The 115,343-nt window shown below is 41.2% G+C and carries 109 protein-coding genes and 4 pseudogenes (1 of these 113 only partly in view); 55 read left to right on the top strand and 58 right to left on the bottom strand.

Annotated features, from left to right (window positions below; translation table 11 throughout):
* Positions 1–491: 491 nt before the first annotated feature.
* Entirely contained in the window at positions 492–959 is a 468-nt protein-coding gene (locus HWQ40_RS31180) for a hypothetical protein (protein WP_292785725.1), read from the bottom strand.
* Positions 960–1,356: 397 nt separating this feature from the next.
* On the opposite strand from HWQ40_RS31180, the gene HWQ40_RS31175 reads away from it, so the two are divergent.
* Complete coding sequence (locus HWQ40_RS31175) at positions 1,357–4,185, top strand: pitrilysin family protein (RefSeq protein ID WP_292785724.1); 2,829 nt, start codon at positions 1,357–1,359, stop codon at positions 4,183–4,185.
* Between the two features lie 153 nt (positions 4,186–4,338).
* On the opposite strand, the gene HWQ40_RS31170 is transcribed toward HWQ40_RS31175, so the two are convergent.
* Entirely contained in the window at positions 4,339–5,355 is a 1,017-nt protein-coding gene (locus HWQ40_RS31170; RefSeq protein WP_292785723.1) for a sulfate/molybdate ABC transporter ATP-binding protein, read from the bottom strand.
* Positions 5,356–5,449: 94 nt separating this feature from the next.
* The gene (yidD, locus tag HWQ40_RS31165) at positions 5,450–5,959 is read right to left on the bottom strand and encodes a membrane protein insertion efficiency factor YidD (protein ID WP_292785722.1); all 510 of its coding nucleotides are present in this window, start codon (positions 5,957–5,959) and stop codon (positions 5,450–5,452) included.
* A gap of 190 nt (positions 5,960–6,149) precedes the next feature.
* Between yidD and chlP the strand changes: the two genes are divergently transcribed.
* Positions 6,150–7,370: a geranylgeranyl reductase gene (gene chlP / locus HWQ40_RS31160; protein WP_292785721.1), complete on the top strand. Its 1,221-nt coding sequence runs from the start codon at positions 6,150–6,152 to the stop codon at positions 7,368–7,370.
* A gap of 123 nt (positions 7,371–7,493) precedes the next feature.
* Here the strand turns inward: chlP and HWQ40_RS31155 are convergent, their stop codons facing one another.
* Positions 7,494–9,005, bottom strand: a complete 1,512-nt coding sequence (locus HWQ40_RS31155) for an FAD-binding oxidoreductase (RefSeq protein WP_292785720.1) — start codon at positions 9,003–9,005, stop codon at positions 7,494–7,496.
* A 30-nt stretch (positions 9,006–9,035) separates the two neighbouring features.
* On the opposite strand from HWQ40_RS31155, the gene HWQ40_RS31150 reads away from it, so the two are divergent.
* The gene (locus HWQ40_RS31150) at positions 9,036–10,388 is read left to right on the top strand and encodes a pentapeptide repeat-containing protein (RefSeq protein ID WP_292785719.1); all 1,353 of its coding nucleotides are present in this window, start codon (positions 9,036–9,038) and stop codon (positions 10,386–10,388) included.
* A gap of 197 nt (positions 10,389–10,585) precedes the next feature.
* Here HWQ40_RS31150 and map read toward each other — a convergent pair whose 3' ends face one another.
* Both map and HWQ40_RS31140 read right to left on the bottom strand, forming a co-directional pair.
* Positions 10,586–11,380, bottom strand: a complete 795-nt coding sequence (map, locus tag HWQ40_RS31145; RefSeq protein WP_292785718.1) for a type I methionyl aminopeptidase — start codon at positions 11,378–11,380, stop codon at positions 10,586–10,588.
* A complete protein-coding gene (locus tag HWQ40_RS31140) occupies positions 11,380–12,396 on the bottom strand; it encodes a Gfo/Idh/MocA family oxidoreductase (protein WP_292785717.1) in 1,017 nt (338 codons plus the stop codon). The genes map and HWQ40_RS31140 overlap by 1 nt, the downstream gene beginning before the upstream one ends.
* A gap of 800 nt (positions 12,397–13,196) precedes the next feature.
* Between HWQ40_RS31140 and HWQ40_RS31135 the strand changes: the two genes are divergently transcribed.
* Positions 13,197–13,496 (top strand): ferredoxin, encoded by a 300-nt coding sequence (locus tag HWQ40_RS31135; protein WP_292785716.1) that lies wholly within the window; start codon positions 13,197–13,199, stop codon positions 13,494–13,496.
* A 268-nt stretch (positions 13,497–13,764) separates the two neighbouring features.
* On the opposite strand, the gene HWQ40_RS31130 is transcribed toward HWQ40_RS31135, so the two are convergent.
* Positions 13,765–15,462, bottom strand: a complete 1,698-nt coding sequence (locus HWQ40_RS31130; RefSeq protein ID WP_292785715.1) for a SpoIID/LytB domain-containing protein — start codon at positions 15,460–15,462, stop codon at positions 13,765–13,767.
* A gap of 115 nt (positions 15,463–15,577) precedes the next feature.
* Between HWQ40_RS31130 and HWQ40_RS31125 the strand changes: the two genes are divergently transcribed.
* The 4 genes from HWQ40_RS31125 (at position 15,578) to HWQ40_RS31110 (ending at position 18,428) form a co-directional block, all read left to right on the top strand.
* On the top strand, positions 15,578–15,841 hold the full coding sequence (locus tag HWQ40_RS31125; RefSeq protein WP_194043156.1) for a ParB N-terminal domain-containing protein: 264 nt from the start codon (positions 15,578–15,580) through the stop codon (positions 15,839–15,841).
* Positions 15,842–16,009: 168 nt separating this feature from the next.
* Positions 16,010–16,501: a Dps family protein gene (locus HWQ40_RS31120; RefSeq protein WP_292785714.1), complete on the top strand. Its 492-nt coding sequence runs from the start codon at positions 16,010–16,012 to the stop codon at positions 16,499–16,501.
* A 68-nt stretch (positions 16,502–16,569) separates the two neighbouring features.
* The gene (grpE, locus tag HWQ40_RS31115; protein ID WP_292785713.1) at positions 16,570–17,280 is read left to right on the top strand and encodes a nucleotide exchange factor GrpE; all 711 of its coding nucleotides are present in this window, start codon (positions 16,570–16,572) and stop codon (positions 17,278–17,280) included.
* An 821-nt stretch (positions 17,281–18,101) separates the two neighbouring features.
* A complete protein-coding gene (locus tag HWQ40_RS31110) occupies positions 18,102–18,428 on the top strand; it encodes an STAS domain-containing protein (protein WP_292785712.1) in 327 nt (108 codons plus the stop codon).
* Here HWQ40_RS31110 and HWQ40_RS31105 read toward each other — a convergent pair whose 3' ends face one another.
* From HWQ40_RS31105 to HWQ40_RS31080, 6 genes are all read right to left on the bottom strand, one after another.
* Positions 18,429–19,565 carry a SpoIIE family protein phosphatase gene (locus tag HWQ40_RS31105; RefSeq protein WP_292785711.1) on the bottom strand — a complete coding sequence of 379 codons (1,137 nt, stop codon included), beginning with the start codon at positions 19,563–19,565 and terminating at the stop codon, positions 18,429–18,431. It abuts the gene before it with no gap.
* A gap of 362 nt (positions 19,566–19,927) precedes the next feature.
* Positions 19,928–20,695, bottom strand: coding sequence for a DUF1350 family protein (locus HWQ40_RS31100; RefSeq protein ID WP_292785710.1), 768 nt, complete (start codon positions 20,693–20,695; stop codon positions 19,928–19,930).
* Positions 20,696–20,938: 243 nt separating this feature from the next.
* Positions 20,939–21,658, bottom strand: coding sequence for a hypothetical protein (locus HWQ40_RS31095; protein WP_292785709.1), 720 nt, complete (start codon positions 21,656–21,658; stop codon positions 20,939–20,941).
* A 444-nt stretch (positions 21,659–22,102) separates the two neighbouring features.
* On the bottom strand, positions 22,103–24,034 hold the full coding sequence (locus tag HWQ40_RS31090; RefSeq protein WP_292785708.1) for a M48 family metallopeptidase: 1,932 nt from the start codon (positions 24,032–24,034) through the stop codon (positions 22,103–22,105).
* 6 nt (positions 24,035–24,040) lie between these two features.
* The gene (locus HWQ40_RS31085) at positions 24,041–24,628 is read right to left on the bottom strand and encodes a LemA family protein (protein WP_094352341.1); all 588 of its coding nucleotides are present in this window, start codon (positions 24,626–24,628) and stop codon (positions 24,041–24,043) included.
* Positions 24,629–25,013: 385 nt separating this feature from the next.
* Positions 25,014–25,265 (bottom strand): hypothetical protein, encoded by a 252-nt coding sequence (locus HWQ40_RS31080; RefSeq protein ID WP_292785707.1) that lies wholly within the window; start codon positions 25,263–25,265, stop codon positions 25,014–25,016.
* 250 nt (positions 25,266–25,515) lie between these two features.
* Between HWQ40_RS31080 and HWQ40_RS31075 the strand changes: the two genes are divergently transcribed.
* Positions 25,516–25,848: a hypothetical protein gene (locus tag HWQ40_RS31075; RefSeq protein ID WP_292785706.1), complete on the top strand. Its 333-nt coding sequence runs from the start codon at positions 25,516–25,518 to the stop codon at positions 25,846–25,848.
* 137 nt (positions 25,849–25,985) lie between these two features.
* Positions 25,986–27,032, top strand: coding sequence for a hypothetical protein (locus HWQ40_RS31070; protein ID WP_292785705.1), 1,047 nt, complete (start codon positions 25,986–25,988; stop codon positions 27,030–27,032).
* 753 nt (positions 27,033–27,785) lie between these two features.
* Here the strand turns inward: HWQ40_RS31070 and psaK are convergent.
* Positions 27,786–28,046, bottom strand: a complete 261-nt coding sequence (gene psaK, locus HWQ40_RS31065) for a photosystem I reaction center subunit PsaK (protein WP_292785704.1) — start codon at positions 28,044–28,046, stop codon at positions 27,786–27,788.
* A gap of 579 nt (positions 28,047–28,625) precedes the next feature.
* Here psaK and HWQ40_RS31060 point away from each other — a divergent pair.
* The 6 genes and pseudogenes from HWQ40_RS31060 (at position 28,626) to HWQ40_RS31035 (ending at position 34,930) form a co-directional block, all read left to right on the top strand.
* Positions 28,626–29,936 (top strand): efflux RND transporter periplasmic adaptor subunit, encoded by a 1,311-nt coding sequence (locus HWQ40_RS31060; protein WP_292785703.1) that lies wholly within the window; start codon positions 28,626–28,628, stop codon positions 29,934–29,936.
* Positions 29,937–30,602: 666 nt separating this feature from the next.
* Positions 30,603–31,076: a hypothetical protein gene (locus HWQ40_RS31055; protein WP_292785702.1), complete on the top strand. Its 474-nt coding sequence runs from the start codon at positions 30,603–30,605 to the stop codon at positions 31,074–31,076.
* Between the two features lie 449 nt (positions 31,077–31,525).
* Positions 31,526–32,266, top strand: coding sequence for an SDR family oxidoreductase (locus HWQ40_RS31050; protein WP_292785701.1), 741 nt, complete (start codon positions 31,526–31,528; stop codon positions 32,264–32,266).
* An 84-nt stretch (positions 32,267–32,350) separates the two neighbouring features.
* Complete coding sequence (locus HWQ40_RS31045) at positions 32,351–33,445, top strand: alkene reductase (RefSeq protein ID WP_292785700.1); 1,095 nt, start codon at positions 32,351–32,353, stop codon at positions 33,443–33,445.
* Positions 33,446–33,478: 33 nt separating this feature from the next.
* Positions 33,479–33,670: pseudogene (locus tag HWQ40_RS31040) on the top strand (rubredoxin); the annotation flags it as partial.
* Between the two features lie 66 nt (positions 33,671–33,736).
* Positions 33,737–34,930: an MFS transporter gene (locus tag HWQ40_RS31035; protein ID WP_292785699.1), complete on the top strand. Its 1,194-nt coding sequence runs from the start codon at positions 33,737–33,739 to the stop codon at positions 34,928–34,930.
* Positions 34,931–34,942: 12 nt separating this feature from the next.
* On the opposite strand, the gene HWQ40_RS31030 is transcribed toward HWQ40_RS31035, so the two are convergent.
* From HWQ40_RS31030 to HWQ40_RS30995, 8 genes are all read right to left on the bottom strand, one after another.
* Complete coding sequence (locus HWQ40_RS31030; RefSeq protein WP_292785698.1) at positions 34,943–35,518, bottom strand: TMEM175 family protein; 576 nt, start codon at positions 35,516–35,518, stop codon at positions 34,943–34,945.
* Positions 35,519–35,591: 73 nt separating this feature from the next.
* A complete protein-coding gene (locus tag HWQ40_RS31025; RefSeq protein WP_292785697.1) occupies positions 35,592–36,959 on the bottom strand; it encodes a transposase in 1,368 nt (455 codons plus the stop codon).
* A gap of 303 nt (positions 36,960–37,262) precedes the next feature.
* Entirely contained in the window at positions 37,263–37,670 is a 408-nt protein-coding gene (locus HWQ40_RS31020; protein ID WP_292785696.1) for a hypothetical protein, read from the bottom strand.
* Positions 37,671–37,681: 11 nt separating this feature from the next.
* Positions 37,682–37,942, bottom strand: coding sequence for a hypothetical protein (locus HWQ40_RS31015; protein WP_292785695.1), 261 nt, complete (start codon positions 37,940–37,942; stop codon positions 37,682–37,684).
* Between the two features lie 76 nt (positions 37,943–38,018).
* Positions 38,019–38,411: a hypothetical protein gene (locus HWQ40_RS31010; protein ID WP_292785694.1), complete on the bottom strand. Its 393-nt coding sequence runs from the start codon at positions 38,409–38,411 to the stop codon at positions 38,019–38,021.
* A 27-nt stretch (positions 38,412–38,438) separates the two neighbouring features.
* Positions 38,439–38,624 (bottom strand): hypothetical protein, encoded by a 186-nt coding sequence (locus HWQ40_RS31005; RefSeq protein ID WP_292785693.1) that lies wholly within the window; start codon positions 38,622–38,624, stop codon positions 38,439–38,441.
* Positions 38,625–38,644: 20 nt separating this feature from the next.
* Positions 38,645–38,863, bottom strand: coding sequence for a hypothetical protein (locus HWQ40_RS31000; protein WP_292785692.1), 219 nt, complete (start codon positions 38,861–38,863; stop codon positions 38,645–38,647).
* Between the two features lie 128 nt (positions 38,864–38,991).
* Positions 38,992–39,450 carry a hypothetical protein gene (locus tag HWQ40_RS30995; RefSeq protein ID WP_292785691.1) on the bottom strand — a complete coding sequence of 153 codons (459 nt, stop codon included), beginning with the start codon at positions 39,448–39,450 and terminating at the stop codon, positions 38,992–38,994.
* Between the two features lie 464 nt (positions 39,451–39,914).
* Here HWQ40_RS30995 and HWQ40_RS30990 point away from each other — a divergent pair, with 464 nt between their 5' ends.
* The 3 genes from HWQ40_RS30990 to HWQ40_RS30980 all read left to right on the top strand — a co-directional run bounded on the left by HWQ40_RS30990 (position 39,915) and on the right by HWQ40_RS30980 (position 41,865).
* Positions 39,915–40,184 carry a helix-turn-helix transcriptional regulator gene (locus HWQ40_RS30990; RefSeq protein WP_292785690.1) on the top strand — a complete coding sequence of 90 codons (270 nt, stop codon included), beginning with the start codon at positions 39,915–39,917 and terminating at the stop codon, positions 40,182–40,184.
* 27 nt (positions 40,185–40,211) lie between these two features.
* Complete coding sequence (locus HWQ40_RS30985; RefSeq protein ID WP_292785689.1) at positions 40,212–41,195, top strand: hypothetical protein; 984 nt, start codon at positions 40,212–40,214, stop codon at positions 41,193–41,195.
* Between the two features lie 61 nt (positions 41,196–41,256).
* The gene (locus tag HWQ40_RS30980; protein WP_292785688.1) at positions 41,257–41,865 is read left to right on the top strand and encodes a J domain-containing protein; all 609 of its coding nucleotides are present in this window, start codon (positions 41,257–41,259) and stop codon (positions 41,863–41,865) included.
* Between the two features lie 179 nt (positions 41,866–42,044).
* On the opposite strand, the gene HWQ40_RS30975 is transcribed toward HWQ40_RS30980, so the two are convergent.
* Together HWQ40_RS30975 and HWQ40_RS30970 are read right to left on the bottom strand one after the other, a co-directional pair.
* Positions 42,045–42,233, bottom strand: coding sequence for a hypothetical protein (locus tag HWQ40_RS30975; RefSeq protein WP_292785687.1), 189 nt, complete (start codon positions 42,231–42,233; stop codon positions 42,045–42,047).
* Between the two features lie 159 nt (positions 42,234–42,392).
* On the bottom strand, positions 42,393–42,992 hold the full coding sequence (locus HWQ40_RS30970) for a site-specific integrase (RefSeq protein ID WP_292785686.1): 600 nt from the start codon (positions 42,990–42,992) through the stop codon (positions 42,393–42,395).
* A gap of 220 nt (positions 42,993–43,212) precedes the next feature.
* Between HWQ40_RS30970 and HWQ40_RS30965 the strand changes: the two genes are divergently transcribed.
* The 9 genes from HWQ40_RS30965 to HWQ40_RS30925 all read left to right on the top strand — a co-directional run bounded on the left by HWQ40_RS30965 (position 43,213) and on the right by HWQ40_RS30925 (position 48,774).
* The gene (locus HWQ40_RS30965; protein WP_292785685.1) at positions 43,213–43,563 is read left to right on the top strand and encodes a hypothetical protein; all 351 of its coding nucleotides are present in this window, start codon (positions 43,213–43,215) and stop codon (positions 43,561–43,563) included.
* Complete coding sequence (locus tag HWQ40_RS30960; protein ID WP_292785684.1) at positions 43,563–44,105, top strand: hypothetical protein; 543 nt, start codon at positions 43,563–43,565, stop codon at positions 44,103–44,105. The genes HWQ40_RS30965 and HWQ40_RS30960 overlap by 1 nt, the downstream gene beginning before the upstream one ends.
* Positions 44,106–44,109: 4 nt before the next feature.
* Positions 44,110–45,009 carry a LamG-like jellyroll fold domain-containing protein gene (locus HWQ40_RS30955; RefSeq protein ID WP_292785683.1) on the top strand — a complete coding sequence of 300 codons (900 nt, stop codon included), beginning with the start codon at positions 44,110–44,112 and terminating at the stop codon, positions 45,007–45,009.
* On the top strand, positions 45,009–46,871 hold the full coding sequence (locus tag HWQ40_RS30950; RefSeq protein ID WP_292785682.1) for a hypothetical protein: 1,863 nt from the start codon (positions 45,009–45,011) through the stop codon (positions 46,869–46,871). The genes HWQ40_RS30955 and HWQ40_RS30950 overlap by 1 nt, the downstream gene beginning before the upstream one ends.
* The gene (locus HWQ40_RS30945; RefSeq protein WP_292785681.1) at positions 46,828–47,046 is read left to right on the top strand and encodes a helix-turn-helix domain-containing protein; all 219 of its coding nucleotides are present in this window, start codon (positions 46,828–46,830) and stop codon (positions 47,044–47,046) included. Before HWQ40_RS30950 ends, HWQ40_RS30945 begins: the two co-directional genes overlap by 44 nt.
* Positions 47,047–47,155: 109 nt before the next feature.
* Positions 47,156–47,641, top strand: a complete 486-nt coding sequence (locus tag HWQ40_RS30940; RefSeq protein WP_292785680.1) for a hypothetical protein — start codon at positions 47,156–47,158, stop codon at positions 47,639–47,641.
* A gap of 60 nt (positions 47,642–47,701) precedes the next feature.
* The gene (locus tag HWQ40_RS30935) at positions 47,702–48,094 is read left to right on the top strand and encodes a hypothetical protein (protein ID WP_292785679.1); all 393 of its coding nucleotides are present in this window, start codon (positions 47,702–47,704) and stop codon (positions 48,092–48,094) included.
* 2 nt (positions 48,095–48,096) lie between these two features.
* On the top strand, positions 48,097–48,438 hold the full coding sequence (locus tag HWQ40_RS30930; RefSeq protein WP_292785678.1) for a hypothetical protein: 342 nt from the start codon (positions 48,097–48,099) through the stop codon (positions 48,436–48,438).
* A 3-nt stretch (positions 48,439–48,441) separates the two neighbouring features.
* On the top strand, positions 48,442–48,774 hold the full coding sequence (locus HWQ40_RS30925; RefSeq protein ID WP_292785677.1) for a hypothetical protein: 333 nt from the start codon (positions 48,442–48,444) through the stop codon (positions 48,772–48,774).
* A gap of 110 nt (positions 48,775–48,884) precedes the next feature.
* Here HWQ40_RS30925 and HWQ40_RS30920 read toward each other — a convergent pair whose 3' ends face one another.
* Both HWQ40_RS30920 and HWQ40_RS30915 read right to left on the bottom strand, forming a co-directional pair.
* A complete protein-coding gene (locus tag HWQ40_RS30920; protein ID WP_292785791.1) occupies positions 48,885–49,265 on the bottom strand; it encodes a Uma2 family endonuclease in 381 nt (126 codons plus the stop codon).
* 445 nt (positions 49,266–49,710) lie between these two features.
* Positions 49,711–49,998, bottom strand: coding sequence for a Bro-N domain-containing protein (locus HWQ40_RS30915; RefSeq protein WP_292785676.1), 288 nt, complete (start codon positions 49,996–49,998; stop codon positions 49,711–49,713).
* Positions 49,999–50,234: 236 nt separating this feature from the next.
* Between HWQ40_RS30915 and HWQ40_RS30910 the strand changes: the two genes are divergently transcribed.
* The gene (locus HWQ40_RS30910) at positions 50,235–50,552 is read left to right on the top strand and encodes a hypothetical protein (protein WP_292785675.1); all 318 of its coding nucleotides are present in this window, start codon (positions 50,235–50,237) and stop codon (positions 50,550–50,552) included.
* Between the two features lie 414 nt (positions 50,553–50,966).
* Here the strand turns inward: HWQ40_RS30910 and HWQ40_RS30905 are convergent, their stop codons facing one another.
* The 3 genes from HWQ40_RS30905 to HWQ40_RS30895 all read right to left on the bottom strand — a co-directional run bounded on the left by HWQ40_RS30905 (position 50,967) and on the right by HWQ40_RS30895 (position 52,034).
* Positions 50,967–51,197, bottom strand: a complete 231-nt coding sequence (locus HWQ40_RS30905) for a hypothetical protein (protein WP_292785674.1) — start codon at positions 51,195–51,197, stop codon at positions 50,967–50,969.
* Between the two features lie 344 nt (positions 51,198–51,541).
* Positions 51,542–51,874: a hypothetical protein gene (locus HWQ40_RS30900; RefSeq protein ID WP_292785673.1), complete on the bottom strand. Its 333-nt coding sequence runs from the start codon at positions 51,872–51,874 to the stop codon at positions 51,542–51,544.
* The gene (locus HWQ40_RS30895) at positions 51,852–52,034 is read right to left on the bottom strand and encodes a hypothetical protein (RefSeq protein ID WP_292785672.1); all 183 of its coding nucleotides are present in this window, start codon (positions 52,032–52,034) and stop codon (positions 51,852–51,854) included. Before HWQ40_RS30895 ends, HWQ40_RS30900 begins: the two co-directional genes overlap by 23 nt.
* Before the next feature lie 122 nt (positions 52,035–52,156).
* Between HWQ40_RS30895 and HWQ40_RS30890 the strand changes: the two genes are divergently transcribed.
* The gene (locus HWQ40_RS30890) at positions 52,157–52,534 is read left to right on the top strand and encodes a hypothetical protein (protein WP_292785671.1); all 378 of its coding nucleotides are present in this window, start codon (positions 52,157–52,159) and stop codon (positions 52,532–52,534) included.
* Between the two features lie 33 nt (positions 52,535–52,567).
* The gene (locus tag HWQ40_RS30885) at positions 52,568–52,858 is read left to right on the top strand and encodes a hypothetical protein (RefSeq protein ID WP_292785670.1); all 291 of its coding nucleotides are present in this window, start codon (positions 52,568–52,570) and stop codon (positions 52,856–52,858) included.
* 108 nt (positions 52,859–52,966) lie between these two features.
* Here the strand turns inward: HWQ40_RS30885 and HWQ40_RS30880 are convergent, their stop codons facing one another.
* The 6 genes from HWQ40_RS30880 to HWQ40_RS30855 form a co-directional block, all read right to left on the bottom strand.
* Positions 52,967–53,575, bottom strand: coding sequence for a hypothetical protein (locus HWQ40_RS30880; protein WP_292785669.1), 609 nt, complete (start codon positions 53,573–53,575; stop codon positions 52,967–52,969).
* Between the two features lie 330 nt (positions 53,576–53,905).
* Complete coding sequence (gene hisS / locus HWQ40_RS30875; RefSeq protein ID WP_292785668.1) at positions 53,906–55,294, bottom strand: histidine--tRNA ligase; 1,389 nt, start codon at positions 55,292–55,294, stop codon at positions 53,906–53,908.
* A gap of 89 nt (positions 55,295–55,383) precedes the next feature.
* Positions 55,384–55,830, bottom strand: coding sequence for a DUF3598 family protein (locus HWQ40_RS30870; RefSeq protein WP_292785667.1), 447 nt, complete (start codon positions 55,828–55,830; stop codon positions 55,384–55,386).
* 91 nt (positions 55,831–55,921) lie between these two features.
* Positions 55,922–57,340 (bottom strand): aldehyde dehydrogenase family protein, encoded by a 1,419-nt coding sequence (locus HWQ40_RS30865; RefSeq protein ID WP_292785666.1) that lies wholly within the window; start codon positions 57,338–57,340, stop codon positions 55,922–55,924.
* Between the two features lie 198 nt (positions 57,341–57,538).
* Complete coding sequence (locus HWQ40_RS30860) at positions 57,539–57,688, bottom strand: hypothetical protein (RefSeq protein ID WP_292785665.1); 150 nt, start codon at positions 57,686–57,688, stop codon at positions 57,539–57,541.
* A gap of 45 nt (positions 57,689–57,733) precedes the next feature.
* On the bottom strand, positions 57,734–58,498 hold the full coding sequence (locus HWQ40_RS30855; protein WP_292785790.1) for a red chlorophyll catabolite reductase: 765 nt from the start codon (positions 58,496–58,498) through the stop codon (positions 57,734–57,736).
* 377 nt (positions 58,499–58,875) lie between these two features.
* Between HWQ40_RS30855 and HWQ40_RS30850 the strand changes: the two genes are divergently transcribed.
* Both HWQ40_RS30850 and HWQ40_RS30845 read left to right on the top strand, forming a co-directional pair.
* Positions 58,876–59,379 carry a hypothetical protein gene (locus HWQ40_RS30850; protein WP_292785664.1) on the top strand — a complete coding sequence of 168 codons (504 nt, stop codon included), beginning with the start codon at positions 58,876–58,878 and terminating at the stop codon, positions 59,377–59,379.
* Between the two features lie 46 nt (positions 59,380–59,425).
* Entirely contained in the window at positions 59,426–61,045 is a 1,620-nt protein-coding gene (locus HWQ40_RS30845) for an ATP-binding protein (RefSeq protein WP_292785663.1), read from the top strand.
* Positions 61,046–61,066: 21 nt separating this feature from the next.
* On the opposite strand, the gene pbpC is transcribed toward HWQ40_RS30845, so the two are convergent.
* A complete protein-coding gene (gene pbpC, locus HWQ40_RS30840) occupies positions 61,067–63,382 on the bottom strand; it encodes a penicillin-binding protein 1C (protein ID WP_292785662.1) in 2,316 nt (771 codons plus the stop codon).
* Between the two features lie 496 nt (positions 63,383–63,878).
* Between pbpC and HWQ40_RS30835 the strand changes: the two genes are divergently transcribed.
* The 3 genes and pseudogenes from HWQ40_RS30835 (at position 63,879) to HWQ40_RS35775 (ending at position 70,310) form a co-directional block, all read left to right on the top strand.
* Positions 63,879–69,548 carry an alpha-2-macroglobulin gene (locus HWQ40_RS30835; RefSeq protein ID WP_292785661.1) on the top strand — a complete coding sequence of 1,890 codons (5,670 nt, stop codon included), beginning with the start codon at positions 63,879–63,881 and terminating at the stop codon, positions 69,546–69,548.
* A gap of 48 nt (positions 69,549–69,596) precedes the next feature.
* Positions 69,597–69,878 (top strand): annotated as a pseudogene (locus HWQ40_RS30830) (PIN domain nuclease); the annotation flags it as partial.
* Positions 69,879–69,911: 33 nt separating this feature from the next.
* Positions 69,912–70,310 carry a transposase gene (locus HWQ40_RS35775; protein ID WP_366934037.1) on the top strand — a complete coding sequence of 133 codons (399 nt, stop codon included), beginning with the start codon at positions 69,912–69,914 and terminating at the stop codon, positions 70,308–70,310.
* On the opposite strand, the gene HWQ40_RS30825 is transcribed toward HWQ40_RS35775, so the two are convergent.
* Complete coding sequence (locus tag HWQ40_RS30825; RefSeq protein WP_292785660.1) at positions 70,282–70,467, bottom strand: hypothetical protein; 186 nt, start codon at positions 70,465–70,467, stop codon at positions 70,282–70,284. The two genes, HWQ40_RS35775 and HWQ40_RS30825, sit on opposite strands and share 29 nt — an antisense overlap.
* Between HWQ40_RS30825 and HWQ40_RS30820 the strand changes: the two genes are divergently transcribed.
* From HWQ40_RS30820 to HWQ40_RS30795, 6 genes are all read left to right on the top strand, one after another.
* Positions 70,403–70,759, top strand: a complete 357-nt coding sequence (locus tag HWQ40_RS30820) for a hypothetical protein (RefSeq protein ID WP_292785789.1) — start codon at positions 70,403–70,405, stop codon at positions 70,757–70,759. The genes HWQ40_RS30825 and HWQ40_RS30820 overlap by 65 nt on opposite strands.
* Before the next feature lie 681 nt (positions 70,760–71,440).
* Positions 71,441–72,154, top strand: coding sequence for a hypothetical protein (locus HWQ40_RS30815; protein WP_292785659.1), 714 nt, complete (start codon positions 71,441–71,443; stop codon positions 72,152–72,154).
* A gap of 67 nt (positions 72,155–72,221) precedes the next feature.
* Positions 72,222–73,871: a tryptophan halogenase family protein gene (locus tag HWQ40_RS30810; RefSeq protein ID WP_292785658.1), complete on the top strand. Its 1,650-nt coding sequence runs from the start codon at positions 72,222–72,224 to the stop codon at positions 73,869–73,871.
* Positions 73,872–73,887: 16 nt separating this feature from the next.
* Complete coding sequence (locus tag HWQ40_RS30805) at positions 73,888–75,441, top strand: NAD(P)/FAD-dependent oxidoreductase (RefSeq protein ID WP_292785657.1); 1,554 nt, start codon at positions 73,888–73,890, stop codon at positions 75,439–75,441.
* 191 nt (positions 75,442–75,632) lie between these two features.
* Positions 75,633–75,764 (top strand): hypothetical protein, encoded by a 132-nt coding sequence (locus HWQ40_RS30800; protein ID WP_292785656.1) that lies wholly within the window; start codon positions 75,633–75,635, stop codon positions 75,762–75,764.
* A 40-nt stretch (positions 75,765–75,804) separates the two neighbouring features.
* Positions 75,805–76,215: a hypothetical protein gene (locus HWQ40_RS30795; RefSeq protein WP_292785655.1), complete on the top strand. Its 411-nt coding sequence runs from the start codon at positions 75,805–75,807 to the stop codon at positions 76,213–76,215.
* A gap of 7 nt (positions 76,216–76,222) precedes the next feature.
* Here HWQ40_RS30795 and HWQ40_RS30790 read toward each other — a convergent pair whose 3' ends face one another.
* From HWQ40_RS30790 to HWQ40_RS30745, 10 genes and pseudogenes are all read right to left on the bottom strand, one after another.
* Positions 76,223–76,903: an SDR family oxidoreductase gene (locus tag HWQ40_RS30790; protein WP_292785654.1), complete on the bottom strand. Its 681-nt coding sequence runs from the start codon at positions 76,901–76,903 to the stop codon at positions 76,223–76,225.
* A 92-nt stretch (positions 76,904–76,995) separates the two neighbouring features.
* Positions 76,996–77,088: pseudogene (locus HWQ40_RS30785) on the bottom strand (DNA-binding response regulator); the annotation flags it as partial.
* A 201-nt stretch (positions 77,089–77,289) separates the two neighbouring features.
* The gene (locus HWQ40_RS30780; protein WP_292785653.1) at positions 77,290–82,932 is read right to left on the bottom strand and encodes an ATP-binding sensor histidine kinase; all 5,643 of its coding nucleotides are present in this window, start codon (positions 82,930–82,932) and stop codon (positions 77,290–77,292) included.
* A 333-nt stretch (positions 82,933–83,265) separates the two neighbouring features.
* Positions 83,266–84,477, bottom strand: coding sequence for a precorrin-6y C5,15-methyltransferase (decarboxylating) subunit CbiE (cbiE, locus tag HWQ40_RS30775; protein WP_292785652.1), 1,212 nt, complete (start codon positions 84,475–84,477; stop codon positions 83,266–83,268).
* A 45-nt stretch (positions 84,478–84,522) separates the two neighbouring features.
* Complete coding sequence (locus HWQ40_RS30770) at positions 84,523–84,927, bottom strand: VOC family protein (protein ID WP_292785651.1); 405 nt, start codon at positions 84,925–84,927, stop codon at positions 84,523–84,525.
* Positions 84,928–84,945: 18 nt separating this feature from the next.
* Entirely contained in the window at positions 84,946–85,542 is a 597-nt protein-coding gene (gene miaE, locus HWQ40_RS30765; protein ID WP_292785650.1) for a tRNA isopentenyl-2-thiomethyl-A-37 hydroxylase MiaE, read from the bottom strand.
* A gap of 54 nt (positions 85,543–85,596) precedes the next feature.
* Positions 85,597–85,869: a response regulator gene (locus HWQ40_RS30760; RefSeq protein ID WP_292785649.1), complete on the bottom strand. Its 273-nt coding sequence runs from the start codon at positions 85,867–85,869 to the stop codon at positions 85,597–85,599.
* A 256-nt stretch (positions 85,870–86,125) separates the two neighbouring features.
* Positions 86,126–86,995, bottom strand: a complete 870-nt coding sequence (locus HWQ40_RS30755) for a polyphosphate kinase 2 family protein (RefSeq protein WP_292785648.1) — start codon at positions 86,993–86,995, stop codon at positions 86,126–86,128.
* Between the two features lie 383 nt (positions 86,996–87,378).
* Complete coding sequence (locus HWQ40_RS30750) at positions 87,379–87,855, bottom strand: hypothetical protein (RefSeq protein WP_292785647.1); 477 nt, start codon at positions 87,853–87,855, stop codon at positions 87,379–87,381.
* A gap of 151 nt (positions 87,856–88,006) precedes the next feature.
* Positions 88,007–89,269 (bottom strand): proton extrusion protein PcxA, encoded by a 1,263-nt coding sequence (locus HWQ40_RS30745; protein ID WP_292785646.1) that lies wholly within the window; start codon positions 89,267–89,269, stop codon positions 88,007–88,009.
* A gap of 429 nt (positions 89,270–89,698) precedes the next feature.
* Between HWQ40_RS30745 and HWQ40_RS30740 the strand changes: the two genes are divergently transcribed.
* Positions 89,699–90,868 carry a tetratricopeptide repeat protein gene (locus HWQ40_RS30740; RefSeq protein WP_292785645.1) on the top strand — a complete coding sequence of 390 codons (1,170 nt, stop codon included), beginning with the start codon at positions 89,699–89,701 and terminating at the stop codon, positions 90,866–90,868.
* A gap of 45 nt (positions 90,869–90,913) precedes the next feature.
* A pseudogene (locus tag HWQ40_RS30735) lies at positions 90,914–91,111 on the top strand (Uma2 family endonuclease); the annotation flags it as partial.
* A gap of 296 nt (positions 91,112–91,407) precedes the next feature.
* On the opposite strand, the gene HWQ40_RS30730 reads toward HWQ40_RS30735, so the two are convergent.
* Positions 91,408–92,574 (bottom strand): pyridoxal phosphate-dependent aminotransferase, encoded by a 1,167-nt coding sequence (locus HWQ40_RS30730; RefSeq protein ID WP_292785644.1) that lies wholly within the window; start codon positions 92,572–92,574, stop codon positions 91,408–91,410.
* A gap of 337 nt (positions 92,575–92,911) precedes the next feature.
* Between HWQ40_RS30730 and HWQ40_RS30725 the strand changes: the two genes are divergently transcribed.
* Positions 92,912–93,580: a ribonuclease gene (locus HWQ40_RS30725; protein WP_292785643.1), complete on the top strand. Its 669-nt coding sequence runs from the start codon at positions 92,912–92,914 to the stop codon at positions 93,578–93,580.
* Positions 93,581–93,677: 97 nt separating this feature from the next.
* Here the strand turns inward: HWQ40_RS30725 and HWQ40_RS30720 are convergent, their stop codons facing one another.
* On the bottom strand, positions 93,678–94,760 hold the full coding sequence (locus HWQ40_RS30720) for a class I fructose-bisphosphate aldolase (protein WP_292785642.1): 1,083 nt from the start codon (positions 94,758–94,760) through the stop codon (positions 93,678–93,680).
* A gap of 365 nt (positions 94,761–95,125) precedes the next feature.
* Here HWQ40_RS30720 and HWQ40_RS30715 point away from each other — a divergent pair, with 365 nt between their 5' ends.
* Positions 95,126–95,440 (top strand): hypothetical protein, encoded by a 315-nt coding sequence (locus HWQ40_RS30715; protein WP_104907687.1) that lies wholly within the window; start codon positions 95,126–95,128, stop codon positions 95,438–95,440.
* Positions 95,441–95,472: 32 nt separating this feature from the next.
* Here the strand turns inward: HWQ40_RS30715 and HWQ40_RS30710 are convergent, their stop codons facing one another.
* The 4 genes from HWQ40_RS30710 to HWQ40_RS30695 form a co-directional block, all read right to left on the bottom strand.
* Complete coding sequence (locus HWQ40_RS30710) at positions 95,473–97,776, bottom strand: AAA family ATPase (protein ID WP_292785641.1); 2,304 nt, start codon at positions 97,774–97,776, stop codon at positions 95,473–95,475.
* A 263-nt stretch (positions 97,777–98,039) separates the two neighbouring features.
* Positions 98,040–98,432: a type II toxin-antitoxin system VapC family toxin gene (locus tag HWQ40_RS30705; RefSeq protein WP_292785640.1), complete on the bottom strand. Its 393-nt coding sequence runs from the start codon at positions 98,430–98,432 to the stop codon at positions 98,040–98,042.
* A complete protein-coding gene (locus tag HWQ40_RS30700) occupies positions 98,429–98,647 on the bottom strand; it encodes a hypothetical protein (RefSeq protein WP_273767459.1) in 219 nt (72 codons plus the stop codon). The genes HWQ40_RS30705 and HWQ40_RS30700 overlap by 4 nt, the downstream gene beginning before the upstream one ends.
* A 14-nt stretch (positions 98,648–98,661) precedes the next feature.
* The gene (locus tag HWQ40_RS30695) at positions 98,662–99,759 is read right to left on the bottom strand and encodes an ATP-binding protein (RefSeq protein ID WP_292785639.1); all 1,098 of its coding nucleotides are present in this window, start codon (positions 99,757–99,759) and stop codon (positions 98,662–98,664) included.
* Between the two features lie 215 nt (positions 99,760–99,974).
* Here HWQ40_RS30695 and HWQ40_RS30690 point away from each other — a divergent pair, with 215 nt between their 5' ends.
* Entirely contained in the window at positions 99,975–100,211 is a 237-nt protein-coding gene (locus HWQ40_RS30690) for a hypothetical protein (protein WP_292785638.1), read from the top strand.
* 67 nt (positions 100,212–100,278) lie between these two features.
* Positions 100,279–100,617, top strand: a complete 339-nt coding sequence (locus HWQ40_RS30685; protein ID WP_292785637.1) for a hypothetical protein — start codon at positions 100,279–100,281, stop codon at positions 100,615–100,617.
* 181 nt (positions 100,618–100,798) lie between these two features.
* Here HWQ40_RS30685 and HWQ40_RS30680 read toward each other — a convergent pair whose 3' ends face one another.
* Both HWQ40_RS30680 and HWQ40_RS30675 read right to left on the bottom strand, forming a co-directional pair.
* Positions 100,799–102,442 carry an acetolactate synthase large subunit gene (locus tag HWQ40_RS30680; protein ID WP_292785788.1) on the bottom strand — a complete coding sequence of 548 codons (1,644 nt, stop codon included), beginning with the start codon at positions 102,440–102,442 and terminating at the stop codon, positions 100,799–100,801.
* A gap of 93 nt (positions 102,443–102,535) precedes the next feature.
* Positions 102,536–103,903 carry an NAD-dependent succinate-semialdehyde dehydrogenase gene (locus HWQ40_RS30675; protein ID WP_292785636.1) on the bottom strand — a complete coding sequence of 456 codons (1,368 nt, stop codon included), beginning with the start codon at positions 103,901–103,903 and terminating at the stop codon, positions 102,536–102,538.
* 259 nt (positions 103,904–104,162) lie between these two features.
* On the opposite strand from HWQ40_RS30675, the gene HWQ40_RS30670 reads away from it, so the two are divergent.
* Entirely contained in the window at positions 104,163–104,822 is a 660-nt protein-coding gene (locus HWQ40_RS30670) for a Uma2 family endonuclease (RefSeq protein WP_292785635.1), read from the top strand.
* Here HWQ40_RS30670 and HWQ40_RS30665 read toward each other — a convergent pair.
* Complete coding sequence (locus tag HWQ40_RS30665; RefSeq protein ID WP_292785634.1) at positions 104,819–106,459, bottom strand: adenylate/guanylate cyclase domain-containing protein; 1,641 nt, start codon at positions 106,457–106,459, stop codon at positions 104,819–104,821. The genes HWQ40_RS30670 and HWQ40_RS30665 overlap by 4 nt on opposite strands.
* A 421-nt stretch (positions 106,460–106,880) precedes the next feature.
* The gene (locus HWQ40_RS30660) at positions 106,881–108,221 is read right to left on the bottom strand and encodes a DEAD/DEAH box helicase (protein ID WP_292785633.1); all 1,341 of its coding nucleotides are present in this window, start codon (positions 108,219–108,221) and stop codon (positions 106,881–106,883) included.
* 238 nt (positions 108,222–108,459) lie between these two features.
* Between HWQ40_RS30660 and infC the strand changes: the two genes are divergently transcribed.
* Positions 108,460–108,951: a translation initiation factor IF-3 gene (gene infC / locus HWQ40_RS30655; RefSeq protein WP_334927146.1), complete on the top strand. Its 492-nt coding sequence runs from the start codon at positions 108,460–108,462 to the stop codon at positions 108,949–108,951.
* A 634-nt stretch (positions 108,952–109,585) separates the two neighbouring features.
* Here infC and cimA read toward each other — a convergent pair.
* Positions 109,586–111,247 carry a citramalate synthase gene (gene cimA / locus HWQ40_RS30650; RefSeq protein ID WP_292785632.1) on the bottom strand — a complete coding sequence of 554 codons (1,662 nt, stop codon included), beginning with the start codon at positions 111,245–111,247 and terminating at the stop codon, positions 109,586–109,588.
* A gap of 75 nt (positions 111,248–111,322) precedes the next feature.
* On the opposite strand from cimA, the gene HWQ40_RS30645 reads away from it, so the two are divergent.
* The 5 genes from HWQ40_RS30645 to HWQ40_RS30625 form a co-directional block, all read left to right on the top strand.
* Entirely contained in the window at positions 111,323–111,661 is a 339-nt protein-coding gene (locus tag HWQ40_RS30645) for a 2Fe-2S iron-sulfur cluster-binding protein (protein ID WP_292785631.1), read from the top strand.
* Between the two features lie 17 nt (positions 111,662–111,678).
* On the top strand, positions 111,679–112,068 hold the full coding sequence (locus HWQ40_RS30640; protein ID WP_292785629.1) for a hypothetical protein: 390 nt from the start codon (positions 111,679–111,681) through the stop codon (positions 112,066–112,068).
* Positions 112,069–112,194: 126 nt separating this feature from the next.
* A complete protein-coding gene (gene thiO / locus HWQ40_RS30635) occupies positions 112,195–114,192 on the top strand; it encodes a glycine oxidase ThiO (protein WP_292785627.1) in 1,998 nt (665 codons plus the stop codon).
* A gap of 169 nt (positions 114,193–114,361) precedes the next feature.
* Positions 114,362–114,541 (top strand): ssl1498 family light-harvesting-like protein, encoded by a 180-nt coding sequence (locus HWQ40_RS30630; RefSeq protein WP_292785625.1) that lies wholly within the window; start codon positions 114,362–114,364, stop codon positions 114,539–114,541.
* A gap of 264 nt (positions 114,542–114,805) precedes the next feature.
* Positions 114,806–115,343 carry the 5' end (the start) of a tetratricopeptide repeat protein gene (locus HWQ40_RS30625; RefSeq protein ID WP_292785623.1) on the top strand. The gene runs 1,676 nt beyond the window's last position, so the window shows 538 of its 2,214 coding nt (coding positions 1–538); the start codon lies at positions 114,806–114,808; the stop codon falls past the right edge of the window.

The following is a 115,343-nucleotide window of genomic DNA, read 5'->3' as shown; positions in this document are numbered from 1 at the left end:
AATCCAAAATCCAAACATCGTAAATCCAAAATTGTCTCGGTCAAATTAAATTCTATAATGAGCAAGGTGAATTAGAGCAATCTTTGTTAATTCCTAAGTTTCCTAAACAAATTAAACGGTAATTGTAGAGAAGAGGGGAGAGAGCGTAGTTTACCGCCGTAGGCATCGCCTAAATTACCTATTTTTAATATAGGACTCCTATTTGATTTTTGAACAATCAAGCTGCCTAGAAGCTTGACATACAAAGCTTGACTTCTCAGTATACTGAGCAAGATTCAAGTAGGATTCCTATATATATCTTAAATTTATTCATAAACTCTACTTCGATGCTGAATTAAAATAATCGTTACTTGATTTAAATTATTATCTATTTCATAAATGACACGATATTAACCTTGGCAAAGGGTGAAGGTAAACAATTATTTACTTTCACCCTTAATGCTTTGCTCCATCTAAGCAAAAAGTTTAATATCTTTATCCTTCTTATGTAGTTAAAACGCGACAGCTTGGGCTGTACCAGTCAAATGGATTGTCGTATAAGTTTGTCTTTGCCCCTGGTTGAATTTAGGAATCACAGAAAAGAGGTTTGTTGTTGTGATTCCCTTAGTTTCTACTACGGCTGATTTGCTTTTTCCAAGGTTTACACGGGGTAAGATCAAAGTAAATACGGTATTGCCAGTATCTACTGTCTTACGGATAGTTACAGTTACTAGTGTACCAATTTCTGTTTCTACACTACGGATCTGCTCAGTACCTTGAAAGTTTAATGTCTGTTGCTTATCTTTATAGGTAAAAAGGGGCTTGCCAATAAAGCTTGTCGTTGAGTAACTAATGCTGACATTCTTACCTTGAAACTGGTATAAGTTTGGTACTACTTCTGAGGCATTAACTGATAATACAGGTATTGCTGTTAACAGCATACCTAATGTGAACGATCCAATTAAGTTTCTTGTTTGCATATCTAAAAAAGTTTTTGCTAGTTTGACAGAGATACTTACCCGAATGGGATGACAACAGGTATCAAATCAATTTTAAAAGTAGATATTACTACAATCGTGTAAAATGGAAAACATTGCAATGCTTGTTAATCTATTTGCAATAATTTCTAATATTCTGTAAAAGTTTGATCTGCAAACCTGATAACCCTTGGGTAGTTTTAACAAATGTACCCAGATATGCTACGGGCAAAAAAGTAGTGCAGCAATAAGTTTACACATCATCTCCTGCCACATTTATTTTGAGGGGATTTGATTTCATTTTTGTCTTATTCCCTCCATAACTAGCAACTTGAGTTAGATTTAGATTTTGAAACACCCTTTGGGGTATTATTTTAAGCTTGGAAATTTTGTATTGCTTATGAAACGGCGATCATACATGCTTCTAGGATTTTTCCTCAGCCTTCTTTTAACTATCGTGCCTTTGTCAGGTAATTTCACTAATGCTGCAACACCAACAGCAATCACACCTGTCTCTGCTCTCTCGTTCACCCAAGGCGTGCAAAAAACCTTATTGGACAACGGCTTAACGGTATTAACCAAAGAAGTTCATACTGCTCCAGTGGTGAGTGTGCAAGTTTGGTATAAAGTTGGCTCACGCAACGAGGTTAAGGGAGAGAATGGTATTTCTCACCAGCTAGAACATTTGATGTTCAAAGGCACAAATGACCGTCCAGTACAGTTTGGACGGTTATTTAGTGCCTTGGGTAGCCAGTTCAATGCTTTTACTAGTTATGACGAAACAGCTTACTTTGGCACAGTGCAGCGAGACAAATTGGAAGCACTGCTGACACTGGAAGCCGATCGCATGGAAAACTCCTTAATTGGGCCTGAACAACTCACCAGTGAAAAGCGGGTGGTGATCTCCGAGTTACAGGGATACGAAAATTCACCAGGTTATCGTCTGAGTCGGGCAGTGATGCGAGCTGCTTTCCCCAATCGAGCCTATGGTTTATCTGTGGGAGGCACAAAAGCCGATGTCGAGAAATTCACGGTGGAGCAGGTAGGGAATTATTACCAAACCTACTACAGCCCAGAAAATGCCACGTTGGTGATTACCGGGGATTTTGCCACAGAACCTGCACTCAAAGTTGTGAAAGAAACTTTTGGTAAGTTATCGCAACGAGCAAAAAACCAGACGTTACAGAATGAAGCAGTTGATAATGCAACCAGAGCACTTGATCGTTTCTTAGCATCTAATTCTATCGCTGACGCTTCCCCATCTACCCCTGTTGCGAAAAAAGCGCCGATTGTCCTCAAGCAACCTGGAAGTGCAGCACTATTGCAAGCAGTGTATCCTCTGCCAGATATCAAACATCCTGATGTTCCGGCAATTGATTTGATGGATGCTATTCTCACAGGTGGACGTAGTTCTCGGCTTTATCAGGCTTTGGTAGAATCTGGACTCGCGAGTTCAGTGAGTGGCGGTGCTGCTGAACTGATCGAACCGGGTTGGTATGAAATTAATGCTACAGCGGCTCCTGGTCAAGAGTTGGGTAAAATTGCCCAGGTACTTCAGGAATCTTTAGCAAAATTGCAAGAGAAGCCTGTTACTTCAGAAGAATTGAACCGAGCGAAGACGCAACTGCAAGCCTCATATATTTTGGGAAACCAAGATATCACTAGTCAGGCTAATCAACTGGGATATAACCAAACGATCGCAGGGGATTATCATTTTATTGAAAAGTATCTAGCTGCGATCGCTAAAGTTACCCCTGCTCAAGTCCAGAAAGCAGCGAAAACTTACCTCAATCCGGCTCAACAAACCATCGGCTTCTTTGAGCCGACTCAACCAGATGGTAAACCAGGGAGTTCTAACGCTGGTTCTAGTCGCACGGTGGAAAATTTCAGCCCTGGAAAGCCTGTAGATCCAGCAGAACTAGCAAAATATTTGCCACCTGCTACATCAGAGACAGATTCTAATAAACAATCACTACCAGAAGAGTTTACCTTAAAGAATGGTTTGAAGGTTTTGTTGTTAAGCGATCGCAACCTTCCCACCATTAACCTGAGTGGACAAATTGACGCTGGTACTGAATTTGACGGCAATCAAAAAGCTGGATTAGCGAATCTAACTGCAAATAACTTAATGAATGGGACGCAGACTAAAAATGCTCTGACCCTAGCAAAAACTTTAGAAGACCTGGGAGCCGGTTTGAGCTTCAGTACTAGCCGCGAGGGAACTAACGTCAGTGGTGAGGGACTTTCAGCAAATCTGCCAACATTGATTCAAACTCTGGCAGATGTGTTAGAAAACGCCACTTTCCCAGCCGATCAGTTGGAACTGAGTCGCCAAAGGGCACTGACAAGCCTGAAAGTCCAGCTAGATGACCCTAGAGGTTTGGGAAAGCAAGTATTCCAACAGGCAATTTACCCTGAAAATCATCCATTCCACAGTTTTCCCACAGCCGAGAGTTTAAAGACTATTACTCGTAATGATTTGCTTGGTTTCTACCAGACACACTACCGACCGGATACCACAACGATCGCAATAGTTGGAGACTTTGATTCAGTTAAGGTAAAAGCTTTGCTAAATGAGGTGTTTGGTAAATGGCAAGCTACAGGTAAGCCACCTGTTCTCAAAATACAAACCGTACCATTACCGCAAACTTTGACACAACTAAATAAAGTAATTCCCGGTAAAGCTGAGGCTGTCACATACATCGGCTACAATGGCATCTCTCGGAAAGATCCGCGTTATTATGCGGCACTGGTGCTAAATCAAATTTTGGGTGGTGATACCTTAGCAAGCCGTCTGGGTACAGAAGTGCGCGATCGCCAAGGTTTAACCTACGGTATATATAGTGCTTTTGCCGCCGGAATCAATCCTGGCCCGTTCTTGATTCAAATGCAAACTGCTCCTGGAGATGCCCAAAAAGCGATCGCCAGTACTCTCGCTCTACTAAAACAGTTACGCGAGCAAGGAGTAACTGAGGCTGAATTCAACACAGCAAAACGCTCAATTACCAATAGCTACCCCGTGGATTTAGCTAATCCTAGTAATGTATCAGGTATTATTTTGGACAATGCTGTTTTAGGGCTTTCACGGTCAGAGATCCGAGAGTTTCCTCAGCGGATTCAAGCAGTCACTATGACTGATATGCAACAGGCAATTGAAGATTTAATTAAGCCAGAAAATCTGGTGATTGTCACCGCCGGTCCTGGAGATAGTGTAACCAAGGGTAGCTAATTATTTCAGACACATAGCAATCCTATCTGATTGGTAAAAATCGCAATAACAAGATCCCCAACTTCTCTAAGAAGTCGGGGATCTCATTGTTCACAAATGATTTAGGATAGCTAATATCACCTCCTGCCTCCTGCCTCCTGCCCCCTGCCCCCTTCAAATTGAATAAGACACTGGGAAAGACTTTGCATCCTTTGGCTTCACATACACTCGCTGTTTTGGTTCTAACTCTAAGTCATTAAAGCGATCGCGTGTTAAATGTGCCATCACTACTTGCCCGTCATCGAAAGTTAATTCTACCTGAATTTCCCAACCCAAATGTATCAATCGGCTCACTGTTGCAGGTGTAGTGGTACCGTTGGCAACCTTTTCTAAAATCACATCTTGCGGACGCAAAAAGACTTGTGGGTGTGGCGCATCAAACCCGCTGCTTTGAAAAATCTTTGAGGTGCTGGGTAATACATTCACCGGGCCGATGAAGCTCATTACAAATGCGGTGGCAGGATTATCGTAAATTTCAGATGGTGTCCCCACCTGTTCCACACGTCCTTTATTCATCACCACAACCTTATCGGAGACTTCCATTGCTTCTTCTTGGTCGTGAGTGACAAAAACCGTGGTAACATGAACCTCATCATGGAGGCGGCGTAACCATGCCCGTAAGTCTTTGCGAACTTTAGCATCAAGTGCGCCAAAGGGTTCATCTAGTAGTAAAACTTCCGGTTCTACTGCCAATGCCCTGGCTAAAGCTACCCGTTGTCTTTGACCACCAGAAAGTTGTGATGGATAGCGATCGCCTAATCCACTCAATTGCACCAATTCCAGTAACTGTTCTACCCGCCCCTTAATCTTCTTTGGCTGTGCCTTACGAATTTCTAAGCCAAAAGCAATATTTTGTTTGACAGTCAGATGCTTGAATAGGGCATAGTGTTGAAACACAAAGCCAATATTTCGCTGTTGCACACTTTGGTATGTAGCGTCCTTACCGGTAAGCAGGATTTTGCCGCTATCTGGCATTTCTAAACCTGAAATTAACCGTAATAGCGTTGATTTACCCGATCCCGAAGGCCCTAGCAACGCAACTAACGAACCACTCTTAATTTCCAGGCTGACTTGATCGACTGCCTTGAAACTCCCGAATTGTTTGGAGACGTTCTCAACTACTATACCCACTGCCTCTATACCTCTGCAACTAAATCTACAGATCCTTGGTAGGATTACTGTGTCTTACATATACCATACATTGTTATTTATGGATGAAGAAGATTTAGCTAGCGCAACTGCCGCAATCAAGGAAGCTACAGTCAGTACCACTGCAATCAAGGAAGCTACAGTCAGCACCACTGCAATCGAGGGAAGCACAATCAGGAGTCATGCTAACCATCTCGGCACAATTGCAGCCCAAATCGGCACAATCAAAACAGTCAGTATTGTCGCTACTAATAAATGAGGATTTTTGAGCAACTTTACCAGGTGCTTGTTGTGATTGCTGCGTGTCCGCTTCCTCCTCTATGGATTCTTCTGAGTTATCGCTATGCATTCGCAAAATTTGGTTAGCTTGCTTGCAAGCTTGAAATCGTTCACGTGAATTAATAAAAGCTGCTTTTAACCCTTCCTTGGCAACTACCTGCTTGATGTATTGAGAGCAAGATTCGCCGCCATATAGTATTCTGTGGGCACAAGCAAAACCTTTGTGCGGGGAAATGTGCTTTTGATACCCAGTAATTACGGTGGTACTAACTTGTCTAGTAAAAGAATCGAACAAGGAAATCTGCATATTTTAGAACTGGGAATGGGGTATGGGGCATAGCGGACTAGCCAATATTCTTCATTCTTCCCAATCCCAATTCGTATCGAAACATTAAGGAATATTGCATTTGTGCAGAAACCTGAAGGTAAAGCGCCAAATCATCAGAAAGACCGTGGTAGTATGCTCTCGGTAAATGTGAAGATTGGGAGAAAGACCTTTGACACTACGGGTTGCTGTTATTGGGTCAGGCCCTGCTGGTTCATCTGCCGCAGAAACACTGGCAGCCTCTGGGATTGAAACCTACCTGTTTGAGCGGAAGCTAGACAATGCAAAGCCTTGTGGGGGCGCAATTCCCCTATGTATGGTGAGTGAATTTGACTTACCACCAGAGATTATCGATCGCCGGGTTCGGAAGATGAAAATGATTTCACCTTCCAATCGTGAGGTTGATATCAATCTGATAAATGAAGATGAATATATAGGAATGTGCCGCCGGGAAGTGCTAGATGGCTTTTTGCGCGATCGCGCGGCAAAAGTAGGCGCAAATTTAATTAATGCCACTGTTCATAAACTCGATATACCAGGAAACAATACCGATCCCTATACCATTCATTACATTGACCACACAGATGGTATATCACAGGGTATTGCCAAAACTCTGAAAGTGGATCTAATTATTGGGGCAGATGGGGCTAATTCCCGCGTTGCCAAAGAAATGGACGCTGGGGATTACAATTATGCGATCGCTTTCCAAGAGAGAATTCGCTTACCCGAAGACAAAATGGCCTACTATAACGACCTCGCCGAAATGTATGTCGGTGATGACGTTTCTACCGATTTCTACGCTTGGGTTTTCCCCAAATATGACCACGTAGCTGTTGGTACCGGTACAATGCACATCAATAAAGCCAGCATCAAACAGTTACAAGCTGGTATCCGTGCCCGTGCTTCCGAGAAGTTAGCAGGCGGTAAAATCATCAAAGTCGAAGCCCACCCCATTCCTGAACATCCCCGTCCCCGTCGTGTTGTCGGTCGCATCGCTTTGGTGGGAGATGCTGCTGGTTACGTTACCAAGTCTTCTGGTGAAGGTATTTATTTTGCTGCTAAATCTGGGCGGATGTGTGCCGAAACAATTGTAGAAGCATCTAACAGTGGTAGTCGTATTCCTACAGAAGGCGACCTTAAGGTTTACCTGAAGCGTTGGGATAAAAGATACGGACTCACTTACAAGGTGTTGGACATTCTGCAAAGCGTGTTCTATCGTTCTGACGCCACCCGCGAGGCGTTTGTGGAAATGTGCGATGACCTCGATGTCCAGCGGCTAACATTCGATAGCTATCTGTATAAGACGGTTGTCCCAGCTAATCCCATCACCCAACTGAAAATTACTGCCAAAACCATTGGTAGCCTAATTCGCGGTAATGCTCTTGCACCTTAATTGAGTGCAAAGGACTGGGACTTGCAACAAATAAATTACCAATTTTGTGGGGTGGACATCTTGCACGCTTATTAATCAGGGCGGGCGAGACGCCCACCCCACAACATATATCAATACGCCCCTCTAACTGCCGTATTTCAGGTAAAAATAATTCTGGAAAATCCCATCTGGGTCATACTTGCGCTTGAGGGCGAAAAATTTAGTAGCTTGTGGATAAGCTCTATGAAATTGTTCCGGTGTGGCATGAAGACGATAGGGGAGATAGTATTTACCACCGACTGCTAGGGCTGCCTCAATCAGTTTCTGGGTCATTACCTGCATCTTTGCCTCCGCTTCTGGGGTGCGTTGCTGATGAAACAGCATCACCAATCCAAAAACTTCCCGATCGGCATATCTGAGAAAACTGTCGTTATCCTGGTGAACATTTCGCACCGTGACATTGAGCAAATCCCCTTCGTTCTGGGGAATAATGGTGCGACACTTCTCTAAAAACGCTTCCAGAGATTTAGGGGGAATAAAGTACTCATGCAGGATGTCAGTCTCTGCCTGGTGACGATTCTCAAATAAGGTGGAGGAACGGTTGAGAATCTGGTTTCTCAAAACCCGGTTTCCGGCTTCTCCTCCAACGATTTTTTCTAGTTGCCAGCGCAAACTTTTGCCATAGTCACTGCCGATGCTGCCACGGAAAACCGTCCGAGGTAATCCAGACTCGGCTTGTTTTTCTAAAGAGACAATAGCGGGGGTTGTTTCTGGAACTCGGTGATAGGTGGTAAGAATAGTTTCTTGTAAAAAGCTTTCCGGTGCGACAGAAAGTCTACCGTATACCATACCAATAGTGGCTGCATCATCTACCCGTTGTCGATAGGTATCAATATAGTTGTCGCTCTTAATTACGAACCGTTCAGCTATATATGTTTCATTGGGTACTACTCTCAAGTCCACGTCAAGAATGATCCCAAATAGTCCGTAACCGCCTAAAACTAGAGAAAATAACTCTGGGTTTTCCTGTCTGGAACACTCCACAACCTTGCCACTTGCCAGCATTAACCGGAAACGTTCGACTGTGCTAGCAAAGGGGGGACTATTATGTTGCCAGCCATGAGCATTGGCACTCATCGTGCCACCCACAGAAAAATCGTTGTTGGACTGCATGACGGCGACAGAATAGCCACGTTCATTTAAATAGGGAATAATCTCAGACCATTTAGCTCCTGATTGCACCGTCAGGATTTTAGTTGCCGGGTTGAATTGCATCCGGTTGAAGTGGAGCATATCCAGGGAGATGCCATTAACATACAGAGTATGACCACCCATAGTGTGGCGTGAACCTGCGATCGCTACCTTTTTACCTTGACGCAAGGCATCTCTAAGTACAGACTGTAGTATTACCTCAGTAACTCCAGGCTGACTCTTAACCTGCTTAATTGTCACCTGTGTCTGGTTCAAGTGACTGGCATCATCAACTGTGCCAGGAAGCAGAGGTTGACGGTCATCGCGATCGCTCCAGGCTATTAAAGTCAGGTGAGTAACAGGTCTGGCAATGACTGTCAGGGCAATAGTGGTAGTTGCCAAAAGGACAAGCAGGATAATCTTCAGCCTGCTTTTTAAGAATTTACTGCGGTAGGAACGCTGCATAACCTGGATTGAGGGGGCAAAATAGAAAACATGACGATTGAATCCGATTCCTCTAATCTACCAACCCCAAAACCTATCCCCGAAAATGACTTGCAGCCAGATGACTTTGACGGTAGTGCAACTGAGAAGAACCTAAGCTCAGAAGTACTAGCGACACAACAAGCACTAGCAGCGATCGCATCTTTGCAATCTCCGCAACATACAACTGCTCTCAAACAAGCCCGTTCTGACTTCAAGCAACCCATTACCAACCAATTCACAGTTAAACCGAGGGCATTGCTGATTACTCTAATCGCGATCGCCATCACCTTCATGGGAATTATCCTCAATAACTGGATCATTGGCATTATCGGAACGCTGATGGCTTTGCTGTTATCCCTGGCGATATTATTGCCTTGGTTGCAAGAAGTTTTAGACGAATGGTTTTCACCCCAAGAACGCACCCTGTTTGTGGCCTTTTTGGGACTAATAGTAGCCATTATCGGCTTGATCAGATTCACAGGTGTAGGCGATCGCTTGCTGCTTTTAGGACGCCAGATTAACTGGGAAACTGCTGGTAGCCTAGCCGAATGGTTTGGTGCTTTGGGGCAAATTCTCATCGCCATCATCGCCGTTTACGTAGCATGGCGACAATATGTTATTTCCAAAGACTTGACAATTCAGCAAAACCTGCTGACAGTTCAGCAAAATATTATCACCCAGCAACAGACAATTGATTCCTATTTCCAAGGCATTTCAGACTTGGTATTAGATGAAGAAGGATTATTAGAAGATTGGCCCCAAGAAAGAGCGATCGCTGAAGGACGCACTGCGGCAATTTTAAGTAGTGTCGATGGTAGTGGGAAAGCGAAAATTCTCCGCTTTCTCTCACGTTCCAAGTTGCTGTCACCCCTAAAACGCGATCGCCTATTAGGTCGAGCCATTCTCGATGGAACTGGCGGATATGCAGAAGACCGCCTCGAAGGTGTGCGCGTCATCGATTTAGGCGTAATGCTAGCCGCAGCCGACCTTTCTGGTACTGATTTGCGTTGGACTGACCTCAGCGAAGCTAATCTTGTCCGCGCTAACCTAGCCGATTGCGACTTAGTAAAAGCCAACCTCTCCCGCACAATTTTATATAATGCTAATCTCAATGGTGCCGACATCAATGGGATTCGCCTATTCTATGGTGTAGTAGATAAAGCATCGCCCCGCAGTCGCACTGAACCACCAAATTATGAAACCGGCGAACAAACTGGCGCTGTGGTGGAAAATGCCGATTTCAGCAATGTCCAACGGATGTCTGAGTCTACACGTAACTACTGTTGTACTTGGGGTGGCGAAAAAACTAGAGGTACTATTCCTGGTGGTTGTGAAGGCATTCCTAATAAATTGGGAAGATAGTACCGCAAGGCGGAAGTCAAAAGTCAAAAGTCAAAAGTCAAACATTTTTAATCCCCATAAATAAATTTATGGGCTTGTAAACGGACGCCGTATTTCTCTCTACGAGACGCCAAGGGCGAACGCGCAACGGGTCTCGAAATACATTTTTTTCTTCTCCATAAATAAATTTAGGGGCTTGTATCATGAGTCTTTTTCGGTCATACACCCCAGTAATTCTCGCCTTCTGGTAGCGTGAGGATTTCAACCCCGTCTTCACTTACAGCTAAGGTATGCTCACATTGAGCAGAAAGCTTGCGATCGCGCGTTACAGCAGTCCATTTATCGCCCAGAACCTCGACTTCGTAAGTACCTTCGTTAATCATTGGCTCAATGGTAAAAACCATCCCTGGTCTGAGGCGCTTGCCCTTACCGCGTGTGCCATAGTGGGGAACATCCGGTGCAGTATGGAAAATGTTACTGATGCCGTGTCCAACGAAATCTCGCACTACAGAAAAGCCTTGTCCTTCAGCATACTCTTGAATGGCTGCACCAATATCGCCAATGCGTGCCCCAGGTTTAACTTCAGCAATACCCAAACGCAAACATTCCTCTGTCACCTCTACCAGCTTTCTCGTTTTTGGAGAAGGAGTACCAACAAAGAATGTCTTGGATGTATCGCCGTGATAACCTTCAACAATCGGCGTGACATCAATATTAATGATGTCGCCTTCCTTAAGAATTTGCTTGGCGTTGGGAATGCCGTGACAAATTACCTCATTGACACTAGTGCAAATCGACTTAGGATAACCCTTATAGCCAAGGGGTGCGCTTTTTGCTCCATGCGCTTGCGTCCAACGTTCGGCTTCATCATTTAGTTCAAGAGTGCTAATCCCTGGCTTCACAAACGGTTCCAGATGCTGGAGAAGTTTAGCAGCTAAACGCCCAGCTTGACGCATTTTGTCTAATTCTCTCTGGGATAAAATAACAATTAGTTCAGTTTTCTCAGTTTTCATTAACTTTTATCTAAAGTATGTTTCATAAACATAGTTAACCCTGTCTGTGCAGCTCTTTGTGCAGTATCAGCTACCTTGAGGGTATACAAGCTCTCCTCTGGGGTAACATACAAAGGAGTCCCGTCAAAAAGATGGTCTAAAACCATACTCGTGTCTTTGGCGAACAAACCCCGGCGAGGGCCAACCTCTATAGGTGTTGTTTCCCCTGGTTGGACGAATATTCCGGTGTCGCCATCAAAAATTAAACCACCTTTTTCACCGTGAACTTCAAACTTGCGTTCTGATTGCCAAATGCTTTCGCCTTTGCCATAGACTACTTGGGCTAAAAGTCCACTGTTAAAGCAGAGTTGACTAGTGCATAAACAGGTTTGGTAGTATTCCGGTTCTATTTCCCAATATCGCTGGTGACAGTTAACAGTAAATACTGTACCAAATAAATCGATGAGGCGATGTAGGCGAGACAGGGCACCAATTAAGGGAAAGCCGAACAACTCGTAGTTATAAGTCCATTTACGAGGTGCGGGATTTTGGGGATTGATGGTGCTGTAGCGAACATAAAACACTTCCCCAACTTTGGCTAAGTTTTGCTTCAAGGCTTGATGCAAACCACCCAAAAGTTCTAGATGTTCCACGTGCAAGAGTTTTTTTTGTGCTTTGGCTAAGGCAATCAGTTCCTCAGCTTCGACTACATCCAACGAAAGGGGATACTCCACAATTACGTGTTTGCCATTGTTAAGCGCTGCACGAGCGATCGCACCATGATCTCGATTAATAGTGGAGATCGCTACTAGGTCTATATCTTCACGCTCTATTAGCTCTTGCCAAGTACTCAAGACTTCAATCTGGTACTCTCTGGCAAAGGTTTCGGTTTTTTCTCTTGTATGACCAACAACTGCGACTATATGCGATCGCTGATCATGGAGCAATGCCTCAGCCCGGAACTTTGCCGCATACCCAGTACCTACCAAACCTACACGCACTCTTGCTTTTTCCAAAGCTGCTTCTGAATTATACATAATCCTCATTAGTTCTGTTTTTGATCTTCCCACGCTTCTAGCGGTGAGATTCTCTCTTCATGGGGTTCACCAGTCTAGACTCTACAACATTCGTCCTACCCCCTCAAGGACAAATAAGACTTTATTTGAAGCTAGATAGAAGTACGTATGCTCAAAAAGGAAGACTTCAAAAGAGAAGCCCCCTTTTTGAGACTAGGACTGTTTTTTCATAAGTTAAGAACTTTGTCAACAAAAAAATGGTAAAAGAAAAATTACGTCTCTACTGTTATGTTCTTTCATGTATAAGGGACGTGTCTAAATCAGATTAGAAAATGAAACAGTTCTACTTTTTAAAGGAGTTGGGGGATATCTTCTGCGTCTGACTTTTTACGTCATCTGGTAAAGCCCACGAAAACTTAACCCCTAAACCCCTTCCCGACACTCTAAGGGGGAAAATTCCAAGTCTCTTTCCTTTTAGGAGAGATTTAGAGAGAGGTTTTCTAGATACTGTGAAAAATCAGCTTCTGTGTAAGTCTTAACAAAATATAGATAGCATTAACCTTACTCATATTTCCTTTTGTAAACTATAATTTTTTCTAATTACAACCCGACTAAGGTAGAAAATAATATAAATAAAACTTATCAGGATTAAGTAACTAAATTTCATTACTAATCGGGTTCAATTTCCAGTTACATCGTTTAAATTTTCTCGTAGTATCAGAATTGAAGCAAATTTAAACCAGCGGCTAATTCCACAGAACAGCCGTGACCTTTGCCTTAAGATAACTTATACTGCCGTTTGCAAAAGAGAGGATTACTCAATGCCAACTTATAAAGTGACACTACTCAACGAGTCCGAAGGGCTGAACCAAGTACTTGACGTTGATGATGATGTCTATATTCTAGATGCTGCTGAAGAAGCTGGTCTTGACCTGCCCTACTCTTGCCGTGCTGGTGCTTGCTCGACCTGTGCAGGTAAAATCACCAAGGGTACTGTCGATCAGGGCGATCAGTCATTCTTAGATGATGAACAAATAGAAAAGGGATATGTACTGACTTGTGTTGCTTACCCAACCTCTGACGTAACAATCGAAACTCACAAAGAAGAAGACCTTTACTAAGAGTTAAGCGACTCAAACATAAACCTCTTGCAAGAGTTACTAATGTTGACAAAATAGAAGCAAGATATCTAGAGTTAACACCCTTGCAATGCAATGCCGTGTGTACCTCTGAAAGTGACTTTGACAAAAAGTCTAATTTTATGTTGAGCAGGAACACAGTAAATCTTGTGTTCCTGCTTAATTTTTTAAGTATGGAGTTTCCTCTCTATTTTTGCCTCTTCTTAACTCCCGATTCCTAGCTCAAGATGCAACTTCAATGGCAATTAGCTTAAAGCTTAATCTCTTTGTTGAGAATTTGAATCTGAGTACCAGGATAGTAAAATTGGAGAATTTTTGGACTTGACCAACCTAGTTTTGCTAAATTTTGAGCGCCAGTTTGACTCAAGCCGACTCCATGTCCTAATCCACCACCAATAAAAGCGTATCCCCAGAGTTCCGGTTTGCCTTTGTTCAGGGGTTCTATGTAAAAAAGCGTACTTATCGGCGCTGCAAAAGCACTGCGAACTTCGTCTTTGTGCAAAATAAAGGTGCTGCGATCGGTTTTAACTGCAAGTTCAAGGATACGTCCACTCTGGCTTCGCTCCACTACTGCCATAGCCTGAATTGTCTTAAATTTGGCATGGGGACTGTTTTTCACCTGTAAAAATTTCTGCAAGTCCTTGATAATATCCTTTAAAGGGGTTTCCTTATGCCAACGAAACATATCCCACTTGCTTTCATTAAATCCTTGTTGCGTATTAATAAATTTCTGGAAATTCTTTTCATCTGCTAAACTCTGCTTAGATAAGTCCCAAAAATTAGTCGGAGCATCTAGTACAGGACGCAAATAGGGGCGATCGTCGCCATTCCAGACATCGCTAAAAGAAGCGGTGACGCCACCAGTGGTAGAAGAATACAGGGCGTCTACAAGTTCATTTTTATAAGTTAGTACTTTACCCCTGGTTGAGGCGATCGCTTGGTCTGTTTTGGCAGCTGCTCCCTTCAACCCATAATAAACTTGGCAGTGAGTATCAGCACACAACTGATAGTTATCTGCGGCAAACCTGCGTAAATTTCTCAAGGCATAAGTCCGAGCGAGAATTGCCTGGGCTTCTAGCGCCGCTGTTGGTGCATCTGTGCCTATTTCGTAAGGTACAACCCCACGCAAATAAGTTTCTAAAGGTACTTGGTTAACGAGAGTATATGTGCCATAAGAATTTGGCTGCAAATTCATTCGACCTGCATAAAGACGAGCAAACTCTTGTTTTTCGGTTTTATTTACCCGAATCAAATTTTTATCAGTGCTAATTTCCAAGTCATTCGGGCTATAGCGATTACCATCTACCACCCAACTCACTCGCGGCACTTGCTTTAAAACTTTAGTATCAAGATATACTTTTTCTTGGGTAGAGGCTTGGATGTTTTGTAATAACAAGCGTCGCAGTAAAGGAGTGCTGTAAACATCTCGTTTTGCCCAAACCTGCCAGCGTTCTGGCTGGGCTATTTCCACTTCCATTCCCTGAGAACGCCATTTATTAGCACTGTCTTCCGCAGTTTCAAAAGTGCGGTATGTGCCCAAAACTACTACTTCTTCGACTGCTGACTGGGGTAAAGGTTGCATGACTGTTTCCAGCTTTACAGGATTCTTAGTAAACAGTATTTGCTGCTTATTGCCCGCTTGAAATTTTAACCTTAAGCGATCGCCTTTTATGGGTTCCAGTTGCAACTTGGCTGTGGGTTGATCGCCAAATCGCTGCACAATCCCAATTTTCAGTTCTATATCCTGGATGTTGCTTTCAGGCCCTGATGCAGCAGTCAGTCCCAATAGACAAAATGTTGTCAGCACAGTGTGGGGAAAACGCCAAAACGAAAATTTCATGGCTACCTGATAGGGAAGCGATAGCGAGTACTCAAGCGTCTTCTGCCCCTTAATGCGTCGTTGGAGCTGATTTTCCAATTGCTTTGTAGCGCGGTTTTTTTGTCGCATGAATGCTCCAATGATACCATTACCAATTTTGCCCTAAATATTAGTTGCAAAACGAAGTCATAATGACTATGATTTATATAGAGACAAAAAACAGAACTAGTTGGATAAACTCTTTATGGTTAGAGTCCAAGAAATTCCATTAAATCAGATAAAACGGCCATTGCCCCGTACAAACGATCCAAATAAAGTACAAGCCTTAATGGAATCGATTGCGGAGATTGGGCAGCAAGAACCTATTGATGTCCTAGAAGTAGATGGACAATATTATGGCTTTTCTGGTTGCCATCGGTATGAAGCTTGCCAACGTTTAGGCAAAGAAACCGTTTTAGCAAGAGTCCGTAAAGCACCCCGTAGCGTTTTGAAGATGCACTTGGCATAGAAAATGGGGATTGGGAATGGGGAATGGGGAATGGGGAATGGGGAATGGGGAGATGAGGGAGAATAATTAATAACCAATGCCCAATACCCAATGCCCCATGCCCAATCCCTAATTCCCGATGCCCAATTTCCAATCCCCCATTACATATAACCTAATTAGGAGAAAATTATGTCATCGAAAGTAACAGTCAAAAATGTAAATATCGGCATTGACGAGGTGAGTAGGGCTAAAATTGCCGATGGTTTATCTCACCTGTTGGCTGACACTTATACACTGTATTTGAAAACTCATAACTTCCATTGGAATGTAACGGGGCCGATGTTTCAAACATTGCATTTGATGTTTGAGACCCAGTATACAGAATTAGCCTTAGCAGTTGATTTAATAGCCGAGAGAATTAGAGCGCTTGGCTATCCCGCACCAGGAACCTACAGCGAATATGCCAAACTGAGTTCGATTCCAGAAACTCCTGGAGTTCCTAAAGCTGTGGAGATGATTCAGGAACTTGTGGAAGGACAAGAAGCCGTAGTCAGAACTGCACGGTCTATTTTCCCCGTGATAGAGGAAGTTAACGACGAACCTACGGCCGATTTATTGACTCAGCGGATGCAAGTACACGAAAAGACAGCTTGGATGTTGAGAAGTTTACTGGAAGAATAAAGAATAGGGAAGAGGGAATAGGGTATAGGGTATAGGGTATAAGGGGACAAAGAAAAACTTAATCGCCAATGCCCCATGCCCCATGCCCATACCCAATGCCCAATGCCCAATGCCCAATGCCCAATGCCCAAAAGTTGCAAGATTTAATGCAACAGGTAGGTATTTCTAGTTTTAAGGCGCTGAGTCGCGCTGCTGGTGTCTCAGAGCATCAACTTTTGCGCTTACGCCAAGGAAAGTTAGAGCAGATGCGGGTAGATGTGCTGCTTAAGCTTTCACCAGTGCTACAGATGCCATTGAATGAATTAATCGGAACTTTTTCAAGCGTAGAGTTGTTACAAGAGAATACAGCGCCTACTCAGGAATTGTTACAAGAAATTACAGATTTAAGAAAAGAGTACGATCGCTCGCAGTTTCAATTAGAACAACAGCGAGAATTATTGCTACAAGAACTCCAGCAGTCGAGTTTGCAACTGCTGGAGTCTTTATTATTGCAATGGCCAACAGCAGCACAGAAAGCGCAGGAGAATCCCCAGCTAGCAGCAGTGAAAATAGTACCGTTGGTGCAGAAACCCCTGGAAAAGCTTTTACAGGCGTGGGGAGTGGAAGCGATCGCACCTGTGGGAGCAGAATTACCTTACGATCCCCAACTGCACCAATTGCTGGAGGGAACTGCACAACCTGGAGAAACGGTCAAAATACGCTACACTGGCTACCTTCAAGGTGAGAAGCTGCTTTACAGAGCGAAAGTGAGTCCTGTTTCAGAGAGTGAGAAGTTATGAGTTACAAATTCATAACTCTTTACTTTTTGTATTGTCTGTCGAAAAATGACAGATATTGGGAATACTAAAATAGCAGAGGCGATCGCCTTCGGAAAACTTCTTTTAAAACCTTGGTGTCGGTTCTAGCTTGCTTGGCGCTCTTGAAACCTAAGTTTTTAGCTCTAGAGCGGTAGTTCAGAAGTAAATTCTTTCAATTATGTAAGTAATTGGACATAAATAAAGGTAGATCCTAGTTACTATCATAAGCACTCAGGGAGAAAAAGCTACTGCTAGACTCGGTTAAGCTATGCGTAGACGTAGCTAAGACTGTTTGAATTTTGAATTACTTAATGATAGCTATTCTCATCAGATTTATTGGAGAATCTCAGTTTTGCAAAAATTTTTGTTAAATAATCTGAAAAGCAGTAACTTCAGCTTGTATCTAAGTAAGTATTATATATTTAAATCCATAATATGCAAGTAAGTCGGCGTTAAAAAATCAAAATACATGATAAAACATCAAATTAACGAACGGCTTATAAATTGGTTATTTTAACATTTTTACAAAATTAAATATACCAGTTGTTTATCATGCCGACTTACTTAGCTGGTTGATTTATAATTAGTCTATTTCTAGTAAAAAAACTATACTTAATTAAGCTCATGGTTTTTTTGAATTACAAAAAAATAGATTCAAAATTTTATAATTAATCTTTATCTATCCTGATTAATTATCAATGATTACTCAATATCTAATTTTAAATTTTATTTTACAAGCATTTTTAAATGTTCTATAATAGCGAAATCAGAGTATTATTTACATAAGTCAGAGTGACATAATTATGAGAGAACAAGTAAAAGTTATTAAGCTCAGTGGTAATTTGAACGCCACAACCTCACAAGACTTTCGACAAAATATCACTGATATTCTAGAAAGTGGTCCGAAAATTGTATTAGTTGATTTTAAAGATGTAACGTTTATGGATAGTTCAGGTTTAGGAGCTTTAGTATTAGCTTTTAAAACCTTGCGAGCAGCAGATGCCAAGCTTGTTCTCTGCTCTATTAATGAGCAAGTCAGGATATTATTTGAACTGACTAATATGGATAAAGTATTTGAAATCTTTCCCAGTCAAGATGCATTTAATCAGGTTTTAGTCTCTAATACGTAATTAATCAAACTTCATTTGCAAAATAGATAAATCATCATCAAAAGCATCTTTGGAGTTGAGAGCTATTAAATAACTGAGTACGCGATCGAGTTGGCTATCAACAGGATCTTGTAAGCTAACTAGTAGCTGAATAAAAGCATCCAAACTCCAAAGTGTGCCGTCTGATTTAGTTATTTCATAAGCACCATCACTAAAAATATAAAGGGTACTGAATTTTTCAATATTGCAAAACTCATCAACATATTTTGCCTCTGGAAACATGCCAACTGGCATACCAGGGGTTTTCAATAGTTTAACTTCAGACTTTCTTGGAGATATGCCAGTTACTAAAACTGCTGGTGGATGACCTGCACTAGCATAAATTAACTGGCGGTTGATTCGGTTGTAAACTCCGTACCAAATGGTAAAGTATTTATCATTTTGATAATTCATCTGAAAAGTGTCATTTAAAGCCTTCAATACATCACTAGGTTGATAGTAATCAAGACCTTTGAGCGCACGGGAACGCAACAGATTCAGCACTGAAACAGAGGGAAGAGTAGCTTTTAGTCCATGTCCGGCAGTATCGAGTAAGTAAATTGCTAGATAGTCATCATCGAGCCAATAGTAATCGAAACAGTCACCGCCGAGTTGTCGTGAAGGAATGAATCGGAAATTTATATTGAAAGGTTCAGTCATAGAAAGAGGTAGCAGCGATCGCACATATTCTGCTGCTTCTGACATTTCTGATTCTAGAAGCAACTTTTGAGCCTGCAAATCTCTACTCAACTGATGCAGGCGTAATCCTGCTCTTACCCTCGCTTGTAATTCGTTATGCTCAATAGGTTTAGAGATAAAATCATCAGCACCAGCGTCTAGACCTTTGACGCAATCGGCAACGGAATCTAAGGATGTTAATAAAATAAAGAATGTGGTAGAAAATTTGGGGTCTGTCTTAATGTGGTGGCAAACTTCCAGACCATTCAACCCCGGCATGATCCAATCACAAATAATTAGTGCTGGACGATAAGCTAGTGCCTTTTCTATTCCTTCCTCGCCGCTACTGGCAGTAACTACTTCATAACCCTGTTTTTCCAACATCCTTTTCAGGAGTATTTTTATTGAATAGTCGTCATCAATTATTAGTATTTGAAACATATAAATTTGTTGAAAACACTCATTAATAATTTTTTGTCAAAATAGAAAATAAAAATATGATATGAGCTAATAAGCTAGTAGTATCAATACAGAGATGCTGCTATAGCGCTTATCGTACCCTCCGGATACTGCTTCTCCGAAGGGGAGACGCTAGCGCGAACGGAGAACTTGTAGAGTAGCCGTTACGCGTCTATGTATGCAATAGACTTTGACTCCTCTCTCCTAAAAACAGACAGTACCCTACGTTGTAGCAACAGGCGTAAGGAGTTGAGGGTTTGGTCTTTATTAGACTCAAATGAGAAGCACTATAACTCATTTCTATTTACTCATCGAATTTACGACTGTTTAACAGTCATAAAATATTATGGCGCTCCCAAAGGATTTAGCCATAAAAGAATGTTGCTTTTTAACTGGTTTAAGTCGCGGTATGCTTCTTGCTTGAACCATTGCCCTAAAGCGTCAAAGGGGGTGAAAGATGTTCCCGTTTGCCATTTAATATCTTGACCTAAAGGTGTTGTATGATTTCCTGGTAACGTTTGCGCTGTCACCATCTCATCAAAACGTTCTTGTAAGATTTTGGTTAAAGCTGCTGATTGGTCGATGCTGTCATTACTAAATTTTATTAATAAATTGCGCCGGATATTGTAACGCTCTTGGACAAGCTTGTTAGTTTCCAAGGGTGAGGGGGTAAACTCGATTGCAAAAGTAGAATTGAATTGTTCCACTAGAGGGATAGCTTCTTTAGCGGCGTAGTTGTTGAAGGATATTAAAATATTGCCTGCACGTTCTACTTTAAAAAGGCTACCAATCAGCAAGTGGAGTTTACAGCCCATACTGTGTCCAACGCCATAGATGGGAAAGTAAAGCTTGCGTAATGCCCCAGAATCATGCAATCGTTCGAGGGTGCGGTCAAAGTTTAACAGCACGGATTTTGCGATCGCAGTATGATCCAATGTATTGACGAAAGGCGTAGCAATTACAACATAGCCTTTACTTGCCAGTTGTTCGAGTAACCAGCGGTAAGTGATGTGCGGTGCAGTGGCGACAAATGCACCTCCTAAAAAATGAACGATACCTATGGGATTTCGGGGAATGATTACCCAGTTTCCTCTAATTTCTTTCCAGTCCATGCGGATAAGTGATCGCTTTACGAATATTCTTTATGTTAGACCGGGGATTGCAACCGTGGGAAAGATTATGGAAAAAAGACATTGAGAATATCTGACTAGTAGATTGGAAGGCAACCCACCCAGCAACCTCTATGGATTTATCAGCAGCATCTACGCTTTCTCCAACTCTTACTGAGTACCAAGTGAATTCACGAGTGCTTTCTAAATTCCCATACAAAACTTAATTACGAATTACGAGTTAACTTAACGTTGAGTCTGTAATCTTTTCATCTCGTATTGTACATCTAATGCAATTTGTAATGCTTCATTGAGTAACCTTCCATGCTCAGTAGCCTCCTCTGTTACTTGCATAGCTGTTAAAGTTGCTAAATTGTTGACAAATAGTTCTGTATTACTCAAGATAAAATTCTTATTCTCTCTCAAAATCCTTTCTGTCTTCAAAGCGCGAACTAAATCAGCTTTGGTGAGTTTAAGTGCTTCGATTACATCCTCTCTTTCCTTTATAATCACTTCTGGATTCCCAGCTTCTTCTATTTGGTCATTGATATCTATAACTCTAATAACAGTATTATATCTATTAACCTCATTTAACAGGATTTGCAGAGATTTTGTCATATTGGCTTTAACAAGCTTACTTCTACTTCTCCAGATAAAATATAAGGCGCTTTGCGTCAGACCACCAACCCAAAGCCCTAAGAAAATTAATAATATCCAAGATGGGATTGTTATCCACGTAACAAATATTTTAATAATTACATCAAATAAAATATAGACGAAAATAAATGTAGAAAATCCAATAAAAACTACAGTCGCTCCTTCAGAGCTTTTAAGTTTTTGTATATATATATATGCTAATCTCTTGAGAGAATTTGTAATGATTAAAAGTTCCCCGTTGACAGGTAGATTAGTCAGCTTTTGCAGATCGTCCTGACTAATTTCCAAGCCCTGTAAATCATCCCGCACAGCTTTTAAACCCTTGCCAGAATAGTTATTTAATCTAATATAGCAATCAAATTTCTAGAATGCTGGCATTTTGTCTAAACTTTTTCAGGTAAGTTAATACTTATAAGCAATGCCAGTAATTTTTGTACAATATGATACTTTTTTGCCAAGATAACTATTTACAGCATAATTCAGAATTTAGAAGTAAAACACGCTTTAAACCTGGGTAAGATACTTAGTTTGTGTACCTCATAAACTTGAAATCTGCTGTATACTATAGCAATCCTAAATTATTCGTGAGAATTGCTATGTAATAATCAGGATAAAAAAACAAATTAATTGCCTGTAAATAGAATTACAAGGCAACAGGTTATTGTTCTGGCAAAAGGTCATTTAATAATGGAAAAGTCCGTTTTTGCGGACTTTATTTGTTTAGTTATAAATAATCGTGTCTCAGTCGTTACATTAACTTCGCTTTGGAGAAGACTGTTTCTGTTTTGAAACACCAGGCTGAGGGTTTAAAAATGGGGGTATAGGACAGTCTAACGTCATGGCGATCGCTCTGAGTAAATCTGCTTCTGAAGGAGTAACTTTGTTATCTAATAGTACCGTGTGGGCGCAAGCATCAACAATAGCCTGTTTGAGTTTGGGAGTGGCAAGACGCAGGCGCTCAATACTTTTCTTTAGTTCAGTAAAATTACAACTTAATGGTATTTCTGGTTTTTCTTGCTCTCCGGCTTTGGGAAGTCGAAAAACTCCAGAACGAAAAGCATAGGCGATGTCTTCAGTAGACGCATCAGGTTGGGAGTGTCCGACACGGGCAATTACGGACAATACTAATAGACTATCTGGCCAAATCTGTTCGATGGAGGTGAATTCTACCGTTGTAGTAGATGTGGGATTTATACAAGGTTGAAGACGATGCCACAGTATTAACTGCAACACAAAATGCCACAGTGATAAACTTTCGGTAGCTACAACTAAACTGTGAACGCATTTGCATAGCCTTTGGCATTCTTTGGCAGAATTTTGGCGCAATATAGGCACTGCCAAATCCACAAGTGGTAAGCGAATTCTGGGATCTAATTGGCTAATTTCGCTACTTAGTTGTAGAGTTTTGTCTACCAAATCAGCAGGCTGCACCTCGCGTAACCAAGCAATTTGACGTTCTTGAATTTGGAGATTTTCCGTATCTAACGCTAGCGCCAAAGCGATGGCCATTGCACTTTGTTGCTCCCGCGCACCCAAACGCAGGGATTCTGGTAACTGCGATAACAGCGCTTGAGCATGGGCAAAATGCTCTGGTGTCACGCTTCCAACTTGGTTTACAACCTGTTCTGGCGTGGCGTTGTCACCACCAGCAAAACCCATTGTTAGGGATTCCTGAGAAGGAGAACGCATCTGATTGCGAGATGGCATTGCTGCTAAATTGCTGACGCTCAAACCTCCAACGCGGCGGATACGTTCTGCTAAGGGTGGGTGGGTAGAAAACATATTTTCCCAGAAAGAAGGGTTAAGGGCATTGCCAAAAAACATGTGGCTAGCGGCTTCTGCACCCGGCGATATTAACCGTGAATCCATCTGTTGGAGTTTTTGAAAGACTCCGGTAAGTCCGTTGGGGTTGCGAGTGAACTGTACAGCTGAAGCATCAGCGAGAAATTCGCGTTGGCGAGAGACGGCGGCTTTAATCAAGCGTCCGCAAAGTAATCCGATACCGCCAATTGCCATTAGTGCCAAGCCAAAAGCCCAGATAGGTAAACCCTTGTCTTCCTTTCCGAAACGGAAGCTACCGCGAATTCGCCAGAGTAATTCCCCGGTTAAATAAATGAACAAAATCCCATGCAGTAGTCCCACCAAACGCAAATTTAGCTGCATATCTCCATTGAGAATATGACTGAATTCGTGGCCAATGACTCCTTGTAACTCATCCCGACTCAAGTATTCCAAAGTTCCACGGGTAACTCCAATTACAGCATCATTGGGCGTAAATCCGGCAGCAAAGGCATTAATGCCGGTTTCTCTGTCGAGCAGATAAACTTGTGGGACAGAAATACCAGAAGCGATCGCCATTTCCTCGACAATATTTAATAGTTGTCGCCCTTGTTCATCGGCCATTTCTGGTAGCAGGAGTCTTCCCCCCAACTCTTGGGCAATTACGCTTCCGCCCTGCCGGAGACAGGCAATTTTGTACAAACTTCCCACTGCGATCGCAATTATTGTAATCCCAGCCACATAGAGAAATAACCCTGGATGCCACCAAACACGAGGAGCCATGCGAAACAGAAATAAACTGGCAATATAAATTGCCATAATCATGACTGCGATCGACAGGGAAAATAACCCGATTAATTGTTGCGTATTTTGGCGTGCCCGATCCTGATGTTCAAAGAAATTCATAGACACCTAAAAAGACACGCGTGGAGCATTTCTTATTTCTGGAGTAGCTTCAGGGAGCAATTCTGCAACAGTAAAGTTAAATGTATTTGCCACAAGGTTGCTAGGGAAAGATTCGCTTTTGGTGTTGTAAAGTGTCACCGCGTCATTAAAAGCCTGACGTGCAAAAGCAATCCGGTTTTCAGTGGAAGATAGTTCTTCCATTACCTGAGTCATGGCGCGATCGGCTTTCAATTCTGGATAAGATTCTGAAAGTACCATCAACCGACTTAACGCACCCGTCAGCGCCCCTTCAGCATTGCCCAACTGTTGCATCGCTTGGGGATCTCCAGGATTTTGGGCAGCGCGACTACTAGCATTAATTGCAGAATTTCGGGCGGCAATAACTGCTTCTAAGGTTTCTCGCTCATGTTTCATATACCCTTTGGCAGTTTCCACCAAGTTTGGAATTAAATCATAGCGGCGCTGTAATTGAACATCGATTTGAGAGTAAGCATTTTTGTAACGGTTGCGATACTTAACTAAATCGTTGTAGCTATTAATGATAATTACAGCAACAATGGCAACTAAAGCAACAGCAAATATTAAAAGCCCCATATTTTTAGATTATTTCCATCAGATACTTACTTTTTTGCAGATTTACCAATCACGGTAATCCTTATATCCAGCAGAATTTATGTGGATATAAAGATGAGTCTACTTGTAGCAAGTTGGCTTCGTCGTCTGTAAAATTAGTTACGCAATTTTACTGGTGTAGGATTTTTTAAATAACCGCAGAGGCACAGAGACAAGTAATTTCCAACAATTCCAAACTATTTCTGAACTTTATCATCTCTCTTTTCTCTCTGTACCCTACGCCTCTGTGGTCGATTAAAAATCGTAGCTAGATACAGCAGATTTCAAGTTGGAGAGGTAGACAAGCTAAGTCTGTTACCCAGATATAAAGCGTGTTTTAATTCAGAATTCAGAATTCTGCTGTATCTCACTCATGAATCTGAATAAATAGAGAATAACCACTGACAGCAAAAATAAAAAGGATGGCGGCAGGAAAAATTATTACATCCCTGACAATAAATAAAATCCAATCTTTTCTTAGTTCTTGTTTAAACTTGAGTTCTCGCAGTTTTCGCTCAAGTTCTAAGTCTTCTTGTGACTGCAAGTTTACAGGTGGCAAAATTAGCGGATTGTCACCTTTGCTGGCAATTATTTTTGATAAGTCTGTTATATCTGTCATGCTGTTTAGATACCAATAATTTCAGTTTCAGGATTTTGGTTATCATCTGCAACCGAGATAGGTTTGCCTTTTTGCTTGGTTTCTATAGTTACTTATAGGGGTAAATATAGCGAAGCTGTCATGAAGTGCAAACTAAATAGTTTAGTTTAGTTAGAGTTTGGAACCATAATATTGCCGGAAGGGCGTTCAAGAGATGTTTCCAGTTGACCGGAGGCAAGCGGATCCCCACTCGCGCTTGGAAAGTAATCGAATGGAAAACATTCAATCATTGTCACAATATAAGGTATCACAGCTTATCCCCACTCGCACTTGGAAAGTAATCGAATGGAAACTAAAGGAGAACGAATTCTCCGTTGGGATTGCGCTTGATGTCGAAGCAGAAACAAATGTATTACTTTCAGTAATATCACATGTAGATACGGTTTTAATCATGGGAATAAAAATTGGTGGAAGAAAGTTACCATTGAGCGAAAATGCTATACATTCAATAAGACGGGTTAAAAAAGAACTCGCTTTACTAAATAAAAATATTGAAGTTGGCATTGATGGAGGAGTGAATATATATACATTCGATATGCTATAAAACTTAACTGATTATATTATCGTCGGAGGTCTATTGTTTAATGATGCGAATCTTTCACATAAATGGAATCAATTTGGCTATAGCATGTTATTAAATACTCCTATGTTAACTCATGTAAAACAGTATAAAGGAGTCTTATGAAACCACTAACAACTAACGAAGGTTTATCTCAACTTGATAAACTACTGTTGAACAAACATAGAGAGGCAACAGGTAAAAGTTTAATGATAGGTATTGCAGGACCTGTTGCAAGTGGAAAGTCTAGATTTTGCAAAATTTTTACAGAAACAGCTCCAGACCTGTTAGAAATGGATTTAGTTTATCTTCCTTTCGACTATTGGATTAATAAGGATAATTTAAATTCTAAAACATATGCAGAAAGGTTCTTCCTAGATGATTTATCATTAGCACTAAAAAGTATCAAATCTGAGACAGGTTGGTTTTGTCCAAGGTATGACCTATCAAAAAACATCAGAAATGACGAAGGTTATAAAAAATATTTAGTACCAGAGCAAGTTGTCGAGTGGTTTAGAAGAAAATTCACTAAACTAAGTGAAGAATGTCCATTTAGTCACGCACCTGGGAGTAAAGAACTCTATTATGAATTAGAAACAAACAGAATTTATAGTTTCTTCATCCCGAAAGCAAATAGTCTTTATGTTATTGACGGTACAATGGTGTACTTCTATGGAGATGACTATAAATTATATGATGCAACAATCTATGTTTACGGGGAGTGGGCAACTAGAATTTCTCGAATGATCAGGAGATACAATAGAAAAGAAGTATTTGGTCAAACTATCTTAACAGAAAAAGAATATGTGAGGTTTTTAGTAAATGAGGCCAGGGCATGTGCTGATGAAGAGATATTAACACAAAAGGGGAAAAGCACCTTCGTAATTAAGAGTTCTACAGAAACTGTTTCTAACTTACTCGATTTATATTGTCTTAAGCAAAATATAAATAAAGACGAAAACATTAAAGAAGTGTATTGCCTAGATGAAGTTCAGCTCAATGAGCAAATCGACGAAGCATACAAACATTTCTCGACAATAAACGACTTAGAAACATTAAAAACACTTAGAACTGAATTAAAACATTTGATATTAAGCAAGCATTTATTAAAAGTTGATAATATTGATGAGGTATTCACCAAAGTAGATCAAGTGCTTTCATTCAAATAATATGCAAGAATTGATAGTTATAGTTACGGAATATATTGAAAAAACCTTGGGAAGAAACGGGCTTAAAGTAATGAATTTAATACCATAATGCCTTTACTGTGTCCCTAAACAGCACATAGAAATGTGTTTACTCAATACTTCAAAAGCCAATCATATTAAGCTTTATATGCTAAACTAAACCGTTTAGTTTGCATTTCGTGACAGCTTCGCTATATTTGCCCCTTATAGTAGTGCGTAGGCATCGTTTTTAACAGCATGTCAATATGTTGCGCCAGATTATTTAGTGTTTCATAAATTTCTGGCGATAAATCTAAATTTATTTAAATTCATTAGGTTTTTGCTTGTGTAGTTATTTCTATTTTAGCCACACTTAACCAGGTTTTGGGTTCATCAATCAAATCCAATACTTCTTGTTTAACCACTTTTGAACAAAAAATATCTAGTAGTCTGTCAAGAACTAATTGACGGATAAATTTCCTGTAGAGACGGCGATTTATCGCGTCTTTCTAACCGTCAAAATGAATTTGACAGACTACTAGTACAGCACGGCAGAAATAAACAGACCATTCCAAATGGCGCAAAAGCCGAAAATACAATTCTTTTGACTTTTGACTTTTGACTTTTGCACAGCGGTACTAGAGTATCCTGGCATCGCTCAGGACAATTTAGCGAAAAAAGAGCCAGAGAACTAACTCTCTGGCTCAAAGCTGGAGACAAAAGAATCATCAAATAAAGGCTAACTTGGGTAAGAACCTAAATTCTTCCCAGGTTATGCAGCCCTAAGATAGTACCCACTCCTAAGATATGACCAAAGGCAGTAGTTGCTAAAAGGGCTGGTAAACCAAAATTACCAAAGAAATTGGCTGAGGGTAGTTTTGGTTCTGCGTTGGGATACTTGATGGTAGATTTGCCAAAGGCAATGGCAACGATATTAGCAATAATCATAATCAGTCCAACTGTAGGACTCCATTGCAGAGGTGTGGTTGCAGCAGCGAGTAAGGTTGAAGTCAACACCTAGATTTGCTCCTGAAATTTATTAATGGTTGAAAACATAATCTGAAACTTTCCGAAGCAAATTCAAGAAATTACCCGATTTTGCATCAATATTTAACAGTTATTCTTACTACTTAATACAATATGAGTTCAACGCGGTGAGCTGATTGTGGTAAGTAGTTTGAATTTCAATGTCTGAAACAAGCAATTTGTTAGTATTAATTTATACTTCCAGCAGGATTCAGGAGTAAAATACGCTTTATACCTGGGTAACAGATTTAACTTGTGTACCTCACCAACTTGAAATCTGCTGTAGATAAAAGTGATTCCGATAAAATTATGTCAATGTATCTATAGAAATCTATGCAAGAGTTATGAACAAAATGCTCCCCGACTTTTTGAAGGATAGAGCTGAAGTCAGAAATTTAAAGAGCGGATTCACCTTTCGGTAGATTTAGACAGAATCATCAAAACTGTATATTTGAATGGAATAACACATAATTTGCCACAAAACCTCATGCTAAATCAGTAATTTCCAGATCAACAGATGAAATTTTGATTGAATTCTAGTTAATTTGTTCCTTAAGTTCCTCAAAAGCCATGACATCCCCTGAGCCTCAAACTGATTTTGGAGAAAAAGCTCCACAAACGTCATTTGAGCCACCTTCTGGAAAACGGCGGTGGCTTTGGTTGAGTTTAGCCGCACTCCTATTGTTATGGGGCGGAGCAACTCTAGTTTGGCGTTTACTCACTCCGCAAAATTCAGCACCTTCAAATGCTAACGCTCAACCTCAAGGGGTAAGAGTCAAAATATCAACAGTACAAAGCGGCATAATTGAGGAAAGTTCAGATTTTATTGCTAGTCTAAAATCCCTGCGCTCAGTCACGCTCCAGCCGAGGATTCAGGGTCAAGTTACCCAGATACTTGTAAAATCGGGAGATCCAATCGTTGAAGGAGCGGCAATTCTCCAAGTAGATCCTACGCCACAGGCAGCGATCGCTAGGAATAATAATGTACCTCAAGCATTTTTAGTGCAACTGGCAAATGCCCGTGCCACACTCAAATCTTTAGAAACAGAACGACCATCCTACGTTGCGAATGTGCAATTGTACCAGCAAAACTACGAAAAGTTTGTTAGCCTAGCCGAACAAGGAGCCGTGTCTCGACAGACTAGCAATCAGTTTGCTAATCGGCTTGCCAATGCTAAGACTAGTCTGGATGCAATAGATTCCAGGATTCAAGCACAACGAGCCACCATTTTGCAGGCTGAAAAATCCTTGCAGCAATCTAATGTAAATACTCAAACACAACAGCCACAGCCTGACAAAATTACCGCTCCCTTTAGTGGCACAGTTGGCAACATCCCTGTGAAAGTCGGTGATTTAGTTAATAATTCTACACCATTAGTTAATATCACCCAAAATCGACCTTTAGAAGTGAATATCTCTGTACCACTACAGCAAGGGCCCCAATTGCGTAAGGGTATGCTAGTAGAGGTGATGAACACACAAGGTCAAAAACTTGGTAGAAGTAGGATATTTTTTATTGCACCTAATGCCAGCAATGAAACACAAACGATATTGATTAAAGCACTTTTTGACAACACTAACGGTCAGCTACGTGCAGATCAATTGGTGAGGACTAGAGTATTCTGGAATCAGCGCCCCGGAGTTTTAATTCCCACAACAGCAATGACTCGTGTAGGCGGGGACACTTTTGTTTATGTAGTTGAAACAGAGACATCTCCCCAAGGTGTATCCCAACAAGTAGCTCGGCAAAGGCGAGTCAAGCTAGGCGAGATCAAAGGTAATAATTACCAAGTTATTGAAGGATTACAGCCAGAAGATAAAGTTATTATTTCAGGGTTGCTCAATCTCAGGGATGGTGTTGCGATCGTTCCAGAATTTTAATTAAGGGAAGTAGAGAGGAGGAGCAAGGGAGAAGTCTCAATCTTGTCTCCTACCAATTATTCACCCAAGAACATTACTATAGCGATCGCTCTTTGTTGGAGAACTTGTAAAGTAGTCTTTAGGTGTCTATCTATGCAATACACTCTGAACTCACTTCCATTCTTTTCTCCTAGCATTCATGACATTTTAAGATATAACTCGTTTTGTCAATAGTGATTACGCTGTAGAATTATCTATGCTATCGAGTATCTAATTAAGCTTTATACTAAATTTTAAGGCAAGGATGAACGATACTTTTAAATATTTGTAGGCGTAGCTAGTCTTGTCTATGAGACGCTATGCAAAGACATCACAGGCTGGAAATTTGCGTTTGTAACTTCGATTTTTACCAAGCCCTGTTGGGGCGGGTGTAGGGGTGTAGGGATGTAGGGGGGGAAAAACTAGCCAACCACCCGCATCGTCAAAAGCCCTGCCCCTTGGAGCAACCGTGTTGTCCGGGGTTTCAATCCCCGTCTAACATCTTACACCCTTAAACCCTTAAACCCTTAGACCCCTAATGAATAAGTTTAATCACTATTACTTATTGACAAATGGTTAATGACCTTAACCTGTCACCAATGAGTAAAAGTAAGCAATTACTTGATTACGTAACAGAGGTAAACAATTATGTCAGTGAAAATCATCCAGTCTCAGTGTGGTTTAGTTTTAACTTGTTTACTTGGACAGATAATGTTGTTGGCTGCGCCAGTACAAGCTGGAGTGGAGGGCAAAAGTTATAATGTTAATTTTAAGGCAAGTCAGGGAGATGATTTTACTGCTTGTTTTGAATTTAACGCCAATGGTAGCAGCCTACGCTTTGTTGGGCTAGACGCTACTTATGGGCTAGACGCTACTTATAGCCGTACAAATCTAGGTCGGGATCAGGGAAATTGGCAAGCAGTGACAAATCCAACTTCAGAAGAAAGTATCGCACTTAGCGGTAAAGTAAGACGAGACTCTGTTCCAGATCAGAGGATAAGTGGTAATGCTATCAATTCCAAGGGCACTACTTATACATTTAATGGAACACTCTTATCTGGAGAAATATGTCCACAGTTTTTGATTCAAGGGGAAGGTCAAGAAAATCCCTTCTTCAGATAATTAATCTATGCAGATTTGCTCGACCAGATGAGCTTTTGGTTAACGAAGACAGACAATTTATAAAAGATGTTTAAGACTATGGTCAATACAATACCTGTGTCATCAGCACTTAAATTCTGTCAAGTTCGGTAGGGCGTAGTTTACTGTCGTAGGCATCGCGTTTAGCTCAAAGAATACTCAGAAATTCAATTTAGCTCAACATATTCAACAATATTCGTCAAGCCTAGCAAATCTTAATCTGCTGTGAAGATGTCGCCAATAGGCCACGTATCCTCACTTTTTGCAAAGTATTTTCATTTCTCCCGCCTGAGAGTTACTTAAATTCGCTGGCGGGATTTTAGCTGGAATCAAGTCGACAGTTTTAGCAGCGATCGCTAAATTTAACCTTGGAACAGTACTGTAAGAGCAGATAATCACTTTAGTTAACCAAAATAAAACTCGATTAATCTATGGCATCAATAGCCGGAAAAGTTGCAATTATTACTGGTGCATCGCGGGGAATTGGACGAGCGATCGCACTAAAATTAGCTGGTAACGGCGCATCTATTGTCGTCAACTATGCGGGTAATGCAGGCAAAGCACAAGAAGTTGTTGCAGAAATTGAAAAGTTAGGAGTAGAGGCGATCGCTATTCAAGCTGATATTAGCAAAGTATCCGACATCGAACGGTTATTTAAGCAAACACTTGAGCGCTTTGGTAAAGTCGATATTTTGGTCAATAATGCCGGAATCGCCTTCTATAAACCAATTACTGAGGTTACAGAAGAAGATTTCGACGCGATTTTTGCCATTAACGTCAAAGGCACTTTTTTTGCTTGTCAACAAGCCGTACAACATATATCAGAAGGCGGACGGATTATCAACTTTTCCTCATCAACTACGGCGATGATGCTGCCAACTTATAGTGCCTATGTCGCAACCAAGGGTGCTGTTGAACAAATCACACGGGTACTAGCTAAAGAATTGGGTGCAAAAGCGATCGCAGTTAACGTTATTTCTCCTGGCCCCACCGATACAGAATTGTTTCGAGAAGGCAAAACACAAGAACAGATAGACAGGTTGTCCCAAATGGCTGCGTTTGGCAAACTGGGAGATGTGCAAGAAATCGCTGATGTAGTAGCATTTCTCGCTAGCGACGAAGCCAGATGGATCACTGGGCAAAATATTCGTGTCAACGGTGGAATCGCGTGAGGAAAAGCTCTCCTGATAAAAGCGATATTCCCGGTTTCAAAACCTCAGCCAGTAATGTGCAATGCCGTAATAGAAATTTAAGCCATGAATTCCAATATCAATCTTTTCACACCAGTTCAGGTTGGCCCTTATACCTTACCAAACCGGATTGTAATGGCACCGATGACACGTTTGCGGGCAATTGCAAGCATCCCCAACTCGCTGATGGCAACTTACTACACCCAACGCGCTAGTGCGGGGCTGATCGTTACTGAATGTACAATGGTTTCACCTCTGAGTTTAGGATACATTAACTGCCCAGGAATTTACTCAGAAGAACAAGTGGCAGGATGGCGGTTGATAACTAATGCAGTACATGAACAAGGGGGCAGAATTTTTTTGCAACTTTGGCATTCTGGGAGAGTTTCTCACTCAGCTTTACTTGGTGGAGAGTTGCCAGTTGCCCCTAGTGCGATCGCTGGGATTGGCTCACTCCACACACCCATAGGTAAAGTATCGTTGGAAACTCCCCGCGCTTTAAAAACCCCAGAAATTTTCGAGATTGTCGAGCAATTCCGCAAAGGTGCCGAAAATGCTTTGGCAGCTGGTTTTGATGGGATTGAACTTCACGGTGCATTTGGCTATTTAATCGACCAATTCCTCCAAGATGGCTCAAACCAGCGCACAGATGAGTATGGCGGTTCAATAGAAAAGCGTAGCCGATTCCTCTTAGAAGTTGTGGAAGCAGTCGCTAGCGTTTGGGGTGCAAACCGGGTTGGTATCAAACTTTCGCCAAGTAACACTTTTTATGGAATGCATGACTCCAACCCTCAAGAAACTTTTGGTTATGCAATCAATGCTCTTAACCCCTTTGGACTTGCCTATCTTCACCTGATGGAACCGAACGAAGTCGATTTAGCAAACCGCGAAGTCATGAACCCCGTTACACCCTACTTCCGCCAAATATTCCAAGGTACTTTGATTACCAATGGTGGCTATGATCGCCCAACAGGAGATAGTATTCTTACCAGTAGCAATGCAGATTTAGTTTCTTTTGGCAAGTTATATCTTGCTAATCCTGACTTACCAAAACGCTTAGAACTTAACGCACATTTGAACACCCCAGATCCAAAAACATTTTATGCCTCTGACGCCACAGGATACACTGACTACCCATTTTTAAAACTTCAGACCACTTAAAGGAATCACAGTCATCTCTAAATCAAAAATATAATTTGTCAATGCAGCATGATTTCCGATCCGGTTGCTGGCGATTCTGATTCGGGAATTGTACCTGGTACACCTTTTGAAGAAATTCCTGAAAACTGGGAATGTCCGATTTGCAGTGCTAGCAAAAAAACTTTTAAACCATTTGAGGGAAAAGTTGCAGCTTCAGACGACAATCAATTAGACACTCTTTTTTAGCACATAAACGCGAAGCATCTTAAGAGATACTTCGCGTTCTTGATTATTTATACACAGGGTAGGATCATGCATTCACCAGAAGATAACAGCCAATTTGAACGACAGAAACCAGTTTATCTAGAGCTAAATTTTCAGATTATTTGTGCAGTTGTACTAATTGCTGTTATCGGAGTTTCTAGTGTGACTCCGGCTTTTCCTAAGCTAGCTAAAGATTTAAATATTAACCCGAAAAATTTGGGTTTATTGATTACAGCATTTACATTACCATCTCTTATTTTAGGGCCAATTATTGGTATTCTTGCCGATAGATTGGGCAGAAAGAGAATTATCGTTCCTTCACTATTTATATTTGGCATAGCTGGTACTGCTTGCGCCTTCGCCCGCGATTTTAATTTATTACTATGGTTGCGTTTGCTACAAGGGATCGGTGCTGCTTCTTTGCTTTCTTTGAGTATCACCTTAATTGGCGATTTATACACCGGAGATAGACGGACTACAGCAATGGGTTACAATGCCAGTATTAGCAGCGTCGGTACATCAAGTTATCCAATAATCGGTGGCGCATTAGCAACAATGGGCTGGTATTATCCTTTCATGCTGCCCATATTAGCTATTCCTCTTGGGTTGTTGGTGTTGTTTGCACTTAAGAATCCCGAACCAAAAGGCGATCGCAACCTCCAAGAGTATTTGAGCAATGCCGTAAAAGTTCTGAAAAATCGTCAGCTATTTGGAATTTTTATTGCCAGTGCTGCTAACTTTGTTTTCCTTTATGGTGCTTATGTCACATATTTACCACAGTTAATTAACGATACCTTTAAAGCACCCCCTACGATTATTGGATTGCTACTTTCTAGTGTTTCTGTGGCAATTACGATCACAGCTTCCCAGTTAGGTAGATTAGCGAGAAGATTTCCTGCCACAAGTTTAATTAGTGCATCTTATGTTTTTTATGCTTTAGCGATGTTAATAGTCCCCTTTGTATCAAACATCTGGTTACTATTAATTCCTAGTACAATTTTTGGGATTGGACTTGGTATTGGTTTTCCTAGCATCCAAACGCTGTTAGCAGATTTAGCACCAAGAGAATATTTGGCGACAATTATATCGGTAAACGGGACATTCTATGGATTAGGACAAACATTAGGGCCGTTACTGATGGGTTATGCTTTTGGTTTTGGCGGAATTAGTAGTGTGTTTTATGCCGCGACTGGTTTTGCCGTTTTGATATTTTTTGTGTTTAGGTATTGCACTTGTAGGTAATTCGTAATTCGTTTAAGAAGTGAGAGTCTTTTCAATGCGACGGTCAGGGATAAGCCAGATGATCGCAACTAAAACGTATAATGCACAGGCAAGCCATGAGTTCACAAAGGCAAGTGGAATTGCCACAGCATAGAATACCACCGATATCTTTTCCTTAAAGTTTCCAGTGACTGCGATCGCTAGAGTCGAATCCTTGCCGTGGTAAGAAATCAGGGTGCGGGTAAGGATGAAGTAAGCGATCGCAGCCAACAACAACACCGTACCATAAAGGGCAACTGGCATGGCGGCAAAGTGATTCTCGCCCATCCAGCCAGTAACGAAGGGGATTAGGGACAACCAAAACAGCAGATGCAGATTAGCCCAAAGGATAGGGCCATTAACGTGGCGGACTGCTTGTAGTAAATGATGGTGATTGTTCCAATAGATACCAATATAGATAAAACTCAGCACATAGCTCAGAAATACCGGGAGCAGTGGACGTAATGCGGCTAAATCGAATCCATGCGGCACTTTGATTTCTAGCACCATAATGGTGATGATGATGGCAATCACCCCATCGCTGAATGCTTCTAATCTCCCTTTTCCCATGTACGCATTCCTTTTCAGGGTAACTGAAAGTTTAGGTTTAAAAACCCTTCATGCAGATGAAGGGCTAATCGCATCAGGACAGAGGAATTATTTTACACAATTCTTGGAACAGTAGGTTAACTACTTTACTCATCAGCTTTCCTTGGATGTGTTTACCACCTAGCAGCTTTTCACCCTGTTCAGTGACGTTAGCTTTGAGTGAGTCACGGTAGTTAATCAACTCCTTGGTTAGGTCATTGCTTGGCAGTCTTCCAGTTTCTACGCCAGTTAGAACATACTGCCACAGGCTGATCCGGCATAGGGATGAACCGCTAGCTTTTTCAACAAGTCCATCCCCCGACTGTTCCAGAACAGTACCCATTCCTAACCTCATTTTGAAAGTGTCGCGGCTGCGGTTGCGTTTAATTCGTTTGGTATCGCCGGCTAAACGTCGGACTGTGGTTTGTCCGTCTTTGCGATCGCGCTCCGTTTTCTTGACTTCGCGGACTTCGTACTCAATAACGGGCCTGCCATTGACACCGAGGAACGACTCAAAGGGGTAAATTCGAGTCAGCAGCCGCGATCGCACTCGCAACCCAAAACCGAATTTGTCAAATACAGTCATGTATGACTTGAATGCTGACTCAGACAACATTTCGCTGATTCTTGCTTCCAAGCGCCCTTCGTAGAGCGAGATATCGCACATCCATTCGGCGTGTAGTTCCAAAATGGGGTCAATTTCAATCCCGTAATCGCGGGCAATGGATATTTTATAGCGATTTTCGATCCGGGTTTTCCCGGCGGGCGAAATTTCGAGCCTTTTAGCCAACCATGCCCACAGAGGGGGTAAAAATCCCGCAGTGGAAACGCTCTTGCTGTGAGCGACCTCTGGGAATTGCCAAGCGAGAAGCTGCCTTGCGTAATTCACGATCGGCGATTGAACGCGGTTGAGATGTTCAAGCTGCTGGCACAGATCCCGGAGTTCGTCGATTGGTTCGGGACGGTGCATGAGAAAGTATCTTAGATTCAACTCCCCAGTTTCCAGCTGGTGATCTGGATCGTGACCGTAAGCAGCCATTGCTAAAGCGTCAGCAGGGTCACTTTTGTTCGGGAGGTTTTTACCACCTCGGTAACGTCTGAGTTCGACGTGACCGACCCAGAGGATTTTGATTTCTAACTTATTAAGGATGGACGCCCACAGTCTTGAATAATGGTTTCCGGTTGGTTCAAGAATGGCATAATCTGGCTTGATTTCTGCTAGATAATCGGCAAAGTCAAAAGCTGATTTTTGCTTTTTCTTAGCATCAGGATTGGAGTAAAAAGCCGGATATAAACTTGATGCTTTATTTCTGGTTTTATTCCAATATGCTTGTAATCCACCCTTGGGATATTGTGTTAAAATATGGCAAGTTACGCTTGATTTACTAACATCAATACCCAAAATAGTTAATTCTATTGTCATGGTTCTGCGTTGCTAAATGGTGGATTTCAAGGACTGGCATCCTTTGAGTAGCCCGAACTTAATAGCGCACGAATCACCCTAACGCCCCACACTTGAGGGGCGCGATTCAGGAGTAAACGCATTCGGGGAATTAATTAGAGAATTGCCGCGCATGAAAAGGAGAACACCTCACATTCGGGGCGCAATTCTATTTGAACGCCGCACTTTCTCTAGTTAAGTTGCTGATTGCTTTGGACACAATCCGCGACTCTGGCAGCAATGCCAGAGTTTCGGCTAGTGTGTCAGCTAGCCATCATCAGGCGTTTAATAATCCTCATCATCTTCGTCATAATTGTCGTCTTCCTCATCTTCGGTTTGCGTGACAACTTCAGACTCAACAGTGACAGCAGTAAGCAAATTTCTGAACTGAGGCATTGAAGGAGCAGCGGGATTTAAACCTTGGGCTTTTAAAAATTCAGCCGTCGCATCCCATTCTTTACGTAATGTATTGAGCTTCTTCTCTAATTCAGTGCATTCGCGCCAAATTTTATTCCTCTCATCGTAAAGGTCTTCAGCTTTTTTCCCGACAATTCTTTTAGCTCTTTCTCGTAACTCTTCTACAGTTGATTCAATAGATTCTGTTTCATCTAATTCAACTGAAAAGCCGATTCGCTCGTTGCTGTAACTACCAATTGAAATTAGAAAGTGTGCATGGATTGTTTTAATTTTCATCTTTGATATACCTAAGAGAAAGCTCTACGATTTTTTAATCGGTGATTGCCAGGGCGTTCAGCTAATAGTGTGACTGCTTCTTCCCAAGCAGCGATTAGACTTGCAATATCTTCACCGAAGAATGTTTGCTTGTCTCCGTTCTGCCAGGTTACAACGGCAGTGCGGCTGGGTAAGTCTTCAAACTGGATTTGGCGGATTTGGGCTAGGTTAATCCAACCAGCGGCTGGTAATTTGCAACTAAACACGGATGGTGTGTTGATTATGGTGTGCATTTTGGTAAACTAACGTTGGTATTGATCTGTGGCGATCGCGTTCTTGGTAGGGAGGCGTTCGCCTAAAAAATTTCAGCTAAAATCCGTCGGGGATATCATCTGGGTTTGGCTCATCCTTGATTTTTCCGAGTCTTTGGAGTTCATTTTTTAAATTCTCAACCTCTACCTTGAGGGCCGTTAATTCTTTCTTCCTGTCTCTGATTTCTTTATCAAGTAGGTTGTGTATATGCTCCTCATGAATTTGGCGCTCAACACTTTCTATAAGTGTCTGTGTTGCATATTCATGACTTTCATACTCATCAGGTATTACGGCAGTTTTCTCTAGTCGTGCCGAATTGTAATCGCCAAGATTTAGAACTCTTTGGTAAGTGATAGTTGTTACTTGCATTTGCTGAAAATGTGTTATTTTTGACTTGTACAAGTTTGAAGTGTTTGGGTAGATAAATTCATGAGCGATCGCAATTTTCAACCAGACTGCAATCGCAATTGAATTAACCTACAGTCCAAACTCTGTGAGGCGGTTGCGGAAAACCACTTCAATCGGGTCTGAGGATAGTTTTCTCATCATTTGGTAGTAGCTATCCGCATCGTTGCGTTTTCTAAATTGGGATAAAATAACCCAATTGCATGGCGTTGCTTCTTTGACAACGATCCAATCAAAAAGCTGTTGTCGATAAGTCATGGGTAAATGCTGTTGATAAATTAGGTTGGGTAGTTCTCTTTCAAAAAAGTGTGTAATTCCTCATCAGAAAATTGATGAAACTTTTGTTGTCCAATATCCAGGTAGTTCACTCGGTGAACAATTGCCGGTTGTCCTGTGTGTTTTGCTAAATCCTCTGTGACGAGGGCATAAGCGACAACCAAATATGACAGAAAGTCATTGTCAAGCAATACATCAGATTTGTGTTGTTTAATCTGCATAATTTAAATTTGATTACAAGAAAAACCAGTCAACCAATCAGCGATTGACTGATTTTTTGTGGAACAATCTACTTTTGGCTCATATAAATGAAAGTTATTTCATAGGCATATTCCTCTTACAAAAATAGTTAAGTTTGAGGGCGCGGTGATGAAGAGTTAGCCGTGCCCTTAATAATTAGGCGGCCATTACCATCGCGCTCGATCACCAAGTCGGCGCGGGGTGCAATTGACAAATTGCGAATTTTGCGCTGTACCCTTTTTTTAGCGATCGCTGGTAATTCTGATGGCAATAACTCCTGATGAAAATCTTCCTCAATGCCACGCGCCAAGCCAGGACGGGAACGATAAATCATCCCGTGGGCATCGTCAAGCAGTTGGGTGAGGGTTTTAACCTGACATTTCAACTGTTCAATTTCTTTTTCTAGTTGGCGAATCCGTTTTTTTCGTGTTACATATTTTCCTTTCTCAGTCATATAAAAAAGTGCGACCGGTCGCAGGTTTGCGCGAAATTCATAAGAAACTGTGAGCAATTGCATAACCACACGGTGATTTGCAATTTCGCGATCGTGCATCTGTGCGTGAGCCATTACCTACACGCCTGCCTCTGCGGGATTTTCACCCAGGTCTTAATTTCCACAGCCCACCGTGTCACCACGTCGGCAAATCGCCCATTGGTAACTGTGGAATGCCTTACTAAGGTCTTTTACAGATTGCGGCCGCATACAAATGCACGTCACCAGCTTTTATCTAAGCCGCGACTTGTATAGACAAACACTTTAGGTATCAACTCACTTACTTCACCACTTACGGGACACTGGTAGCCTGAAACACCCTTCATCAGCTTTCAACGGCTATTACACAAAGTGCTAATTTTCCCGGATTTGGCATTTGCTACTGAGATGAGACACTTTAGGTGAAACCAGTCAAAATACCTGTCCCTTACCGAGTCAGTTACGTCGGGCTGGTTTCGTGTTGTCTTTCAAGTCTCATTATGAGACCTCAAGCTGAATGTGTCAACTAGAGGCATCAAATTGAGACATATATGGTTACAATGGAATCAAGAAATCGAAAACAAAAGCAGGAGAGTGATTCACCTTTGGACACTCTGAGGATAGAACGAACCAAACTAACTCAGGATGAGCTGGCAATGCGTTGTGGTATTCCACGAGCGACTTATCAGCGCTGGATATCGGGTAAAACTGAAGCGAGGCTCACCATGTCTCAACTCAAAAACTTATGCCGCGAACTAAACATAGATCGCATAGATGAATTACCCAGCGACTTTGGGCCACCAAAGCGATCGCCCAACTCCGAAACCTAAAAACTCGCCACAGTGCTTGTCATAGCAATGTGGCGCGACGAAATCACTAACCTAATTATGACAGAATTCGACAACGGAGCGGCCCCCAGGCAGCTGACATTGTTCTTGGTGGAGTCAGTTGCAACGGCTCCCCCCTTCTCCCCTGGTCCCCCTTGGGAAAAAACCTATCGCTCCTGGCGCGGTGAATTTCAGATCATTGCTAGCAGGCAGCAGCGCAAAAAAACAGAATATGACATTGCAATTGAGATTTACGATCCACAAGGGCAGTGGCAGCAGCTGGTAGAGATTACCACTCAATCCCTCGATGTCGCACTACAGGAATTTCATGATACAGTTGACCACACTTTTAACCGTAGTGGTGTAAAACCGCTTGCCCCAGAGAATAAGACCGCTTTGGGGCATTCTTTTGGAGATGTGGAGGAAGTTGGTGACTGCGATCGCTGGAATCCAGCAGACTTTGGAGAAGTGCCGTTTCAGACCGACGGCAACCAAGTCACAATTTTCTGGGACAGCGACGAGCCACCAGACCCAGATGATTTTTTAAATCTGACCGAATTTAAGCAAGCTTGGAGCGAGTGGGAATCAGCCCGCGTTCTGGAACGGGATACACAGGCAGTTCAACTAGTAAGTAGTCACTCGCAGAAATCCGGGGGCGATGTCTACGACGGGCTACGCCTACGCCCGTCTCTTGTTCTGGAACGTGATACCAAAAATCCTGTTCCAGAACAAAAAACCCCAGGATTCGGGGACTATACCGATGTTCCAGAACACATTTTACCCGTTCCAGAACATCTTCACTGGGTAGAAAAGTACTGCCCTTCCAACCGCAAAGACAATCATTATTACCGATATTGCTGGAAGACCGGCACCAAGATTAAGCATCGGCACATCAGCGGGGGGAATGTGCGATCGCAGTTAGCCCAAAGTAGGAAGGAGGAAGTTGAGATTGCGATCGCGGATGGGCAGCCGCCAAGTGAGATCGAAAAGTTGATTCACTCCTGGCGCTCTTAACTCCTAACTCCCCATTCCCCATTCCCCAATGCCCAATAACTAATGACTAACGATTGAAAAAATGGCAGATATATCAGCCTATCCCCTAAGTTGGGCGACCATCTACCCCAGAACTCCAAAGCACCAACGCAAGGAGGCACGGTTTGAAGTCAGCTTTAGTGTTGCGCGCGATCAACTGCTTCACGAGCTCTCATTATTGGATGCATTCGCTGTGGTTATTTCTAGCAACGTACAGCTAAAGCGGGATGGTCTGCCTTATGCAAATTTTAAAGAACCAGACGATCCAGGGGTTGCAGTCTATTTCCGAATTAAAAAGAAAAACTACGTGCTCTGCTGCGATCGCTGGCTGTTGGTCAAAGATAATTTGAGAGCAATTGGCTTGCACTGTGCAGCGATGCGGGGAATGCAGCGCTGGGGTGTGGGCAACGTCGAGCAAGCATTTATAGGGTATCAAGCGCTACCACAGGCTAACGAGCTGCATGAAAAATGGTGGAGTGTGCTTGGTGTCAGACCTAGCGCCTCCTTCGACGAAATAAAACTTGCCTACCGCAAACTAGCTAGGCAACATCATCCAGATAATGGAGGAACAGAAGAACAAATGGCCGCAATCAACACTGCCTATGAACAAGCAAAGATTACTCAAGCAAAAATTACTGGTAAAGAAAAGTGATTGAGCCAATAAGATAAATGCGCGATCGCGGATGGACTAGCCCCGGTGGAAATTGAAAAGTTGATTCACTCCTGGCGCTCTTAACTCCTAACTCCCCATTCCCCATTCCCCAATGCCCAGCACCCAATGCCCAATGCCTAATGACAAATGACTTTTGACTTTTGACTTTTGACAAATGGTTATTCCTTATCATCGTCATCGTCATCAGCAGAGATGACGACATTCACACAGTCAGACCCAGCCTCAAAACCGATGATGGTAAACATTTCACCATAGGCATCTGTCAGACAAATATGTGCATTACTGGGAAAGTCTTGTAATTCTTGAATCAGTTCTTCTACAGTCAGTTCTTTAGTTGCAGTAGACATATTTCTCTCCGATTTAAAAATGCGATCGCCTTGTGAGTAAATGTGAGCGATCGCAGTTTGTACTGAAACATAATATCTATTCGCTTCACCACCTTATCCGCCCCGGTTGCGGTTTGTCATCGAAGAAGATTTCGATTTGGAGGAATAAGAGGTTGGGGTTCATAGAGTTGCGATCGCATTTTTCATATCGTCTTCACTAACCTCGATGTATGCCGAAAGTACCTTTAAATCAGCGTGACCAGTAATTTTTTTAATCATCGCCAAGTTGATACCCTTGTTCGCCAGATTGGTGATGAAGCTGCGGCGGGTACTGTGAGTGCTGATTCCTTTAGCTGATAATCCAGCTTTGTCAACCGCAGCCCGTAAAATTGCATCTGCCCACCTCAAGGTGATGGGTTTGTCTTCTTCACGATTAGGAAACAGCCAGACAGAATCTGATTCTGGCTTGTATGTAAGCAGTATTTCCCTGAGAACTGGATGTACTGGTACTTGTCGATTTTTACGGGCTGATTGTGCTTTGCGCTTACTGTTGGGTTTAGCCTTGCGCGTTCTGGCTCGAAAATTGATATACTCACGTGCGTTACCATCGTCAGTGTAAACATCGGCTACTCGCAGCTGAACCAAAGCACCCCAGCGCTCACCTGTGTACCAAGCTAAGTCAAAAAGCAACTTGTATTTGCGGCTCCTGATCTGTGTGCGGATTTTTGAGCATTCCGCATAAGTCAAAACAGCCGCTTGACCTTCTCTATCATTTTTCATTCGAGCTATTCTGTTCTGTTAACTGTTCCGGTTTAACCATTGAGGGTGGTAAAACCGGAATATTTCTCTTTTTAGCTAATAGCTAAATTTGGCTTAATCCTATTCACCACAAGGGTTATACGTCCTCAGCAAATGTGCTGCTTTTACATAAAAGTAGAACATTTACATAAATTTCAATCAGCCATACAACGGATTTATTCACCTCATCAAATCTGCTGTTATGGCACAAATCACAGACTTGACTTTTCAGCAACTTGAAACAGCATCCGGCTTAACTAATTTATTTGTCGTAGACCCTACTTATGGACTGATGCTGAGATTATCTGCCATCACTCCTAATGCTGTTCAGGCAAAGTCTGCCGCCGGAGTAGTGCAAGCTTTGTACCAACTCAGGGAATGCGCTGCTAGGGCCCAAGTGACGGTAAACGCTAATCAAGGCATCGGTGAAAGGTTAGCAGCATTCCCGCAAGCATCCACGGGCACAGCTGTTAATGGTTATGTGCTTTCTAGTGGTCAAATTATCACAAAAACACCATTAGCTTTAAGTGGAATTGTGGGAGCTAATAACTAATGAGTAATCCTGGTATTTTCAGAAATGTAAACATCCTGAAAGAACTTAATGCTAGTACGGGAACTGGAATGATAGAACTTTATCAACCCGGTAGGCTTAATAGCTTGGATGTGGTGAACAATGCCAAGTATTCAGGATTTATTACTAGTTTGAGGCTAACAGTTGATATTACTTCAATTGATGAACTAGAAATAGTTGAGAATGACACCCTAGCAGATGACGCAACTATTGCCGCTAATGCTAAAACTACTTTTAATAATAATCCTAAGAAGTGCTTGAGCTTTTTTATTGGTAATAGTGACACGCCACCAATCAAAGTGGCAGATATTTTCATTTTTAATCAACGACCTTTTTATTACGTTTCACTACTACCATATTTCACCAGTGCATCAACTTTTGATGTCGCACCCGATAGTATTATTGCAGTTCAGCAGAGGGATGTAGGGTACGGTTTAATGCAATATGATGACCGGATTTTGATACTCGGAACTGTGATAGAAGAATCACCAGTTTATGACCAATCAGTATTGAGAGTTGAATAAAATAATGGAAATCTCAAAGCTAAAAACTCTCACTACTCCCAACTTAAATGATCTGCTACCAATACTCGATATCAATGGTGGGGTAAGTGGTAAGCCTATTCTTAGGAAAGCAACTTTGAGTAGCCTGTTGGCACTAGCAGAGAGTGGTAATAGTTCAGGATTTGAAATTCCTACTCTTGTTAAAACTGTTGCTGATAATGGCGATTATTTTATTGGTATTGACTCAACAGGAACACCATATAAAATTACTAAAGCTAATCTTTTAGCAGGTTTGTCTAGTGGTGGAAGTGGAAGTGGAAGCGGAACGCCACAACCAAGTAGCACTATTTTATTATTGCATGGTGATAGTAGTCCGATTGTAGATAGTAGTAGTTACGCGTTAATACCAGTAAGTAATTCTGGTGTGACTATATCGGTAATGCTATCTAAGTTTAGTGGTTCATCACTGTTATTTAATGGTGGAATACTTTCATATAATTCCAGTAATTTCAATGTAGGCAGTGGAAACTGTACTGTCGAGTTTTTTCTATATACTAGTAATACATCATCGGGGCAAAATGTTGTTGATTTTAGACCATTAAGTACACAAGGTAACTACCCAACTATTTATTTACTTAATAATAAAATTAGCTATGCTTTTGGAAATATTACAGTTGATGGTAATGTAAGCCCATTAGTAAATGATTGGAATTATGTCGCCTTGAGAAAGATAGGAACAACGACAGAACTTTGGCTAAACGGCTCTAATGTTGGCTCTGGTGTTACTGGAAATTGGGGCGATAGTAACGGAATAATTCTTGGTACTGGAGCGTTCGGACTACCTTTTTATGGATACATTGATGAATTTCGATTCAGTAAGGTATCTCAAGATGTTTCCATAATCCCTTCACTTCCTTTTAGCTAATGGCAAAGGTAACTTATGCTGAACCAACTACTACTAGAACCCCGTTGCATTTTGATGTCTTGCCACCGATACAGCAAGCTTCACCAATAGCAACTCCGGCGACAACTAGACAACCTTTCAACGTACAACAGACTACCCCAGGGCAACTTGCAAGACCAATAAATTATCACGCTCAACCGCAAAATGTCCCCAGCGTACAAGAACAAATAAGGCGAGACGGTGCTACATGGAAAACAATCGATGTCAAGCCCAACAATACCGCTTCACCAAATACAAGATTTCAAGACCCAACGCTTCCTATGGGAGTTTCTCAAGCTGATGTAGAGGGTACTGCTGCTTTTGGGAAATTCTTACTTGGCTTTGGTGATCAGATATCAGGACAGAATACATTACAGAGGAATGATTATCAAGTCAGAGTAGACCAAAGATATATATTTACACCTCTAGAAAACTTTTCTTACGAAGTTGGTCGGAGAACGGCTGATGGTGTGCAAGATTTTGGTGAATCAGCAAAACAAAAATTAGATGATTTGTGGAAAAATCGCCCACAATTTGAAATTCCAACTATCAAAGTTCCTAAATTTAATATACCTGGGATGCCAGATTTAAGTATTCCAAAAATCCCAGAGTTTGATATACCTGAATTACCTAAAATCAAGTTTCCAGGATTACCAGAACCCAGGATACCAGAACCAGAAAGTAAGCCTCAACCCACTACTCAAGAGAAGGATATACCAACACCAAGAGAACCTAAACCTAAGCCTATACCGCCAACACTAATAAGAAAGCTACGGGAATTAGACCTATCACCCTGTGGAAGTATTTCATTCGCAATATCCTACGTTACAAAGACATTAGGTGAATATTTTGTACCCAATGAAGACAACACGGGAGGGCATTTTGAACAGATAACTGTACCAAGTTCACTTGATGAAGTATACGGTCTTTTTTCAGGATGGTATACCAGTATTTATCAAAACGACCCAGATTTTCGATTACCCACCATGAAAGAGTGGGTTGAAAGTGGTGGGGGAACTGGTAGTAATAAAGTGATTAATTTAGGTGGCGGAATAAGTTACAGAGTAGTTCAAGGGATTGGTAATGGTGTTTACGGTAATGGTAGTCCTTATGGCAGTGGCTACCCTAAATACTACGCTTCTCAGGATAATATTGCAGTCGATGGCTTGAAGGATAAAACATCAATCAACTATCTACTGGATTCCTTGTCATTTAGTGGTAGAACTCCAGAAGTTTATTGGTTAGATATTTCAAATCCTGATGCTAAAGATTGTCCGATTAACAAAATAGTTTTACCAGAACCACCACCATTACCACCACAAGATTGTGATTGCGCTATGACTTGTTGTCCAGAAATTGATTACAGAAAAATTAAAGCTTTGATTGATGATGCTGTTGAAAACATAGCACTGGCTGCACCTGATTCCTGGCTAATACGACCGGAACACCATAGACCGCAATTGATCGTCCAGTTTGGTGAGATGCTTGGTAACAAAAAAGTTGGCTCACCAAAATATACGCTTACTATCCCTCATCCGAAGCCAAATAAACCTAATAAGTCTGCAATACCTGCTTATAAAAAAGGTAATTGGGAAATAATATTCGTTTTGAAAGATAACAGTAAAATAACCATTCATGCTTTAAATGAAATTGAAGGCATGAAAGTTCTAAATGCTGCTAAAGCATTAGTTATTCCTGATTACCTAAAAGGTGGATATCTTTCTAAATCAGGCAAAGTAATTACACCTGAACCACTTGCTGAAATTCAGGTAACACCCAAAATGGCTAAATATTTTCCCAATGGTAGAAAATCCCAAAAACCAGAATGGATCGTCAAATTTTGAAATTTATCCCAAGCCTTGGTGGCACATTCCAGAAAATATTAAAGATGCTATCCCCTTAAAGGAAGCATCCAAAAAATTGCATTTGCATTACAATACAGTAAGATTACAGGCAATGCGAGGTAAAATTAAAGGCTTTAAAATCGGTAGAAATTGGTATATTGTTTTGCCGAAATAATCAATGCTTTTATCCCTTGTCGAGGGTTAAGTCCCGATTACAAATTTAGTTGATTGCAAGGCTCATGAAGGTTAGAACTGAGGTGTTACAAATTAGTCAATAACTAACGATGACAACTTTTGCACCTGGAACCAATGGAACCTTAAAATCTACTTCCTATGAAGCTGCTTTATTAGAAGCCGCTCAAATTTTAGAACTCGCTGAAGAAGGTTCCTTGACGCCTACTACAGTAAATTTTACAGATGTTTCATTCAACAACGCGCAAAAAACCGCCGATATTACTATAAATTTACCTGTCACTCTTGCGATTAGCTCTACAGATGGTAGTGTCAAAATCAGCGGTGATGCGTATGTAACTCCTACTTTTGCTAATGGCGGTGGCAGTGTGAAATCTGACACATTACCAGAGGCAGTTTTAGAGCTTGCTCAATTTCTACAAAGCTTAGAAATCGCTACAAGTGGAGCTGCGAATAATGTCAATATCGTTTATAACTCAGAGCAAAGATTTGCAGCAATCACAGCAAGCTTGCCAGCAGTTAAATCAATTAATAGTGATGGCGCAATCAAAATTACCGCAACTCCTTACCTTCCTTAATTAGTTACTAAAACTAGTCGCTCAAACTCTATTTTCTTCTACATTTATAGGTGATTTAAAGTGGCTCAAAAAGAAGTTGATGCTCCTAATCCCGTTGGCTCTGACGGGCCTGGAGGTGTAGCACAGGCACCAAATGCTAAGAATTATCACACTTTTCAAGTTAATTCTACAAAGCATGAATTTGTTGCCCCAGTTGACAAATATAGCGATTTGAAAGGTGTCCTTGGCTTAACAGATATTGATACCGACGATGGTAAAAAAGAACAAGGCAGAAAACTTGCACAAGGTTCTGGTTACATACACCTCAAAGTTGCTGTCAAAGGTGGTGGGAGCTTGATGATTGTTTGTGATCCTGCCAAGGTTGGCGATGCGCTGAAAGATGGCGCATCCAAAAAAATCTATGGCAAGGAGATCAACCGAATCTATATTCCCAAGAAGCGGGTTCTTATTTAATCATGATTCCTGGTGGAAGTTGGGCTTTAAAAACATCTTTGAATTTAAGCTCAAATTCCACCGAGCTAAATCAAAGTTTCTCTACTACGCATTTAGTTATCAAAACTACTTGTAAAGATTGTAAAGCTACCTGGCATAAGGCTGGATACCTTTACCAGTTTTTTGAAATTCCACTTATTGGGAAAGCGGAATTTCAACCAAGATTTTTGATTATTTTGAATAAATTAACTGTTGTTCGGCTGAACACTGTTAAACCTACTTATAAATTAAGGTTTGAGATGGAACCTTGGATTACTTCTCTTAACCTACAAATTTATGAGCCTTCAGTATCTATTGAGAGTTAAACAATGAAATTTGATTCTAGCTTTGCTAGCTTTCTATTAGCTCTTCTTGGTACATTATCGGGGTGGGTTGCTTGGTGGCTAAACAAAGTAAAATTTGAAAAACACCAAGCTGCTCTTGAGAGGCAACAAGCTATTCAACAAGCAAAAGCTGCTGCTGAGAAGGCTGTAAATGAAGAGCGGGATTTCAATCATCTACGCAACAATCAAATACAAATCTCGCAGGGCATTGCTACTGGATTTAAAGATATTGAAGCTGGTCTAGACCACCTTTCTCAGCAAGTGACTGAAATTAAGGCGTGGTTGATCCGCAACCAAGGCACTATTCACAGTGAGTAGTCACTGGGGATTCTATTTACTTGAAAACAAGTTGTGACATTCTGTACTTTATCGTACCAAGTAGTCGCCATTGATGAAGATTTTCGGCGGGCTACGCCAACGCAAAATATTTAATTATCACTCGCCAATTTCTGTCGTAATTCCCGAATAGCAGCGCTAGTATTGCGCTCGTAGGCAATTTTTAGAGATTCTGTGACTACCTCTGACACATTGATGTTAGGGAAATAACGGCTACTGATTTCAACAGTGTAGCGATCGCCTTGCAATCTGTAAATTACAAGCTGGTTCTTCTTGAACAACCAAACTTCTGGTACTCCATAAGGTAGGTAGTCATTTACATCAGTGTAGCTGGTGATGTCTATCTCCACCACTAAATCGGGTGATGGATCGACACCCCAATTGATACGATCTTTACCTGCGTTGGCGTAGCCCGCCGAAGGCATTGCCTCCCAGTTTTCAATATAAAAACAGTAGTCTGGTTCTTCACACAAACCATGCAATACCAGTATTTTCGGTCTTCAATTCCCAAAAAATGCTCACACAATGCTCAATTCTACTATTTTCAGCATTTGAGCATGAATAATTGGTATATTTTCATACTCAGCATTGATGCTCAATAGATGCTCATATTCTCAGAGATAAATCTTTCCCTGTGTTGTGTGCGAATTTACCTGGAGTAATAGCCCAAGTAATCTGAGCATACCTCTATTTGAAAAATGACATCAATTTTTCTCTGAAAAGCATAACTTTTTGAAATTCCCTTACCCTGCACCCCAAGGGTTCATTCAATTAGCTCCTCTGCCTTGCGTCAGCGCATTGTTGTTGCTTTGGTATAGCGCTGTAACTACCTGTCTTGCGTATAGCGGGAATAACCTCAGATGTAAGCCACTTCTTGAAACGCTTTGCTTGTGACTTGCGGCTGGTAAGAACGAGAGACTACAGACCTGACTCGTTAATACAAAGCGTCTCCCTGCCTTGACCTGATACGTGTAGTGTACGTATCAGCTTTTCGTCATCGTCAAGCCTTTCCAGGGCTTGACTTGTGTCACTGATTGCCAGTGCGTTGCAAATATCAGAAGCTATCCACAGCAAGACTTCTGCTGTACCAACAAACCGTATATCGTGTGACTCGAAGTTGAAAACTGATAGATTTGACCTCGTACCATACCTTGTTGTGAAAGTGTCATACACAACTGTCATCTGGAGTGACATTTCAAATGACATCTCTGTATGACACTTTGAAAACAAAGGTATGCTCAGTACTGCTAAAGTACCTGTAAATATGAATTTTCCCAGTCACAGTATACGTTGTGGCTTATCGTCTTATTTCTGGACATAAATAAGTTGACACTGTTTTATTTAGTGGCTACAAATAAGAAAAGGCAAATACAGCAAGGAAAGTAGAGATTTATCACCTCCATAGTGCTGTTACTGCTTTGTACACACACGAATTTAAGTTTATGCCTAGAGGTGTTCCCAAGACAGGTACACGTAAACCTGGAGGTGGCAGGAAGAAGAAGTTTGACATTCCTACTGTACGTAAGCGCATACCTAAAGCACTTGCAGAAAAAATTGAAGACATCCACCACTTTTTAGTGGAATTAGATGATGAGATTAGCGAGTGGGAACAAGTATGCGATGAAAAATCTACAAGCCCAAGATACGACCGAGCAAGGCAACTTGTTTTACTTCTGAGGGAGAAACTTGACGCATTAGGACTTGATACAATTTCCAAGCATTCTGATAACGAAAACAACAAACAAGGAAACAAATCATAAGTCATTCAACAGTTGAAAACCGATAGATGAGGCAGATGCTTACCTTTCCTGTAGTGTAATGCTTTGTAAAAAAGGTAGGAAAAGTAGGATGTTTTGTATTGAACCTTGATTTCTCCTGTTGACATTGATACATTAAGTGTGCATTCAGTAGCTACATCATCTGTAGACGTAATTTATGATAGAAAATAAAATCAAAGCAAAAACAATTTGCATCGAAAACCTGCAAACTCCAGAAATCGAGGAACTTACAGACTCGCAAACATCTGCTGTAGTGGGAGGGATCGGGGTCGAAAACGAGGGTCGTTATCTTATAAGACTTATTAACACATCGACTCCTTCTACGTTCGTCTTCAAATTATCCGAGTGATTCTTCTTCTTTCTTTGTACATAATACCTCACACCCGCACATCAAACCTACAACCTCGATTTGCTTAGACGAATTTCTGTACCACTTCTGCTAGTTCGGGGCGTTCCGATACCTGGCACTGGTTCCAAGGTAGGCTTAATGAAGCTGCGATCGCTGGAAGAATGCTGAATAATATTTACGCCTAGCACATTACTGCTAGGTTTTTTTATGGGTAGAGTATACCCTGCTTGTGAAGTGACATACACAATTGTCATTCCAGATGACATTTCAAATGACATATACGAATGACACTTCTGGAGAAGGGTAGGGCATAGACAAAAAAACAACAATCCCAACCTTATGTAAGTGAGCAAACTTTAACAACTCGCGTCAAAATCGCCTTTAGGGTACTTGCAGTGACTTGATAGTATGTTTTGATGTTTAAGGGCATTCGTGGACGTTCATGGACTCTACAGACGGTGATTTACTCGCGCTAGATCAAAAGCCAAGTAACGATAAACTCAGGGGTTACTTTTCAATCGCGAGTTAAAAACTCCGAAAACATGGAGCCATACAGCCTCTAGCGCAAAATGTTTTTCTAATACCTTAAGGTTCTAGAATAACTTTTTCTGTCAGGCACTTCTCAAGGGTGCGTCTTGGCAATACGTTCGCACTCAAGGAAGTACTTGCGGATAGCTTTGCCTTGTTCCGTCTGAGAGAACATGCCAAGTGACTTAAAGCCTTCAACAGTAATGAATATTTTCTGCTTCGGTCTACCTCCGTTACTTTTCCCGGAACTTCGGATAAAGTCTTCACCTTCTTCTAGTGCTTTGCTTATGGCATCCAAACAATGGTCTTTTCTTGAATACCCTAACCACTGCCACGCATAGTCAAGGTCTACCGGGAACTGCTCATCTGACTGGTAGAGGGAAAGTGCGAGTGATTGTAGCAACCTACCGATTTTGTTTCTTCTCATCTAGTGCCTTCTGAATAGCTTCTCTACAAAATTCAGGAGGGTTATCTTGTGCTTTCACCTCATCCTTCATTTCCTTGGTGACACGAAAGCTAAGATTGTCGGTCAGTTCTTTGCTTGGTTGATTTCCAAAATTCTCTGGATTCCCTTTCGGATTAGGCATTGTTGAGAAACGTAAACATAGCTTGAACGGATGCGCGCATCGGAATAGAGTTTTAAATCGGTAGGCAATCTGTCTGGAAAACTTGTTACCTACCGATACCACTTTTGAGAAATGGTAACTCTATGTTCACACGTTCAGAACTCGAAATCAAAACCATTGCTGAGTTGAGAGACTTGTGTAGGCGTTACGGCATCAAGCCAACCGGGAACGCAGGATACAAAGTTAGCTACATTACCTCGCTGATGGCATTCCCTGCCATAGCACTCAGCCAGCTAGAGAAAGGTATGGGATTAAGGAAGCTATCATTTGAAGCTTTTCAAAACCTGGGTAGTGCACTGGATGAGATGAACTCTCCCACTGATGAGCAAGCGGCACTCATCAAGCTGACGATGGAAGGGAGACACTACAAAGCACCCCAAAGATGGGAACAAGAAAAGCTTATCAACCTCTACAAGGCGAAACAGAAACTAGAAGAGGTTATGTCTTTACTGGGTGACTAAGCGGGAGATATTTAGGCGATTAGGAAAAACATCATGACTCAATCTTTAGTTACAGAGCCAAAGTATGAGTTATGGCGAGTAACTGTACCCACAGGTATAGGACGCCCTAACTTTGACATCGATTATCTATGTGCCGACCGTGATATGGTAAATGCGGTACTTTACTGCATTTACGGTCATTACGATTTTCGTGTAGGACTGGAAAAAGAATACTATCCGCTAATCACAAAGGAACATCCTACAGCCATAGTCATCCCTCCTATGCCGCGTGATTTTAGACAGTTAGTGTATTTTATTAGTTTGCAAACACCTGTGTGGGATTGATTGCATAACTGATAGTAAGGTGGCACATAAAAACCCTTTAGGAGAGTGACTTTCTAAAGGGTTTATTGTTTATTGGAGTATTAGTCTAACTAAGTTCACAAGAGAAACTTATTTATCCTTATCCTGAAGTAGTTTGTTGATTAACTCTTGCTGTTGCCGTAACTGTTCCTTCAATATTTCAATCTCTGATTGTTGCTGTGGTACTTCAGGATTAATTCTCTCAGCAAAAATAGCTACGTCCTGATAGTGTTTGTTGGATACTTCTATTTTGTGTCCACACCATTTACTAACTATTTTTTCATCTATCCCTAAGTCAAAAACAGCATGAGTGATAAAAGTGTGTCGTGTGTTGTAAGGTTTGATATACTTGCTAAGTTTCCCTTGTTCGATTAATGTGGGGATAATGCCCTTAATTGGACTACCTGTTGACCTACCACGCCAACTATGTCCAAAGGTATCTGAATTGATTGTTTTTTTACCTTTTGATTTAAAAACTATTTCGCCTGGTTCACCTTGCGGAATTGACTTCAAAAGATTCCATAATTCCCCATCTTTATACATCGGGAACCTCCTAACTTCTTCCCCCTTGTAAGTTTTGTCATTCTTCAGAGGATAGAATTTTTTTGTTGCCCTATGATAATCTTGCCAACTTCCAGGTAGGCGTATTACCGCGCCTGGGGGCAAATGAATTGTATCGGGTGTGACAACAGCAAACATACAAATCAGCCTCCACCTCAACTGTAATACTTTAAATATCAATTGCTGCGGCTGAAAAATACAGCAGCTATAACAATTAAACCTAAAAGTGCTAGAGGAACCCAGAGATTAGGGAGATCGGACAAACTCATAAAGGACTTCCAAATAAGTAGAGTGTATGAGGCAGATTGCAATAGACAGTCGCTACTTTATAAATCAACTTTTAGGTAAGTAGCTAGATGTAAATCAATTAAAGTTTGTAGTAAGGACTTTAGTCCTAATAATCCTTGCTTTGAGCGATGAATCGCTCACTACGAACTAGGATTTTACTTGATGTTTAATTATGCCTAACTACTTAAGCCTTTTTTTAACTTCCTCAGCCAAATTTTCTAGTAGTACTTCCACTTGTTCGCCTGTTTTCAAATCTTTGAGCGAGGATTTTTGCGCTGCTGCTTCTTCAGAACCAATAATTACGCAAAATTGAATTCCTTGCTTGTCTGCTAATTGAAATTGTTTACCCAAGGGACGCTTATCAAAGTTAGTTATCACATTAATTCCCGCCTGACGGAGATGTTGAGAAACTTTTAAATAAGTAGGCATTAAATCTTCTTGCATATTCACTACCATCACTTGGGCAGGTGTAGCAGCTAACGTACTAAGAATCCCAGCTTTTAACAAACGACTAATTAAACGAGTTAAGCCGATAGAAATACCTACACCAGGCATTTTCTCACCCAAAAATACCCCGACTAATTCTTCATATCTCCCGCCAGAACAAATACTACCTAAACCTTCATGTCCTAATAGAGTTGTTTCGTAAACTGTGCCAGTATAGTAATCAAGACCACGCGCAATGGATAAATCAATACAGAAACGGTTTTCAGCAACTCCGAGATTATGCACCCCTTCAATTACTGTTTCTAATTCGGTAACTCCTAAGCTCAATTGCTCGGTTTCTACCAGATTTTGAGCAAGGTGCTTGAGCTTATCTAAAACTTCATCAACTGAACCGTCAATTTTAATAAATTCAATTATTTTTTGAGCTTGCTCTACTGAAATTCCTTCTTTCTCTAAATCTTGTTTTACTTTACTTTCACCAATTTTTTCGAGAGTATCAACAATACTAATACAGGATTTAATTTGATTCTCAGCAATTCCCAATGATTTAAAGAAACCAGTAAGAACTTTTCGGTTATTGATGCGAATCAGAAAATCACCAATATTAATTGCTTCAAATATCTCAGTGATAATTGCAGGCATCTGAGCATCATAGAGCAAGCTGAGTTCACGACGAGCAACTACATCAATATCGCACTGACGAAACTGACGAAAACGCCCATCTTTCGCCCGTTCACCCCGAAAAACTACATCGGTTTGATAACGAGCAAAGGGAAAGGTTAATTCATTCAGGTGACGGGCAATATACGCCGCTAAAGGAACTGTTTGATCGAACTTTAAAGCTCTTGCTTCCGAACCAGTTTCGCCCGATTTATCTCTCTCAGCTTGGCGATTTGGTGGCAGTATGGGTTCAATTCCATAAATGATATTGTCACCTTGATTATCTTTAGCTTGCAGCACTTCTAAACGTTCTACAGCAGGTGTTTCGATGGGCGTAAATCCATAGCTTTCAAAAACTCTACGGATGATATCTAGCAAGTGTAATTCTAGACGCTTTTCGCTAGGAAGAAATTCTGGGAAACCGCTAGGGGTAGAAAAGTTTATTTTGTCACCTTTGGCCATGTATGTACCTTACTAAGTTGAAATTTGAGATGAGAATTATATCATGTCTGCTTGATTACTGAAACCCCTGACGGGTTTCACTCCTATGTCTATTTTATTCGTTCTTCTTGCACCAATGTACGTTGATAGAGTTGATCGTTCTTAAACCAATGCCAGGTACGGAAACGATAGTTATTGCAAGGGCTGAGGTAAATCACTTCATACAAGTAAGCACCCGGAGCCTTCTTAAAAGTAAATCGGAACATAATAGTTGCATCGTCTACTTCCCAGGCATTACCCTTAAGGCGTTCAGTGTCAAACCATACTTTTTTATCTCGATATAAACCAGGAAAATGATGTTCTTCTTGTTTGCCATTAGGCCATTTGTAGCGATTGATTTGGTAGTAGGAATAAGGAGGGTTTTCAATAAATTTGCAGCTTAAATGAGAAGTATATTTATCTAAAATTTTTCCTTCTGTATCAACCAGTGTATAAGAACCTGACCACTCTCCTTCTTGACGGGCCATTAGGGGCATTTCTGTTTTCATGATAGACATGTTCAACTCCTATTTTTATAAGCTTTATTAGAGACTATTATTTTTCATTTGTATTTATTTTTCCTGTTATGAATTCTCTATTCTCCCTTCACTATTCTTGATTATCAAACCACCAGGGGTCACTCATTGAGTTAGTTTTAATCAAAATAGCTTTTTTTCGCATAAACCTTTTCAGCGCCGCCGCACCCATGCGTGACTGTCCCAAACCGGAGAATTTGAAGGCGTTTTTCTCTCCCTCATGCATGATGGCGGTGAGTCCAGCATCGTTGATACTAATAGCACCTGCATCTATCTGGTAGGCAACTTCTAAAGCTTCTGTTTCTGAGGCAAATACAGCAGCACTTAATCCATAGATTGAGTCATTGGCTAAAGAGACTGCTTCACCTACTGTGGAAAAAGGCATGACTGGCATAATCGGGCCAAAAGTCTCTTCGGTCATGACTTTCATGGAATGATTAACTTGGGTAAGCACTGTTGGACGACACCACCAACCCCCACCTAAATCCTCGATTACACCGCCGCAGTGAATTACTGCTCCTTTTTCAACTGCATCTAGGAGATGATCGCTAATAACGGCTGCTTGTCTTTCGGCGATGATCGGGCCAATTTCTCCACTTTCGACTGTGGGATAGGCTAGCTCAAGGCGATGTGCTTTGGCTATTAGTTGATGGTAAAACTTTTCAAATATGGAGTCTGCAACATAAATTCGCTCAATTGAGACGCATGACTGTCCGGTGTTGACGACGGAACTCCACAATATTGCTGAGGTTGCTAATTCTAAGTTGGCTGATTCTAAAACGATCGCAGGATCTTTTCCTCCTAATTCCAAAAAAGCTGGAATAAACTGTTTTGCAGCAGCTTGTGCAACTTTTCTCCCCGTCGCTACACTGCCTGTAAAGCATACCAAATCTACATTTTCAATCAAAACAGATCCGGTTGCGCCTGCTCCTTCCACAAAAGTTAATACCTCGTGCAGTTTAGGAACGGTGTTGAGTGCTGTAATCAGTGGTGCTACAAAGCGGGGAGTGATTTCACTGGGTTTGACAATAACAGCACAACCTGCCAACAATGCCGGAATAGTATCAACAGTAGACAGTGACAGCGGAAAATTCCACGGGCTAATTACCCCAACTAGGGGATAAGGTACGGATGTTTGTTGTAAGGCAATAAAGGGAATGGCTGTATTTTTTGCCGATTCTTGCAGCAATTCCGGTGCTAACCGACACCACCGATCAATGCTGGAGAGAAAAGAATCTATTTCTAATATCGAGGTTGACAATCTTCCTGTATCATTTACCAAAGCTTCCGTGAGGCGATCGCGTCCAGATAATATCGCATCCTTCCACTGCTGTAAAGCTTCAATTCTCCCCTCTAAGCCCAACTGCTGCCAGCGAACTTGTGCCCTGCGCGTCCGCTTACATTGCTGTACCACCAGCCTTGGAGGCGGCGGGATAATTACATAGTCAAATTTGCCAGTTCGGGGATTGCGGACTTCTATTGGTTTTGTCATTAGGAGGCAGGAGGCAGGGGGCAGGAGGCAGGAGGCAGGAGGCAGAAGGCAGGAGTTATTTTTTGTATTCCAATGCCCAATGCCCTATGCACCATTCCCAAATTCAAATTATCCCCAGGTTGGTTAAGCGTTCAATGGAGGCTTGCAGTGTTTGCAATCTACTTCTCTTTCCAGCATAGTATTAGCGGGGTAAAAGTGTTATTGGTGGTAACTTTTGGCGTATAGTTCAAACCACTGGCGGGCAAGTAAATTATTTAACCACGGTCGGCGGCGATCGCTTCTTTGGTTGACTGCATTATAGGTAACTTGCAATGCTAAAGTGCGGTACGATTCTAAATTAGTGGACATGGAAAATTGAGAGTCATAACAAATGACCAATGACAAATGACTAATTTAGAGAATGCGATCGCCACCCCAGAGCGATCGCACAAGCCTATCTGTCAATTCCGAGCCAAACATCTGTGCGGCAAATTTATTACCTGGATCGCGTTCAGCACTGATACGGCGGAGCGCGAAATCACGAGCAGCTAAAGCCTCGCGTGCATCTTCTGGCACAGGTTCAGCTGCATCTACCCAAGTTAACCAGCGATCAAGTGTTTCGTGTGCAAGTGTGCGAGTTAGTTCGAGGGTTTCAAAAGTAGGTGCGCCTGTGTAGCAAAGACTAACGGGCGATTGAAATAGGCGAATATACGCACTCTTGCTAGTAAATACCTTGAGCCGCGAATCTTGCTGTAACTTTAAGAATGTTTCATTAACTGGTTCATAGTAGCGATCTAGAGAAGCCAAATCGGTTAAAAGCTCAGTCCGGGGAATGTAATCTATATAAAAGAAAATATTTGGAAGTGTGCCAAACTCGAAGGCCAAATGAGGAACCTGAATATGGGACTTCAACCAAGTGGTGAGACGCATAGTGCTAAAGTTTGATTTTCCGGGGTTTCCCAACCACGAATGCACTAGCCAGTCAATTTCTTCCCCTGAAAAAGCGGTTAGCGAACCCTTCATGTTGCCATCAAGACTGCTATATTGCTGTAAATTTTCTACAGAAGGGTCTGGATGTAACTGAAAACGAGCCTCTAATTTTTGGCGGAGTTCCTTTGTAATCTCCCACAACTGCTCAAATACAGCTTTATTATCTAAATCAGTTGGTTGCTGAGTCATGGTTTGAGTTTGCAGTTTTTCTATAAACTTCATATTTAGTTTGACACTTTCCGGTATCTAATTCGTTACTTATATCGAGCAACGCATTCATCGAATTCAAGACTGTGGGAAACAGACCATCAACAAAGCGCGATCGAGCTATTGTAGCAGCATCTTTTTTCACAGCAGAATTGCAACAATTTATCTCAGTCGATGATTCTTCATTTAGATGCTTTTGCTCTTAGCACAAGCTTCAGTGATAATACTGTAATTTTATGTAAAATTATTTTTTATATACTTAATTATAAAAATAAAAATAATTTTGTTGAGAATTATAGACAAATTAGAAGAAAAACAAATATTAATAAGTTAGTTGTTTGATTATAAATATACAGAATATGGGTTTTGATTTAGATAAAGCTTTTCAAATAGATATCGCTCAAATGAATTTGAAAAAAGCACATTCATTAGTATTTAGGTTACATGGTGAGCCGAAAATGCCTTTTGTCATTTGGTTACTGGAGAATCCTAATAGCATAATGGCATTACCTGGAAAAATTAGTCTGCTCCATCATGATTATATTCACATACTTTTAGATAGAGGGATTTCTTCTCAAGATGAAGCTTTTGTCATAGGATTTACAATGGGTAATGACTTAAAGACTAATCAACTACATTTATTCATCTATGAATTTTTTGCTAAATTTATATATCCAGTTCCTTATAATTTTTCAAAGTTAGACTTCATAAGTTTTAAATTAGGATTTATTTATGGCAGAAAGATTAAAATTAAACAAATAAGTGAAATTAACTTTGAACTTTACCAAAATGAAACCATAGGATTTTTGAGAGATTTTTTCGGTATCAATACTGATGAGTCTAAACTTCTACAAGAGTATTAATGGTGACAACACCGAATTAAAACATATCTAAAAAAATAGTATTAAAATGCACCTACCTTATAAACTAAGATTTGCTTCTTCTCAACTAATAACTGTAACAGTACTGCTTACTCTGCTCTTATTCATTCCTCAAGTTTGGCTCAACTTGCAAGCATATTATGAGTTCAATAGTATTACTAAAAATGAATTTAAACTCCAAATATTAAGTGATGAAATTACTTACTTTGATGAAGTACTAACTATGTCAGCCCGCATGAATGCTGCTACAGGAAACACTATTTGGGAACAACGATATCGCCAATTTGAACCTAAGCTTGATATTGCTATTAAAGAATCGATTAAACTAGCTCCTAAAGCATATAAAAATGAGGATGCCAAGAAAATTGATGCTGCTAATCAACGCCTGGTCGCAATGGAATATCAATCTTTTGATTTAGTTAATAAAAATCAAAAAGAGACAGCACAAAAACTACTTTTTAGCCGCGAATATGAAACTCAGAAGCAAATTTATGCTGATGGGGTGATGAAAAGAAAGTATAATATCTCACTGGAATTACAGCAGAAAGTTGATGAATATTATCAAAGAATCCTATGGGCAATTTCGGAGTCTAGTATAAGTTTAGCAATGCTGATTCCGGCATGGCTTTTGGTATTGCATTTATTACAGCAATACTTAAAAGCTAAAAAAATTGCTCAAGCCGCTTTAGAAGAAACGAATTATCAATTGGAAATGCAAGTTACAGAGAGAACGGCAAAATTAAAACATAAAAATATTCAGCTACAAAATACACTGCAAGAATTGCAACACACTCAAGTACAACTTATTCAAAATGAAAAAATGTCTTCATTAGGTCAGCTAGTTGCTGGCGTTGCTCATGAAATCAATAATCCAGTTAATTTTATTTATGGTAATCTGATGCATATTAGAGAATATAGTCAGCAATTACTAACTTTAATTAAACTGTATCAGCAACAATGTTCTAGTGAGAAATCAGAAATAACTACTCTAATTAATGAGATAGATTTAGAGTTTATTGTTGATGATATGCCGAAAATCTTATCATCAATGGCAGTTGGTACTGAACGTATTCGCGAAATTGTGCTAACTTTGCGTAACTTCTCACGCCTTGATGAAGCAGAAATGAAATTTGTTGATATTCATGAAGGAATTAATAGTACTCTATTAATTTTACAGTATCGTTTCAAAGAAAATCATAAACAGCAAGAAATTGCAATTATCAAAGATTATGGGAATTTGCCTCTTGTTGAATGTTATGCAGGAGGATTAAATCAGGTCTTTATGAATATCCTCAGTAACGCTATTGATGCTTTACATCAACGAGAAGTAGAGTATTTAAAAGGAGATATTGAAAGACAGCTTAATTCTATTATCATCCATACCCAAGTTAAAAATGATGAATGCGTAATTATTAGTATTAAAGATAATGGTTTAGGAATAACTGAAGAAGATCAAACTAGATTATTTGACCCTTTCTTTACTACTAAACCTATAGGTAAAGGTACTGGCTTAGGACTATCTATTAGTTACGAGATTATAGTGGAAAAACATAAAGGAAAAATTAAGTGTATTTCTGCACCTGGTAAAGGTACAGAGTTTGTCATTGAGATTCCTATCAAGCAGACACGTTCAATAGTTACCCATTGACAGAGAGCCATCGTTGCTATTTCAATTATTACTAATAGAAAATCCTCGACGCGTAGGTTTAATATTAGCTAACTCCACCTGAAAACTTACTTTGTCGCTCATTTCCCCGCTTCTCGCTTCCAAAGTCCACTTACCAGGACGTAAATTCCAAAATAAAGAATTAGCTAAGTTTGCATCTAACTTTTCGCCATTTAACCACCACTCCACTGGTGCAGATTTATTTCCCGCTAGCTTAAATTCAAGTTTTTGCTTTGCTTCTTCACCAGGATAAAGTAAAAATAAATCGCCATGATGCGGAGATAAAATTCTCAAATTGGTAGAAGTAAAATTTGACTGCTGTTGTTTTGCCAACCATTCATCATACTCTGGTGGCAAATTGAATTGATTCTCACGTTCATAATTACTTTTATCTTCAGGATAGAAATATTCCTGCACCACTGAGGTACAATCTGGGGTGGGTCGTAACCCAGAAATTGCACAAACAGGTAATTCCACTAAACCTTCTGGAGATGGAAAATCTGCTGGTTCTAGATGTTCGTGCAGATGCAACATAATTCGATTCCATAAGGGTGCTGCGCCTGTCACACCTGAAACTTGTTGCATTGGTTCGCCAGTGAAATTGCCTACCCAAGTAGCGACGGTGTAATCTGTGGTGAAGCCAACAGTCCAAGTATCCCGAAAATTGGAAGAAGTGCCAGTTTTAACAGCAACAGGAAAGGGTAAATTTAACACCGAGTCTACACCAAATGCTGTTGCACGAGCATGACTGTCACTGAGTATGTTGGTGATTAATTGCCAAATTGTCGGATTTTGGATTTGAGATTTGGGATTTTGGATTGGGGAATTGGAAAATGTGCTTACTAAAGGGGTAGCATCTCCTTGTCGTGCTATGGTCAGGTAAGCACGGGCTAATTCCCAGAGGCTGACTTCGCCACTACCTAGAGTCAAACCCAAACCATAATATTCTGGAGTTTGATTGAGGTGTTCAAATCCCAGTTGATGCAGTCGTTTTAAGAAAGTTTCCACACCTACTTTTTCTAAGACCTTTATTGCAGGTACATTTAAAGAATTTGCTAAAGCGATTCGCACCCGCACAGGGCCAAGAAACCGTTCGGTGTAATCTGTGGGGCTGTAAAGTTTCGCGCCGGGAATTGCATAATGGGCGGGTACATCTGCCAAAATGGTATTTGGGCGAATTAAACCTTTTTCTAAAGCTAGTTCATAGACAAAAGGCTTGAGGGTAGAACCTGGTTGACGTAGTGCTTGCACTCCATCATTGCGTCCCAGTTTGGCTTCATTAAAGTAATCAGGTGAACCGACATAAGCCAAAACTTCACCAGTGTGGTTATCAATCACCAATGCGGCTGCATCATGGACATTGTTAGAGGCTAGGGAAGAAATTACCTGCTGTAGCTGTGCTTCAACAAACTGCTGTAAAGGGCGATTTATAGTCGTGCGGATGGGGGAATTTTTTTCTGTTTGCGTCTTATCAAACTGATTGGCTAACCAAAATAAAAAGTGTGGTGCAGCGATAATTCCCCCTTGGCGAGACTGAAACACAACTTTTTCGGTGTGTGTTCTGGTTGCGTTCGTCGCAGACGTTGGCGCAGCCATCGCCTCACTAATATACTTTTCCTGTACCATACGATTAAGGACGTATTTTTGTCGCTGCTTCAGCCGTTCCCAATGCTCATAAGGATTAAAATATGTGGGATTATTAGGAATAGCAGCCAATAAACTAGCTTGAGCAAGATTCAATTCACTAGCTGGAATGGAAAAATAAGTCCGCGCCGCTGCTTCCACACCATATATATTCCCGCCCATTGGTAGCCGATTGATATATGCAGAGAGAATTTCATCTTTGTTCATCCCTGCTGCTAACCGCCAAGATAGCCAAATCTCACTCAGTTTACCAAAGAAGCTGCGGGGCACGGGATCTAACATCCGCGCTAACTGCATTGTAATTGTGGAAGCACCGGAAACAATTCTTTTGGCGTGGATGGCTTCTTTGCTGGCGCGGATAACAGCTTTTATATTCAACGCCCCGTGATGGTAAAAGCTGCCATCTTCGGCGGCTAAAATCGCATGGATAAAATGGGGCGAAACCTGATTTAAGGGTACTACTGATGTATGCTCTTGGTCACGAGTGAGTAGTGTTCCTAATGGTAAACCATTGCGATCGCTAAATTGCATTGCCAACTGATTTTGGGCAATATCTGCGGCACGAATGGGCGCAAAATAAGGGAGTAAGCGTACCACCAGACAGATTAGCAGCACAGCCAGGATAATCTTACTAGTGTGCTTAAGTTTGAGTAGCGATCGTAAAATTAGTTTCATCAGGGAATTCCCTGTCCAAGAAAACCTACCTTAATCTTGACGCAGCGATTACATCTACATCAGTAAATATTTCAAATCCTTAATAATTAATTTTTACTAATTTACCAGATGTAAATTAATGTTTGCGAAATTTAAATACTTCTTTATGGTTAAGAATTGTAGTCATTTTTGGAACAATAACACTAGATTAGTTATCTATGTAAATAAACATACGTTACATTCAAAGCTTGTGTAAAAACAACTAGTTATGCTGCGTCCTTTATTAATGTTCGCATTTCCGACTCTATAAGAGAATGCAAATTTTTATTTGCTCTAAGTTGTAAATTTTTTATTTTTAATTGCTAGAAAAATGATTATCAGAGTTTTACTGCGTTTCCAGCATAAAATAACCTATCACGTTCTTCGCATTTTTGGCAGTTCGTTAAAAAAAATTAGGCGTTCTTCAAGCCGGAAGAGAACAATACAGTTTCTCCTTCTCTTTACATTTATACTAGGGATGGCAGGGTGTAATTTCTTTGCTATCAATTCAAGTAAAGAACAACTTCCAGCAGTATCCCCACTCACACCACCAAAATTACCAGACTGGATTGAACAAATTAGTCCCATTGGAGATGCAAAACCCCTCAACCAAATCCGCATCCGTTTTAAAGAAGCTTTAATCCCAGTTGAAAGTCTTGACAGTCCAGAACAGCAGAAGTTATTACAAAAATTTGCTCTTTGGCCGCCTTTATCCGGTCAATTTCGCTTTTTAACACCGCGTATGGTGGGATTTCAAGCTGAAAAAGCATTACCAATAGCGACAAGATTTCAAGTCACTCTTAAAGCAGGTTTAGCCGATTTAAAAAATCATCGTCTAGACAAAGATTTACCTTGGACTTTCAACACCGAATCCATAAACTTAACTAATTTACCCGGTGTCAATCCCATTGAGAAGGCTGATATCGAACCAATTGATTTACAACAAAAGTTACAGTTTACTTCCAATGTCGAATTGGATTTAGCTTCTGTACAAGAACATTTACAGTTAATTCCCAAAGGTAAAAATAAAGGTACAGGTTTTAAAGTTGAATTAAATAAAGAAGAAAAACCATTAAAAAATGAAGAAGACCCTTTAGAAAAATTTGACCCTTCAGCACGCAATTGGATTTATAACCTCATCCCACAGCAAAATCTCGAAAAAGCAACCAGTTATCGCCTAATATTTTCTCCAGGAATACGTCCTGCTTATGGGAATCTGCCTACAGAGAAAGAATTTGCCACGAAGTTAGCAACTTATTCGCCTTTGGCTTTTCAGAAAATTAACTTTTACGGGCAGCCAGATGCAGGGGGAACTTTTGGAAGATTTATTAAAGGTAGTCCGCAGCTAGAATTTAATAATGTTTTATTGCCAGATTCAGCCAAAGAAAATATTTCCATTAATCCAGCACCAAAAGAGATTTCGAGAATTATCCAAATAAATGATGAAGATAAAATTGTCGGCATCAATCCTTATGCGCTAGAACCTGCCAAGACTTATACAATTACTATCGGCGGAAATCTCAAAGATAAATTTGGGCAGACTTTGGGTAAACCCATCACACTTAAATATGATACTGGAGATTTAGCTGGAGATATCTGGGTACCATCAGATTTGAATATTTTTCCTACAAGTAAAGATTTACAGCTAAATATTAGTACGGGAAATCTGCCAGAATCTAAATATAAAGCCGCTTATCGAGTAGTTCAACCGACAGATTTAGTTTATTTTAATAATAGTAGTGATTTATTACCACAACCTTCTGAATGGCAAAGCTTTAAGGTATCGGGTAATAAAAATCAATCAGTTGATATTGCTGTTCCTCTGCGGGAAAAAATAAGTGCTGCTACGGGAATGTTAGCTTATGGAGTCCAAGCCCGGACTAATAAATATCAGGAGAATGGGAAGGAACTGTGGCGTGAACCTACGACTTATGGCTTAGTTGAATTGACAAATTTGGGCGTATTTACTCAGTGGTTTCCTGAGTCAGGGTTAATTCGTGTCAATCATCTTACAGATGGTTCGCCAGCTAAAAATAGCGCTATCGAAATTTATCAATCAAAATTACAAGCAAAATCTCGTCCAGAAGCAGTACCTTGCGCAACAGGTAAAACTGATGAAAATGGAATTTTTAGAATTGTTAGTGAAGGATTACAGCAATGTTATTCTGGGAATGAAAGCTCTAGTAAATCACCACAGTTATTAGTAATTGCCCGTGAAAATCAAGATTGGGCATTCGCTAGAACTGAAGAATATAGCGGTGTTTATGGCTACGGTATTGATGCGGGGTGGCAAGATAGTAAGCCAGAATCACGCGGGGTAATTTTCTCGGATAGACAGTTATATCAACCAGGTGAAAAAGCTTGGTTGACTGGTTTTGCAGACTATTTACAAAATGGTGCGATTCAGCAAGATAAAAATGCTGCTTACCAATTAACTTTGGTAAATCCCGATGGGCAAAAAACCAGCTTAGGTACGCAAACTACAAATGAATTTGGCAGTTTTTCTCTGGAACTGCCAATTAAAACTACTCAGCGCTTAGGCTACTATACAATCCAGGCGAAAGGTAAAAATGGACAAGAAATTTCTGGAGAATTTCGAGTAGCTGAGTTTAAGCCACCTAATTTTAAAGTCGAACTTAACTTAGATAAAGAATTTGCATATATTGACGAGAAAGTGAATATTAATGCTACAAGCAATTATTTGTTTGGTGCGCCTGTGGAAGGTGGAGAAGCAAAATATTTTATCACTCGCCAGCAAGCTGATTTTGTTCCTAAAGGTTGGGAGGGATTTACTTTTGGTAGGCAATGGTTATGGCCGGAGGAAACGCCTACTATATCTAGTGATGTATTGCAAACTAATGCCCAACTAGATGTTAATGGTAAAAGTAGTCAAACGGTGAATGTGGCAAATGATTTACCATATCCGATGACTTACCAAGTGGATGTGCAAGTTGCAGATGTTTCTAATCTTTCTGTAGCGAATTCCAAAACATTTACAGCCTTACCGAGTAATCGCCTCATCGGGTTAAAAAGTAATTTCATCGCTGATGCTGGTAAGCCTTTTCCCATTGAAGTGATTGTTACTGACCCCACAGGTAAACCAATCACAGGTCAACGGGTGCGGCTGGAATTACAACAAATTAAATATAGCAGCGTCACGCAGTTGGTGGAAGGTAGCCGAACACCAAAAAATCAAGTTGAATATAAAACAGTAGGACAAGTAGAAATTACATCTGCGAATAATCCGCAATCGGTAAATTTGACAGCACCGGAATCTGCTTCATATCGGATTAGAGTTAATTTTAGCGGTGCTAAAGGTGAATTAAGTGCCACAGATTTACAAATTTGGGCAACTGGAGAAAATCCAGTATTTTGGGGTTCTAGAGAAGAAGATATTTTAGAAGTTAAATTAGATAAAAAAGAATTTAAACCTGGTGAAACTGCTACTGCCCTAATTCAATCTCCCTATCTAGATGCAGAATTGTACTTTGCTGTGATTAAAGACAAACCCCTTTATCAGCAGATTATTAAAGTTCAGGGAGGCGCACCACAAATTCAGTTTAAAGTCACCCCAGAAATGCTGCCAAACGCAGCCATTGAAGCTGTGTTAGTAAGACAGGGTAAACCCATAAACCAAGTGGAAGCGGGAAGTTTAGATAACTTGGTGAAGATTGGTTTTACACCTTTTAAAGTTAATTTAGAAGATAAGTATTTAAAACTGCAAGTTAAACCAGTGCAAGCATCATTAGAACCTGGTGCAGAGGAAACAGTACAACTAGAACTGAAGGACAATCAAGGAAACCCCACCAAAGGACAGTTTACAGTCATGGTGGTAAACGAGGCGGTGTTACAACTTTCTGGTTATCGTCCGCCAGATTTGGTAGATACAGTTTATGCAGAACAGCCAATTTCTACGCGTTTTAGCGATAATCGACCAGATGTCATATTACAAGCACAAGATGTAGCTAAACCCAAAGGTTGGGGTTATGGCGGTGGTTTCTCAACTGCTGCTGCAAATACTCGCACTCGCACCGATTTTAAAGCCTTAGCTTACTACAACGGTTCTGTGCTTACCGATGCAAGTGGTAATGCACAGATAACCTTTAAACTCCCGGATGACTTAACTACATGGCGAGTGATGGCTGTCGCTACGGATGGAAATCTGCGTTTCGGGAATGGGGACACAACGTTTATCACCACCAAGCCACTGCTCACTAATGCCATCTTGCCACAATTTGCCCGTCCAGGCGATCGCATTCTCGCTGGTTTATCTGTAACTAACAACACTGGGAATACAGGAAATCTCTCAATTAATGGCGAACTTAGCGGTACAGTGAAGTTTGCTGACAAAAACCCCACAGCCACTGCTTTGCAAACCAAAGCTGAATCCGCAACTCATGCTTATCGCTTTCCCATGCTGGCGGATAGCGTGGGAGTTGGTAAAGTTCGCTTTACCACTCAGCTAAATGGTACAGCCGCAGATGCTTTTGAAGTACCCTTGGAAATTAAGCCAATTGAAATTACAGAACAAGTCGTTGAATCTGGTGTCACTGAAAAACAGGTGAAAATTCCCCTGAATGTCGATAAAAATACCTTCCCTGATGCGGGAGGTTTAGATATTCAGTTGGCGAGTACTTTGATTCCAGAAATTAAAGCGCCAGCAAAACAAGTTTTAGAAGATGATGATTTACCATTTACAGAACCGGCAGCGAGTCAATTAATAATTGCTGCTAATTTGCAAACTATTGCACAGAAATATGGTCAGACATTTGCAGAATTTAATCCTAGTCAACAAGCAAGCCAAGCAATTGAAAAATTACAAAAACTCCAAATAGCCGATGGTGGTTTTGCTGCTTTTCCCGGACAAGAAAAATCCGACCCTTGGGTTTCTTCATATACGGGAGAATCTTTGGCTAAAGCCAGTCAAGTGTTCCCTAATTTAGTCGATTCTGCAATGCTGTCTCGCCTAAAAGCTTATCTGCAAAAAGTTCTGGCGAATCCTGGAGAATATGAGTTTTGCAAACAACTACTCTGTAAAAGGCAACTGCAACTTAATGCTTTAATCTCTTTAGCAGAATTGGGAGACAAACGCAATACTTTCCTTGTAGATATTTATGAACAGCGCAATAACTTTGATGTAGCAACTCAAATTAAACTAGCGCGATACTTATCTCAATTCCCAGAATGGCAAGATGAATCTCAACAATTAGTGAACAAGCTGCAACAGAATATTTATGAAACTGGCCGTACAGCAGTTGTAAGTTTACCCAGCAGTTGGGGATGGATGAGTTCATCTACCATGACGCAAGCACAAGCTTTACGCTTATTTATTGCCAAGCAGAGTAAACCCGAAGTTATAGATAAGTTATTTCAAAGTCTTCTGGCATTGCGACGGGATGGTACATGGCAAACCAACTATAATAATGCTCAAGCTTTAACAGCTTTGGTAGATTATAGTCAACTGCAACCCACACCGCCTAATTTTGTTGCCACAGTCGAATTACCTGGTAATAAATTAGGAGAAAATAGATTTAATGGCTACCAAAATCATAGCTTACAGCTAAATGTGCCGATGAATAAATTACCTCGTGGTCGTAATGATTTAACGCTGCAAAAATCAGGTAATGGCACTTTACACTATCTTGTCGCTTATAATTATCGCTTGCAAGGTAATCAAGCAGGCAGGTTTAACGGACTACGCATAACACGAGAAATTAGTCAAGTAAATAAAGAGAAAATTTTGCAAAAAACAGGTCTTTATGCTTTCGATAAACCCTTGACTTTAGCCTCTGGACAGGTGTTTGATATTGGTTTAGAAATCATCGCCGATCATCCTGTAGATCATCTGGTGATTAAAGATCCGTTACCATCAGGTTTTGAGGCGGTGGATGCAAGTTTTCAAACTGCTACAGCTGCATTACAAGCAAAAGCCGATAGCTGGGAACTTGGCTTTAAAAATATCTACCGCGATCGCATTATCGCCTACGCCGACCACCTAGAACCAGGAGTTTATAGCCTGCACTACTTAGTCCGTTCTGTTACTCCTGGTACATTTTCCTGGCCTGGTGCTGAAGTTCACTTGCAATATGCACCAGAAGAATTTGGGCGAACTGCTGAGTCTACATTGGTGGTTGAGGATAAGTTGTGACAATTTAAGATGTAAGAAAGGGAATCTAGAAATGTTCAAGGTGAGGAGTGTGTCATTACTCCTCAAGTGCTGATAGAGTTTTGGGTAGTTGCGACTCGCCCAATTGCTGTCAATGGTTTAGGATGGAATGCCAAACAGACACACACAGAGGTGGAACAAATTCTTGATCAATTTACGTTACTTGAAGACAATCCGCAGATATTCACCTATTGGTTGAGTTACATCACCACTTATAAAGTTATGGGTAAGCGCGTCCACGATGCGCGATTAATTGCTGTGATGTTGACACATGGAGTAAGAACCTATCCCACTAATGGCAGATTGTGGTAATCTATTTTTGAATTGAGTTGGGTGTATCCGTTGATGGCTGGACGTTTTGAGGGCTTGAGCGACCTGGAATGGAAGTTATTTGAGGATATATTTTCTAAGCAGGCATCCAAGCGTGGTAAAGGAATGCCTCATGCACCATATCGCCATGTATTAAATAGCCTGTTGTACATTTTGATTACTGGGTGTCGATGGTGTGATCTGCCGCGTGGGGAGACATGGGGATCTAAAAGCTCGTCCCACCGATGGTTAAAACGATGGCGTGAGGATGGAACATTTGAACATTTACAGGCGCGTATATTAGCGATGCCTGCGGCGGGCTACGCCTACGCTAATGATCAGGGACTGATAAACTGGAACTTTGGCGCGGTTGACGGGTCTTTTTCCCCCTGGGAAAGGAGGAGGTTCAGACGTAGCCGATGGTGGCAAAGGTAAAGGTATTCTCATTCACACGCTGACTGAAGGTGGTGGAATAAACTAAGGCTAATTGCACTACCCCAGCCAATGGTAACGAAAGAGAACAAGTAATACTTCTACTTGATAAAGTCAAACTCAAAACATTAAAACGCGGCAGACCACGTAAACGAATCAAGGTGCTGGCTGCTGATAAAGGGTACTACTCGAAACAAAAACGTGCTGACCTACGTAAACGAGGTATTCGTCCTCAAATCCCAAAACGAGTCTGGAAAACTAAGAAAAACAGAGCAAGACCCATCAAAATCTCTGTTCCTAGATTTCAGCAGGAGCGTTGTTTTGCTTGGTATCAACGCAAATACCGCCGTCTCGTTGTCAGAAGCTATGTCTACGACGGGCTACGCCTACGCACTACCGCTACTGAGAGAAGAGAAGGCGATATCGCATTATCGCCTATGCCGACCACCTAGAACCAGGAGTTTATAGCCTCCATTACTTAGCTAGTAATTATTATTACATTAAATTAGCCTAGTACTTAAGTACATTTGCAATAGGCACCAGAAGAATTTGGGCGTACTACTGAGTCTACAGTAGCACTGGAGTATTGGAAGTAATTATTGATACTATATTTAGCTATAACAAATTTAAAAATATTTCCAAGTATATACGAGTCTGCTTTCAAATCTTAGCTAGGGTAGAACGCTTAACTGACCGATTTGGTTTTTCTGGGCAAAGGAAACGCTCATATAAGACCATTTCTTAACAAGTCCACTTAAGTAAAAGCTGCGTTTATTACATAGAGATATTGAAGTTAAAGTAAAAACAAACAACAGTAAATTAGCTGGTTACAATTTAGCCTTAGCTTCAATACGATATAACAAAATACAGTTCGGATAAGCCTAAAACCCTGATGTAGAGACGCGATTTATCACCTCCTAAAAGACTAATTATCTACCAACCCTTAACTAAACTGTATTGCAATATAACAAATTAGATATTATTTGTTATTCAAATAGTGGGTTTTGATCTAATGACTATCAACAAAACTTTGGGGATTTAACAACCAAAACTAGGGCAGATTATCCTGGCTAAAAGAAGCGATAAATTACCTTTTTTTTGATATTAAATATTGATAACAAATGTAACTAAAAATGCAAGAAGTACTAACATTGATTGAACAAAAAAAACAAAAATATGCTCAACTACCCTTGTTTAATTTTATGCAAAACAAAAGTATAAATCCTAGACAAAGGTTAGCTTGGGCACCATGTGCTGCTCATTTTATTATGAATTTTGGAGAAATTAATAAGTATTTTTTGCGAGTAGAACCAACAAACGATCCAATTCAGGCATTAATTAACAAGCATACTTATGAAGATGATCATCATTGGTTGTGGTTTTTGGAAGATTTGAAAAACTTAGAACTTGACAAATCATTAAAATTTAGTGATGCATTAAAATTCCTTTGGAGTGAAGAAACTAAAAATGCTCGCTGGCTAAACTATCAACTATATCGATATACTTCAAATGCTACTCCTATTCAGAAAATCATAGTTATTGAAGTTCTGGAAGCGACAGGTAACATAATGTTTTCAACTGCGGCAGAGGTTGGTAAAGAAATTAAAGCCATTACCCAAAAGCCATGCCGATATTTTGCCGATTTTCATCTGAATGTTGAAACTGGTCACATCACGGGTACATCTGGAATAGAGCAATTTTTACAAGATATTCAACTATCAGAAGAAGCTCGGCAAGAAGCTTGTGAATTAGTTGAGAACTTATTTACAGTTTTTACGCAATTCACAAATGAACTTTTGGTCTATGCTGAAACCCATAAAATCGAGCAAGAACTGAAAGCTGCATAAATTATCAAACAAGCTTTTTTAAATTGACTTGCATACTTAATTTTAGACGAAAAGAGGAACTTTAACTATGTCACAGAATGTACAGGATGTACAAAATATTGTAATTGTTGGTGGTGGTTCAGCCGGTTGGATGACGGCAGCTTATTTGAGTAAAGCACTAGATAAAAATATTAATATTACTCTGGTGGAATCATCTAATATCACCAAAATTGGTGTTGGAGAAGCAACTTTTAGTACCATCAAAGTATTCTTTGATTTTCTTGGGTTACAAGAATATGAATGGATGCCAAAGTGTAATGCCACATATAAGATGGCAATTAAGTTTGTCAACTGGAATGCGAAGGGTCAAAACTTCTACCATCCTTTCCAGAGATATGAGGTCATCGACGGCTTTGATATCTCTGAATGGTGGCTAAAAATGAAGAAAGACCAAGAAGCATTTGATTATGCTTGCTTTCTAATTCCCTGGCTGTGCGATCGTCAACTATCGCCGAGATATTTAGATGGTAAAGTCTTTGACAACAAAGTTCAAAATGAATTCTCTCAAGATCATATCGTCAAGAAAAATATCCTGGATAAGTTAAAGATTCAATACCCCTATGCCTATCATTTTGATGCGAATCTACTCGCAAGATTCATGAAAGATTATGCAATGGAAAGGAGAGTGAAGCAAATTGTTGATGATGTGGTGGATATTAAGTTAACTGAGGATGGGAGCATAGATAGTCTCACAACCAAAGAGCATGGCATTCTCGGTGGCGACCTTTTCATTGACTGTACTGGTTTCCGTGGTCTTTTGATCAACAAAGCCCTTGGTGAGCCATTCATTTCTTATTCAGATTCACTGTTGTGCGATCGCGCGATCGCAATGCAGATACCAACCGATATCAAAAAAGATGGCATCAACCCTTACACCACCTCAACTGCACTTTCGTCTGGTTGGGTCTGGAATATACCTTTGTATGGCAGAAACGGTACTGGGTATGTTTATTCAAGTGCATTCATTTCTGCTGAGGACGCAGAACAGGAATTTCGCCAGCATTTGGGAGTCGCTGCCGATCATCGTCAAGCCTCTCATATCAAGATGCGGATTGGCCGTAACAGAAACTCATGGGTGAAAAACTGTGTAGCAATTGGCCTCTCCAGTGGATTTGTCGAACCACTAGAATCTACAGGCATCTTCTTTATTCAACATGGAATTGAAGAGTTAGTTAACCACTTTCCCAGCAAATCTTTTAATCAAGAGCTAATTCACAGCTATAACAAAGTTGTCGCTGACTGCATAGATGGTGTGCGAGAATTTTTGACACTTCATTACCATGCTAGCGATCGCACCGACACAGAGTTCTGGAAAGCAACTAAGAACAATATCAAAGTTCCAACAGAACTACAGGAAAAATTAAGATTATGGAAAAATAGACTGCCAAGCAATAAGACTATCAACCCAAAATACCACGGCTTTGAGTCTTACTCTTATTCGGTAATGTTGCTGGGGCTAAATTACATGCCTGAAAGTAGTCTTCCCATTTTAGAACATATCGGAAATCACAACGCCGAGGCTGCATTTTTGGAAATTAGGGAAAGAGCCAATTACTTAACTTCAACTTTACCGTCTCAGTATGAATACTTAACTCATGTAATCAAGTCACAAGAACAGTCGGAGTATCTTAGTGTGATTAGCGATCGCTCATATCAGATTCCTACACTAATTTCATAATTTAGGAGAATCCAATATGACCGTGAAACAAGTATGCGTGATTGGGGCTGGAGTCAGCGGATTAGTCTCAGCAAAGACGTTTCTTGAGGAAGGTTACGAAGTGACATTGTTCGAGAAACGGCAGGGACTTGGTGGTGTGTGGGAAAGGTCGAGAACTTACCCAGGACTGTCGATCCAAAATCCCAGAGACACCTATGCTTTCTCAGACTATCCTATGCCTGCCTCTTATCCAGAATGGCCTTCAGGAGAGCAAATATGCGCTTACCTTGAATCCTATGCCCAATACTTTGGTGTCACAGAAAAAATTCAGTTCGGTGCAAAAGTAACTAAAGTAGAGCGCAAATCAGAAAATATTCCTGGATGGATAGTTAGTGTTAGCTTTCAAGAAGATAGTAAGGAGATCGGAAAACAAAATTACGAGTTCGACTTTGTGATTGTCTGCAATGGTCTTTGTGATATTCCTTACATTCCTAACTTGCCGGGAATGGAAGAGTTCATTGCCGCCGGAGGTCAAGTAATACATACTAACGACTTTAATGACGGCTCTGTAATTGAGGGCAAGCGAGTGGTTGTTGTCGGTTTTGGCAAATCAGCCACCGATCTGGCGAATCTCGCAGCTAGCAAGGCCAAGGAATGTACCCTTGTCTTCCGTCAAGCGCTGTGGAAAGTTCCCAACTTCTTTCTCGGTTTGTTGAACATCAAGTATATTTTCCTGACTCGGTTTGCAGAAACTTGGATGCCTTATCATAAACTTCAAGGATGGGAAAAGTGGCTGCATAGTTTTGGGAAGCCACTGGTGTGGGCATTCTGGCGGCTAAATGAGACTATCCTGCGCTTACAGTTTCCCCTTGATGCTTGTGGAATGGTGCCCAAACAACCGATGAACAAATTGATTGGTTGTAGTATCGGCTTAGTGCCTAAAGGCTTTTTTGAATATGTACGCGCAGGTAAAATCCGTGCTGTTAAGACAAAAATCAACAAGTTTTTTGCTAGTGGTGTCGAATTGGATAACGGCGAACAAATACAGGCAGATGTTGTTGTCTTTGGCACAGGTTTTCTTCAGAATATCCCTTTTTTAGAAAAAAAGTACCACAGGCACGTATTTGATGAGCAAGGCACTATCTATCTTTACCGCCATCTCATTCACCCTCATGTTCCACAGATGGGTTTTGTTGGTTATAACTATACTTTCTGTGCCCAGTTATCAGCAGAAATTGGTGCTAGATGGTTATCAGAGTATGTCAAAGGTAGTATACCTTTACCATCCCCGGAACAGATGCTAGATGATGTAACAGCAGAGTTAGAATGGAGGAAGAAAGATAGACCCTATGCTTTCGTCAGTGGAGCATGTTTAATTCCTTTTACATTCCACTACATTGATGAATTGCTTCAGGATATGGGTCTGAGTAGCCGTCGTCAAGCAGGGAACTTGCTTGAGGAGTTTCTGATCCCAATAGATCCATCTGCCTACAAGCATTTGGGCGAGGAATTACAAGCAAAACAAAAACAACATCCATCTCTCAATGATTTTGCGATCGCGGTAAGTGTAGAGTTGAGAAGGGTTCGTTAATATCAACTCTTACTATCCTTAGCTTCAGTCAACTCCAAACCACTCACGATCGCAAACTGCTCCTTATAACGATTCCGATTTAAGCCAAAAGGTAGGGTACTTCTTTAGAGCCTAGCAGAACCCAGTCAAGCAATATCCGAGTCCGCCCTTGATCGCAACAACCACAGGAGCCACCCGGTCTTGTCAGCAAAATGATCCCGCGACCCGATCATGGTGAGACAAGTTATCAGGGTTCTGGACGGCTAGTGGGACGCAAGGCACTCGTCACAGGCGGCGATTCTGGCATTGGTCGGGCAGCAGCGATCGCTGTGGTAGATTTTTAACAGTGCTGTCTGCTCGCCCCATCTACTCAATACCCACACTATGAAAATCAACCGATTGCAGGAACTTAAGCAAAAACTGACGGACGTTGCAGACTTGTCCCATATCTGGTTATTTTATATGGATCATTTTGCGGATCAGCCAGAATTCACCGACCTGGGTGAGCCTGCCTATAATGAATACCTAGATGCTGTCCTCCACAAAACTTGTCAGCAGATGTTTGGTAGGGCAATAAAGATTACTGACTTTTTCCTGATCTACATAGCTCCGTATCATTTATTTCATGGAGCTTTCCAAGTTGAAGGACGTATTGGGGGTGTAATTTATTTCGAGGATATAAAAATTGGGTTACTTGCAGTGTCGGCAGATTATCCCCCTACCGATATGGTTAAGTATTCACGTTTTTCTGAGATGATTCAACTGTCGGCACCTAATCGCAACGATCGCAATTGAGAGAAGGTTAATTTACAGTCAAAGGAATCCCGTTATCTTTTGGTTTTAACTTGAGAATAAATGGCACAGCTTTCAATACCCAATCGGACACAGGTGTATAATTAGCAGCTTCTTCTCCAAAGCTAATAGAGAGCATATCTGTATGAATAATCCCTGGATTAAGAGGTATAGCTGCCATACCAGTCGGCAATTCTTGTGCCAAAGAACGAGTTAATCCTTCTATTGCCCATTTGGAAGCACAGTATGGTGCAACTTGGGCTGAAGTAGAACGTCCCCAGCCAGAACTAAAGTTAACAATAATACCCCGTTTGTTTTTTACCATTGCTGGTACGAAATGGCGAATTATATTCACTACTCCCTTTATATTAATATCTATTAGATCAGAAAATTCTTCGGATGGTATTTCCCACAAAGGTGCTGGGTAATTAGTAATTGCCGCATTATTAATCACTATATCTGGCGGTGCATATTTGTGAAGTACGTCTTCTGCCCATTTTTTTACAAGCTGTTCATTTGCCACATCTACAGAGGTGAAATCGTTGGGCGCACTAAACTTCTGGCGTATTTTATCGATAGCATCTGATGAACGAGCGCAACCAATAACAGTATGTCCCTCTTGAATAAAACCCTCGGTCATCGCATAACCTAGACCTTTGCTTATACCTGTAATTAAGATGAGCTTAGTCATATTTCTCTGCTATTCCTGCTCTGTTAGAAATAATTCGTGGGAAAAAATAACCATTACCTCTTGCTGTGACAATCAACTCTAACAAGTTTGGGATCGTAGCCAATCATCTCAAAACGTGTCTGCAAAATCCGGCGGATGCTGGCTTTATCGTCTACTACCAGGATTTTTCCTTTATGTCCTGACAAGTTTCTCAATCCTCGCCGACGGCGAGAACTCTTAAACCTTTATTATCCACTTATTAAGGCTCAAAAACCCAAAACAATCTTTACTTCTAGAGAATAATGAAGAAGCGATCGCTGTAAGCCATCTATTTAGGATGTTTCAGTTCCGCAATGATTCATACCGCCATTATGCAACGCCAAATTTTTCAGTAACGGTAGCTTGTCTCACTGTTGCATTGGAATCTCAATCACAAACTCAGTTCCCTCTCCCAGAGTTGATTTGCAGCTTAACTGACCCTTGTGTTTGTCCACTACCACTTGATAGCTAATTGACAACCCCAACCCTGTACCACTTCCTACTGCTTTAGTGGTAAAAAATGGATCAAATATTTTCTGCTGCACCTGTGCAGTCATGCCATAACCGTTATCAGCAATCCGAATCTTCAACGTGTTTACTTCTCCTAGTTCAGTACGAATACGAATCTGAGGATTTTTGCTGGGAGAATCTTCTCCATAGTTGTAGTCCTCTAAAGCATCGATCGCATTACTTAAAATATTCATAAACACTTGGTTGAGTTGACCGGCATAGCAAATAACATTCGGCAGTTGTGCGTATTCTTTAAAGACCTCAATTTCTGGGCGATGTCTATCGACAAGCTTTGCGTCTATGCTTTTTTCCTTGAGTCGGTGCTGCAAAATCATTAAAGTACTGTCGATGCCTTCATGAATATTTACAGGCTTCATTTCTGATTCATCTAGACGAGAGAAATTACGTAAGCTCAGAATAATATTTCGGATACGGGAACTTCCCACCTTCATAGAATCGAGAACCCTTGGGAGGTCTTCTGTCAAGAATTGTACATCCATTTCCTCAATTTTTTGCTCCACTATTGCTGAGGGATAGGGATACTGTTGCTGATAGATATTAATCAAATCTAGCAATTGTTGAACATAATCACTTGCATGATTAATATTACCATGAATAAAATTGATAGGGTTATTAATTTCATGGGCAATTCCCGCTACCATTTGCCCTAAAGAAGACATTTTTTCACTTTGGATTAATTGACTTTGGGTACTTTGTAATTCTTCTAGAGCTTCTTGCAGATGCTGATTTTTTTCGTTAAGTTCTGCTGTTCTTACTACCACCCTTTCCTCTAGTATATGACTGTATTCTTCCAATTGCTCATTCACTTCAGCCAAATTATTGTAGAGAATGGCATTTTCTAAAGAAATTGCAGCTTGGATAGTTAAGAGTTTGAGAACTTCTAGGCGATCGCGTGTAAATGCTCCTGTAGTTAAATTATTTTCTAGATAAATCAGCCCCAGCAATTTACCTTGATTAAGCATCGGAATACATAATATGCTTTTTGGTTCCTCACGGTTAATATAACTATCTACCGCAAAAGCAGCTTTAGCTTTAATGTCATCAATTACTAATATTTCTTGGGTTCGTTTGACATAATTAATCAAAGAGATAGGAACAAGATCGCTGGACTCGAAAGGAATAGATAAAAACTCTGTGTGAGTATCTCTAAAAGTAGAACCAGAACTAATTGCAGCAACAGTTAAGTCTAAGTTATTAGCTTCACTCAATATCAGCACACATTTAGAAGCTCCTGCATTCTCCATCACAACTTCCATTAAAGTAGAAAGGAGTGCCTCCAATTCAATCTCTCCAGACACTGCTTGAGAAGCTTTAATGACAGTTCCCAAATCTAACATATCTGAAATACTAGTGTTAGAGCCAATGACAGTTTCATTCGTCACCAGAGTAGATTTATTGCTAAGTGTAGATAGGTGTAGGCTCAGTTCAGGTAGATTCTTTTCACTGTAAGAATAGCTAAGTTCTTCTTGCTGAATTATGGGGAGAAGTAATTGAGGATAGCGTTTTTGCAAGTCATAAACTTTGGCTAATGCTCCCCAGCGAACATAGCAATAATAGGCATCAGTGAGGTAGAGTTGGGCGATTCTTTGTTTACCCCATTCGAGATAAAATTTAGCAGCTAATTCACAAGCAAGAGCTTCTTCGTTAATGTACTCATTTTCTTTGCTAAGGGAAATAGCGTACTCATAATTATCTATCGCTTCAAGATATTGACCAAGAACTCGATGCCGTTCCGCCTCTACTAAATAAAATTTATGCAAGTGATTCATGGGAGCCTGATCTGCCCAGTTTTGCATTTTTTTCTGATTTTCTGTCACTCTATGAAGGACTTCTTTTTGTTCAACTTCCTTGAAATCAGAATATACTGCTAGATGCGTCAATGAATCGTAGAAATAAAATTGAGCAGTCACGAACATACCTATAACAGCAGATAAGTACTTTTCTGCCATGACTGTGTTTTTAAGAGCTTGAGAGTAATCAGCCAGCAGATAAGATAGGTGAAGTTTGCAGAAATATAAGAAAAAAAGTGCCCCTCCATCTTTAGCTTTCAGATGAAGTGGTAGCATTTTATCCTCATCATAAACTTCACCAATTAAACTCTGCGGATTTTGAACATCACCAAGAAGATTCAAAATTGTCTGCCGAAATATTTCATTCCAATAAAATACTCTTTCTTGCTTTATTTGCTTAATAGTATTACTATATATTTCTATATATTGTTCAAGTTTTATTAGTTCTTGTCCTGTAAAGTACGCATGTTGAGAGTAACCATAAAGAGCATAAGCTGCAAATTCCATATCTCCTACTTCAAGATTAGTAGTATAAGCCTCAAGTAAAGGTTTCAATGTTTCCTTTAGATGCTCTTTCCAATGTCTGACAAGATGATTAAATGTTTCCATAACCTTGCCAGTTACTTCTCTTGTTTGGAAATTAGGCAACAAACTATCAGCTAGTTTCCCAAATTTATATCCAGAATCAATGTCTCCTATTACTCCACACAACATTACTCCATACATCACATACGCAAAAGCAGACAAAGGAGAATTACCAAATTTGATTGATAAATTGATCTGTTTCAGAATAATAAAGACTAATAATTCTGGCGCAACTGTATAAGCAAGAGCAATTACACTAGATAGAATACGCATGATTATCAGTGGTTGCGCTTCTGTAATCTCCGGCAGTTCAATTAAGTCTTGAATGGATCTATTAGCCATTTTTGCAGATGTTGTCTCTATTGCTAACTGAATATCTGATTGGCTGGGATTTGTAGGAAACTCTACTCCCAAAGTTTTCAAAAAGGTTTTTGCAATATGGACAGCTTCCAGTTCTTTTCCTTGTGCACCATAAGACTGTATTTCAACTTCATAAGCTTTCACTCGATCTAGTGGAGTTTTCGCTTTTACTAACACAACCTGGACACATTTTTCTGTATATTCAAAGTCACCACTGAGATATGCCGCTTCTGTTGCCGTATTATACAAAGCTAAGGTGATATCGTATTTAGTATCCCAACTATCATCTGCTAGTAGCTCAATTCCACTAGTTAAATACTTAAGTGCCGATGAATAAGCTGTTGATACCAAAGCTTTACGTCCAGCAATCAGACTCATTTCAGCTAACTCATAACGTTTAGCTTGATTGGTGATCAATTCAGATGCAATATTGAAATGATTGACAAGCTCAAAAATATTTTCTTCCCGTTCGGCAACTGGAGTATTTTTCAAGATAAGCAGCCCAATTTTTAAGTGTATTTGCTTGATTTGGTCTTTGGAAATTAGAGAATAAGCTGCTTGCTGAACTCTGTCATGTACGAATTTATATTTAGCTATTTGCAAATTATTAGTTGATAAATTTTCCGATTCTCTAGTTGAAAAGCTTAATAGTTGTCTATCATTTTCTGATGCAAAATTATAACCATCTTTATGAGGTATAATCAGTCCTTCAAGTAATGCTTGCCATAAATCAGATGCAGTATCTATTACAGATTTTTCATTAACAATTGATAATGTTTTTAAGTCAAACTCATTACCAATACAAGCAGATATTTTTAAGACATTTTGTACATTTTCGGGCAATTTTCCTATTTGGATGCCCATAAACTCTACTACATCATCCGTAAGAGATAAAGTCTTAATTTTGGTAATATCATACTTCCAGTGCCCAGCATCAAAATTTAATTCAATTAATCCATCATCATATAATAACTTGATAAATTGAAATGTAAAGAAGGGGTTCCCTTGAGTTTTGAAAAACACCATTTGAGTCAGAGGCACAGCAATGGCTTCTGGACAACGCAGCGTATCAGCAATTAAATAATTTAAATCAATCTGACTTAAAGGTAAAAGTTTAATTGTATTAATTACTCCTGCTGTCTTAGCAATTTCTTGTAGTGTTAAATGTAGCGGATGTAGATTTGAAACTTCATTATCTCTATAGGCACTAATGAGTAGTAAACTACCTTGATTTTCAGATATATTCTCTGCATCCTTAGCAAAGCGAGAAGAAGTTCCATCCATTAATAATTGAAGAAACTTCAAGGAAGCTGTATCTGCCCATTGCAAATCATCTAGAAAAATAACCAGAGGATGATCTTTAGTAGTGAATACCTGAATAAATCTCTGGAACAATAAATTGAAGCGATTTTGAGCAGCGCTACCAGTAAGTTCAGCAGATGGAGGTTGTTTACCAATAATTACTTCAAGTTCAGGAATTACATTAATGATTACCTGAGATTGCGTACTCAATGCCGATAAAATTTTGGTTTTCCACTGTTGAATTTGAGCATCTGTTTCGGAGAGTATTTGCCCAATTAAATCCCGCAAAGCTTGCACCAATCCTGACAAGGGGATATCACGTTGGAATTGGTCAAATTTTCCTTTGATGAAGTAACTACGCTGTCTAGCAATGGGTTTGTGGACTTCGTTCACCACAGCAGTTTTACCAATCCCTGAGTAACCAGAGACTAAAATCATTTCTGTGTTTCCCTTTGTTACCCGATCAAAAGTAGCAAGTAGAATTTCAATCTCTCTTTGACGACCATAAAGTTTTTCAGGAATGGCAAAATGATTTGAGATATCTCGAATTCCTAATTTAAAGGCTGTAATATTTCCTTTCTCTTGCCATTGGTTTTGACATTTCTCTAAGTCATACCTAAGTCCATGAGCACTCTGATATCGGTCTTCGGCATTTTTTGCCATCAGCTTGCTGATAATATCAGATAAAATTGTGGGAATATTGGAGTTAATATAGCTGGCTTTTGGCGGTTCTTTGGCAATGTGAGAGTAGACTAACTCCATCGGTTCAGTGGTACTAAAGGGTAGCTGTCCTGTCAGGAGTTCAAAGAAGGTGATACCCAAGGAATAAAAGTCGGTACGGTAGTCTATACCTCGATTCATGCGTCCTGTTTGTTCAGGGGAAATATAAGCTAGAGTACCTTCTAGGACGTTGGGATTTGTGAGAAATTGAATTTCTTTTGGTAATAGACTAGCAATACTAAAATCGATGATTCTAGTCTTACCTGTTATCGGATGAATCAAAATGTTAGCAGGTTTGATATCTTTGTGAATGATGCGATGGCGATGTAGCTGTTCTAAAGTTGCACTAATTTCAATGGCAATATCGAAAAACTCACTCAATGAAACAGAATAATTTCCTTTTTTCTGCTCTTCTTGCTGCCAGATATTAAGGGCAATACTCCCAACATCTTCCATTACTATAATATATCTATTGTCGTATTTTTCTAGGCTTATTGGTTTGACTATACCTGGGATTTCAAGATTTTTGGTAATGGTGTATTGATTATGAAACTGATTAATTTCAGCAAAACTAGGATCTTGATTACGCATCAATTTTAAAATAAATGATTGCTGATCTTTTTCTCTTATAGCTTGATAAACTAAGGTTTTTTTACCTAAATATAATTGCTTAATAAGGCGATAGCCAAGTATTAGAAATAGTTCGTTTGATTCTATTAACATTGCATCTAGTTATGATAATTTTCTTTCTATGGTTTAGTATACCCAGAACAGAGTTACTACTATCAGTGAGCAGGGCGATTTTGTGATGTACTAAAAATTAAGTGTATTAATCACCAATTTACAGCAGATTGTAGGTATAGCAGATATTCATTTTGCTGTATGTAGAGGTAGAGAATATACTGATAATGCTTCATGGTCTTAGCAAAATACATTTTACAAACTATACCGCGTATAACAAGGCAAGAATTTACGTAAGTTATAACCAAATTACAAAAGCGATGTCTGCGACAAGACGAAGCGTCTACGCACTTATAACCTTTAACTATTCAATTTTTAAGACTTCACTACTACCCATTGCGTCACAGCCGCCATTGCTCGCCAACCTAAAAATTTACCAATAGGTTCCGCCCGCTGAATGGCAATACGAGTTAAATTGCCACCGACTCGTTCATGCCATTGAAATAAAGTTTGCTCACCCTCTACCGTGACAACATTCGCTACTAAACGCCCACCCGGCCGCAATGCTTCCCAGCAAATATCAAAAAGTCCCATTGCTGTAACCCCACCACCAATAAAAATGGCGTCTGGTGCTGGCAAATCTTTCAGGGCATGGGGCGCTTTACCTTCAATGATTTGGAGATTTGGAGTACCAAGAGTGGCGGCGTTGTCAGCAATATACAGTAGTCTAGAGGAGTTGTGTTCGATCGCAATCGCTCGACATCGCGCATTACTCCGCATCCATTCAATTGAAATTGAGCCGCAACCCGCGCCCACATCCCACAATAATTCTCCTGGTGTGGGTGCTAAAGCTGCAAGGGTGATTGCCCTAACTTCACGCTTCGTTAATTGGCCATCGTGGTGGTAGGCGTTATCTGGTAATCCTGGTAATCTTGGTAATGGGATAACCCCAGTATCAGCAATACAATCAACTGCGATCGCATTCAACACTGCAACTTCAGTTTCACTCCAAGATGCAGCCGTACCTTCCACAATTCTTTCATTAGCGCCGCCCATACGCTCCAATACAGTGATTTTACTGCCACCATAGCCGCGATTTGTCAAAATTTGAGCAACGAGTGCTGGTGTGTCTTTACCCTCACTCAAAATCAACAGCCGCGCTCCCGGATAGATGTAAGACTGGAGTAGGGAGGATGGACGACCATTCAAACTCAAGGTTTCTACCTCAGTTAAAGACCATCCCACTCTGGCACAGGCGAGGCTGAAGGCTGAAGGTGCGGGGATAATCGTCATTTCAGAGACGGGAATTCGCCGCATCAAGGTGACACCAATGCCATAACACATCGGATCGCCGCTTGCGAGTACGCAGATTGACTGACCCCGACGTTGGATGATTTCCTCTACTGAAGCACTAATGGGAGATGTCCAGACTAGTTTCTCACGTTGGTCATCTGTAGGGAGCATCGATAAATGGCGATCGCCTCCCACAATTACTTTCGCTCGATCGAGTAAAGAAACAGCGATCGCACTTAACCCCTGTAATCCATCTTCCCCAATGCCAACAATAGAAAGCCATTTTTGTATCATGCTAATTCATGATTAATTACTTCATAACGTTGTTGGCAGGAACTTTTAACTGATAATTCCTAGATTGTTGTAGATTTCGATCAGATTGCCATCAGGATCGCGCAAATGAGCTGTGCGGATTCCCCAGCTTGGGCGATCTTGTGGTTGAGTCACAACGACTGCATTCTGAGCCTTTACTTGCTCATAGACTTCATCTACGTTATCAACTGCGAAAATCAAGACAATTTTATCTCGATTGACAACATACGAAGGCTGTTCAATTCTTGGGACTACTTCAGCCATTAATTCTTTTTTGAACAAACCCAGCTTGAGATATCCGGTATTAAACTCAGCATATCCGCTATCTTCATCGCCCCAATCGACATCAAATTTCAGCAGATCCCGGTAGAACAGAAAAGAATCTTTGTAGTTGGAGACAAGCAGTCTCAGGTGTGTTAGCTGAAGCTTCATATCTGTTGGGTTAGTCTACTAACTGTGAATTCTAGGTTCTGGGTGCAAAGTCGCTAGCAACTCGCTTTCGACAATTGCTAATTCATCAAGCCGTTGCATGACAATTTCTTTGTCGAAATAAGTAGCAGCTAAAACCCAATATATACCGTAGTGACGCGCTTCGGATGCCATTAGCCCACGATAAAATTTTGCTAACTCTGGCTCTGGACAGTAAGCAGCTAATAGTCCCAAGCGTTCGTGAGAGCGAGCTTCAATTAAACCAGTGACTAGTAAGGAATCCAGAAATCGCTCAGGTTCTTTGGGGCGGACAGTAGCTTTTAAAAGAGCGCCGTAGGGAGGCGGTGGTAGGGGAGCTAGGGGAATATTCCGGCGTTCTAACCATTGGTTAACTAGCTCAAAGTGTTCTAGTTCTTCGCGGGCGATCGCAGTTAACTCCCGTACCATTTTAGTATTGGAAGGGTAGCGAAACATCATATTCAAGGCCACGCCTGCTGCTTTGCGTTCACAGTGGGAGTGGTCGAGTAAGATGATATCTAAGTTAGCGATCGCTTGTTCAACCCAAGCAGAACTAGTGGGCTGTCTCAGGGCATTGATAGTCGATAACTGAGTAGGCACAGAGTCACAAAACTCCAGAATTTAAATTTGGCTGAGTATCATAGCAAATTGATTTTAACGGAATATTGTTTGGACAAAATTCAATAATTGATTGGCGGTGAAGGGTTTCGCTAAGAAGCCTTGGATACCAATACCCGTAGTTTCTAGTAATGCCTCAGACCTAGCTAATCCACTCATGGCAATAATTTGCACTTTTAGGTTGATGATTTGCAAGGTGCTGATGGCTGTTTCCCCATCCATTAACGGCATGATCATATCTATAGTGGAGTTCTGATTTGCGTCCACCAGTATCAAAGACTCATTAACGGAGTTCTGAGCTTCATTCACGAGTATCAAAGACTCATTAACGGAGTTCAAAGCCTCATTCACGAGTATCAAAGACTCATTAATGGAGTTCTGAGCTTCATTAATGAGTATCAAAGACTCATTAAACTATATTGACGCCTACGTAACTTCTTTAGTTACAAATAGCATTAATAAAGTTACGATTTTTTATTCTTATTTTTATCCTTATTTACATAGATTATACAGTCTATCTGAACTACTTCAGTATTTTTTTGTCTTTACCTATCAAATTCACAGGTTAACCTTCCTGCTCTAGAATACGTTTCGCCTCCAAAAGTTGCTGCTTATGTTCTTCACTAACTGTTGGGTATTGCAGATTTAGTTCTTCTAATTTTGTACAGATGATATTGGCAACGGTGAGACGGGTAAACCATTTGCGATCGGCAGGAATAATATACCACGGTGCCCATTTAGTACTAGTATTATTAAAAACCTCTTCATAAGCATTCATATAATCATCCCAAAAAGCTCGTTCTCGGACATCGTTATCTGAAAATTTCCAATTTTTTTCAGGAGAATCAATCCGTGCTAAAAAGCGTTTTTTCTGCTCTGACTTAGATACATTTAGAAAAAACTTCAAAATGATTACACCATTATCAACCAAATATTTTTCAAAGTTATTGATTTCTTCAAAACGCTGTTTCCATATCTTTTTTCCATTAGGGAAGTGAGGAAGTTGTTGTTTCTGAAGCATTTCTGGATGGACACGAACCACTAGCACTTCTTCATAGTATGAACGGTTGAATATACCAATTCTTCCTCTTTCTGGCAGAGCTTTCATTGAGCGCCACAAGTAGTCATGGTCTAATTCTTCCGCACTGGGGCCCTTAAAACTAAACACCTGAAATCCCTGCGGATTAACACCAGAAGTCACGTGTTTAATAGTGCTATCTTTGCCAGCAGCATCCATTGCTTGAAAAATAATCAACAGAGCATAGGTGTTTTGAGCATAGAGAATATTTTGGTAATTAGCTAGTCGTTCAATATCTACCTGTAATTTTGTTGCAGCATCAGTTTTTTCATGAAAATCAGTTTTATAAGCTGGGTCATAGTTTTTTTTCAGAGAAATCTTTGAACCTGGCGAAACAATGAAAGCATCATGATTCATGTATAAAATCTCCTAGCAGCTAATTAATACACAAGCATATTTTGAAGAAGAGGCAAGGGAGCAGGGAGCAGGGAGCAAGGGGGATGGTTCAAATGGGGATTAGACCCAATCAATTCGAGAACCACTTTTAAGAAGTGGGGGACGTAAGAACATGTTCCGCTCCGCTTCACGGCTTTTGATTGGGGTCATTTCCCCCCGCTCCCTGCCCCAACCAAGAGCCTCTTCGTTGATTGGTAATTTAGAATAATTGGTATATTTATTCACCAAAGTTTATCCTGATTTTTTAACCATTATGCGTTCTCCAGAAACCTTTTAGAGAGTTAGCACTGCTACCTCTCTACATTTTTTTCACTCATATCTCTATGACAAAACTTAATTATGAATTACTTCGGTCGTTTTGGCATAGGACGCATTGCTTCACGTCCCAAGATAAACATCCCCGTGACACCTAAACTGACAAACCAAATATATTGATACCAATATTGCCGAATCTGCTCAACTGTACTGGTTTTTGGATGCAATGTGTTTAAGTATAGCAGAAGCACCAATATCATGAGTGCTCCAAAACCAACAAGGCTCAAGCCAACAAGAATTCGTGCAGGACGCAGTTCAAAATCACTAATAGTATTTAGGTCAATTTCTGCCAGTTCCTTAAAGGAGTCATCTGCCAAAGATGAGGTTGCTTGGAATCTATTGCTCAGTTTTGGTGGCAAAATCGGCGACAGTTTCGCAACAGTTGGGCGACGAAGCAAAGCCTCAGTATCTCGCAGCAATTCCAGCGGCTTACGGGTAGTAGTTGGTTGAGCAAACTCTATGTTGTCTGTAGGAGTTGAGGCATTAGCTTTGCTTTCAAAATCCATAGTATACTTCAGAAAAACCAGGATATACATAGCCTAGCGAATCAAAAGACAAATGCGTGAAAATAATTCGTAATTTGTAATTAATTGATTTCTGGGAAAAAATATATTCTTTAGTCAAAGTAAGTGAATTTGGGCATTGGATAATTACAAATTACTCGTCCATCTCTTTTAATGTAGCTAATGCCGATGGAGATAAACGACTGAGATAGCGGAATATCCAGTATTTAAAGATAGTGTTTAAAATCACAGGAAATGTAGCAATAAAGAAAAAGATTACATTTCTACTGGCTGGTAGACCTAAATGTTCTGCCAATCCCGCCAGAAGAACTTCCCACCCATCTGGTGAGTGAAATCCTACAAATATATCTGTAAACAGAATAATTAAAAAAGCCTTGGCACTATCGCTGAGACCAGATACAATGGTATCCATAAAAGACTTAAGAATCACAATTTCTCTTTTGCTCATGGCGATAACTATACCAAAAGAAAAGAGTGATATTAAATCAGCAAAAGCATTACTAATACTACTATTACTTTTTCTGCTAAATTCTTCCGAGATTTCAATTGCTTTACTTTTGATTTTTTCTTGTGTTAGCTCTGAAGAAAGTGGTGGTGCTTGATTAATAAAATATTCAAATCTCAGTTCTTCTTGAAAATTATGTAATTCATGGAGAGCTTCTTTTTCCATGTCAGAATTGATGAATATTTTAGTTGTATTATCTCCTCTAACTCTTTCTAGTATTGGAGTTACTAAAAATTCTTTAGATAAATATTGAGTTAAAAGCGGTACAAGAATGAGAACTATCAAAAATCGCAGGGCAATTATTGTTCTACCTTTAGAAAGGCGATAATTCCTGACAAACTCTTCTTCTGTCTGCGGTGCAAAATCTGCTTGAATTTTATTAATTCTTCTGCCAATAGAACTCTTAGGCAGTCCAGGTTTTTGAATTTGAGCGTTAATTTGACTATCATTTATATTAGATGAATTTAGCTGTTTTTTTATTTCGTTATCATTAATGTTTAAAGGCTGATAAGTTGACACTAATGGAGTATTGTTAATTAGTTCATCTTTGATAGTATACCTCTCTACTACTTCATCAATAATCTTCAATTTTTCTAATAAAACAGAATTAGAGATATTGACAATTCCCCGACTAAGCTGGAATTCTGCAAGCCTGATCTTAATAATAGTTAGGTTCTTCTTAAGATATACTTGCCAATAAGACATTACATTTTCAGTATACTTTACTGATTGTAAAGATATTTTTTTGTTATCAAAATGTTCGTTCTCAATGTTTTTAATTCTCTGAGCTGCTTGGTAAGCTTCTAAAAGTGCCCTTTCTGGTGTATCTGAAAACCAACGGTTAAGCGATCGCAAATATTTTTGGAATGTTCTGGTAAGTGAGTTTTTCATTACATATATGACTTTTCGATAATGTGTATTATAGTTATATAATCATAAAAAATGGGTAATAACAGCTAAATAGTTAGTCCAATCCAGATTCAGTTAATATTCCCTGATGCAATGTCTAAGGGCGGGCTACGCCTACGTTAGCAATTTTATATTACCTGTAAACTCAGATGGATCAGCATAAATTGACACTGGTAATTTATACTGACAGTTTATCTATTACACTGTCATCCTTAATATCATTTGCCAGTATTTCTGTTCTATACAAAAGCCTTGATTGTAACATTTCATAATCGAGGCAAATCTTCCACTATGCAAAGTCTATCACTGTTAAAGGGAATAGGAAGTAAAGATGTTGCTTTCTCATCTCCCTTATCCCTCTATTCACTACTCGCCACTCCCAATTTTTAAATTATGAGTTTAAGTCTATGCATGATTGTGAAAAACGAAGCAGCAACACTGCCTAAATGCCTGAGCAGTGTGAGAAAAGTAGTGGATGAAATGATAGTCTTGGATACAGGCTCAATTGATCGCACTCCCAATATTGCCCAACAACTCGGTGCAAAAGTCCATCATTTTAAATGGTGTAATGACTTCAGTGCTGCCCGCAATGCAGCTCTCAAATATGTCACTAGTGATTGGATTTTGGTATTAGATGCTGATGAAACTCTGACTTCAGCAATTGTACCGCAGTTACGAGAGGCGATCGCTAGAGATGAATACCTACTCATCAACCTCGTCCGCCAGGAAGTTGGTGCAGAACAATCTCCCTATTCTCTGGTTTCCAGGCTATTCCGCAATCATCCAGACATTCGTTTTGACCGTCCTTACCATGCCTTGGTAGATGATAGTGTGTCAGAAATTTTAACCAGAGAACCTCACTGGCAAATAGGTTATTTACCTGGCGTTGCCCTTGTACACACAGGATATCAAAAAAGTGCGATCGCTCAAAATAACAAATATGCCAAAGCCGCTACGGCGATGGAAGGGTTTCTCGCAACTCATCCTGATGACCCCTATGTTTGCAGTAAATTAGGGGCATTGTATGTACAAACTGGGAAAATTTCTCAAGGTATGGATTTACTGAGACGAGGAATCACCGTTGCTGAAGACAACTACGATATTTTATATGAACTCCACTATCATTTAGGAATAGCTTACAGTCGGTTGCAAAAATCCCCACAGGCGATTTATCACTATCAAGCTGCCATCAAATTGCCAATTTATCCCATGCTTAAACTAGGAGCATACAACAACTTGGGTAACTTACTCAAAGCAGCAGGAGATTTCAACGGTGCGAAAACTGCTTATGCCACAGCTTTGAAAATTGATCCTACTTTTGTTTTTGGACATTATAATTTGGCAATGACATTTAAGGCTTTGGGTTTATTTGCAGATGCGATCGTATATTATCAACATGCAATCACTTTAAATCCCAACTATGCCGAAGCATATCAAAATTTGGGGGTAGTGTTGCTGAAAATTGGCAATCATCAAGATAGTTTAACGGCTTTTAAAAAAGCGATCGCCCTTCATGAAAGGTATAATCCCGAAGAGGCGAAGAGACTACGCCAGGGGTTGCAGGAGATGAAGTTGATATAGGGCATTGGGCATGGAGGAGAATAACAAATGACAAATGACAGCCTACGCGAAATCAAGCTAAAATTATATGCTTCTAGAGGAGTTCAAGAATATTGGATTTTGAACTGGCAATTACAACAGGTTGAAGTGTATCGCCGAGAAAAAGCAGTTCTGAAATTAGTAGCAACATTATTCGCAACAGATGACCTCTCTTCACCTCTGTTACCAAATTTTGTTTGCACCGTGGCGCGCTTGTTTGTATAGAATGCGCGGAATTTGAGCTTCAGAACATGAAACTTCAAGTTCAGAACACAAAACTTGAGCTTCAGAACATGAAACTTTAAGTTCAGAACACGAAACTTGAGCCTCAGAACACGGAACTTCAAGTTTAGAACACGAAACTTGAGCCTCAGAACATGAAACTTCAAGTTCAGAACACGAAACTTGAGGTTTAAAAATGAACTCCACCCGTTCTGAGTCGAAAAAGTGGAGTTAAAAACTTGGAGAGTTGGTAAATTCTCCTCACAAATGACAAATGACAACTGACAAACGACAACCAACTAAATACGCGACTTGACAAATTTCTCTAATCTATCCATTCCCTTTTCAATCGTCGCCATATCTGTGGCGTAGGAAAGGCGAATGTTGTCATCAGCGCCAAAAGCAATTCCGGGAATGACTGCAACTTGATGTTCTTCCAGTAAAGCGTCACAAAATTCTAGAGATTTTAAACCAGTTTTGCTGATATCAGGGAACAGATAAAAAGCGCCATCTGGTTTTGCGGTACTCAATCCGGGAATGGCGTTGAGTCTGTCTAGCATTACCTGTCGGCGTTTGGCGAAGGCTTGGCGCATTTCTTCGACACAATCTTGAGGACTTTGTAGTGCCGCGATCGCACCATATTGGGCAAAGGTACACACGTTAGATGTACTATGCCCTTGAATGGTACTCGCTGCTTTAATGATTTCCACGGGCCCTGCTAAATAACCAAGTCTCCACCCAGTCATAGAATAAGCCTTTGCAAACCCATTACTAATCAAAGTGCGGTCAAAAATTTCCTTCCCCAGAGAACCGATGCTGATATGTTCTGCACCGTCGTAGAGAATCTTTTCGTAAATCTCATCAGAGACAACAAAGATATCTGCATCAACTACTACCTGCGCCAGTGCTTTGATTTCATCTGGCGTGTAAACCATCCCTGTGGGATTAGATGGGGAGTTGAGGATAAATAACTTCGTCTTCGGCGTGATTGCTTTACGGAGTTGTTCGGGAGTAATTTTATAACCCGTCGTTGCATCTGTAGGGACAATTACCGAAACCCCGCCGACTAAAGTCACCATTTCGGGATAACTTAGCCAGTAAGGAGCGGGGATAATTACCTCATCACCTGGATCGATTAGCGCCACGATTAAGTTGTACAGAGAATGCTTACCGCCATTGGTGACGATGACATTCTCAGACTTGTAATCAAGACCGTTATCAATTTTAAGCTTGTGGGCGATCGCTTCCCTTAACTTTGGTTCTCCGGCTGCTGCACCATATTTGGTTTTGCCTTCATCCAAAGCTTTGACTGCTGCGGCTTTAATATGCGCTGGGGTATCAAAATCTGGTTCTCCAGCGCTAAAACTACAAACATCTATTCCCTCTGCCTTCAGTGCCTTAGCCTTGGCTGCGATCGCTAAGGTTAATGAAGGTGTTACCTGACTTACTCTTGCTGCCAGCTTCATTCTTACTATTTTTGGCAAATCTTTCACTTATTTAAGGATATCCCAGAATCCCTAGCAAGATTTGCTTTTTCTGAATTCGTTGGGGATTGGGGACTGGGGAATGAGGAGATGAGGCAATACGGTTCGATTAAGGCAAGAGACGCGATGAATCGCCGTCTCTACAATGATTTATCGCATCTTTGTGATCTAGAATTTTCATCAAAAAACCTTAACCGAACCGTATTGGAAGATGAGGGAGCAGGGGAGAGTAACTAATAACTTTGCGAAACGGTTTGATTATTGACTCTTAACAATGTATCGTATATAACTTTATTTTTAGTGTAAACTAACTGTTTTTATGCAGATTAAGAAACTTTTAATTGCATCTTCTCTACTAATTACTGGTATTTTTATACCTAATGCTGCCATTGCTCAAAATCGCGGTACTCCGGGTAAATTTGATTTTTATGTGCTGACACTCTCGTGGTCGCCGGATTATTGTGCAAAAAATGGCACCAGTGACCCGCCGCAGTGCAGTTCTGGAAGGAAACTCGGTTTTGTACTACATGGTTTGTGGCCACAATACCAAACTGGTTATCCTGCTAATTGTTCCACACAAAAATTACCATCGGAAGTAAAGCGACGGTTTCCTGATTTGTTTCCTAGCACGAAACTTCCCGATCATGAATGGGAAAAACATGGTACTTGTTCGGGAAAAACTCCTGCCGAATACTTGGCATTGAGTAAAAAATTAAAAGATGCGATCGCTATTCCCGCAGCTTATAATCGCCCTAATAAACCCGTGCGTACCACAATTACAAATTTTAAAAATTCATTTGTGAGTGCGAATAATCAAATTACTGCTGATGGTGTAGCACCTTTTTGTTCTGGTTCAGGAAGATTTTTACAAGAAGTCTTCTTTTGTTATTCCAAAAACGGCGAACCTGGTATTTGTAGCGCCGAAATTTTGAAGCGATCGCAAAAAAGTTGTGGTCAGCCAGATTTTTTATTGAGAAATGTTAGATAAGAATGGGGCATTGGGCATTGGGCATTGGGCATGGGGAAATAATTGTTATAACTCCTAACTCCTAACTCCTAACTCCCCAGTGCCCAATCCCCACTCCCTAAGCGATCGTCACATCCGGCGATAAGTAAACATCCTGAATGGTATGAAACAGTTTCACACCTTCCTCAAAGGGACGTTGGAAGGTTTTTCGCCCAGAAATTAATCCTGAACCACCAGCGCGTTTGTTGATTACAGCGGTGCGTATTGCTTCGGCGAAATCATTTTTACCAGTCGCGCCACCAGAATTAATCAACCCCACACGCCCAGAGTAACAATTTAGTACTTGGTAACGAGTTAAATCAATTGGGTGATCGGTTGTCAACTCTGTGTAAACGCGCTCATCAGTTTTGCCGTAACTCTTACCACTGGCTTTGGCAACTGCACCGTAACCATTGTTATTTTCGGGTAACTTTTGTTTAATAATGTCGGCTTCAATTGTTACACCCAAATGATTCGCCTGTCCGGTGAGGTCAGCCGCAAGGTGGTAATCTTTATCTTGTTTAAAGGCGTTATTCCGCAGATAACACCAGAGAATAGTCACTAAACCGAGTTCATGAGCGCGTTTAAAAGCTTTGCTGATTTCTTGAATTTGCCTGGTAGACTGCTCTGAACCAAAGTAAATTGTCGCACCTACGGCAGCGGCCCCTAAATTCCAAGCTTGTTCCACATCTGCAAACAATACCTGGTCAAATTGATTGGGGAAAGTCAGCAATTCGTTGTGATTGATTTTGGCAATAAAGGGAATTTTGTGGGCATATTTGCGCGAAACTATACCTAATGTCCCCAAAGTGGTAGCAACAGCATTGCAACCTGCGGCGATCGCTAGCTTGACAATATTTTCTGGGTCAAAGTAAATCGGATTGGGTGCAAAAGACGCGCCTGCTGAGTGTTCAATCCCTTGGTCTACCGGTAGAATCGAGAGATAACCTGTGTTTGCCAGACGACCAGTAGAATAAAGCAACTGGAGATTACGCAATACTTGAGGATTGCGATCGCTGTTGAGCCATATTCGATCTACGAAGTCTGGGCCCGGCAAATGTATTAAATCACGAGAAACTTTTGCTTTGTGGGTAAGTAGGTCTTCTGCCTCTTTACCTAGCAATGACTCAATAGAATTAGCCTCTTTTAGCGTTGTAGTCATAGTATTATCCTCAAAAACTGAGCAAATGACCTTGCCTTTAAGATAGCATTTCTAATATTGCTAACTTGGTTGTACGGAGATTAGTGATATGTCTTCTTTCTGAAGATATAGCAATCTTATTGTATAAGTGAAAATCAAAAGGCTCCGATTCCCTACTTACTTTTAAGAAGTCGGGAATCTTGTTGTGAATGATTAAGTAGGGCTATACTACCGGAAGTATTCAATCAACTTTCGGAATTAATGTTTTCAACTCAGTTATCAAGTTCAAACAGTACAATCATACTATATTGGGATTATAGCTGAAAATTGAATACCCATCTTCCCCCAATTGTGGTAATAATTTTGAACAGAATAAATACAATTTTATGAGTAAGTTTCAAATCGATATCGACTTCAGCAATATAGATTTAGCTTCCCTTGAGACAGAAGAAGATTTTCAACGAGAGGCAAAAATGTTACTCCCAAAGGCACTGGTCAAACTAGGTGAAAGTGTGGGTGAAAAGACTTGGGAAGAATTACAGCAAAAGCTGCAAGGAACTGGAGGTAAACTCAAATCTTCTCCCAGCGAGAAACGTAGGTTTATTCAAGAAACCGGAAGAACTTATCAACGAAATGCTAGTAACAGAGAAAAACAAGAACTGGAAGAATATATAGTAGAGCAATTACGCCAGCACAAGTAGTATTTGTCATAATTTAACTTACCGGACATGATTCAAATAAACCAGCGGCGAATTAACTCCACCTGGAAGCGATAGCCGTCGTCAACTTCCTCAATTAACTCACGTTGCAACAGCAAGTTGAAAGTAATATCAGCATCAGGAAACTGTTGCAATAAAGTTTGGTGGCTAACTATAGCCCCTTCCGCTTGAGCGGCGATAAAACGTAGAATAGCTTGTCCAGTGGGGTCTACTTGATTGTTTTGAATATCAGCAAAGAAGAAACCACCACTTTGTAAAGCTTCTGGTATTGCGGCTTCCACATCCGCGAAAGTTGCCAATCGCCGAACAGAGGGATTTTGTTCGTTCTTAAGGACAATAATTTCCGCGCAGAGTAGTTGTACCAAGAACGGGTGACAACGAGTGAGTTGTAGCACTCGCTCAACAGCGTTGGGTTCATAGCGGAGGGTAAAATCTTTGACGGGACGTTCAATTAATTGTCGTGCTTCCGCTTCTTTGAGGTACGAGATATGCACTACTTGGACATTAATGAGATAACTAGCCCAGCGCTGATATTCTTCGATAGTATGAGAGCCAGCCAGTAACACCTTGAAGTGGGGACGATGTTGGATGAGGTGACGCAGCATTCCTAAAACATCCTGTTCATCAAAGCGACCTTTGGCTATGGCGTTGTCTAGCACCTCGAATTCATCTAGCGCTAGTAAGGCGGTATTTTGTTCTAGAGCCTGTTCTACTTTATCTAGCCATTCATCGAAATAGGTGAAGGGGTCAGCTTTTAAAACTTCGCGGGCTAGGGACGGTAGAGTTACACCTTGCTTTTTCGCTGATTTCTCCATATCTCTAGCCAGGTTATAGAGAAAACCTGCATGGTCACTAGCTGATGAAGGTGCGCCTTGCAAGTCTACAAACATGGGGATGATGTTACTAGGTAGTAACTTGCCGATGTTATTGAGGAGGGAAGTTTTACCCATGCGTCGCTGACCGTATAGTAGCAAAGGTGGGCGACGGCGATCGCGCAGTAGTTGCTCAATGCGTAAGCCAATGTCATCACGCCCCGTGAAAATTTCTTGCTCCCGTGTGAGCGGTATGCCGATGATGTAAGGCGATTCAATTTCTTGGCGGAGTTCAGTAATTTTAGCCAGTTCATCTGCATAGTTAGTTACTATCTCACGCCAACTTTTGATAATGGGGTAGAAACGGACTGTGTATTTGTCGCTGCTACGAGAGAAGTTCTGCAACTGTAGGTTTAATTTATCTGCAACATCTCTGAGGAGTAAGCGCTGGTTATAAGCACTTGCTTGATTGAGAGCAGCATCAACATCCTCGCTGATACGGCTAAAGATTCGTAATAGAGGGCTAATTTCACTCCTTAGTTCGTCAATTACCAGACTGCGATGAGCTTCACGGATAGCTTCAACATCTTTACAGCTTTGTAAAGTGCGTGCATCTAGTTCAATTTGTGCAGCTTGTGCTGCCCAGCGCTGGGGGCTGGTACTGAGATATTCTAAAGCAGCTTTGCCTTCAACTGGGTTATTTTCGATTATTAACAGGAGATGCTCATCTAAACCAGGCAGATGTAAACGTTGCCACTCATCCCAGAAAGCGAAGTGAAAGCGCAATAAACACGGGCTTTTACCATTACGCCCTTTGTCTAATCTATAGAGGAGATAATTCCAGAGAATAAGAAATGGAAAGGATAAAACAGGTCGCCATGAATTAATAGTTATTCCCGCGGCTATCGCCACGGCTAGCGCCACGGGTGTCGCCACGGCTCCCGCCACGGCCACGGCTCCCACCACGGCCACGGCTCCCGTTACGCCTACTGCCACGGCTCCCGCCACGCCGAACGCCACGCCTACTGCCACGGCTCCCGCCACGCCGAACGCCACGCCTACTGCCACGGCTCCCGCCACGCCGAATGCCACGCCAAACGCCACGCCGAATGCCACGCCAAACGCCACGCCTTCCGACACATCTACCGCCATGCCTACCGCCACGCCTACCACCACGCCTACCTTCACGTGAATAAGTATAATTGCAATTGGTTCACGCAATGCCCCCAGTATTAAGCCCAGCAGTAAGTTAGCTAGGATAGGTAAGATAAAGTATGCCTGGATGAACAGTCGCCACAGAGCAAGGTTCCGCCATCGCCCTTGTCTCAACAAGATAATTAGAGAGGAGTCAGAGTCTAAAGCAGGGTCAATGCGCTCAAGGTGGTTACGCCATGCTGAAGGACGGAAGATAAGCCAGAAAAGCAATTGCAGACTACCGAGGATTAAGTTGGGGTGTTGTTGCGGTGCATTGGTGTAAGCGTTGGGGGGTAGTTGTGGTGAGGTCAACGTTTTTGCACTCCTAACGCGGTGTGGAACTTTCTCTCAAACCTAACCCCCAGCCCCTTCCCTACAAGGGAAGGGGAGCAAGACTTAAAGCCTCTCCCCGCTTCGGGGAGAGGTTTGGAGAGGGGTTTTAAGAATAAATCGCACATCGCGCACTCCTATTTAATACTCGGCTTTGCTGAATCAGGATATTAAAGAGCTTCACGTAAAAGCGCAAAGACGCAAAGAACAATCCATAGGTTAATTCAGCAACGCCAACTTTTCTTTCACTTTTTGACAGTTTGCACCCCAGGATATGCCAGAATTTTGGTGTCAACAGTTAGTAACGGACAGCCGTTAATTCTGGCAGTGGCTACAATGATTTGGTCAGATGGATCTCGGTGAAAACCAGTGAGTTTGGTTGATTCAACGATAATTGGAATTGTCAGTTCGAGTAGCTGCACTCCTGGATAAACTAAAGCTGCTGCTAACCAATCCTCAACTGAAATTGAAAAAGCAAGTTTGCGATTCTCAACCAGTTTGGCGACTTCCCAACAAGAAATAATGCTGACTCCTAGTCCTTGAGATTGATATTCTTCAATCCAATCTCGATATTTCTGGTTTAGTCGTTCATTATTATCTACCCACCAAATCCAAATATGGGTATCTAAAATTATCATTGCAAGACTTCCCAATCCTCTATAGGTACAGCAGGCTCAAAGGGATCATCATAGTGAATAACCGTTCCCCGTAAAGGATAAGGATTAGATTCTGAAGGTTGGGGAAAACGTTCTAAAACAATGATTTCTACTGCTTCGCCTGCTTTAAACGGTAAATCTTCAAGAATCAAGGTTCCGTTTTTAGTTAACTTTGTTTCAATTCGGTGGGCTTTCATAGTTACTCTGCTAGTTATGAATCTAATAAATCAGCAAATGGTTTTATTTGTCGTAATCCTTCCTCACGCCAATTATCATCATTTTCTCCTTCTTCTAAGTTAAATAATCTTTCTCTACACAGAATTTGCAACAACAGTGGCCAGCAGCGACTTTCTGTCAAAATCCACTCTACATCTTCGTCAGTGAAGGGAATGGGCGAACTTGCTATCAATTCTCGCGCTTCTGTCTCAGTTAATGCTTCCAGATGTGCGGTGTAACCGAAAATATTGAAAAAAGGTGAACTGTGTCCTGTGTTTCGCGCCATTTCAATCGGTGATTCGGGGGTAGCTAAGACAAATGCTAGATTTCCCCCTGTCTGGTTAGTTGCCAAAGACCGCAAACATTCCCAAAAGCCATCATCTAATTCTGGACAGCGTTCCAATCCAACACTAATCTCATCCAATAAGATGACTGTGGGAGAATGCAAATTATCGCTGACTACATCCATGAAACGATCTAAATCGCAAGGTGTCGGCACTTGCATCTTCAGTGATTCTAGGATGTACTTTAGCAATCCTTCTCGGCTTTGCATTCGTGCGTCTTGTAAGTCTACAAAAATCCAACGATAATTTTCTGGATGCGGTAGCCAGTCAGATTTTTGCTCAGGACGCAGCTGTTCTGCTGGGGTGGTGGTGATATTTTTTAAGTAGTGCAGCAGGGATGTTTTACCACTGCGCTTTTTGCCGATAATCGCGGTGTTTTGTAGAGGATGGCGTTTGAGTAAGTTGAAGAGGCGTTTTAATTCTTTTTCGCGTCCGAAAAAGTAACGCGGTTGGGTGATGGGTGCGCCTGTGATGAAGGGTGATGCTTCGCCGTTAGTTGGCTGAGGTTTAGGCGGTTGAGTTTCTGGTTCTTTGTATGCAATGTCTTGCCAGTCTAACCCCAGTTTTTTGGTAAGTTCTACGAAATTCAGATAGTCAACAGGTTTACCAGTGAGGAAGCTTTTGACTGTGGAAAGAGAAAATCCTATATCAGTAGCTAAGGACTGCTGGCTGGGATAAGCATTAACCTGAAGTGCTGACTTAACTTTTTTAATATACTCTGGGGCTACTCGGAGCGATCGCGCCATCATTCCTCATGGAGAATCTGCTGTGAGTATATCAGGTTTTTATACTAGCTAAATAGCCTTGCTGTTGAGCGATCGCCTCTTGCACTCTACTAAATTAGAGTCATCCTGAACTTAACCGATAATCAACTAATAACTCGTCTATGGATGACTATTTCTCAACTCCTTTCTCAGCCAGCACCAAGTTGTAATGGGAATGTAAGGAATTAAGGGCTTTAAAAATGAAACGAGAATTGGGAATTCTGCAAATTACCTTATCGCTTTGCGGAGTGATGATGTTTGGTACAGTCACTTACACTGCGATTAATATGGTAAATGGTCAATACCAAGTTGAAATAGCGCTCAATACTAAGGGATTCATCATTAAGTCAGATATTGACAAAAGGCAATGCGAAGCAGTAAAAAATATTGCCCAAAAGCAGGAAAGCACAAATTTCAACCATAAGACGATTAAGTAAGAGTAAAAATCAGTGATGAGTTAGAATCAATAACTTCTAATTTATTGTAAATGAGTCTTTGATACTCGTGGACGAGTCTTTGATACTCGTGGACGAGTCTTTAATACTCGTGGACGAGTCTTTGATACTCGCGGACGAGTCTTTAATACTCGTGGACGAGTCTTTGATACTCGCGGACGAGTCTTTGATACTCGCGGACGAGTCTTTGATACTCGTGGACGAGTCTTTGATACTCGCGGACGAGTCTTTGATACTCGCGGACGAGTCTTTGATACTCGTGGACGAGTCTTTGATACTCGCGGACGAGTCTTTGATACTCGCGGACGAGTCTTTGATCCTCGTGGACGAGTCTTTGATACTCGTGAATGAGTCTTTGATACTGGTAGTTTTTTTAACGAACCGCTAAAGACGCAAAGGACGCGAAGAAAGAGAAGAAATATCTCTATAAATGAAATGAAGTAAAGCGGTGCGTTAGCCTTTGGCGTAACGCACCCTACCAAAACGTTAAAGGAGTGGAAATTAATAAGGAGTTAAGAATAAATTACTCCTAACTCTTGTACAGACGCGATTAATCGCGTCTCTAATTTTTACAACGCACAAGTCAACTCGCCGGCTTTTTGACTGAAGCGGTGATTCTCCCGATAATCTACGGGACAATCTATCACGGCGGGCACATCTTGAGCGAGGGCTTCTTTCAAAGTGGGAATCAAATCTAAAGCTGATTCAACTCGGTAGCCTTTTAAACCCATACTTTCCGCTAATTTAACAAAATCGGGATTGCTAAAATGCACAAAGGATGAGTTTCCTTTGCCAAATTGATTTTCTTGCTTCCACTCAATTAACCCATAGCCACCATCATTGAAAATTATGGTGACAAAGGGTGTACCAACACGCAAGGCTGTTTCTAATTCTTGAGAATTCATCATAAAGCCGCCATCACCTGTGACAGCAACGACTTTGCGCTTAGGATGAACCAGTTTTGCTGCTAAAGCGCCAGGAATGGCAATACCCATAGCCGCGAAGCCGTTGGAAATTATGCAAGTATTGGGACTATGGCAATGATAATGACGGGCCATCCACATTTTATGTGCGCCAACATCAGAGATGACGATATCATCTGGGCCCATCACTTGGCGTAAGTCATAAATTAACTTTTGCGGCTTGATGGGAAATCCGTCATCATGGGCATACTGTTCGTAATCAGCCCGAATATCTGACCTTAAGCTGATGCCAAAGGGATCGGGTTTACCTTGTCGGTCTGCTAATTTTAAGATTTCATAGAGTGAATCTGAAATATCTCCCACGACTTCAGCGTTGGGAATATAACTACTATCAATTTCCGCCGGACTTACCCCAATATGCACAATGGGAATTTCACCATTTCGATTCCATTTCTTTGGAGAAAACTCAATCAAATCATAGCCGATCGCAATTACTAAATCTGTGTTATCAAACCCACAGGTAATGAAATCTCTTTGCTGTAATCCCACTGCCCACAAAGCTAAGTGATGGGTGTAGGGAATCACGCCTTTACCCATGAAAGTATTGACAACAGGTATATTCATCAGGGTGGCAAATTGCGTGACTGCATCACTTGCATGAGCGCGAATTGCCCCATTTCCGACTAAAATTAATGGGTTAACTGCTTGGCAAATTGCGGCTGCTGCTGCCCGAATGCTAGCAAAAGATGCATAAGTTTTTTCGCTATTATCCTTACGCAAAGGTTTGCCTTCGACGGGCATGGCAGCAATATTTTCTGGTAAATCGATGTGAACTGCACCAGGTTTTTCCGATTGCGATCGCTTAAATGCTTTTCGTACTACTTCTGGCGTAATACTCGGTCGCACAATCTGCTTATTCCACTTGGTAACAGGTGCAAACATTGCCACCAAATCTAAATATTGATGGGATTCAATATGCATTCTATCTGTTCCCACTTGACCGGTAATTGCCACTAAGGGCGCACCATCGAGGTTAGCATCTGCTACCCCAGTCATTAAGTTGGTTGCCCCAGGACCAAGAGTAGAAAGACATACTCCGGCTTTTCCTGTTAAGCGTCCGTAGACATCGGCCATGAATGCTGCACCCTGTTCATGACGAGTCGTAATAAATTTAATCGAAGAATGTTTTAACGCTTCCAAAACGTGAAGGTTTTCTTCACCAGGAAGTCCAAAAATATATTGCACTCCTTCATTTTCTAGGCACTGCACCAATAATTCTGCTGTATTCATTTTATTTCCCGACAACTCTATTAACGAATAAGACTTTTGTTCTTTGTCATTAGTCATTTGTCCTTTGACCAATGACCAATGACTAATGACTAATCATTTAACCCACACGGTTTTCACATTGACAAACTCATGTATACCTTGGATACTCAATTCTCTGCCATATCCAGAACGCTTGATGCCACCAAAGGGCAACCGAGGATCGGATTTGACCATACTGTTGATAAACACGGCACCAGCTTCGATTTCCTCAACTAAGCGATCGCTCTCTTGGTTATTGGTTGTCCAAGCACTTGCACCTAAGCCAAAGGGTGAGTCATTAGCAAGTTTGATGGCAGCATCAATATCTGGAACCCGGAATAACAAGGCTACCGGGCCAAAGAATTCTTCTTTGGCAATTGGTGTGTCGGTGGGGATATCTATGATAATCGTTGGCGGATAAAAGTTTCCAGGACGATCTGATAAAGGGTGTCCACCGGTGATGACTTTACCACCGCTGCTAATAGCACCTTGCACTTGTTGATCTAAATCCTGGAGAATACCAGGTGTTGCCAGTGGTCCTAAATCAGTATCTGGTTGCATAGGATCGCCTACTTTTAGCGCCTCAAATTTTTCTAAAAGCAATTTTTCAAATTTGTCTGCGATCGCTTCTGCGACAATAAAACGTTTCGCTGCAATACATGATTGCCCGTTATTTAACATCCGCGCTGTAGTAGCTGTGACAACTGCTGTCTCTAAGTCAGCACTTTCTAACACAATAAACGGGTCACTTCCTCCTAATTCCAAAACTGTTTTTTTAATTTGTTTGCCGGCGGCGACGGCGAGGGATGCGCCGGCTGGTTCGCTTCCTGTCAAGGTAGCAGCTTTTACGCGGTCATCAGCCATTAAATCAGCAACTTTAGCAGCGCCTATTAATAGAGTTTGAAACGCACCTTCAGGAAAACCTGCCCGTCGGATAATATCTTCAATTGCCAAGGCGCACTGCGGCACGTTGGAAGCGTGTTTGAGTAAGCCGACATTCCCCGCCATCAGGGCTGGTGCGGCAAAGCGAAAAACTTGCCAAAAGGGAAAATTCCACGGCATCACCGCGAGTATCGCACCCATTGGTTGATAACGTACAAAACTCTGGTTGGCATCAGTTTTTATACTGACATCAGCTAGAAAATCAGGGGCGTGTTCGGCATAGTAGCGACAGACGACGGCACATTTTTCGACTTCCGCGATCGCAGCTTTAAATGGTTTACCCATTTCTAGAGTCATTAACTTAGCAAATTCTGCTTTGTCTTGCTCTAAAATATCAGCAGCTTTTTGCAGCCACTGCGATCGTTCAGAGAAACTAGTCTGACGATAGTGTTCAAAAGTCTGATTAGCCAAATCGAGTTTAGCGTTAATTTCTGCGTCATTGAGCGCCTCAAAGGTTTTGAGCGTCTCCCCAGTGGCGGGATTAATGGTGGCGATCGCCATTACCTGACCTCCCGTTAAAAAATAGCTTCGGTAGGCTTCCTAGTGTTACACAGATCAATTCTGGAAGCTACCACCCAAATTCTAGTCTTTTAACCCAGAATTAGTTGCTGAATATTACAATTTTGCAATTATTTTTGAAATAAAATATACCAATCAATAGGTATTAATAGTGATAAATTAAATGCAATTAGAGTTGCTAGAATTCAGAGAATTGCAGCATTTCAATTCTCAACCATACAAGCCATAGAGGAATTAAGCTATGACTCAAGCTTTACGCAAAGTAGTTACATTCGATGAATTCGTTGCTAAATATCCAGATAACACAGGGAAACGTTACGAACTATATGATGGAGTAGTAGTCGAAATGCCCCAACCAACAGACGACCATGAAGAGGTTGTTGTATTTTTATCTACAAAAATTACTTTAGAATATAGTCGCCTCAGTCTGCCCTATGGTATACCAAAAACAGTATTAGTTAAACCACTTGAAAACGAATCAGCTTACTCGCCAGATGTGCTACTCCTAAATCTTCCTAATTTAATTAATGAACCTCTGTGGAAAAAAGAATCAACTGTTAGTCAAGCAGCATCTATTTCTTTATTGGTTGAGGTAGTGAGTACTAATTGGCGTGATGATTATCTGAAAAAATACGCCGACTATGAACAAATGGGAATTCCTGAACACTGGATTATTGATTATGCTGCATTGGGCGGTAGGGAATTTATTGGTAAGCCCAAACAACCTACTATTTTGGTTTGCTGTTTAGAAGAAGGTGAGTATCGCATTAGTAAATTTCGAGGAGATGACCGGATTCAGTCGCCAACTTTTCCACAGTTGAATTTGACCGCAGAGCAAATTTTTCGGGTTGGCAAATCTTTATCTAACAACCCAAGTTGTGTAACACGCAACTTGGGTTAGTAACTAATAATTGTTGGCACTGGCTGCAATTTTGTCTGATAAACCTTAACTAATCGCTCAATACCTTTGAAACGATAATCTCCCATTTCTTGGAAGTCTGAGGGTTGTGAAAGCATTGTATGGGTGGCTTCACTAATCACGCATTCGCTAGGGGGACAAACTGCTTCCATCCGAGCAGCAAGATTAATTGTTGCGCCTAATGCTGTATAATCTACCCTTTGGGAACTACCGACATCTCCCACCACAGCTTTACCGCTATTAATCGCAATACGTAATTGCAGGGGTTCGTGCCAAAAACCATTGGCATTAAGATGTTCAAGACGAGTGAGCATTCCTTTGGCAGCAGTAACAGCGCGATCGGCATGATCTACTTGCGGTTCTGGAGCGCCAAAAAATGCCATAATACAATCGCCAATATACTTATCTAAAGTGCCGCCGTAACCAAACACTTCTTTTAGCATTTCTTCAAATAAATTATTTAATAGTTGAGCGATCGCAGTTGGTGTTAACCTTTCAGAAATTGCCGTAAAGCCAACTAAATCAGCAAACAAAATACTGATTTCGCTCTCAGCGGGAGCTAAACGACCACTCGGTAATCCGCCTACAGATATCAACTGCTGTACAACTGCTGGAGAATGATAACGTTCTAGTCGGTGACGAATCATCTCTTCAGTTTTGAGTTTCTCTACCAGTAGCCAACGCTGCACACTAGAAGCTACAAGGTTTGCTAAAGCTGAAAAAAAGCTCAATTCTTCTTCACCTTCATTTGCCCAATGGTAAGAAGAAAAATTGGCATCGGCATACAGTACGCCCACAACTTTATTTTCATCCCATAAAGGCACCGCCATCGCGCTACGAATGCCTTTGACTAAAATACTCTGTTCGCTAGCAAACCGTTCATCCAGATGAGTATCACCGGTTTGAATGACTACTTTTTCGTCAAAGACCTTTTGACAGATACTACGACTAATCCAACTACCATCAGAAGGGAGATGTTTGTGTTGGGAAACATTTCTAGTGGCAGCATTCATTAATTCCAACTGGCCGCAACCATTGACATCAATTAATAATGCCAAGCGATCGATACTATCAAGGTAACGAAAAACTACTTGCTGCACCTGAGAAAAAATCTCTTCTATAGACGCGGCTGCACAAAGATTTTTCGCTATGTCCACTAAGTCTTTGAGACGGGCAATAGTTTTGTCCTTATTATTGATGTTGCCATCTTTACTATCAGCTGCAATCCATTGCTGTTGTAATTGTTCAACATTATGAAGGATGGTTCTTTGCTCATTAATGTCCGAAATTCCGGGATACTCAGGTGTCGGTTGAGAAACAGGGGTTGTGAGCAGTACAACCAGGCTGATATTGCCCAGCCAAATGATATCGCCGTGATGTAACTCTTGGGGATAGTTAACAAGATATTTATTGACTTGCGTCCCGTTTTTGCTGCCCAGATCCTCAATAGTCCACACACCGTCAACCGTTTTTACCAAGCGAGCATGGGTGCGAGATACTCCACCAAAAGGTAAGTACAAGTTACATTCCGGCAAACGGCCAATTGTAAATACATCTTGGTCAACTGCGATCGTTGTCTCGGTATCTCCCTCTTGTAGGCGTAGCGTAAGTTCAGTCATGAGTGTGATAGATCCATCGAAGCTAGAGGTCAAGCAACTCTAAGGTAAGTTATACCCTACAGGTTAACCTTCACCTTTTGTTTATGACACTGTTAACTGCATTCCGACAACTGTATGTGACAGATATTACATTGAATGAGGCAATTTTGCTAGAGTTTCAGTTCATATCGTGTCCGGCTAAAGACTTATCATTTAGACCGCAGTTCTTGCAGGGGGAAAGAGGCTTTTGGGATTTTTGCACAGAGTCGGTAATCATAAGTGATTAACCAGACTTAATATTCAGAGGGGATTGGCAGGATAAAAGTTTCTGGCACAACTCTATAAAGACTTGTGTGTACACCGAAAATTTGTAGGCCAGAGGAATAGAAGTGAGGTTTTCCAGAACCCGTGAAAAATCGATCTATTGAACAGCTAACGAATATCAGCGATCGCGTTTAGCAGAACGGCGCGATCCAGATGAACGAGCGCCAGGTTTCTCGCCATTGGTGGCAGGTGGGGCTGCTTTACGTTTAGCCGATATCTGTGGTAAAGGTTTAGGAGTACGAGCCGGACGCTTATCACCTCCAGGCTTGGCTCTGTGTTGCCGTCCATTTGGGATTGGTTCGGGGTTGGTATCGGGGTTGGGCGCAAAACCAGCAACCACTTCCTTCGGTAAGCGCTGCTCAATCAGTTTTTCGATATCTGTCAATAGATGCTGTTCATCGATGCACACCAGCGATACAGCTTCACCTGATGCGCCAGCGCGACCGGTGCGCCCAATGCGATGAACATAATCTTCTGGTACATTGGGCAAATCAAAGTTAACAACATGGGGCAGTTCGCTGATGTCAAGACCCCTAGCAGCAATATCTGTCGCCACCAATACCTGTAAGCTGCCATTTTTGAACTTTGCCAGAGCGTTAGTACGCACCGGCTGGCTTTTATTACCGTGGATTGCCAAGGCTTGAATCCGGTCTTCGCCCAACTGCTTCACCAAACGGTCAGCACCATACTTAGTGCGAGTGAACACTAGCACTTGATACCAATTATCTCGCCGAATCAGATGAGCCAGTAATTGGCGTTTCTTGTCACGGTCTACCTGGTAGACTTTCTGTGCGATCGTGTCGGCGGTAATGTTGCGGCGTGCTACTTCAATCATCGTTGGGTGATTGAGTAGTCCGGCGGCCAGTGCCTTAATCTTGTCTGAGAAAGTAGCGAAGAATAACAAATTCTGTCGCTGTTTGGGCAGGAGTGAGAGGATACGGCGGATATCATTAATAAAACCCATATCCAGCATCCGATCGGCTTCATCCAGCACCAAAACCTCAATCTGCGATAAATTCAGCGTACCCTGCTGTACGTGGTCTAGCAGTCGCCCTGGAGTAGCGACCAAAATATCCACTCGACTCCTCAAACGCTGTTTTTGTAGATTAATGCCGACTCCACCAAACATCACCATCGAGTTGAGATTTAAGTACTTGCCGTACTCGCGCACACTTTCTTCCACTTGGGCAGCGAGTTCGCGAGTCGGGGTGAGAATCAACGCCCGGATTGGTGGGTATCCATTAGGCGTACCTTTGCTCTTGTTAGACGACAATCGATGCAAGAGCGGCAGTGTAAAACTAGCGGTCTTTCCAGTACCAGTTTGTGCCCCAGCTAATAAATCTCTACCCGACAAGACAGCAGGAATCGACTGCATCTGGATTGGCGTGGGTTCCGTGTACCCTCGTTCGGTAACAGCACGGATAATTTCATTGGACAAGCCGAGATCGGAAAAAGACATAAGACTCCAAAAATAACATCGGCCTGTCGCCAATGAAGGCGTCAGTCTTAGGCGGACGGATAAAAAATCATTGAAAAGCTGGATGGGCAGTAGCGCAAAGACTGAAGAGCGAGTGCCGCAGTAGTTCATTCTAACAGATTGCTATCCTTTGTGTTGTTAAAGTTGCTCTGATTCAGTGTTGTGTTAAATTGGCATTACCTGCTTGTAAAGCAAAGTATTGAACAAATAGGAGAAATTCATTATCGCAATCCAAAAGCAACTGATTAATTCACAAATCAAGTCACCTAGCGTCTTCTTGATTGACCATGAGAATAACAATCGTGGTCTGATCGACACCAATGAGGCTTTACAGCTAGCCGAAAGCTTAGAGCTTGACTTAGTTGTAGTCTCTCAAGGTAAAGACGCTCCAATCGCGAAGATTCTCAACTATGGCAAGCTACAGTATCAAAAGAAAAAACGTCAGAGCCAAAGTGCTAGACCCACAGTAAAGGAAGTTCGATTCGGTCTAAACGTGGGTGTGGCTGATTACAATTTACGCATTGAACAAGCAGGTGAGTGGTTAAGTAAAGGCGATTCTGTCAAGTTTGCCATTCGTTTACGAGGCCGAGAACATCAATATCGTGACAAAGCGGGAGAACTGCTAGACCGAATTGCAAACGATCTCAGTCAAGTAGGTAAAATCCAGTCGCTGGATAAACGCGCCCTAGTTGTTCAAGTCATTCCTGCCTAGTTATCTGGCGATCGCTGGAGGATATATTTGTAACAGCTAAAGAACGAAAAAACCCGGAAGCAATACTGTAGCTTCTATGGAAAAAACATTGACATTCTCCCCATTCAAGACAGCAAGGGGATTTTTTCGTTGTGCATTGAGTCACGCTTGCACAAAGCTATAGTGGAGATAAGGATGGAACCTTAAACCAGTGGGGGATGTCATAACCCCAAGTACTGGAACATCGAAACATCCCAGATCCTGTCTACGAATATTGATAAAGCCAACCCCATTTCTGTGGGACTCAAAGCCGCACTGACACTTATAAGTGCGGTTTTTGGTTTTACGTCATATACTGCAAGATGGATTAATAGCTTTTAAGTTGAAAGCAAGAGAGTTTTACGTATAACAGAGGTACTGGGGGATTGAAAATTCTCTTCATTTTATCGCCAGTGAGAAAACCGTTCCACAATATCTTTTACTGTCTTATAACTTAGATAAACTGCTGGGCGATCTGGCGGCTAGAATACCCCTCCCCGACCATCGTTAAGACTTGAAAAGCATACTTATCTAATTGTTTTAATAGAAGGGGAAGCGATCGCTTCCCCTTTTCATCCAAAAACGCAAACTTTCCCTACACTACATATCCCTTTTGTCAACTAGAAGCTTTTAAAGCTGCTTCTGCTTGGGAATGTAACAATAAACCGTATTCCAATCCCTCTACCACCGCTTGATAGGAAGCCGCCAAAATATTGGTGGAAACCCCTACTGTCGTCCAGCGTTGACGACCATTGCCTGATTCTACCAACACACGGGTTTTCGCCGCAGTGCCCGTATGTCCGTTGAGAATCCGCACTTTGTAATCTGTCAAATCAAAAGTTGCAATTTGGGGATAAAAGTTCACCAAAGCCTTGCGTAAAGCTGCATCCAAAGCTGCCACAGGCCCGTTACCTTCTGCCGCTTCCAAAATATTTTTCCCATCAACAGCGACTTTGACTGTAGCTAGGGCATTGCTAGTTTCTTTCCCCTCAATCAAGTCACAGTGGACTTGAAAACCTTTGACTTCAAAAAACTTCTGGCGGCCTCCCAAAGCTTCGTGCATCAACAGCACAAAACTGGCCTCTGCTGCTTCAAATTGAAATCCCTCACTCTCCAAATCTTTGAGGCGCTGGAGAATTTCTCTAGCCTCTGCCTTTTGTTGATCCAATTCAATGCCAAAACTGCGGGCTTTGGCTAAAACATTGCTGAGTCCAGACTGTTCCGAAATCACGATGCGGCGACGATTCCCGACTTGTTCCGGCTGAATGTGTTCGTAAGTCAGGGGATTACGTTCTACCGCTGATACATGAATACCGCCCTTGTGGGCAAAAGCCGAACGTCCCACAAAAGGAGCGTGTTCATCTGGCGCAAGGTTGACCACCTCACTCACAAAACGACTAGCTTCTGTAAGTTGTGTGAGCTGGTCTTCTGTGATACAACTGTAACCCGCCTTCAGTTGTAAATTGGGAATTAACGAACAAAGGTTAGCATTACCGCAACGTTCACCATAACCGTTAATTGTACCCTGTACCATCTTTGCCCCTGCCATCACGGCGGCTATTGCGTTAGCAACCGCCATTTCCGAATCGTTATGAGTATGAATTCCAATTTTGGGAATTGTCCTTTGTCCTTTGTCCTCAGTCATTGGTTCTTGACAAATGACAAATGACAAATGACTAATGACATCTTGAACAATTTGGCTAATTTCATGGGGTAAAGTGCCACCATTAGTATCACAGAGGACTAGCCATTCCGCACCAGATGCGATCGCAGCCTCTAATGTCTGTAAAGCATAATCTCGATTGTGCTTATAGCCATCAAACCAATGTTCGGCATCGTAGATAATGCGACGACCTTGAGAACGGAGGTACTCAATGGTGTCACGAATCATCGCCAAATTTTCTTCTAATGTCGTCTTGAGTCCTGTTGTCACATGTAAATCCCAAGACTTGCCAAAAATCGTTACCCAGCGAGTTCCCGCAGCCAAAATATCCTGTAGCATCGGTTCGGTGGCGGCAGTGGAGTTGGGGCGTCTAGTCGAACAAAAAGCAACAATTTCAGCCTGTTTAAGCGGATCTTCTTGAAGTTGCCAGAAAAATTGTACATCCTTGGGATTGGCACCAGGCCAACCGCCTTCAATGAAGGGAATTCCCAGTTGATCGAGTCTACGGGCAATGCGTAACTTATCTTCTATCGATACTGATAGCCCCTCGCGCTGAGTGCCATCCCGTAATGTAGTGTCATAGAGCCAAAGTTGAGGTGAAGAATTTGTGGTCATAAAACTGGGACCGACGAGACAACTTTCGAGGCAATGTGTCAATATACAACAAAAAGCCAGTTTGGCAATTTAAAAATGCCTAAAGTACTAGCAGAAGGTAAAACAATTGATTGTGAGCATGGAAGCAATCTCCGCAAGATTTTGCTGCAAAATAGTATTGATCTCTACAATGACAGTGCTAAGGTAATAAACTGTCGGGGCATTGGCAGTTGCGGTACCTGTACGGTTAAGGTAGAGGGCAAAGTATCAGCAGCGAACTGGCGCGATCGAGCACGGCGTTCGCTTCCTCCCCATTCTCCTACAACAGACTTACGTTTAGCCTGTCAAACTCAGGTTTTAGGCGATGTGAAAGTGACAAAGTTTGATGGATTTTGGGGACAAAGTTCTCGAATAGTGTGGACACCAAAAGGTTAAAAAGGAGTTAAGACAACATGGGTAGATGGACACCCTTAATTTTAATGGCTGGAGGTTTGGCCATTCTGCTTGGTACATTACTAGGCATCAACTTTCCTATGGGCGTACAAACTGCTAACGCTCCCAGTGACAAGAAATCAGAAGTCTTGCCAGCTAATATCAATGTTAATAGCAGTGCTGGCAGCAAGAATGAAGAAACTGCAACAGAAGGAAACGAAACAACTCAAACAAACGAAAACAGACGCGGTATTGTCGCCCCTAGACCTGACAACAGAAGTAACGTTGCCCAGAATTCTGCCGATGACTCAACTGACAGTACAACAGACGGCAATACAGATTCTTCAGAAACAAACACGCCATCTAGCGATACAAATCAAGGCAACGAACCAATTCGCGCCTTGTGGTAAAGATAGATCCGTCTTTAGTTACGAGTTATAAGTTATAAGTTATGAGTTATTAGTTATGAGTTATTAGTTATGTACTAATGATAAATGGCTAATGATAGATGACTAATGACTAATGACTAATGACTAATGATTAGTGAGACTGTGATTATTGGTGGCGGCGTTATTGGTTTAGCGATCGCCATTGAACTAAAATTGCGCGGGACAAACGTCACCGTGTTTTGTCGTGACTTCCAGGCTGCCGCTACCCACGCCGCCGCCGGGATGTTGGCACCAGATGCGGAAAACATCGCTAATCAGGCAATGCGTTCCTTGTGTTGGCGATCGCGTGCCTTATATCCTGACTGGACGCGCAAATTAGAAGAACTAACCGGCTTAAATACTGGCTACCGTTCCTGCGGTATCCTTGCGCCCGTTTTTGAAGAGGCAGGGGGGCAGGGGGGCAGGGGAGCAGGGGAGCAGAGGAGCAGAGTGGAAAGTCTTTCCTTTTCATCTCCCTCATCCCCGGCTTACTGGTTAAACAAAGAGGCAATTCATCAATATCAGCCAGGATTGGGAGCAGAGGTAGTTGGTGGCTGGTGGTATCCTGAAGACGCCCAAGTTGATAATAAAGCTCTAGCTCACGTATTACAGACGGCAGCTGAGTCTGTTGGTGTTGAACTCAAAGACGGTATTACAGTAGAAGCATTTTTACAGCAGCAAGGACAAGTGGTTGGCGTGCAAACCAATGCTGGAATAATTCGCGCCGCACACTATGTTTTAGCTTCAGGTGCTTGGTCAAATGAATTGTTACCACTACCTGTGCTACCCAGAAAAGGACAAATGCTGAGTGTGCGGATACCAGAAGTTTCGCCGGAATTGCCCTTAAAGCGGGTTTTGTTTGGGCAGGATATTTACATCGTACCAAGACGCGATCGCCTGGTTATTGGCGCAACAAGTGAAGACGTTGGTTTTATCCCCAACAACACCCCAGAAGGTATTCAAAAATTATTACAAGGTGCTATCCGGCTGTATCCCCAATTAAAGCATTATCCCATTCAGGAATTTTGGTGGGGATTTCGCCCAACTACCCCTGATGAATTGCCCATCCTTGGCACTAGCCACTGTCAAAATTTAACTTTTGCTACGGGTCATTACCGCAACGGAATTCTACTTGCGCCCGTAACCGCCGCATTGATTGCCGATTTAATCTTAGAACAAAAGTCTGACCCCCTACTTGCTGATTTTCACTATTCGCGCTTCCAGTCCAAGTCATCTACCTCCACCCCAATGCTGACTCACTCTGCCAATTTCTCCAACGGACATCACTCTGCTATATCCCCACTCCCCACTCAAGACTCCCCACTGATTATCGCTGGCAAAATCTTCCAATCCCGCTTGATGACGGGAACTGGTAAGTATCGCAGCATTGAGGAAATGCAGCAAAGCATCGCCGCCAGCGATTGCCAGATTGTCACTGTGGCAGTACGACGGGTACAAACCAAGGCTCCTGGACATGAAGGTTTAGCTGAAGCCTTAGATTGGAAGAAAATCTGGATGTTACCCAACACCGCAGGTTGTCAAACTGCTGAAGAGGCGATTCGGGTGGCGCGTTTAGGGCGAGAAATGGCGAAATTGTTGGGGCAGGAAGATAATAACTTTGTCAAGTTAGAAGTAATACCCGACCTTAAGTATTTACTCCCAGACCCGATTGGGACACTGCAAGCCGCAGAACAACTAGTTAAAGAAGGCTTTGCAGTATTGCCCTATATCAACGCCGACCCCATGTTAGCCAAGCGCTTAGAAGAAGTAGGTTGTGCTACAGTCATGCCTTTGGCATCACCAATTGGTTCTGGACAAGGACTGAAAACAACTGCCAATATCCAAATAATCATCGAAAATGCAGGTGTGCCAGTGGTAGTAGATGCTGGTATTGGTTCACCCTCAGAAGCCGCCCAGGCAATGGAATTGGGAGCAGATGCCTTGTTAATTAATAGTGCGATCGCTCTTTCTCCAAACCCAGCAGCAATGGCTCGTGCCATGAATTTAGCAACAGTCGCCGGTCGTCTAGCATACCTTGCTGGCAGAATGCCTATTAAAGATTACGCCAGTCCTAGTTCACCTCTAACTGGGACGATTACTAGTTAGGGAATAGGGAATAGGGAATGGGGCATGGAAAATAGACAGACAAGGGAGACAAGGGGAATAACCAATGCCCAATCCCCAATCCCCAATGTAACGATTTATCTAGCAGTTTAAGACCAGATTTAGCATTTATGTAACATTAAATTAACGATAAAGATAAAGGAATTCATTCATGCCCTATACCAATGAAGAAGGCGGTCTTCTGAATAATTTTGCTCGGGAACCAAAGGTTTATCAAGCAGAACCTCCCACAGAAGGGCAAAAGCGAACTTATATCCTACTAGGAATTGCCGCTACAGCTTTGGTTGCCGGCTTGATTCTAGTCGCCTTCTTTGTTTCTAAGAGCAGTTGATCGTAAAACATTTTAAAAAAACTTCATCTTCTTTATAGTTTTTCAGGTTCCGATTTTAAGAGGGGCCTGCTTTTTTATTTTTTGTTAAAATTGAACTAAGACTGAAAGTATATAATTATACTTTATGCTTCTACTACAACTGGAGGCTCAATATATTCTGAGCAGCACAACATCTACTTGTTAAAAATCATTTTTATTATGACTTTAGCCACTTGAATGCAGCCAGAAAGGTGATATGTACTATGTTTTGGCTCTTTAGCCGCTATGAGCGTGAATGATACTGCACACAACAATAATTCTACTTGGAATCGGCAAGTATACCACCGCCTGAAACTTGCTCTAAGTCTTGGCTTACGACGACAAATTCTTTTAGCTATATGTGATGATTTATACTTAAGAAATCAGGTAGCAGCCCGTTTGCATTCTACATTGGCTTATCCTGTTGGACAGGTGCTATATAAATCATCAAATGCTCAGGAAAATAGCACTCCAGCTTATCCACGATTAGTCACGTTGCGTTTGAATTTAAACGATCCCAATCCCATAATCCAGATTAATCAATGGTTGACTAATTACCCACCGCCAATAGTTGGGGCATCAAAAGATACCCTTGGAAGACCTTTTCCAGTACCAGCATTTCAGATTGTCGGCGTGGAGCATCTCACTAAGCAACCAGTGGCGACACAACGTTTATTTTTGCACTATCTCCGCTTAAGCGAACAATATTTTTCTACACAAGAATCTAGTCGATTCCTAGAATCTAACTTGCTGTTGTGGATACCGCGTCCTTGGTTATCGGCTA

Origin of the sequence: Nostoc sp. NMS9 (assembly GCF_017114995.1) — a bacterium.
Taxonomy (GTDB): domain Bacteria; phylum Cyanobacteriota; class Cyanobacteriia; order Cyanobacteriales; family Nostocaceae; genus Nostoc.
This window is presented reverse-complemented; position numbering and strand designations above follow the sequence as displayed.

Excerpts from the sequence above, each read along its gene's own strand:
- HWQ40_RS31180 (WP_292785725.1), bottom strand. The coding sequence starts at position 959 with ATGCAAACAAGAAACTTAATTGGATCGTTCACATTAGGTATGCTGTTA.
- HWQ40_RS31175 (WP_292785724.1), top strand. The coding sequence starts at position 1,357 with ATGAAACGGCGATCATACATGCTTCTAGGATTTTTCCTCAGCCTTCTT.
- yidD (WP_292785722.1), bottom strand. The coding sequence starts at position 5,959 with ATGCAGATTTCCTTGTTCGATTCTTTTACTAGACAAGTTAGTACCACC.
- HWQ40_RS31155 (WP_292785720.1), bottom strand. The coding sequence starts at position 9,005 with ATGCAGCGTTCCTACCGCAGTAAATTCTTAAAAAGCAGGCTGAAGATT.
- HWQ40_RS31150 (WP_292785719.1), top strand. The coding sequence starts at position 9,036 with ATGACGATTGAATCCGATTCCTCTAATCTACCAACCCCAAAACCTATC.
- map (WP_292785718.1), bottom strand. The coding sequence starts at position 11,380 with ATGAAAACTGAGAAAACTGAACTAATTGTTATTTTATCCCAGAGAGAA.
- HWQ40_RS31140 (WP_292785717.1), bottom strand. The coding sequence starts at position 12,396 with ATGTATAATTCAGAAGCAGCTTTGGAAAAAGCAAGAGTGCGTGTAGGT.
- HWQ40_RS31135 (WP_292785716.1), top strand. The coding sequence starts at position 13,197 with ATGCCAACTTATAAAGTGACACTACTCAACGAGTCCGAAGGGCTGAAC.
- HWQ40_RS31130 (WP_292785715.1), bottom strand. The coding sequence starts at position 15,462 with ATGCGACAAAAAAACCGCGCTACAAAGCAATTGGAAAATCAGCTCCAA.
- HWQ40_RS31125 (WP_194043156.1), top strand. The coding sequence starts at position 15,578 with ATGGTTAGAGTCCAAGAAATTCCATTAAATCAGATAAAACGGCCATTG.
- HWQ40_RS31120 (WP_292785714.1), top strand. The coding sequence starts at position 16,010 with ATGTCATCGAAAGTAACAGTCAAAAATGTAAATATCGGCATTGACGAG.
- grpE (WP_292785713.1), top strand. The coding sequence starts at position 16,570 with ATGCCCCATGCCCCATGCCCATACCCAATGCCCAATGCCCAATGCCCA.
- HWQ40_RS31110 (WP_292785712.1), top strand. The coding sequence starts at position 18,102 with ATGAGAGAACAAGTAAAAGTTATTAAGCTCAGTGGTAATTTGAACGCC.
- HWQ40_RS31105 (WP_292785711.1), bottom strand. The coding sequence starts at position 19,565 with ATGTTTCAAATACTAATAATTGATGACGACTATTCAATAAAAATACTC.
- HWQ40_RS31100 (WP_292785710.1), bottom strand. The coding sequence starts at position 20,695 with ATGGACTGGAAAGAAATTAGAGGAAACTGGGTAATCATTCCCCGAAAT.
- HWQ40_RS31090 (WP_292785708.1), bottom strand. The coding sequence starts at position 24,034 with ATGAATTTCTTTGAACATCAGGATCGGGCACGCCAAAATACGCAACAA.
- HWQ40_RS31085 (WP_094352341.1), bottom strand. The coding sequence starts at position 24,628 with ATGGGGCTTTTAATATTTGCTGTTGCTTTAGTTGCCATTGTTGCTGTA.
- HWQ40_RS31080 (WP_292785707.1), bottom strand. The coding sequence starts at position 25,265 with ATGACAGATATAACAGACTTATCAAAAATAATTGCCAGCAAAGGTGAC.
- HWQ40_RS31075 (WP_292785706.1), top strand. The coding sequence starts at position 25,516 with ATGGAAAACATTCAATCATTGTCACAATATAAGGTATCACAGCTTATC.
- HWQ40_RS31070 (WP_292785705.1), top strand. The coding sequence starts at position 25,986 with ATGAAACCACTAACAACTAACGAAGGTTTATCTCAACTTGATAAACTA.
- HWQ40_RS31060 (WP_292785703.1), top strand. The coding sequence starts at position 28,626 with ATGACATCCCCTGAGCCTCAAACTGATTTTGGAGAAAAAGCTCCACAA.
- HWQ40_RS31055 (WP_292785702.1), top strand. The coding sequence starts at position 30,603 with ATGTCAGTGAAAATCATCCAGTCTCAGTGTGGTTTAGTTTTAACTTGT.
- HWQ40_RS31050 (WP_292785701.1), top strand. The coding sequence starts at position 31,526 with ATGGCATCAATAGCCGGAAAAGTTGCAATTATTACTGGTGCATCGCGG.
- HWQ40_RS31045 (WP_292785700.1), top strand. The coding sequence starts at position 32,351 with ATGAATTCCAATATCAATCTTTTCACACCAGTTCAGGTTGGCCCTTAT.
- HWQ40_RS31035 (WP_292785699.1), top strand. The coding sequence starts at position 33,737 with ATGCATTCACCAGAAGATAACAGCCAATTTGAACGACAGAAACCAGTT.
- HWQ40_RS31030 (WP_292785698.1), bottom strand. The coding sequence starts at position 35,518 with ATGGGAAAAGGGAGATTAGAAGCATTCAGCGATGGGGTGATTGCCATC.
- HWQ40_RS31025 (WP_292785697.1), bottom strand. The coding sequence starts at position 36,959 with ATGACAATAGAATTAACTATTTTGGGTATTGATGTTAGTAAATCAAGC.
- HWQ40_RS31020 (WP_292785696.1), bottom strand. The coding sequence starts at position 37,670 with ATGAAAATTAAAACAATCCATGCACACTTTCTAATTTCAATTGGTAGT.
- HWQ40_RS31015 (WP_292785695.1), bottom strand. The coding sequence starts at position 37,942 with ATGCACACCATAATCAACACACCATCCGTGTTTAGTTGCAAATTACCA.
- HWQ40_RS31005 (WP_292785693.1), bottom strand. The coding sequence starts at position 38,624 with ATGACTTATCGACAACAGCTTTTTGATTGGATCGTTGTCAAAGAAGCA.
- HWQ40_RS31000 (WP_292785692.1), bottom strand. The coding sequence starts at position 38,863 with ATGCAGATTAAACAACACAAATCTGATGTATTGCTTGACAATGACTTT.
- HWQ40_RS30995 (WP_292785691.1), bottom strand. The coding sequence starts at position 39,450 with ATGGCTCACGCACAGATGCACGATCGCGAAATTGCAAATCACCGTGTG.
- HWQ40_RS30990 (WP_292785690.1), top strand. The coding sequence starts at position 39,915 with ATGGAATCAAGAAATCGAAAACAAAAGCAGGAGAGTGATTCACCTTTG.
- HWQ40_RS30985 (WP_292785689.1), top strand. The coding sequence starts at position 40,212 with ATGTGGCGCGACGAAATCACTAACCTAATTATGACAGAATTCGACAAC.
- HWQ40_RS30980 (WP_292785688.1), top strand. The coding sequence starts at position 41,257 with ATGGCAGATATATCAGCCTATCCCCTAAGTTGGGCGACCATCTACCCC.
- HWQ40_RS30975 (WP_292785687.1), bottom strand. The coding sequence starts at position 42,233 with ATGTCTACTGCAACTAAAGAACTGACTGTAGAAGAACTGATTCAAGAA.
- HWQ40_RS30970 (WP_292785686.1), bottom strand. The coding sequence starts at position 42,992 with ATGAAAAATGATAGAGAAGGTCAAGCGGCTGTTTTGACTTATGCGGAA.
- HWQ40_RS30965 (WP_292785685.1), top strand. The coding sequence starts at position 43,213 with ATGGCACAAATCACAGACTTGACTTTTCAGCAACTTGAAACAGCATCC.
- HWQ40_RS30960 (WP_292785684.1), top strand. The coding sequence starts at position 43,563 with ATGAGTAATCCTGGTATTTTCAGAAATGTAAACATCCTGAAAGAACTT.
- HWQ40_RS30955 (WP_292785683.1), top strand. The coding sequence starts at position 44,110 with ATGGAAATCTCAAAGCTAAAAACTCTCACTACTCCCAACTTAAATGAT.
- HWQ40_RS30950 (WP_292785682.1), top strand. The coding sequence starts at position 45,009 with ATGGCAAAGGTAACTTATGCTGAACCAACTACTACTAGAACCCCGTTG.
- HWQ40_RS30945 (WP_292785681.1), top strand. The coding sequence starts at position 46,828 with ATGGTAGAAAATCCCAAAAACCAGAATGGATCGTCAAATTTTGAAATT.
- HWQ40_RS30940 (WP_292785680.1), top strand. The coding sequence starts at position 47,156 with ATGACAACTTTTGCACCTGGAACCAATGGAACCTTAAAATCTACTTCC.
- HWQ40_RS30930 (WP_292785678.1), top strand. The coding sequence starts at position 48,097 with ATGATTCCTGGTGGAAGTTGGGCTTTAAAAACATCTTTGAATTTAAGC.
- HWQ40_RS30925 (WP_292785677.1), top strand. The coding sequence starts at position 48,442 with ATGAAATTTGATTCTAGCTTTGCTAGCTTTCTATTAGCTCTTCTTGGT.
- HWQ40_RS30915 (WP_292785676.1), bottom strand. The coding sequence starts at position 49,998 with ATGTCATTTGAAATGTCACTCCAGATGACAGTTGTGTATGACACTTTC.
- HWQ40_RS30910 (WP_292785675.1), top strand. The coding sequence starts at position 50,235 with ATGCCTAGAGGTGTTCCCAAGACAGGTACACGTAAACCTGGAGGTGGC.
- HWQ40_RS30905 (WP_292785674.1), bottom strand. The coding sequence starts at position 51,197 with ATGTCATTTGAAATGTCATCTGGAATGACAATTGTGTATGTCACTTCA.
- HWQ40_RS30900 (WP_292785673.1), bottom strand. The coding sequence starts at position 51,874 with ATGAGAAGAAACAAAATCGGTAGGTTGCTACAATCACTCGCACTTTCC.
- HWQ40_RS30895 (WP_292785672.1), bottom strand. The coding sequence starts at position 52,034 with ATGCCTAATCCGAAAGGGAATCCAGAGAATTTTGGAAATCAACCAAGC.
- HWQ40_RS30890 (WP_292785671.1), top strand. The coding sequence starts at position 52,157 with ATGTTCACACGTTCAGAACTCGAAATCAAAACCATTGCTGAGTTGAGA.
- HWQ40_RS30885 (WP_292785670.1), top strand. The coding sequence starts at position 52,568 with ATGACTCAATCTTTAGTTACAGAGCCAAAGTATGAGTTATGGCGAGTA.
- HWQ40_RS30880 (WP_292785669.1), bottom strand. The coding sequence starts at position 53,575 with ATGTTTGCTGTTGTCACACCCGATACAATTCATTTGCCCCCAGGCGCG.
- hisS (WP_292785668.1), bottom strand. The coding sequence starts at position 55,294 with ATGGCCAAAGGTGACAAAATAAACTTTTCTACCCCTAGCGGTTTCCCA.
- HWQ40_RS30870 (WP_292785667.1), bottom strand. The coding sequence starts at position 55,830 with ATGTCTATCATGAAAACAGAAATGCCCCTAATGGCCCGTCAAGAAGGA.
- HWQ40_RS30865 (WP_292785666.1), bottom strand. The coding sequence starts at position 57,340 with ATGACAAAACCAATAGAAGTCCGCAATCCCCGAACTGGCAAATTTGAC.
- HWQ40_RS30860 (WP_292785665.1), bottom strand. The coding sequence starts at position 57,688 with ATGTCCACTAATTTAGAATCGTACCGCACTTTAGCATTGCAAGTTACC.
- HWQ40_RS30855 (WP_292785790.1), bottom strand. The coding sequence starts at position 58,498 with ATGACTCAGCAACCAACTGATTTAGATAATAAAGCTGTATTTGAGCAG.
- HWQ40_RS30850 (WP_292785664.1), top strand. The coding sequence starts at position 58,876 with ATGGGTTTTGATTTAGATAAAGCTTTTCAAATAGATATCGCTCAAATG.
- HWQ40_RS30845 (WP_292785663.1), top strand. The coding sequence starts at position 59,426 with ATGCACCTACCTTATAAACTAAGATTTGCTTCTTCTCAACTAATAACT.
- pbpC (WP_292785662.1), bottom strand. The coding sequence starts at position 63,382 with ATGAAACTAATTTTACGATCGCTACTCAAACTTAAGCACACTAGTAAG.
- HWQ40_RS30835 (WP_292785661.1), top strand. The coding sequence starts at position 63,879 with ATGGCAGGGTGTAATTTCTTTGCTATCAATTCAAGTAAAGAACAACTT.
- HWQ40_RS35775 (WP_366934037.1), top strand. The coding sequence starts at position 69,912 with ATGGCTGGACGTTTTGAGGGCTTGAGCGACCTGGAATGGAAGTTATTT.
- HWQ40_RS30815 (WP_292785659.1), top strand. The coding sequence starts at position 71,441 with ATGCAAGAAGTACTAACATTGATTGAACAAAAAAAACAAAAATATGCT.
- HWQ40_RS30810 (WP_292785658.1), top strand. The coding sequence starts at position 72,222 with ATGTCACAGAATGTACAGGATGTACAAAATATTGTAATTGTTGGTGGT.
- HWQ40_RS30805 (WP_292785657.1), top strand. The coding sequence starts at position 73,888 with ATGACCGTGAAACAAGTATGCGTGATTGGGGCTGGAGTCAGCGGATTA.
- HWQ40_RS30800 (WP_292785656.1), top strand. The coding sequence starts at position 75,633 with ATGATCCCGCGACCCGATCATGGTGAGACAAGTTATCAGGGTTCTGGA.
- HWQ40_RS30795 (WP_292785655.1), top strand. The coding sequence starts at position 75,805 with ATGAAAATCAACCGATTGCAGGAACTTAAGCAAAAACTGACGGACGTT.
- HWQ40_RS30790 (WP_292785654.1), bottom strand. The coding sequence starts at position 76,903 with ATGACTAAGCTCATCTTAATTACAGGTATAAGCAAAGGTCTAGGTTAT.
- HWQ40_RS30780 (WP_292785653.1), bottom strand. The coding sequence starts at position 82,932 with ATGTTAATAGAATCAAACGAACTATTTCTAATACTTGGCTATCGCCTT.
- cbiE (WP_292785652.1), bottom strand. The coding sequence starts at position 84,477 with ATGATACAAAAATGGCTTTCTATTGTTGGCATTGGGGAAGATGGATTA.
- HWQ40_RS30770 (WP_292785651.1), bottom strand. The coding sequence starts at position 84,927 with ATGAAGCTTCAGCTAACACACCTGAGACTGCTTGTCTCCAACTACAAA.
- HWQ40_RS30755 (WP_292785648.1), bottom strand. The coding sequence starts at position 86,995 with ATGAATCATGATGCTTTCATTGTTTCGCCAGGTTCAAAGATTTCTCTG.
- HWQ40_RS30750 (WP_292785647.1), bottom strand. The coding sequence starts at position 87,855 with ATGGATTTTGAAAGCAAAGCTAATGCCTCAACTCCTACAGACAACATA.
- HWQ40_RS30745 (WP_292785646.1), bottom strand. The coding sequence starts at position 89,269 with ATGAAAAACTCACTTACCAGAACATTCCAAAAATATTTGCGATCGCTT.
- HWQ40_RS30740 (WP_292785645.1), top strand. The coding sequence starts at position 89,699 with ATGATTGTGAAAAACGAAGCAGCAACACTGCCTAAATGCCTGAGCAGT.
- HWQ40_RS30730 (WP_292785644.1), bottom strand. The coding sequence starts at position 92,574 with ATGAAGCTGGCAGCAAGAGTAAGTCAGGTAACACCTTCATTAACCTTA.
- HWQ40_RS30725 (WP_292785643.1), top strand. The coding sequence starts at position 92,912 with ATGCAGATTAAGAAACTTTTAATTGCATCTTCTCTACTAATTACTGGT.
- HWQ40_RS30720 (WP_292785642.1), bottom strand. The coding sequence starts at position 94,760 with ATGACTACAACGCTAAAAGAGGCTAATTCTATTGAGTCATTGCTAGGT.
- HWQ40_RS30715 (WP_104907687.1), top strand. The coding sequence starts at position 95,126 with ATGAGTAAGTTTCAAATCGATATCGACTTCAGCAATATAGATTTAGCT.
- HWQ40_RS30705 (WP_292785640.1), bottom strand. The coding sequence starts at position 98,432 with ATGATAATTTTAGATACCCATATTTGGATTTGGTGGGTAGATAATAAT.
- HWQ40_RS30700 (WP_273767459.1), bottom strand. The coding sequence starts at position 98,647 with ATGAAAGCCCACCGAATTGAAACAAAGTTAACTAAAAACGGAACCTTG.
- HWQ40_RS30695 (WP_292785639.1), bottom strand. The coding sequence starts at position 99,759 with ATGATGGCGCGATCGCTCCGAGTAGCCCCAGAGTATATTAAAAAAGTT.
- HWQ40_RS30690 (WP_292785638.1), top strand. The coding sequence starts at position 99,975 with ATGAAACGAGAATTGGGAATTCTGCAAATTACCTTATCGCTTTGCGGA.
- HWQ40_RS30680 (WP_292785788.1), bottom strand. The coding sequence starts at position 102,442 with ATGAATACAGCAGAATTATTGGTGCAGTGCCTAGAAAATGAAGGAGTG.
- HWQ40_RS30675 (WP_292785636.1), bottom strand. The coding sequence starts at position 103,903 with ATGGCGATCGCCACCATTAATCCCGCCACTGGGGAGACGCTCAAAACC.
- HWQ40_RS30670 (WP_292785635.1), top strand. The coding sequence starts at position 104,163 with ATGACTCAAGCTTTACGCAAAGTAGTTACATTCGATGAATTCGTTGCT.
- HWQ40_RS30665 (WP_292785634.1), bottom strand. The coding sequence starts at position 106,459 with ATGACTGAACTTACGCTACGCCTACAAGAGGGAGATACCGAGACAACG.
- HWQ40_RS30660 (WP_292785633.1), bottom strand. The coding sequence starts at position 108,221 with ATGTCTTTTTCCGATCTCGGCTTGTCCAATGAAATTATCCGTGCTGTT.
- cimA (WP_292785632.1), bottom strand. The coding sequence starts at position 111,247 with ATGACCACAAATTCTTCACCTCAACTTTGGCTCTATGACACTACATTA.
- HWQ40_RS30645 (WP_292785631.1), top strand. The coding sequence starts at position 111,323 with ATGCCTAAAGTACTAGCAGAAGGTAAAACAATTGATTGTGAGCATGGA.
- HWQ40_RS30640 (WP_292785629.1), top strand. The coding sequence starts at position 111,679 with ATGGGTAGATGGACACCCTTAATTTTAATGGCTGGAGGTTTGGCCATT.
- thiO (WP_292785627.1), top strand. The coding sequence starts at position 112,195 with ATGATTAGTGAGACTGTGATTATTGGTGGCGGCGTTATTGGTTTAGCG.
- HWQ40_RS30630 (WP_292785625.1), top strand. The coding sequence starts at position 114,362 with ATGCCCTATACCAATGAAGAAGGCGGTCTTCTGAATAATTTTGCTCGG.